The sequence below is a fragment of the Chroococcidiopsis sp. CCNUC1 genome (assembly GCF_023546805.1).
Classification (GTDB): Bacteria; Cyanobacteriota; Cyanobacteriia; order Cyanobacteriales; family Chroococcidiopsidaceae; genus Chroococcidiopsis; species Chroococcidiopsis thermalis.
This window is the reverse complement of sequence record NZ_CP097480.1, coordinates 403700-519042: the sequence shown is the minus strand read 5'-3', so window position 1 is coordinate 519042 and position 115343 is coordinate 403700. Positions and strand designations below refer to the sequence as shown.

The 115343-nt window shown below is 44.9% G+C and carries 96 protein-coding genes, 3 tRNA genes and 3 pseudogenes (2 of these 102 running past the window's edge); 47 read left to right on the top strand and 55 right to left on the bottom strand.

Annotated elements, in window-relative coordinates; all coding sequences use genetic code 11:
* The 5 genes from M5J74_RS02465 to rpsT form a co-directional block, all read right to left on the bottom strand.
* On the bottom strand, window positions 1-1314 hold the 5' portion of the coding sequence (locus tag M5J74_RS02465; RefSeq protein ID WP_041462323.1) for a DNA-directed RNA polymerase subunit gamma. 564 nt of this gene lie to the left of the window's left edge; only the first 1314 of its 1878 coding nucleotides appear in the window; the start codon lies at window positions 1312-1314; its stop codon lies beyond the left edge, outside the window.
* Window positions 1315-1418: 104 nt separating this feature from the next.
* Window positions 1419-4721, bottom strand: coding sequence for a DNA-directed RNA polymerase subunit beta (gene rpoB / locus M5J74_RS02460; RefSeq protein ID WP_015152548.1), 3303 nt, complete (start codon window positions 4719-4721; stop codon window positions 1419-1421).
* A 222-nt stretch (window positions 4722-4943) separates the two neighbouring features.
* Window positions 4944-5069, bottom strand: coding sequence for a hypothetical protein (locus M5J74_RS32475; RefSeq protein WP_255409909.1), 126 nt, complete (start codon window positions 5067-5069; stop codon window positions 4944-4946).
* A gap of 313 nt (window positions 5070-5382) precedes the next feature.
* Window positions 5383-6168: a TatD family hydrolase gene (locus M5J74_RS02455; protein ID WP_106216906.1), complete on the bottom strand. Its 786-nt coding sequence runs from the start codon at window positions 6166-6168 to the stop codon at window positions 5383-5385.
* A gap of 69 nt (window positions 6169-6237) precedes the next feature.
* Window positions 6238-6540 (bottom strand): 30S ribosomal protein S20, encoded by a 303-nt coding sequence (gene rpsT / locus M5J74_RS02450; RefSeq protein WP_015152546.1) that lies wholly within the window; start codon window positions 6538-6540, stop codon window positions 6238-6240.
* Window positions 6541-6736: 196 nt separating this feature from the next.
* On the opposite strand from rpsT, the gene hisD reads away from it, so the two are divergent.
* The 4 genes from hisD (at window position 6737) to M5J74_RS02430 (ending at window position 10784) form a co-directional block, all read left to right on the top strand.
* Window positions 6737-8080 carry a histidinol dehydrogenase gene (gene hisD, locus M5J74_RS02445; RefSeq protein WP_015152545.1) on the top strand — a complete coding sequence of 448 codons (1344 nt, stop codon included), beginning with the start codon at window positions 6737-6739 and terminating at the stop codon, window positions 8078-8080.
* Window positions 8081-8189: 109 nt separating this feature from the next.
* On the top strand, window positions 8190-8618 hold the full coding sequence (locus tag M5J74_RS02440; protein WP_015152544.1) for a universal stress protein: 429 nt from the start codon (window positions 8190-8192) through the stop codon (window positions 8616-8618).
* A gap of 46 nt (window positions 8619-8664) precedes the next feature.
* The gene (gene truB, locus M5J74_RS02435; protein ID WP_250015216.1) at window positions 8665-9567 is read left to right on the top strand and encodes a tRNA pseudouridine(55) synthase TruB; all 903 of its coding nucleotides are present in this window, start codon (window positions 8665-8667) and stop codon (window positions 9565-9567) included.
* Window positions 9568-9740: 173 nt separating this feature from the next.
* Entirely contained in the window at window positions 9741-10784 is a 1044-nt protein-coding gene (locus M5J74_RS02430; RefSeq protein WP_015152542.1) for a cyclase family protein, read from the top strand.
* A 131-nt stretch (window positions 10785-10915) separates the two neighbouring features.
* Here the strand turns inward: M5J74_RS02430 and psbV2 are convergent, their stop codons facing one another.
* From psbV2 to M5J74_RS02405, 5 genes are all read right to left on the bottom strand, one after another.
* Entirely contained in the window at window positions 10916-11404 is a 489-nt protein-coding gene (psbV2, locus tag M5J74_RS02425) for a photosystem II cytochrome PsbV2 (RefSeq protein WP_015152541.1), read from the bottom strand.
* Window positions 11405-11478: 74 nt separating this feature from the next.
* Window positions 11479-11970, bottom strand: coding sequence for a photosystem II cytochrome c-550 (psbV, locus tag M5J74_RS02420; RefSeq protein WP_106171078.1), 492 nt, complete (start codon window positions 11968-11970; stop codon window positions 11479-11481).
* Window positions 11971-12036: 66 nt separating this feature from the next.
* Window positions 12037-12234: a hypothetical protein gene (locus M5J74_RS02415; RefSeq protein WP_015152539.1), complete on the bottom strand. Its 198-nt coding sequence runs from the start codon at window positions 12232-12234 to the stop codon at window positions 12037-12039.
* A 468-nt stretch (window positions 12235-12702) separates the two neighbouring features.
* Window positions 12703-13653 carry an acetyl-CoA carboxylase, carboxyltransferase subunit beta gene (accD, locus tag M5J74_RS02410; protein ID WP_015152538.1) on the bottom strand — a complete coding sequence of 317 codons (951 nt, stop codon included), beginning with the start codon at window positions 13651-13653 and terminating at the stop codon, window positions 12703-12705.
* A 156-nt stretch (window positions 13654-13809) separates the two neighbouring features.
* Window positions 13810-14016, bottom strand: coding sequence for a DUF2007 domain-containing protein (locus tag M5J74_RS02405; RefSeq protein ID WP_041462322.1), 207 nt, complete (start codon window positions 14014-14016; stop codon window positions 13810-13812).
* A 6-nt stretch (window positions 14017-14022) separates the two neighbouring features.
* On the opposite strand from M5J74_RS02405, the gene M5J74_RS02400 reads away from it, so the two are divergent.
* Complete coding sequence (locus M5J74_RS02400) at window positions 14023-14316, top strand: hypothetical protein (RefSeq protein WP_250015214.1); 294 nt, start codon at window positions 14023-14025, stop codon at window positions 14314-14316.
* On the opposite strand, the gene M5J74_RS02395 is transcribed toward M5J74_RS02400, so the two are convergent.
* The 3 genes from M5J74_RS02395 to leuB form a co-directional block, all read right to left on the bottom strand.
* Complete coding sequence (locus tag M5J74_RS02395) at window positions 14309-15127, bottom strand: A24 family peptidase (protein WP_106217218.1); 819 nt, start codon at window positions 15125-15127, stop codon at window positions 14309-14311. The two genes, M5J74_RS02400 and M5J74_RS02395, sit on opposite strands and share 8 nt — an antisense overlap.
* A gap of 86 nt (window positions 15128-15213) precedes the next feature.
* Window positions 15214-15477: a hypothetical protein gene (locus tag M5J74_RS02390; RefSeq protein ID WP_015152535.1), complete on the bottom strand. Its 264-nt coding sequence runs from the start codon at window positions 15475-15477 to the stop codon at window positions 15214-15216.
* Window positions 15478-15637: 160 nt separating this feature from the next.
* Window positions 15638-16729, bottom strand: coding sequence for a 3-isopropylmalate dehydrogenase (gene leuB, locus M5J74_RS02385; protein WP_250015213.1), 1092 nt, complete (start codon window positions 16727-16729; stop codon window positions 15638-15640).
* Between the two features lie 172 nt (window positions 16730-16901).
* Here leuB and M5J74_RS02380 point away from each other — a divergent pair, with 172 nt between their 5' ends.
* The 5 genes and pseudogenes from M5J74_RS02380 (at window position 16902) to M5J74_RS02360 (ending at window position 22495) form a co-directional block, all read left to right on the top strand.
* Window positions 16902-17891: an AraC family transcriptional regulator gene (locus tag M5J74_RS02380; protein ID WP_250015211.1), complete on the top strand. Its 990-nt coding sequence runs from the start codon at window positions 16902-16904 to the stop codon at window positions 17889-17891.
* Window positions 17892-17996: 105 nt separating this feature from the next.
* Window positions 17997-20570, top strand: a complete 2574-nt coding sequence (locus M5J74_RS02375) for a TonB-dependent siderophore receptor (RefSeq protein ID WP_250015209.1) — start codon at window positions 17997-17999, stop codon at window positions 20568-20570.
* Between the two features lie 12 nt (window positions 20571-20582).
* Window positions 20583-21572, top strand: a complete 990-nt coding sequence (locus M5J74_RS02370; protein WP_250015207.1) for an ABC transporter substrate-binding protein — start codon at window positions 20583-20585, stop codon at window positions 21570-21572.
* 306 nt (window positions 21573-21878) lie between these two features.
* On the top strand, window positions 21879-22100 hold the full coding sequence (locus tag M5J74_RS02365) for a hypothetical protein (RefSeq protein ID WP_106168151.1): 222 nt from the start codon (window positions 21879-21881) through the stop codon (window positions 22098-22100).
* A pseudogene (locus M5J74_RS02360) lies at window positions 22088-22495 on the top strand (type II toxin-antitoxin system VapC family toxin). Before M5J74_RS02365 ends, M5J74_RS02360 begins: the two are co-directional and overlap by 13 nt.
* Window positions 22496-22655: 160 nt before the next feature.
* Here M5J74_RS02360 and M5J74_RS32470 read toward each other — a convergent pair.
* Complete coding sequence (locus M5J74_RS32470; RefSeq protein ID WP_256498658.1) at window positions 22656-22790, bottom strand: hypothetical protein; 135 nt, start codon at window positions 22788-22790, stop codon at window positions 22656-22658.
* 354 nt (window positions 22791-23144) lie between these two features.
* On the opposite strand from M5J74_RS32470, the gene M5J74_RS02355 reads away from it, so the two are divergent.
* Together M5J74_RS02355 and M5J74_RS02350 are read left to right on the top strand one after the other, a co-directional pair.
* Window positions 23145-24095 (top strand): ABC transporter ATP-binding protein, encoded by a 951-nt coding sequence (locus M5J74_RS02355; protein ID WP_106168154.1) that lies wholly within the window; start codon window positions 23145-23147, stop codon window positions 24093-24095.
* 172 nt (window positions 24096-24267) lie between these two features.
* Window positions 24268-25944 carry a hypothetical protein gene (locus M5J74_RS02350; protein WP_250015205.1) on the top strand — a complete coding sequence of 559 codons (1677 nt, stop codon included), beginning with the start codon at window positions 24268-24270 and terminating at the stop codon, window positions 25942-25944.
* Between the two features lie 55 nt (window positions 25945-25999).
* On the opposite strand, the pseudogene M5J74_RS33225 reads toward M5J74_RS02350, so the two are convergent.
* From M5J74_RS33225 to ruvB, 4 genes and pseudogenes are all read right to left on the bottom strand, one after another.
* Window positions 26000-26149, bottom strand: a pseudogene (locus tag M5J74_RS33225) (type II toxin-antitoxin system RelE/ParE family toxin); the annotation flags it as partial.
* Between the two features lie 78 nt (window positions 26150-26227).
* Window positions 26228-26482 carry a hypothetical protein gene (locus M5J74_RS02345; protein ID WP_250015203.1) on the bottom strand — a complete coding sequence of 85 codons (255 nt, stop codon included), beginning with the start codon at window positions 26480-26482 and terminating at the stop codon, window positions 26228-26230.
* 219 nt (window positions 26483-26701) lie between these two features.
* On the bottom strand, window positions 26702-27574 hold the full coding sequence (locus tag M5J74_RS02340; RefSeq protein ID WP_250015201.1) for a tetratricopeptide repeat protein: 873 nt from the start codon (window positions 27572-27574) through the stop codon (window positions 26702-26704).
* A complete protein-coding gene (gene ruvB / locus M5J74_RS02335; protein WP_015152524.1) occupies window positions 27571-28686 on the bottom strand; it encodes a Holliday junction branch migration DNA helicase RuvB in 1116 nt (371 codons plus the stop codon). Before ruvB ends, M5J74_RS02340 begins: the two co-directional genes overlap by 4 nt.
* Window positions 28687-28950: 264 nt before the next feature.
* On the opposite strand from ruvB, the gene hisF reads away from it, so the two are divergent.
* The 3 genes from hisF to M5J74_RS02320 all read left to right on the top strand — a co-directional run bounded on the left by hisF (window position 28951) and on the right by M5J74_RS02320 (window position 30180).
* Entirely contained in the window at window positions 28951-29721 is a 771-nt protein-coding gene (gene hisF / locus M5J74_RS02330) for an imidazole glycerol phosphate synthase subunit HisF (protein WP_106168149.1), read from the top strand.
* 121 nt (window positions 29722-29842) lie between these two features.
* A complete protein-coding gene (locus M5J74_RS02325) occupies window positions 29843-30034 on the top strand; it encodes a hypothetical protein (protein ID WP_015152522.1) in 192 nt (63 codons plus the stop codon).
* Window positions 30035-30107: 73 nt separating this feature from the next.
* Window positions 30108-30180: transfer RNA gene (locus tag M5J74_RS02320), tRNA-Ala, on the top strand.
* Window positions 30181-30204: 24 nt separating this feature from the next.
* Here the strand turns inward: M5J74_RS02320 and M5J74_RS02315 are convergent.
* The gene (locus M5J74_RS02315; protein WP_015152521.1) at window positions 30205-30531 is read right to left on the bottom strand and encodes a heavy metal-binding domain-containing protein; all 327 of its coding nucleotides are present in this window, start codon (window positions 30529-30531) and stop codon (window positions 30205-30207) included.
* Between the two features lie 123 nt (window positions 30532-30654).
* Here M5J74_RS02315 and M5J74_RS02310 point away from each other — a divergent pair, with 123 nt between their 5' ends.
* From M5J74_RS02310 to M5J74_RS02295, 4 genes are read left to right on the top strand one after another with little or no spacing between them, the layout of a single operon-like run.
* The gene (locus M5J74_RS02310; RefSeq protein ID WP_106217226.1) at window positions 30655-32562 is read left to right on the top strand and encodes an OmpA family protein; all 1908 of its coding nucleotides are present in this window, start codon (window positions 30655-30657) and stop codon (window positions 32560-32562) included.
* 21 nt (window positions 32563-32583) lie between these two features.
* Window positions 32584-33099 carry a Rab family GTPase gene (locus M5J74_RS02305; RefSeq protein WP_015152519.1) on the top strand — a complete coding sequence of 172 codons (516 nt, stop codon included), beginning with the start codon at window positions 32584-32586 and terminating at the stop codon, window positions 33097-33099.
* On the top strand, window positions 33083-34102 hold the full coding sequence (locus M5J74_RS02300) for an adenylate/guanylate cyclase domain-containing protein (protein WP_015152518.1): 1020 nt from the start codon (window positions 33083-33085) through the stop codon (window positions 34100-34102). The genes M5J74_RS02305 and M5J74_RS02300 overlap by 17 nt, the downstream gene beginning before the upstream one ends.
* Entirely contained in the window at window positions 34099-35199 is a 1101-nt protein-coding gene (locus M5J74_RS02295) for a sensor histidine kinase KdpD (RefSeq protein WP_250015199.1), read from the top strand. The genes M5J74_RS02300 and M5J74_RS02295 overlap by 4 nt, the downstream gene beginning before the upstream one ends.
* Window positions 35200-35327: 128 nt before the next feature.
* Here M5J74_RS02295 and M5J74_RS02290 read toward each other — a convergent pair whose 3' ends face one another.
* A complete protein-coding gene (locus M5J74_RS02290; protein WP_015152516.1) occupies window positions 35328-35540 on the bottom strand; it encodes a chlorophyll a/b-binding protein in 213 nt (70 codons plus the stop codon).
* Between the two features lie 416 nt (window positions 35541-35956).
* Between M5J74_RS02290 and M5J74_RS02285 the strand changes: the two genes are divergently transcribed.
* The gene (locus M5J74_RS02285) at window positions 35957-39109 is read left to right on the top strand and encodes a hypothetical protein (RefSeq protein WP_106167889.1); all 3153 of its coding nucleotides are present in this window, start codon (window positions 35957-35959) and stop codon (window positions 39107-39109) included.
* Window positions 39110-39275: 166 nt separating this feature from the next.
* Here the strand turns inward: M5J74_RS02285 and mnmH are convergent, their stop codons facing one another.
* Entirely contained in the window at window positions 39276-40337 is a 1062-nt protein-coding gene (mnmH, locus tag M5J74_RS02280; RefSeq protein WP_106217227.1) for a tRNA 2-selenouridine(34) synthase MnmH, read from the bottom strand.
* A 114-nt stretch (window positions 40338-40451) separates the two neighbouring features.
* On the opposite strand from mnmH, the gene M5J74_RS02275 reads away from it, so the two are divergent.
* On the top strand, window positions 40452-41444 hold the full coding sequence (locus tag M5J74_RS02275; protein WP_106217228.1) for an aldo/keto reductase: 993 nt from the start codon (window positions 40452-40454) through the stop codon (window positions 41442-41444).
* A 52-nt stretch (window positions 41445-41496) separates the two neighbouring features.
* Here the strand turns inward: M5J74_RS02275 and M5J74_RS02270 are convergent, their stop codons facing one another.
* Entirely contained in the window at window positions 41497-41634 is a 138-nt protein-coding gene (locus M5J74_RS02270; RefSeq protein WP_181245386.1) for a hypothetical protein, read from the bottom strand.
* Window positions 41635-41730: 96 nt separating this feature from the next.
* Window positions 41731-43371 carry a peptide chain release factor 3 gene (gene prfC, locus M5J74_RS02265; RefSeq protein ID WP_015152511.1) on the bottom strand — a complete coding sequence of 547 codons (1641 nt, stop codon included), beginning with the start codon at window positions 43369-43371 and terminating at the stop codon, window positions 41731-41733.
* 104 nt (window positions 43372-43475) lie between these two features.
* On the opposite strand from prfC, the gene M5J74_RS02260 reads away from it, so the two are divergent.
* From M5J74_RS02260 to hemB, 3 genes are all read left to right on the top strand, one after another.
* Window positions 43476-43817 carry a DUF4870 domain-containing protein gene (locus tag M5J74_RS02260; protein ID WP_015152510.1) on the top strand — a complete coding sequence of 114 codons (342 nt, stop codon included), beginning with the start codon at window positions 43476-43478 and terminating at the stop codon, window positions 43815-43817.
* A 100-nt stretch (window positions 43818-43917) separates the two neighbouring features.
* Window positions 43918-44886 carry a hypothetical protein gene (locus M5J74_RS02255; protein WP_015152509.1) on the top strand — a complete coding sequence of 323 codons (969 nt, stop codon included), beginning with the start codon at window positions 43918-43920 and terminating at the stop codon, window positions 44884-44886.
* 123 nt (window positions 44887-45009) lie between these two features.
* Window positions 45010-45990, top strand: a complete 981-nt coding sequence (gene hemB / locus M5J74_RS02250) for a porphobilinogen synthase (protein ID WP_015152508.1) — start codon at window positions 45010-45012, stop codon at window positions 45988-45990.
* A 176-nt stretch (window positions 45991-46166) separates the two neighbouring features.
* Here hemB and M5J74_RS02245 read toward each other — a convergent pair whose 3' ends face one another.
* Window positions 46167-47792 (bottom strand): iron uptake porin, encoded by a 1626-nt coding sequence (locus tag M5J74_RS02245; RefSeq protein ID WP_250015197.1) that lies wholly within the window; start codon window positions 47790-47792, stop codon window positions 46167-46169.
* A 322-nt stretch (window positions 47793-48114) separates the two neighbouring features.
* Between M5J74_RS02245 and M5J74_RS02240 the strand changes: the two genes are divergently transcribed.
* Both M5J74_RS02240 and M5J74_RS02235 read left to right on the top strand, forming a co-directional pair.
* Window positions 48115-49107 (top strand): metal ABC transporter substrate-binding protein, encoded by a 993-nt coding sequence (locus M5J74_RS02240; protein ID WP_106169412.1) that lies wholly within the window; start codon window positions 48115-48117, stop codon window positions 49105-49107.
* 6 nt (window positions 49108-49113) lie between these two features.
* The gene (locus tag M5J74_RS02235; protein ID WP_250015195.1) at window positions 49114-49923 is read left to right on the top strand and encodes a metal ABC transporter ATP-binding protein; all 810 of its coding nucleotides are present in this window, start codon (window positions 49114-49116) and stop codon (window positions 49921-49923) included.
* A 121-nt stretch (window positions 49924-50044) separates the two neighbouring features.
* On the opposite strand, the gene M5J74_RS02230 is transcribed toward M5J74_RS02235, so the two are convergent.
* Window positions 50045-50617: a DUF2808 domain-containing protein gene (locus tag M5J74_RS02230; RefSeq protein ID WP_015152503.1), complete on the bottom strand. Its 573-nt coding sequence runs from the start codon at window positions 50615-50617 to the stop codon at window positions 50045-50047.
* Between the two features lie 404 nt (window positions 50618-51021).
* Between M5J74_RS02230 and M5J74_RS02225 the strand changes: the two genes are divergently transcribed.
* Window positions 51022-51531 carry a hypothetical protein gene (locus M5J74_RS02225; protein WP_015152502.1) on the top strand — a complete coding sequence of 170 codons (510 nt, stop codon included), beginning with the start codon at window positions 51022-51024 and terminating at the stop codon, window positions 51529-51531.
* A 326-nt stretch (window positions 51532-51857) separates the two neighbouring features.
* On the top strand, window positions 51858-52142 hold the full coding sequence (locus M5J74_RS02220) for a tetratricopeptide repeat protein (RefSeq protein ID WP_250015194.1): 285 nt from the start codon (window positions 51858-51860) through the stop codon (window positions 52140-52142).
* Between the two features lie 84 nt (window positions 52143-52226).
* Here the strand turns inward: M5J74_RS02220 and M5J74_RS02215 are convergent, their stop codons facing one another.
* The 6 genes from M5J74_RS02215 to M5J74_RS02190 all read right to left on the bottom strand — a co-directional run bounded on the left by M5J74_RS02215 (window position 52227) and on the right by M5J74_RS02190 (window position 61468).
* On the bottom strand, window positions 52227-53447 hold the full coding sequence (locus tag M5J74_RS02215) for an acetate kinase (protein ID WP_250015185.1): 1221 nt from the start codon (window positions 53445-53447) through the stop codon (window positions 52227-52229).
* Between the two features lie 117 nt (window positions 53448-53564).
* Complete coding sequence (locus M5J74_RS02210; protein WP_015152499.1) at window positions 53565-54260, bottom strand: bifunctional 2-polyprenyl-6-hydroxyphenol methylase/3-demethylubiquinol 3-O-methyltransferase UbiG; 696 nt, start codon at window positions 54258-54260, stop codon at window positions 53565-53567.
* A gap of 157 nt (window positions 54261-54417) precedes the next feature.
* Entirely contained in the window at window positions 54418-55056 is a 639-nt protein-coding gene (locus tag M5J74_RS02205; protein WP_371934105.1) for a histidine phosphatase family protein, read from the bottom strand.
* 68 nt (window positions 55057-55124) lie between these two features.
* Window positions 55125-56192 (bottom strand): type I glyceraldehyde-3-phosphate dehydrogenase, encoded by a 1068-nt coding sequence (gap, locus tag M5J74_RS02200; RefSeq protein ID WP_250015181.1) that lies wholly within the window; start codon window positions 56190-56192, stop codon window positions 55125-55127.
* A 58-nt stretch (window positions 56193-56250) separates the two neighbouring features.
* A complete protein-coding gene (locus M5J74_RS02195) occupies window positions 56251-58800 on the bottom strand; it encodes a glycogen/starch/alpha-glucan phosphorylase (protein ID WP_250015179.1) in 2550 nt (849 codons plus the stop codon).
* A gap of 181 nt (window positions 58801-58981) precedes the next feature.
* On the bottom strand, window positions 58982-61468 hold the full coding sequence (locus M5J74_RS02190; protein WP_250015177.1) for a phosphoketolase: 2487 nt from the start codon (window positions 61466-61468) through the stop codon (window positions 58982-58984).
* 456 nt (window positions 61469-61924) lie between these two features.
* On the opposite strand from M5J74_RS02190, the gene M5J74_RS02185 reads away from it, so the two are divergent.
* Window positions 61925-62518 carry a MarC family protein gene (locus tag M5J74_RS02185; RefSeq protein WP_015152494.1) on the top strand — a complete coding sequence of 198 codons (594 nt, stop codon included), beginning with the start codon at window positions 61925-61927 and terminating at the stop codon, window positions 62516-62518.
* 83 nt (window positions 62519-62601) lie between these two features.
* On the opposite strand, the gene M5J74_RS02180 is transcribed toward M5J74_RS02185, so the two are convergent.
* Complete coding sequence (locus M5J74_RS02180; RefSeq protein WP_250015176.1) at window positions 62602-65625, bottom strand: pentapeptide repeat-containing protein; 3024 nt, start codon at window positions 65623-65625, stop codon at window positions 62602-62604.
* A gap of 333 nt (window positions 65626-65958) precedes the next feature.
* Between M5J74_RS02180 and M5J74_RS02175 the strand changes: the two genes are divergently transcribed.
* The 4 genes and pseudogenes from M5J74_RS02175 (at window position 65959) to asnB (ending at window position 71289) form a co-directional block, all read left to right on the top strand.
* A complete protein-coding gene (locus tag M5J74_RS02175) occupies window positions 65959-67167 on the top strand; it encodes an FAD-dependent monooxygenase (protein WP_250015174.1) in 1209 nt (402 codons plus the stop codon).
* Between the two features lie 12 nt (window positions 67168-67179).
* Complete coding sequence (locus M5J74_RS02170) at window positions 67180-67953, top strand: aspartate/glutamate racemase family protein (protein ID WP_250015172.1); 774 nt, start codon at window positions 67180-67182, stop codon at window positions 67951-67953.
* Window positions 67954-68065: 112 nt separating this feature from the next.
* Window positions 68066-69078: pseudogene (locus M5J74_RS33220) on the top strand (ABC transporter ATP-binding protein).
* Window positions 69079-69252: 174 nt separating this feature from the next.
* Window positions 69253-71289 carry an asparagine synthase (glutamine-hydrolyzing) gene (gene asnB, locus M5J74_RS02160; RefSeq protein WP_371934104.1) on the top strand — a complete coding sequence of 679 codons (2037 nt, stop codon included), beginning with the start codon at window positions 69253-69255 and terminating at the stop codon, window positions 71287-71289.
* A gap of 43 nt (window positions 71290-71332) precedes the next feature.
* Here the strand turns inward: asnB and M5J74_RS02155 are convergent, their stop codons facing one another.
* Both M5J74_RS02155 and M5J74_RS02150 read right to left on the bottom strand, forming a co-directional pair.
* Entirely contained in the window at window positions 71333-71548 is a 216-nt protein-coding gene (locus M5J74_RS02155; RefSeq protein WP_015152490.1) for a hypothetical protein, read from the bottom strand.
* Entirely contained in the window at window positions 71535-71981 is a 447-nt protein-coding gene (locus M5J74_RS02150; RefSeq protein WP_015152489.1) for a PIN domain-containing protein, read from the bottom strand. The genes M5J74_RS02155 and M5J74_RS02150 overlap by 14 nt, the downstream gene beginning before the upstream one ends.
* Window positions 71982-72219: 238 nt before the next feature.
* Between M5J74_RS02150 and M5J74_RS02145 the strand changes: the two genes are divergently transcribed.
* Window positions 72220-73467, top strand: a complete 1248-nt coding sequence (locus M5J74_RS02145) for an FG-GAP repeat protein (RefSeq protein ID WP_250015168.1) — start codon at window positions 72220-72222, stop codon at window positions 73465-73467.
* Window positions 73468-73522: 55 nt separating this feature from the next.
* Here the strand turns inward: M5J74_RS02145 and M5J74_RS02140 are convergent, their stop codons facing one another.
* The 6 genes from M5J74_RS02140 to yqeK form a co-directional block, all read right to left on the bottom strand.
* Entirely contained in the window at window positions 73523-74947 is a 1425-nt protein-coding gene (locus tag M5J74_RS02140; RefSeq protein WP_250017197.1) for a DUF697 domain-containing protein, read from the bottom strand.
* Window positions 74948-75070: 123 nt separating this feature from the next.
* On the bottom strand, window positions 75071-75661 hold the full coding sequence (locus tag M5J74_RS02135) for a group I intron-associated PD-(D/E)XK endonuclease (RefSeq protein WP_250015166.1): 591 nt from the start codon (window positions 75659-75661) through the stop codon (window positions 75071-75073).
* A 425-nt stretch (window positions 75662-76086) separates the two neighbouring features.
* Window positions 76087-77040, bottom strand: coding sequence for an asparaginase (locus tag M5J74_RS02130; protein WP_015152486.1), 954 nt, complete (start codon window positions 77038-77040; stop codon window positions 76087-76089).
* Window positions 77041-77191: 151 nt separating this feature from the next.
* Window positions 77192-77692 carry a CGLD27 family protein gene (locus M5J74_RS02125; protein WP_015152485.1) on the bottom strand — a complete coding sequence of 167 codons (501 nt, stop codon included), beginning with the start codon at window positions 77690-77692 and terminating at the stop codon, window positions 77192-77194.
* Complete coding sequence (rsfS, locus tag M5J74_RS02120; protein WP_106547040.1) at window positions 77689-78141, bottom strand: ribosome silencing factor; 453 nt, start codon at window positions 78139-78141, stop codon at window positions 77689-77691. The genes M5J74_RS02125 and rsfS overlap by 4 nt, the downstream gene beginning before the upstream one ends.
* 112 nt (window positions 78142-78253) lie before the next feature.
* Window positions 78254-78889 (bottom strand): bis(5'-nucleosyl)-tetraphosphatase (symmetrical) YqeK, encoded by a 636-nt coding sequence (gene yqeK, locus M5J74_RS02115; protein ID WP_250015164.1) that lies wholly within the window; start codon window positions 78887-78889, stop codon window positions 78254-78256.
* 206 nt (window positions 78890-79095) lie between these two features.
* Here yqeK and M5J74_RS02110 point away from each other — a divergent pair, with 206 nt between their 5' ends.
* Window positions 79096-79872, top strand: a complete 777-nt coding sequence (locus tag M5J74_RS02110; protein ID WP_250015162.1) for a 7-carboxy-7-deazaguanine synthase QueE — start codon at window positions 79096-79098, stop codon at window positions 79870-79872.
* Window positions 79873-79898: 26 nt separating this feature from the next.
* Here the strand turns inward: M5J74_RS02110 and M5J74_RS02105 are convergent, their stop codons facing one another.
* A complete protein-coding gene (locus M5J74_RS02105) occupies window positions 79899-80543 on the bottom strand; it encodes a DUF3318 domain-containing protein (RefSeq protein WP_106167250.1) in 645 nt (214 codons plus the stop codon).
* A 116-nt stretch (window positions 80544-80659) separates the two neighbouring features.
* Between M5J74_RS02105 and M5J74_RS02100 the strand changes: the two genes are divergently transcribed.
* From M5J74_RS02100 to M5J74_RS02090, 3 genes are all read left to right on the top strand, one after another.
* The gene (locus M5J74_RS02100; protein ID WP_106167249.1) at window positions 80660-80953 is read left to right on the top strand and encodes a J domain-containing protein; all 294 of its coding nucleotides are present in this window, start codon (window positions 80660-80662) and stop codon (window positions 80951-80953) included.
* 24 nt (window positions 80954-80977) lie between these two features.
* Window positions 80978-81853: a GUN4 domain-containing protein gene (locus M5J74_RS02095; RefSeq protein WP_015152479.1), complete on the top strand. Its 876-nt coding sequence runs from the start codon at window positions 80978-80980 to the stop codon at window positions 81851-81853.
* 102 nt (window positions 81854-81955) lie between these two features.
* Entirely contained in the window at window positions 81956-82555 is a 600-nt protein-coding gene (locus M5J74_RS02090; protein WP_015152478.1) for a transposase, read from the top strand.
* Between the two features lie 115 nt (window positions 82556-82670).
* Here the strand turns inward: M5J74_RS02090 and M5J74_RS02085 are convergent, their stop codons facing one another.
* From M5J74_RS02085 to M5J74_RS02055, 7 genes are all read right to left on the bottom strand, one after another.
* Window positions 82671-82925: a TIGR02450 family Trp-rich protein gene (locus tag M5J74_RS02085; RefSeq protein ID WP_084739202.1), complete on the bottom strand. Its 255-nt coding sequence runs from the start codon at window positions 82923-82925 to the stop codon at window positions 82671-82673.
* Window positions 82926-82983: 58 nt separating this feature from the next.
* The gene (locus M5J74_RS02080; protein WP_015152476.1) at window positions 82984-84846 is read right to left on the bottom strand and encodes a serine/threonine-protein kinase; all 1863 of its coding nucleotides are present in this window, start codon (window positions 84844-84846) and stop codon (window positions 82984-82986) included.
* Window positions 84847-84942: 96 nt separating this feature from the next.
* The gene (locus M5J74_RS02075; RefSeq protein ID WP_250015161.1) at window positions 84943-89466 is read right to left on the bottom strand and encodes a right-handed parallel beta-helix repeat-containing protein; all 4524 of its coding nucleotides are present in this window, start codon (window positions 89464-89466) and stop codon (window positions 84943-84945) included.
* A 17-nt stretch (window positions 89467-89483) separates the two neighbouring features.
* Complete coding sequence (locus M5J74_RS02070; RefSeq protein WP_250015159.1) at window positions 89484-93584, bottom strand: TonB-dependent receptor; 4101 nt, start codon at window positions 93582-93584, stop codon at window positions 89484-89486.
* Window positions 93581-95110 (bottom strand): hypothetical protein, encoded by a 1530-nt coding sequence (locus tag M5J74_RS02065; protein WP_250015157.1) that lies wholly within the window; start codon window positions 95108-95110, stop codon window positions 93581-93583. The genes M5J74_RS02070 and M5J74_RS02065 overlap by 4 nt, the downstream gene beginning before the upstream one ends.
* Window positions 95111-95400: 290 nt before the next feature.
* Window positions 95401-95958: a DUF11 domain-containing protein gene (locus M5J74_RS02060; protein ID WP_106218343.1), complete on the bottom strand. Its 558-nt coding sequence runs from the start codon at window positions 95956-95958 to the stop codon at window positions 95401-95403.
* Window positions 95959-96103: 145 nt separating this feature from the next.
* A complete protein-coding gene (locus M5J74_RS02055) occupies window positions 96104-98791 on the bottom strand; it encodes a hypothetical protein (protein WP_250015155.1) in 2688 nt (895 codons plus the stop codon).
* Between the two features lie 756 nt (window positions 98792-99547).
* On the opposite strand from M5J74_RS02055, the gene M5J74_RS02050 reads away from it, so the two are divergent.
* The 7 genes from M5J74_RS02050 to M5J74_RS02020 all read left to right on the top strand — a co-directional run bounded on the left by M5J74_RS02050 (window position 99548) and on the right by M5J74_RS02020 (window position 110086).
* A complete protein-coding gene (locus M5J74_RS02050) occupies window positions 99548-100372 on the top strand; it encodes a glycosyltransferase family 2 protein (protein WP_106167837.1) in 825 nt (274 codons plus the stop codon).
* Between the two features lie 66 nt (window positions 100373-100438).
* Window positions 100439-101656 carry a glycosyltransferase family 4 protein gene (locus tag M5J74_RS02045; protein ID WP_250015153.1) on the top strand — a complete coding sequence of 406 codons (1218 nt, stop codon included), beginning with the start codon at window positions 100439-100441 and terminating at the stop codon, window positions 101654-101656.
* Complete coding sequence (locus tag M5J74_RS02040) at window positions 101653-103155, top strand: efflux RND transporter periplasmic adaptor subunit (protein ID WP_106167835.1); 1503 nt, start codon at window positions 101653-101655, stop codon at window positions 103153-103155. Before M5J74_RS02045 ends, M5J74_RS02040 begins: the two co-directional genes overlap by 4 nt.
* A 95-nt stretch (window positions 103156-103250) precedes the next feature.
* Window positions 103251-104708: a M48 family metallopeptidase gene (locus M5J74_RS02035; RefSeq protein ID WP_250015151.1), complete on the top strand. Its 1458-nt coding sequence runs from the start codon at window positions 103251-103253 to the stop codon at window positions 104706-104708.
* The gene (locus tag M5J74_RS02030; protein ID WP_250015150.1) at window positions 104705-107983 is read left to right on the top strand and encodes a glycosyltransferase family 39 protein; all 3279 of its coding nucleotides are present in this window, start codon (window positions 104705-104707) and stop codon (window positions 107981-107983) included. The genes M5J74_RS02035 and M5J74_RS02030 overlap by 4 nt, the downstream gene beginning before the upstream one ends.
* A 23-nt stretch (window positions 107984-108006) precedes the next feature.
* Window positions 108007-108972, top strand: a complete 966-nt coding sequence (locus tag M5J74_RS02025; RefSeq protein WP_106167832.1) for a lysylphosphatidylglycerol synthase transmembrane domain-containing protein — start codon at window positions 108007-108009, stop codon at window positions 108970-108972.
* 10 nt (window positions 108973-108982) lie between these two features.
* Window positions 108983-110086: a hypothetical protein gene (locus tag M5J74_RS02020; RefSeq protein WP_250015148.1), complete on the top strand. Its 1104-nt coding sequence runs from the start codon at window positions 108983-108985 to the stop codon at window positions 110084-110086.
* A gap of 109 nt (window positions 110087-110195) precedes the next feature.
* On the opposite strand, the gene M5J74_RS02015 is transcribed toward M5J74_RS02020, so the two are convergent.
* Window positions 110196-111722, bottom strand: a complete 1527-nt coding sequence (locus M5J74_RS02015; protein ID WP_250015147.1) for a slipin family protein — start codon at window positions 111720-111722, stop codon at window positions 110196-110198.
* Window positions 111723-111933: 211 nt separating this feature from the next.
* On the opposite strand from M5J74_RS02015, the gene M5J74_RS02010 reads away from it, so the two are divergent.
* A complete protein-coding gene (locus M5J74_RS02010; RefSeq protein WP_158631896.1) occupies window positions 111934-112104 on the top strand; it encodes a hypothetical protein in 171 nt (56 codons plus the stop codon).
* 147 nt (window positions 112105-112251) lie between these two features.
* Here the strand turns inward: M5J74_RS02010 and M5J74_RS02005 are convergent.
* From M5J74_RS02005 to M5J74_RS01985, 5 genes are all read right to left on the bottom strand, one after another.
* A tRNA-Ile gene (locus M5J74_RS02005) sits at window positions 112252-112325 on the bottom strand.
* Window positions 112326-112327: 2 nt separating this feature from the next.
* Window positions 112328-112399 (bottom strand) — tRNA-Tyr (locus M5J74_RS02000).
* A gap of 177 nt (window positions 112400-112576) precedes the next feature.
* Window positions 112577-113620: a reverse transcriptase family protein gene (locus tag M5J74_RS01995; protein ID WP_250015145.1), complete on the bottom strand. Its 1044-nt coding sequence runs from the start codon at window positions 113618-113620 to the stop codon at window positions 112577-112579.
* A gap of 93 nt (window positions 113621-113713) precedes the next feature.
* Entirely contained in the window at window positions 113714-114004 is a 291-nt protein-coding gene (locus M5J74_RS01990) for a type II toxin-antitoxin system RelE/ParE family toxin (protein ID WP_015152459.1), read from the bottom strand.
* Window positions 114001-114294, bottom strand: a complete 294-nt coding sequence (locus tag M5J74_RS01985; protein ID WP_106167396.1) for a hypothetical protein — start codon at window positions 114292-114294, stop codon at window positions 114001-114003. The genes M5J74_RS01990 and M5J74_RS01985 overlap by 4 nt, the downstream gene beginning before the upstream one ends.
* A gap of 171 nt (window positions 114295-114465) precedes the next feature.
* On the opposite strand from M5J74_RS01985, the gene mtnC reads away from it, so the two are divergent.
* Window positions 114466-115194: an acireductone synthase gene (mtnC, locus tag M5J74_RS01980; protein WP_106167397.1), complete on the top strand. Its 729-nt coding sequence runs from the start codon at window positions 114466-114468 to the stop codon at window positions 115192-115194.
* A gap of 3 nt (window positions 115195-115197) precedes the next feature.
* Here mtnC and M5J74_RS01975 read toward each other — a convergent pair whose 3' ends face one another.
* A protein-coding gene (locus M5J74_RS01975; RefSeq protein ID WP_106217477.1) for a DMT family transporter crosses the window boundary here: on the bottom strand, window positions 115198-115343 show its 3' end. It continues 820 nt past the right edge of the window; only the last 146 of its 966 coding nucleotides appear in the window; its start codon lies off the right edge, out of view — the gene reads right to left on this strand; the stop codon is at window positions 115198-115200.

Genomic DNA, 115343 nt, shown 5'->3' with positions numbered 1-115343 from the left:
GCGGTGAAGCGTTGGAGCGCGGTTGAGCAGGACTGGGTGTCCTTCAATCACCTCTTCTAAAACGTCCCACACGCTGGGGTCATTGCGCTGAATCAGTTTTTTCGCAGCTTTAATATTGTTGACAATTCCACCGCGAATCAGACGATGGATCACAAACGGCTGGAATAGCTCGATTGCCATTTCCCGTGGCAAACCGCACTGGTGAATTTTAAGTTTGGGTCCGACGACGATTACCGAACGTCCCGAATAATCAACCCGTTTGCCGAGCAAGTTTTGGCGGAAGCGACCTTGTTTCCCTTCGATAATATCCGATAAGGATTTCAACGGACGATTGTTTGCGCCTACCACCGTGCGTCCCCGCCGACCGTTATCGATCAAAGCATCGACGGCTTCTTGCAGCATCCGTTTTTCGTTACGGACGATGATTTCAGGAGCCAAAATCTCTTGCAAGCGCGCCAAACGGTTGTTCCGGTTGATTACGCGACGATACAGATCGTTTAAGTCGGACGTAGCAAATCGTCCGCCGTCGAGCTGTACCATTGGGCGCAAGTCTGGGGGAATTACTGGAATATAACTCATTACCATCCACTCTGGTTTCGAGCCAGTGGCGATAAAGTTATCGATCACCCGCAGCCGTTTGATCAGTTTTGCCCGTTTCTGTCCTTTTGCCGTACCAATTTCTTGCCGCAGCGTTTCTGCTTCTGGTTCCAGTTTGATATCCGAGAGCAAATTCGCTAATGCCTCAGCTCCGATTCCTACTTCTATACCTTCTAGGGTAGAATCTTCGCTGTAAAGTTGGTCTTCAATCTCAATCCACTGGTCTTCGCTGAGCAATTGTTTGTACGTTAAAGTCTCGGCGTTGCCTGGTTTGAGGACGACATAAGCGTTAAAGTAAACAATTTGCTCGACATCCCGTAAGGGCATATCTAACAAAATCGAAATATAACTAGGAATACCCTTGAGATACCAAACGTGGGCAACTGGAGCCGCGAGTTTGATAAAACCCATCCGGTGGCGGCGGACGCGGGATTCCGTAACTTCCACACCGCAACGCTCGCAAACAATGCCCCGATGCCGGACGCGCTTATACTTGCCGCAGTGACACTCCCAATCTTTCGCCGGACCGAAGATTCGCTCGCAAAATAGCCCGTCCATTTCTGGCTTGAGCGTTCTATAGTTAATTGTTTCTGGCTTTGTCACCTCGCCCACCAACTGACCGTTAGGCAAGGTTCTTTCTCCCCAGACCCGAATCCGGTCAGGCGAGGCGATCGCAATTTTTACGTAGTCGAACTGATTTGATAATCCTGGTCTCATATTTGAGGGGTAAGGGGTAAGGAAGGAGTCAGGAGTGAGGAGTCAGGAGTGAGGGGAAGATAAGAATTATCCCTCGCTCCTCGCTCCTCGCCCCTTACTCCTAGTTAAATTTCTTCTTCTTCCAACGATTCGCGACTGAGAGATTCGTAGGTAGGACGGGAAGGAGTGCGGCGACCAGCCGGATCTGCCATCAGATCCACTTCGACATCAGAGGTACTGCCGTCAGTTTGAGTTTCTACCTTATGCACGGCAATATCTAGCCCCAAAGATTGCAACTCTCGCATCAATACCTTGAAAGATTCGGGCGTGCCAGGTCGAGGGATAGCCTTGCCTTTGACGATCGCGTTTAAGGCTTCGTTCCGTCCTTGCATGTCGTCGGATTTCACCGTTAGCAGCTCTTGCAGGGTATAGGCAGCGCCGAATGCTTCTAGCGCCCACACTTCCATTTCGCCAAATCGCTGACCGCCTTGCTGCGCCTTTCCACCCAAGGGTTGTTGCGTCACCAAGGAGTAAGGACCTGTTGAACGAGCGTGAATCTTGTCGTCTACCAAATGTACCAGTTTCAGCATGTAAGCCATCCCAATCGTGATCGGGCGATCGAATGGTTCTCCCGTTCTGCCGTCGAATACTTGGATTTTCCCCGGATTTTCTGGGTCGTACATCCAATCTTGAGCGGTGTCTTCTCTGGCTTGCGTCAATTTGCCGTGAACGATCGATCGCGATGCTTCTTCACCAAACATTTCATCGAATGGAGTTAGCTTAAACCGCAGACCCAAGTTAGCTCCCGCCCAACCTAAGAGGCACTCAAACACTTGTCCCACATTCATGCGGGAAGGTACGCCCAATGGGTTCAGCACGATGTCAACGGGTCTGCCGTCTGGCAAATATGGCATATCTTCTAAAGGCAAAATGCGAGAAATAATTCCCTTATTGCCGTGTCGTCCTGCCATTTTGTCGCCAACTTGGATCTTGCGCTTTTGAGCGACATACACGCGGACGACCATGTTAGCGCCAGGGGGTAGTTCGTCCCCCTGTTCGCGGGTAAACACGCGCACGTCTACTACACGACCTTTTTCGCCGTTGGGTACGCGCAGCGAGTTATCGCGTACATCCCGCGCTTTTTCACCGAAAATTGCCCGTAGCAGTTTTTCTTCTGGTGGTTGGTCAGATTCACCTTTGGGGGTAACTTTGCCAACTAAGATATCGCCCGATTCTACCCAAGCGCCAACGCGGATAATTCCTTGTTCGTCTAACTGTCTCAGGGCATCTTCCCCAACATTGGGAATTTCGCGGGTAATTTCTTCGGGTCCGAGTTTGGTCTGTCGTGCCTCAATTTCATACTTTTCAACGTGAATTGAGGTATACAGGTCTTCCTGTACCAACCGTTCCGAGATCAAAATTGCATCTTCGTAGTTGTAGCCTTCCCAAGGCATATAGGCAACTAGAATATTTTGTCCCAGAGCAATTTCACCGCCCTCAGTTGAGGAACCATCAGCAATTACCTGTCCGGCAGCAACGCGATCGCCTTTACGGACGAGCGGGCGCTGGTTGAGACAGGTATCCTGGTTGGAGCGCTGGTATTTGGACATTTGGTATTCAATTTCGCTCCCATTAGCAGCACGGACGCGAATGCGGGTGGCATCGATATAACTGACTTCACCATCAGTACGGCTGATGATTACCATCCCAGAGTCCCGCGCTGCTTGTGCTTCTAGCCCCGTCCCAACTAAGGGTCGCTCCGGTTTGAGTAAGGGGACCGCTTGCCGTTGCATGTTGGAACCCATCAGGGCGCGGTTAGCGTCGTCGTGTTCCAAGAACGGGATCAAGCTGGTGGCAACAGAGACGATTTGTACTGGTGTCACCTGCACGTAGTCCACTTGGTCGGGGGTGGTGGTGGTAAAGTCTTGGCGATAACGCACGGGGACTTGAGCGCCTAGCAAGTTACCGTGTTCGTCGATCGGCACGTCCCCAGGTGCGACGCGAAAATCGTCTTCCTCGTCGGCTGTCATGTAAATAGGAGCGCCATCGTACAAGACTCGCCCGTTTTTCACTTCGCGGTAAGGCGTTTCTAAAAAGCCGTATTGGTTAACTCTGGCGTGGGTTGCCAAAGAACCAATCAGACCCGCGTTGGGACCTTCTGGAGTCTCAATCGGGCAGATCCGCCCGTAGTGCGAGGGGTGAATATCTCGCACGGCGAAACCCGCCCGTTCTCGCGTCAATCCGCCAGGGCCGAGGGCTGAGAGGCGGCGCTTGTGAGTCAATTCTGCTAAGGGGTTGGTCTGATCCATAAACTGCGACAGTTGGCTGGAGCCAAAAAACTCCTTAATCGCAGCGACCAGGGGTTTGGGGTTGACCAATGAAGTCGGGCTGAGGTTATCTGTATCCGAGACGGTCATTCGTTCGCGGATAATCCGTTCTAAGCGGTTTAAGCCGACGCGGACTTGGTTTTGCAGCAACTCGCCGACGCTTCTAACTCGTCTGTTGCCCAAGTGATCGATATCGTCGGTGTTACCCATGTCGAACTCTAAGTTGATCAGGTAGTCGATCGCTGCCAAAATATCTGTTGGTGTCAGTACCCGCGTCGTATCGGGGATCGATAAGCGCAGCTTTTTATTCAGTTTGTACCGTCCGACGCGCCCTAAATCGTAGCGCTTGGGATCGAAAAAGCGCGAGTCGAGGAGCTGTTGACCGCCCAATACCGTTGGTGGTTCGCCAGGACGTAGCTTTTTGTACAATTCCATCAGGGCTTCTTCTTCAGAAAACTGCCCTTCTTTTTCGATCGTTTTTTGGAAATATTCTGGGTGACGCAGGGCATCAAAAATTTCATTATCTGTCAGGGCAAGTGCTTTCAACAAAATTTGCGCCGACAGTTTACGAGTTTTATCAATGCGTACCCAAACTAAATCGTTCCGGTCGGTTTCAAATTTCAGCCACGCGCCTCGGTTAGGAATCAAACTGGCGCTGTAGGTGCGACGACCGTTTTTGTCGAGTTCCGATTTGTAGTAGACTCCAGGCGATCGCACGATTTGATTGACGATTACCCGTTCTGCGCCGTTAATAATAAACGTACCGCGATCGGTCATTAGGGGCAGGTCGCCAATAAAAACCTCTTGTTCTTTAATCTCGCCTGTCTCTTTATTGATCAAGCGTGTCGGTACGTACATCTGTACGGCATATGTAGCATCGCGACGCTTGGCTTCGTCTACATCGTATTTAGGCTGTTTGAGTTTATAATTTTGACCTAGTAAGTGCAGTTCTAATTTGCCCGTGTAGTCGGTAATTGGTGAGAAGCTGTTGAGTTCTTCAATTAAGCCTTCTTCTAAAAACCACCGAAAACTAGCTTTTTGAATTTCGATCAAGTCGGGCAGCAAGTAGGAGGTAGATTCTTTAGATATCTCTGTAGTCATGCGTCTTGAAGCTCGCTAGTGAAAGTGTTTGGCGGATCGTCTCGAATTCGGAATTGTGAATTCGGAATTCGGAATTGTTATCTCACCCACGCTATTTCCTCGACTGGGTGTAATCCCAAGACTGGAATGGAGTTATAAATGTGGGGGAGGGATTGTCGATGCTATGCATCTGCTGGTTTTCCGTGAATGAATCTAGAGGCTTGTACCGTATACCATATAGTTCTAAATTCCGAATTCTTTTACGAGAGTCGTATTTCTAAACTGTTCTCGAGCCATCAAGCAGACAACAGCTAAACGATCGCCGTTGACGGAATTTCCCGTTGAGGCGATCGCGTAAGCAAAAATCAAAAGTGTTCTGAGTCAGGAAACCAAATACTTGACAGTTACAAGAAAACAGCAGTCTATTCTGGCTCATTAGATCGTAGGGACGGCAGATTCCGGTTGCTACAGCGAAAGAATAATTTCTCTTATTTTCTCACCTATGTTTTGTCAAGGGGTAAGAGCAAAAATTTACGTTGAGGCGGCGTAATGATGTATATTCCCAACTTTTGTGCGGTGGGCTAAAAAATTGTTTCATACATGCTCCTTAACCATTATGGCGTTTTTAATATACCTATGACAGCAGGTGTAGCGAATCCGAGCCGTTGTTCTCATCGCTAGTTCACGCCGACAAACCGAATAGTTGACAAGCATTAGCCGTTGTTTGAGCTGCAATCTCTTCTAGTTCAACCCCGCGCAGGTGAGCCAGAAACTCAGCGACATGCCAGACGAAAGCCGGTTCGTTGCGTCGCTCTTTTCGCTTGGGAACTGGAGCCAAAAACGGACAATCAGTTTCAATCAACAGGCGATCGCTGCTTACCATCTGTGCTGCTGTTTGAACGGTACGAGCATTCTTAAACGTGACAATGCCGCTGAAACTTATATAAAACCCCAAATCTAGAAACCAGGCAGTTTCCTCTGGAGTTCCGCTCCAGCAATGCATGACCCCGCGAATTTTCTCGCCGTGACGCTGCTTCATCAACTGTAATATCTCTCTAACTTGTGCGGCTGCTTCCCGACAATGGATAATAACAGGTAAGTTGAGGGTAGCTGCGATCTCCAATTGCGCTTCAAATACTTCTCGCTGTTGCTCTTGGTTTTCTGCTTTATAGAAATCCAGTCCCATCTCGCCGATTGCCACGACTCGATCGTTACTACACGCCAAGGACAAAATTTCTGTTGACATACTCTCCGTCCATTTGTGGGCATCTAGTGGATGTAACCCCACGGCAAAGCTGACTTCAGGAAATTGCTGCGCGATCGCCCTGATGCTGGCAAATTCTGCTGGTTCGACACAGGAATGAACCAAGTGTACGACTCCTGCTGCTTGCCATCGCGATCGCACGGCTGCCAAATCCGGTTCAAACACGTCGAAGTTGAGATGTACGTGAGAGTCGATCAATTGCATAACTAGGGAGTAGGGATTCGGGTCGTAGGGAGTAGCAAGTACTTAAAACCAGCCACTAGCCACTAGCCACTAACCACTAGTTTTAGCCATTTCGTACTGCTTGAGTTGCTTAGCCAGACGGGATTTTTTCCTAGCTCCATTATTACGATGGAGTACGCCCCGCTTTACGGCTCGGTCGATTTTGCTGTATGCTGCCGACATCCGTTGTTGGACTTCTTGCTTCAGCTCTGGAGTAGGATTGGCGGCGTAAGCTTCCAGAGTACTGAAATACTTTTTCATCAGCGTTTTGACTGCTGAGCTATATGCTTTATTCCGCAGCCGATTACGCTCGGCAATTTGAACGCGCTTGATAGCAGACTTTGTATTAGCCACAGTTAAGTTAGGGAACGTAAATTAGACAAAATCCTAGATGTACTAATATAGCACCTAGATTGACAAGATTGCGATTCTACTAAAAATCCAGGTTAAGCTAGAGAAGCAAGAACAAATAAACCATAATCGCCGTCAGGCGGATATAGTATAGTTTTGTTCCCCAGCAGGCAATTCCTAGATTAGCATCCCGAACTCCATGCTGCGAATCATCACTCAGCAGGCTGAGGTAAGAGCCGAACTCCAGCGGATCTGCGATCGCACCCACGACGAACAAGTGGCTCATAAGGAAGCGACGGTTCGGGAGGTGCTTCAGACCGTGAAGCGCCAAGGAGACCGCGCCTTAATTCACTACACTGAAGAATTTGACCAACAAACGCTGAAACCAGAAGACCTGCGCGTGAGCGGCTCGGAACTGGATGCGGCTTACCAACAGGTGTCTCAAGAATTACTCAGCGCTATCCAGCTCGCCTGTCGGCGGATCGAGGCATTTCACCGCCAGCGCGTCCCTAAATCTTGGGTACATTTCGACGAGGACGGGGTGGTATTAGGTAAGCGATACACCCCAGTGGATAGCGCGGGGCTGTATGTCCCTGGAGGGCGAGCTGCCTACCCCAGTACGGTGTTGATGAACGCAATTCCAGCAAAAGTGGCTGGGGTGAAGCGCTGTGTCATCGTCACTCCGCCAGGGATGGGAAAAACCATGAATCCGGCGGTGCTAGTGGCGGCTCAGGAAGCAGGAATTGAAGAAATTTATCGCGTCGGGGGAGCGCAGGCGATCGCGGCTTTGGCATACGGTACGGAAACACTGCCGAAAGTCGATGTGATTACGGGACCTGGTAATATTTACGTGACGCTAGCGAAAAAACTCGTCTACGGTACGGTGGGAATCGATTCTTTAGCCGGACCTTCGGAAGTCCTAATTATTGCCGACGAACAGGCTAACCCCGTCCACGTTGCTGCCGACTTGTTAGCCCAGGCAGAACACGACCCAATGGCAGCGGCAATATTGTTAACGACAGATGCGAGTTTGGCTAAGCAAGTTCAAACAGAAGTCGAGCGCCAGTTAGTCAATCACCCGCGCCGGACGCTGACGGAAAAAGCGATCGCCCACTATGGTTCGATCGCAGTCGTGGACTCGCTCAATACTGCGGCTCAACTATCGAACGAGTTTGCCCCCGAACACCTAGAATTAGAAGTAGCCGATCCTTGGGCGCTGTTAGAGCAGATCCGCCATGCAGGAGCGATTTTCTTGGGTAATTCTACCCCAGAAGCTGTAGGAGACTACTTAGCCGGTCCCAACCACACGTTACCTACTTCTGGTGCTGCTCGTTATGCTTCCGCTTTGGGGGTAGAAACTTTCCTCAAACACTCTAGTGTGATTCAGTACACGCCGGAAGCACTCCAAAAAGTTGCAGGGGCAATTGATACCCTCGCAACAACCGAAGGACTGCCTTCTCACGCTGATTCTGTGCGGTTGCGAATGCAAGATTTGCAGGCGGGAGATTGGCAAATCGGAACTGGTGAAAAGGATGGACAGTGACCAGCGAACAGTGACCAGTAAACAGTCACCAGTGACCGCGCACCACGATTTACTGCAAACTGAGAATTGATACCTGATAACTGGTAACTGTAGTATGGGAGGTTTGGCGGTGCTAAAGACGATTTTAGTGGCTCTTGACGGTTCGGAAATTCAGGAACGAGTGATTCAGAGTTTGGAAGAACTGCAACTCCAGCAGACGACAAAGGTGGTTCTCGCGCATGTTGTCCCTGCGGTCGAGTTAAGTCAAGAAGTTGTCAGCGATCGCCCCCAAGCCGTAGCGGAAGGACTACCCTATTTACAAATAGAAAAGCAACTGCAATCTTACCAAGCAAAAATACCAGGAGAAAGCATCATCGAGATCGTTACGGGCGATCCTGCTGAAGAAATTATTCGGTTAGCAAACATTTATCAAGCTGACCTAATTGCGATCGGCAGTCGCGGCTTGACTGGAGTAAAACGAATCATTCAAGGTTCTGTTAGCAGTCAAGTAGTGGAAAATGCTCCTTGTTCTGTATTAGTAGTCAAACCTGCTAGGTAAGAGCAGTCGTAAGTCATAAGTCACTAAAGTAACTGACAACTAATTCGTGCAAGGATTTATTAATTTAAACAAACCGCTAGATTGGACTTCCCATGACTGCGTGGCGCGGGTCAGGCGATTGTTGCATACGTCGCGGGTAGGGCATGGGGGTACGCTAGACCCTGCGGCTAGTGGCGTTTTGCCAATTGCGATCGGCAAAGCTACGCGGTTATTACAGTTTTTGCCTCAAGACAAAGCTTACCGAGCTACGATTCAACTTGGCATCACAACCACAACTGACGATTTAGAAGGAGAGATCCTGACTTCCCAGCCAGCAACAGATCTAAGCCTAGAGCAGATTGTTCCAAAACTCAAACAATTTCAAGGCAAGATCGTTCAAATACCACCCAAATATAGCGCCATCCAGGTAGGGGGAAAGCGGTTGTATGACTTGGCACGAGCAGGAGAGGAAGTAGACGTGCCAGAGCGCACGGTAGAGGTATATAAGATTGAAATTTTAAACTGGCAAGCGGGAGATTTTCCGAAATTGGAAGTGGCGATCGCTTGTGGTGCGGGAACGTATATTCGGGCGATCGCGCGGGACTTAGGTGCGGCGTTAGGTACTGGTGGAACGCTAGCAGCATTAACTCGTACTCGTAGTAGCGGTTTTGAAATTGCTGCAAGTCTCAGTTTAGATGAATTAGCCACACAGCTAGAGCGAGGCACATTCGAGCCTATTCCTCCTGCTAAAGCTTTACAACATCTTCCTAGCGTTAATTTATCAGAGCCAGTTGCGCGTAAGTGGTGTTTGGGTCAAAAAATTCCCTACCCAGAAGTTCCCGTTACTATGACAAACGATACTTGTTTACGAGTTGAAAATGAGGGCGATCGCTTTTTGGGTATCGGGCGTTTAGTTCAAACGGATGATGTATGTTTGTTAGCTCCTCAAATAGTTTTTGTTCCCTCATAGTCGGCGATCGATTATCAGTTATCAGTTATCAGTCTACCCTGGGCTTAAACTTTAGATATCTCTATGAGGAGATTGAGAACTACTTTTAGAAACGCGGTATTTTTTCAAGATATATGGAATAATCTAGCTACTCTAATACAGAGTTACTGCGTTATCTAAATCAGCTAATTTTTATGAAGCGATATCTGTTTTTGATTGGGATATTGATTCTTTCTGCTGGCGTAATTCTGACTCACTCGTTCGTGGTAGCCGCTACAACTCAGCCACAACGAGTCAGTTCTGTGACAAGCGATCGCATTGCCCTTGATGAAGGGGTAAACAATGAAAACAACTTTTTTGCCTCTCTGCCTGTTTTGACAAAACAAGAGAGTCGGGCGAAAAATCGTCGAAAAGCTTTCGATAGACTGATTGAATCGGTGAGTGCAGCTAGAATAATTGAACTGAATTTCACTTGGGATACTAATTCGCCGTTGTTTCCGACAAATACCCCTTACTCAATTAGTCTATTAGCGAGACACACTCAGACTTTTGGTACGGTTTCGGGTGGGATTGGCTTTGCCACAGATAAGATGGATTTTAGCGGACAACATGGCGCACCCACTATCGATGCGATCGGTCATATTTCAAATAATCTCAAGCTATTTGGGGACATAGATGCTGCAACTAGCGAAAGCGATCTGGGACTGACAAAGCTAGGAGTCGAAGCCTACCCGAAAGAGCAGTTTGTCAACCGAGCAGTTTTACTGGATGTTGCCCGTTTCAAAGGAGTGGAGACACTTGCAGCGGGACAGGAGATTACTGTCGCAGACCTAGAAGCAACGGCGCGAGCGGAAGGAGTTGAAATTCAATCGGGTGACTCAGTATTAATTAGGACTGGCTATGGGAAGTTTTTCAACACCGAACCGACAAAGTTTTCAGAACCTCTTCCAGGTCCAGGCGAAGCAGCGGCTCGTTGGCTGGCGAAGAAGAAAGTTTTTCTGGTAGGGGACGATCAGTTAGTCTTTGAGGTGCTTCCCGCCACAGGAACGGTCTTTCCAGTGCATCGCACGCTAATTGCAGATAACGGAATCTACATTGTAGAAAATTTAAATCTAGAAGAGTTATCACAAGCATTGGCTCAAGAGGGCGTTTACGAGTTTCCTTTAGTCCTGAATCCACCTAGAATCAGAGGTGCGACAGGAGCTGCAGTTAATTCGTTTGCAATACTACCGCGTTAAGCAGTTCATATTGACAATCTGCTGATTCCAACAATAAGGGGCATTGCACCGCTACTGTAAAGCGGACACAACACCCCTTATACTGCCTATGTTAAATTTTTCCTGTCTTCTGTCTCCTGACTTCTACAAAATTAGAAGGTTTCTGTACCCCAGCCAGGAGCTTTTTTGGCTGCTGTCAAAATAAAAGCTGCTAGATTTTCCACTTGTGCTTGTGTCAACCAGCTTTCAGGGACTTCGCGACACCAGTAAGTTTCCTCGCTGCCGTCGTAAGTCATTGGTTTACGCATATAAGCAACTAAACCGTTAATATTGTCCCGCGATGGCATGGCTCCTTTCAGCTTTTCCAAAGAGAGTGAAACTTCTGGAAAAGATATGGTGCTACCACCAACGTGACAAGTCTGGCAGCTTTGTGAAAAAGACTGCTTCCCTTGGGATATTTCTTCTGGTGAAAACGAACGAGTCTCGCGATCGCTCACTTCCAAATCGATTGGCTCAGTGACATGTAAATACCGAGCCACGTAGGAGTCAATCGCAGCTTGAGCAGGAGTACTTGGCAGCAGTAGCACTCCCAGGCAAACTATGAGAGAAAAAAACAGACAGCCAAACAAACGATAGGTCATTGGTTCATGGTCAATGGTTAACAGTCATGAGTCACCAGTTTATGGCAAACAACACGCGACAAATGACAAACAACTTAATAATAGATTTTGCCGCCTCCCCACTTGTCACCCAAAATCTTTGGTTGAAGCAGAACATGTCCGGCGATCGCTGTTAAGTCCTCATCCCGTAAATTTCTCATCGCTGGGTAAATATCCGCACTCTTGATACTGGGATGGATTTCGGCGATTTCCTCCTCTCCGTCATAGGTAGTAGGATTTTTCATATAATCTACCAACCCTTCAATGTTGTTGCGGGATGGAGAAGCTCCGGCTAGACTTTCCGGGTCTAGCCCGACGTTTTGGTTAGTCTTGGTTACACCACCAACGTGACACTGAGCGCAGGCGTAGTTAAATAGGCGTTTGCCTTCCTGCACCTGTTTGAGGCTCAGTACCGTAGTGTCACCCTTGTCATTCAGTGGCACTGTACGGATAGCTTCGCTCATCTCAACTGCGGCGGCGCTGCCAACAACTAGCCCAAATGCTAACATCACAGTCGCCATTACTAGCCCGATTAATCTTTTGAACATGGTTCTCCTAAAATTTGGACGCTCAACACAGCACTTGTTCCGGTTTGCTCAATCTCTAGTTCGATTTCACTGACGATCGCTAGCTTCAGAGCTTTGCCTTTGAGACAAAATTTGACTGATAACTGCCTTAGCATCTTCCAAAGCTAGACGGGTCTGAGGATTTTTATAAGCTATTCCCAAGCGATCGCACAAAACCATGACCTCCACTGCGGGAAGGTTATAGTCCGCTGCGATTTCTGCAATGGACAAATCGGCAAAACCCATAATGAACGATTGTTTAGAAACAATTAGAGATTGAGACAGACGCTCTAATTATGTATGAATACCATGTCACTGCACAATTTGTTTCCTAAACCTGGAAGAAGAAGGGACTGAGAACTAGAGGCTAGGGGCTAGGGAAAGACGGATTTATGAATTTTATATGAAGAATTGTAAATTTACTGTTAAAAGTTTCCACTAGCAAACTCTGTGGCTAGACGAGACAGAAAACTTTGCTTCTGCCGTTATGCAGAACAGCAAAAACAAATAGCCCTTGAATCACAGCATCTAATATTAGTAGAATTGCGCAGCTTTAATACACAGAAAACCCTTCGCAACCGCTTGCCAAGGTTTTTGACTTCTGTACGGGCGGATTTAGCCATAGAATTATTTGTTCTTTCGTAGATATCTTGAAAAAACCCGCCCCTACGACTTCTGACTTCGCGTGCTAGTCCTTAACCTCTAGACGCTAATTTAGCTAGAAATACTCGAACTAAGAGCTATGCCTTCTAGATGTACCAGATTTGGAGCAGTAGTAAGTGGTTGATGTAGGGCGATCGACTGAGCCAAAGTTTTCTTAAGTTGGGTACGAGGAACGATCGCATCGACGAAACCGTGTTCTAGTACGTCTTCAGCCGTTTGGAAATTATCTGGGAGTTTTTGACGCAGGGTTTGCTCGATCACCCGTCGTCCGGCAAAACCGATTGTTGCTTTTGGTTCTGCCAAGATGATGTCGCCTAACATGGCAAAACTCGCAGTCACGCCGCCAGTCGTTGGATTGGTTAATACTGGAATATATAGCAATTGGGCAGCGCGATGACGTTCTAAGGCGGCGGAAATTTTTGCCATCTGCATCAAGCTGAGCATTGCCTCTTGCATTCTCGCACCACCAGAGGCACAGACAATTACTACAGGATATCGCTTCTGGGTTGCTTGTTCAATTAAACGGGTGAGTTTTTCACCTACCACCGAACCCATACTACCGCCGAGAAAGCGAAAATCCATCACGCCAAGGGCTGCTGGTAAACCGTCAATTTTACCGAAACCTGTTTGCACGGCATCATTTAAACCAGTTTTTTCTTGGTATTCCCGTAAGCGATCGCTATAGGCTTTGCGATCGCGAAATTGTAGTGGATCGGCGGGACGCAAATTCTCATCAATTGGCTTCCAGGTGTTGGCATCGATCAACTGGCGGATACGTTCGTTGCTATCTACCCGCATATGATGCCCACATTCCAAACAAACCATTTGATTTGCCATCAAATCCTTGTTGTAAGCCAGAACCCCGCATTCAGGGCATTTATTCCACAATCCATCAGCAATGTCACGCTCGTGCCGTTCTTGACTAATAGAACCAGATTTGCGGCGATTGGCAAACCAGTCAAGTAAAGACATTAAACCGCGAGATTCGTCGTTAGTAGCCATGTTTATCTCGATCTTCTACCAGTTATGAAATTTGTAAACAGCGTTTATGCCCTACACTTCTAGTTTCTGTAACTTCGATACCTTATTTTGGTTACTTTAGTTACTCTCGTGTTATTAAACTTAAACTTAGATATTCTGACATTTTTTAGTGCTACTTTACTCCTCTTCAATTGGACTCAATAGCAGTAAGGCAGTCCACCGATCCTTTGCATAGACTTGCAAAGCGGCAGGACTGCCTGCACCAAAATAGCTTGTACTACCCAAATCTAATATCCGTGTTGGAATGCCATGCGCCTCTAAGAGCTGTTGCATCAGTTCTGCTTCCCAGCGCCAACTCGTCGTCCTTAGCGTCATCCAGTTCACAAGATCATGTTACCAGAATCAGGGGCTAGGGGTGAGGGGGACAAGGGGGAACTCGCTCTTCCCCACGACCGAAGGGAGTGGGGATTAGGGGGCGAAGGGGCACAAGGGGGACAAGGGAGAGAAGAGAGCAAAAATACTACTTACTACACCCTACACCCCACACCCCACAACGCCAGTTGCTTCAACGGGGGAACCCCCGCACCGCACTGGCTCCCCTACACCCCATTCATCACGCACCACCTTCTTTCCTTCGCTCCTCACTCCTCACCCCTATACAGTCACCCCTACATACCTACATAGTAGGAAACATCAACCGGAAGTAAGTCGAAAGAATGGCTTCACCAGCAAACACGGTGATGACTGCGCCGAGGGCGAGAAAGGGACCGAAAGGCATTGGTTGGCGGCGATGGAGTATCCCAAGGGCGATCGCGCCTCCGCCGACAAATGCACCCAAAGCACAAGCCAGAAAACCCGATAAGAGTAAGTATTTCCAGCCCAACCAAGCACCCATCATGGCGGCTAATTTCGCATCCCCTCCACCCATTGCGGTTTGTCCGAGACAGATGGAACTCACGATGATAATGGCATCAAACAACCAAATTCCCAATACAGCTCCAATCGCACCAGCCATGAGTTGATGAATTGCTCCTGCCCAAGTGCCTTGAACTAAATAACCCATAGCTAGTTGAAATATCAAACCCAGAACTAATCCCGATTGTGTTAGGGGGTTGGGCAATGTCATCGTATCTAGATCGATCAGCGATAGTGCCAGCAACCAACTGGCAAAAGCCCAATAACCGAGGGTTTGAGCTGAAATATCAAACGTCCAAAAAATTGATAGAAATAGCAGTCCCGTGACTGCTTCAATAAGTGGATAGCGAATGGAAATTGGATTTCTACAGTACTTACAGCGCCCTTGCAGTAACAGCCACCCTAGCACTGGTAAATTTTCTTTTCCTAGCCGATGCAAGCAATGAGGGCAGCGAGAAGGCGGATAGAGAACGGATAACCCTGCTGGTACGCGATAAACTACAACATTGATGAAGCTACCAATAGACGCTCCAAGAGCAAAAACTATAACTGCAACTGGTATGGCAAGGAGAGTATCCATTTATGAGGGGTAAGGAATCAAGGGTAAGGGGTAAGAGTGCAGTAAGTTCTAACTTACGACTTACGACTTACGACTTACAACTTAACTTATGGGTTTTCTGCTTCGATTTGGGCGATGGGGATGAAGCGTTCTTGGGGTAACAGGATCGGTTGAGTGGAAAAGAGAACCTTACCCTGATAAGTTAATTGATTGACAACAACTCCTGATGGGCGCTTGGCATTTGAGGCGTGAGTTTCGCAGTAGTCGCGGTAAATTTGACGAGCTACTTTCAAGATTGTAGGGTCGATCAACACAGGGTAATTTAGGGGATGAGAGGGGTCTTCAGTTCTCCGCGATCCAGCATATACCACAAAATTGCTCCATCTCTATCTAAAATTATTCTTAAGTTATAGCTGGTGCATCTAGGTTTGTCACCCTTTTTGGTTGTCAGTTGTCAGTTATCAATGAAGAATCACTACCAATGACTAATGACCAATGACCAATGACCAATGACAAATAACCAATTACCTATCATCCTTTGGTTAATTCCTCAATCAGTGCTTTACCCATTGCCCGACAGCCCAGTAAATTCATACCAGGGGACATGATATCGCCCGTGCGATCGCCTCTGTCTAAAACTCTTAATACTGCTTGCTCGATGCGATCGGCTGCCTCTGGTTGGTTTAAGCCGTAGCGTAACATCATAGCAGCACTGAGAACTTGTGCTAGAGGATTTGCTTTGTCTTGTCCGGCTATATCGGGGGCGGAACCGTGGACGGGTTCGTAAACTCCTGCACCACTAGAACCTAGACTAGCGGAGGGTAACATCCCGATACTACCTGTCAGCATAGCTGCTTCGTCTGAGAGAATATCACCGAAAAGGTTGCCTGTAACTATTGTGTCGAATTGTTTCGGGTTGCGAACTAGCTGCATGGCAGCGTTATCGACATACATGTGAGTGAGTTCGACATCGGGATATTCTGAGGCAAGGGCAGTGATGCGATCGCGCCACAGTTGAGAAACTTCCAACACGTTCGCTTTATCGACAGAACAGAGTTTGTTCCTGCGTTTTCGCGCCGTTTCAAATGCAACTCGTCCGATGCGATCGATTTCTGACTCGGCGTAAGCCATCGTATTAACTCCCCGCTTTTCTCCTGTTTCGCTGGAAAAAATGCCCTTGGGTTGTCCGAAGTAAATTCCCCCTGTCAGTTCTCGCACCACCATAATATCTACCCCTTCTACGACTTCTCGTTTCAGGGAAGAGGCATCAATTAGCTGTGGCAGAATCTTGGCGGGGCGCAAATTGGCAAATAGACCTAAACCCGATCGCAGCCCTAATAACCCCGTTTCAGGGCGCTGGTGGCGCGGTAAGTTATCCCATTTGTAACCACCGATCGCAGCTAACAATACCGCATTGCTGTTACGACAAATTTCTAATGTTTTCTCTGGTAGAGGTTCGCCTGTAGCGTCAATCGCTGCACCACCAATTAAGGCTTCTTGAAACGCAAATCCAATATTAAGTTGTTCTCCCACTAGCTTTAGCACCTCTACCGCTACTTGGATGATTTCGGGACCAATGCCATCCCCAGGTAAAAGCGCGATTCGGTATTGCTGCTGTGACATATTGGGTGATTTGGATAAAGTCTTGTCGGGTTAACTATCGTAGCAGGGAAACGGAGCGCAAATTCTGGATTATACTCTGCTCCACTTGCTATTCTGACTCACTAAATAATAAAGTTTCTTATTAAGAAAAATCTGCTATTGATTTGCAAATATCACTTGCTCAAGCAATATAATGACCATCACCATCTCGCTGCAAGCATGGGAAGATCTGCAACAAGAAGTAAACGAAACTGCCCAATACGATCCGCTCGACCCGTTAGATGTTACTTGGCAACTTCCTAAGCTAGTCGGACATGGATACATGCGGTGGATCGAGTTGCGTCAAGGGTTAGGGTTAGAAATCTCAAATTTTCGCTTGTGCGATCGCCTGATTCTCCATTGCCCCGAACTCCCAAGCCGATTAAAATTTCACTGTCATCTGTCTGGACAGCATGAGGATAAACAGACAATCGTTGGTGACAGAGAATTTGCGCTTTACGGTAGCGGACTTGCGCCGAAAGAATCGAACGTTGGTCCAAAGCAAAAGGCTTTGGAGGTGACGGTTTACATGCAGCCCGAAACGCTGCGATCGTTCGTTGGTAATTCCAACGGACAATTGCCTGTGGGACTTCAGCAACTCATTAGACCTAATGAGCGAGAACGCTACACCCGCGTTGCTAAGATTACCCCCTCAATGGAAAGCGTAATGTGGCAAATCTTGCAGTGTCCGTTTCAGGGAATTATGAAGCGAATGTATCTGGAGAGCAAAGCACTAGAGTTAGTCAGTCTGGTTTTGGGGCAAGAAAGCGAAATACAGATGGGAGAACGGACTATTAAGCCACTAAATGCAGGAACTTTGGAGCGGATTCACTACGCCAGAACGCTGCTGTTGCAAAACCTACACCAGCCGCCTTCTTTACCTGATTTAGCGAGGCAGGCACAGCTGAATGAATACACGCTCAAGCGCGGATTTCGGCAGGTTTTTGGTACAACTGTGTTTGCCTATCTGCATAAATATCGACTAGAGCAGGCGCGTCAATTGCTAACAACAGGACAAATGGCAGTATCAGAAGTGATGAAAGCGGTGGGATTTAGCGATCGCCATCACTTTGCTGCGGCTTTCCGCAAGCAGTTTGGAGTGAGCCCTAGAGAGTTTCTCATGCGACACAAATGCTCCGTCTAACCCACCAAAAAAGTTCCCGCTAGCCCACCAATGTATCTTTTGCGATCGCAGTGACTTCGGTAGTCTCTTACTATTGCAAAAGATTCTTAATTTTAGTGCGGTGTGATGTTAAATCATCTGTGGCGATCGGTGTTGATGGCTGGTGTTGTTCTGTGCTTAGTTGCCCCGCCTGCTGTGGCAGAAGAGACAGGCAACGAAGCAAAAGGGGAAAACGCGAAATCTCATGCCCCCCTTAATAAGGGGGGTTGGGGGAATCGACAACTCGCCCAATCTCCAATTCAAGTCACAGGGGTGAGACTCAACCCTACTGAAACTGGAATTGAGGTAATATTAGAGACTCCGCAAGGTAAAGCACTCCAACCAAGGGCGATCGCTTTAGGTAAGTCATATATTGCTAACATTCCCGATGCCGTATTAGCTCTACCCCAAAGACAAGAATTTCGCCAAGATAACCCAGCCAGTGGCATTACTCGCGTCAGCGTGACTCAGACTGCTGGTAACAATATTCGGGTGACAGTGACAGGTGCAACGGGTTTACCAGCGATTCAGTTGTACGACAGTCCGACGGAGGGTTTAATTTTCGGCGTTGCCAGTGCAGCTTCTACACCGCAAGGGCAAAAACCTCAAGCACCGTCGGGCGAAACTGATAAACCAGTGGTAGGGGAAGACGAGGAAAAAGAAATTGTCGTTACAGGGCAGCAGGAAGCAGGATATAACGTCCCTGATACGACGACTGCAACTCGAACCGACACACCCTTGCGGGAGATTCCCCAGTCGATTCAAGTCATTCCCCAAGAAGTGCTACGCGATCAACGCGCCGACCTTACTAGTGCGCTCCTCAATGCCCCAAGTGTCCGTAATTCTGCTCCTACTAACTTTGACTCATTGCGGTTACAAGTTCGGGGATTTTTTACCCCAGTAACGGTAAACGGTTTCAAAGATTCTTTAAATTCTTCTACCATTGGATCTGACCTGACAGGATATGACAGGATCGAAGTCCTTCTGGGTCCCAACTCGATTTTATTCGGTTCATCAGCGCCAGGGGGTACGGTCAACCTGGTGACAAAACAGCCCCTACGCGATCCTTACTACTTCGTCGAGGCAACCATTGGTAATTTTGATTTTTATCGTGGTGAAGTGGATTTATCTGGACCATTAGACGAATCTAAGAATGTCCTGTATCGATTGAATGCTTCTTATCGAGATCAGGGCTTATTTACTGACTTGACCAACACTACAAGTCTAGTAATTGCTCCGGCAGTGAGTTTTGCGTTCACAGAAAATACAAAATTAACCCTTGAAGGTCGCTACGCAGATGTCAAATTTGACTCCATTACTTTTGGATTGCCCTTAATTGGAACTATAGATTCTAATCCTAATGGAGAAATACCCCGCGATCGCAACGTCAACGAAGGTACTCTTGATGCTGAAAGTTCCAGAATTGGATACACATTAGAGCATAAATTTAATCAGAATTGGTCGTTAAGAAATGCCTTTCAATATACTAGATACTTTTCTGCTTACTTCGGTGATGATGGTAAGGGAGGAACTTTCCCTACTGCGCTTTTACCTGATAACCGGACACTTGAGAGAATATATTTAAATGAGCGTTCTGAGCAGAGCGACTATAGGCTTTCGACCGATGTTATTGGTAATTTCGCAACGGGTTCAATCCAGCATCAGTTATTGTTTGGCTTGGATTTGGGTAGAGTAACTGGTGAGTTTAGCGGTCAAAATAGAGAAATCGCTCCCCTCGATTTGTTCGATCCAATTTACGGTCAACCACCTGGAGCAGTCATACCTGGGTCTGAATATGATAACAAGAACGAGACAGAAGAACTTGGTTTGATAGTGCAGGATCGAGTGACAATTACGGACAACTTAAAGCTACTTTTAGGCGGTCGATTCGATATCTTTGAGCAAACTGACACAGACTCGATCGCCGATACAGAAACAAATCAGTCGGGAGATGCTTTTAGTCCCCGTTTGGGTATTTTATATCAGCCAATTCCGCCTATTTCCCTCTACGCTAACTACAGTCGCTCGTTCGAGCCATCCATCGGTCAATCTTTTGACGGTAGAGAATTTGAGCCGACTAGAGGGACTCAGTTTGAAATCGGAGTTAAAGCAGATTTGAACGACAGACTTTCGACCACATTGGCGTGGTATAACATTACCCAATCAAATGTTACAACCGAAGATCCCGATAATATAGGCTTCGAGGTTCAAACAGGGGAACAGCGCAGCCGAGGCATCGAACTTAATCTTGCAGGTGAAATCTTACCAGGGTGGAATATTTTTGCTAGTTATGCTTACAACGATGCAGAAGTCACAGAAGATAACGTCATTCCAGTAGGCAACCGTGTAGAACTTTCAACTCCTCATGCTGCTAGCTTGTGGACAACTTATGAAATTCAACAAGGAGACTTGCAAGGTTTGGGTTTTGGTTTAGGACTTTTCTATGTAGGCGATCGCGCCGGAGATAGAGAGAATACATTTGAAGTTCCCAGCTACTTAATAACAAATGCTGCTATCTTCTACAAGCGAGACGCATTCCGTGCTGCTCTCAATTTCAACAACCTCTTCGACATTGATTATTTTGAAAGTGCTTTCAATCGGTTGCGCGTTCATCCTGGTACGCCATTCACCGTGCAAGGAACAATTTCCTGGGAGTTTTGAATTAGGGTTTTCATGAAGAGGTTTTTACATCATCTCACCTATCTGCTCTGTCTGGGAATTATCACATTTGTGCTGGTTTGTGCCTGTAGCCAGAGTAGCTACCAAGATGCCAGATCTCCAGCTTCAGCAGAAAATTGTCGCATTGTACAACATCCAATGGGAGAAACCTGCGTTCCGCTCAATCCTCAACGAATTTTTGCTTTAGATGTTCTGAGTCTTGCTGACACCGTTGCTTTGGGTATCAAGCCGATCGCCGCAGGAATATGGTCTCCTAGAGAGGGTATCTTAGAACCTACTCCGCACTTAGCAGAGAAAATCGAAGGCATTGCTTTACATAGTTTTTCTAGTCAGCCCAATTTAGAGAAAATTCTGCTGATTAAGCCCGACTTTATTATTAGTGTTTCCGATCCTTCAATGCGAGGAATTTACAAGCAACTGTCACAAATTGCTCCTACTGTATTAGTTCCCTGGGCAGAAATTTCACGAGATTGGAAACAACACTTGAAAGAAACTGCAAAGGTTTTTGGAAAAACAGAACTAGCCGAGCAACTTTTAAATGGATACTACCAAAGAGTGGAAAAACTGAAACAGGCATTAGTTACTTTGCACGACGCTCCACAAAAAAACTACAGTCAGCCATTTCATGCATCATTTGTCCATGTTAGTAATGGATTATATCTTAATCTTAAAGATTCCTTTTCTGGCACAATATTGAACGATATTGGGTTATTGTCTCCTAAATTGTCTAATCAGCTAGCATTACCAATTTCTGAGGAAAGTTTAGCCGAAATTGATAGCGATGTTCTTTTTATTGGAACATACAGAGAAAACGATCGCTCTACCCTTGAGTATTTTCAACGCAAACCTCTATGGTCAAAGATTAAGGCTGTTCAACGCGATCGAGTGTATCTTGTTGATTTCCATACTTGGTACGGCTTTGATTTTTTTGCATCTCATGCCGTATTGGATGATATCGAGAAGTACTTAGTTAAGAAACCTTAACTTCACACCTAAACAACAAATTCAACTAGCTCGATCTAGCCGATCGCCCCTACAACTCCTCTCCTAGCTGCCGCAGTCGTTGGGCTAGCTGTTCTGCCCGTTGCCGTTCCGCTTCTGCTTCGCTCAAACAGCGATCGCCATTGCGAATCGAAGACGTTTTGACTTTTGACTTTTAACTTTTGACTTTTCGTTGGCGATCGCTACCAGAAAAACTAACAGATAGTTTGCATATTAAGCATAGTTCATAAAGTCAGTAGACTCAATCGTAAGGTCATAAAATAATTTTTGTAAGATATTGACATAACAATGCTTAAAAGTTACGTAGCGATGATTGAAAATGGTCAACTAAAATGGTTAACAGACGAGCCGAAACCATCATCTGCCCGTGTAATTGTGACGATTTTAGAAGATACCACGCCATCAGTAAAGCGTCGGACTCCTCCTGCTTCAATCGCAGGTAAAGGTAAAACCTTGGCTGATTTGATTAGTCCTGTGATTGAAGAACAAGACTGGGAATGTCTCAAGTAATTGTTCTAGATACTCATATTTGGATTTGGTTTGTCACCCAGGAATTCGAGCTATTTCCATCTCACTGGCGAGAGGCGATCGAAACTGCTGACCAAGTAGGTGTTTCACCTGTATCCTGCTATGAGGTCGCTTTAGCACAGCAAAGGAGGCGACTAGAATTGCCTTGTAGCGTAGATCGCTGGCTTGAGGATGCTTTGGAACCAACAGGTATTACCTTGTTTCCACTGACTGCCAAAATCGCTTACCAAGCTGTTAGCTGATCGCCTGTTCACAAAGACCCCTTCGATCGTTTAATTATTGCTACAGCACTAGTTTATAAAGCGAAGCTAGCCAGTATTGACAGCTTGTTTTCTCAGTATTCAGAACTCGATACACAATTGATGAGATCGACTTAAAGATTGACCTGAGCACAAATAGCATCCCAATCTCAATAGCATGAAGTTGATGCAACGATGGAAGATTAAGACTTCAAAGGGGTGAACCTTTTACAATTATTGGCTCGATCGGTTGGTAGTAAATCAAGCGACATTTTCATCCAGATGGAACCAAATGCACTCAGACATAATTTCTCGCCGCATCAAGCTTTGCTTGCAACAGCGAAGGATTTTTTCTTCGTTCTGCTTTTGCTATAGCTTCTGCTTCAGCGATCCGCAGATCGATTTCTTCTCGATGGTCGTAGTAAAATGCCATAGCAAAGTAGGAGATTGTTGAAAAAGTTTGTTGAATATCGAATCTCGCCGCATGAAAAATTCTGAGTTAATCTATTTCTTACAATCAGTGATAAATACGATACAGCAGTTGTACTAGATATGTAAAATTCCAGCACCCTGCGACTTTCGACTTCTATACGGGCGGGTTTATCAGAATAATTATTTGTTGTTTCAGGGATCTGCAAAAAAAACTGCCCCTACGACTTCCGACTTTTTTTGTCACAATCGGCATTTAACCCTACTGACAAAATAGATCCAAGCAAGCTAAGCTATCCGATAGTGAAGTTGCGTTCATGACGCTGACTCACCCTTTTGTCTCCCAAACTTAGCACCCATGCTCAACGAACTGGCAATTCGCACTTGTGGGCTGACGAAACAATTCGATCGCCACATTGCGGTGAACGACGTCGATTTACAAGTTCAGGCTGGGGAAGTCTACGGCTTAATTGGACCGAACGGTGCAGGTAAAACAACGCTAATTCGGATGTTAGCAGCAGCCGAGGAACCAACTAAGGGAGAAATATACATCAATGGCGATCGCTTGGTAGGCGATCGCGACAATTCTACTCTCAAACAACGCTTGGGTTACTTACCCGACGATTTTCCCCTCTACGACGATCTCACCGTTTGGGACTACCTAGACTATTTTGCGCGGCTGTACAAGTTGAAAGAACCGCGCCGCAGTCAACGCTTGCGAGAAGTCTTAGAACTCGTCCAATTGAGTCAAAAACGCCGCAGTTTAATTGCTACCCTGTCGCGGGGAATGAAGCAACGCCTGAGTTTGGCAAGAACAATCATCCACGAACCGATTGTATTACTATTAGACGAACCCGTTTCGGGACTTGACCCAATCGCCCGAAGGCAATTTCGGGAAATTATTAAGGTATTGCAAGAAGCGGGAATGACGATTTTGATTTCATCCCACGTTTTAAGCGACTTAGCAGAGTTATGCACTTCTGTGGGCATTATGGAGTTGGGCTTTTTGGTCGAAAGTACGACCTTGAGTCAGTTATATCAGCGACTCGCCCGCCAGCAAATTTTCTTAACAACCTTGGGAGAAATCGAAAGATTAACAGCAGAATTGAATAATCACGCCCTCGTAGCGGGATGGGAGGTGTTACCGGGAGGACAGCGGGTGCAGATAGATTTTACTGGAAATCAGGAAGACTGTGCGGATTTATTGCGATCGCTAATTGCAGCTGGCGTTCCTTTATCTGAATTTCATTGTACTCAGGAAGACTTAGAAACAATTTTCCTTAAACTAGGACACCAGCAAGCGTCTTAACTATGGGTTAGGAGTTAGGGGTTAGGGGTTAGGGGTAAGTCAAAAGTCAAAAGCTAAAACTCAGAAGTGACAGCTAATAAAGGACCAACTACCAACTACCAACTACCAATTACCAATTACCAATTACCAGAACGGGAGATTTATTCTTATGAGATTAAGTTGGATAGAAAAATTGGGGGATAAAAACCCTCAGTTGTTGCGGGAGATTAAAGGGAGATTTAAACCGCGTAATTTAGTTATTTCGACAGTTATTTCTTTACTGGGACAATTTTTCTTATTTCGCATATTTCAAGCAAAATTACCATCTGCTAGTCAAGGTTGGTCAATGCCAACTCGTCATCCTTTATGTACTGGCGACCAGTGGGAATATTCCATACCTGAATGTCTCACAGATGCTGCGGGAAATCTTTTGATTAATTGGCAGATGTGGTGGTGGGATGTATTTTACACTGTCAGTAAGTTTGGTGTTTTTGCCCTCATTTTAGCAGGCACTTACACGCTGATTAGTGACTTAGCTAATGAAGAACGTCGAGACACGCTCAATTTTATTCGCCTCAGCCCTCAATCAGCTAAAAGTATTTTAATTGGCAAACTATTGGGTGTACCAAGTTTGCTGTATATTGTGGTGGGTCTGGCTGTACCACTGCATTTAATCGCCGGCATTGGGGCGCACGTTCCTCTAAGTTTAATTTTCAGCTTTTACGGACTAGTAATTGCTAGCTGTATTTTCTTTTTCAGTGCTGCTTTACTATTTGGTTTAGTGAGTGCTTGGCTAGGTGGATTTCAAGCTTGGTTAGGTAGCGGTGCAGCATTTGTGTGTCTATTTATTGCCACTGCCAAACCTGTACTTCATACACCGTCAGACTGGCTAAATTTGTTTTCACCATTTTTGATTTTTGAGCAAATCGCTAAGGCAACTGAACTAGAAAACTATAGTTTGTCGCTGCTTAGCACGGCAGATTTAGAACTATTCTATCTGCCTATAGGCGATGCGTTGTGGGCAACATTGGGTTTGGCAGTTCTCAACTTTGGGGTTGGGACGTACTGGATTTGGCAAGCTTTGCAGCGTCGGTTCCATAATCCTAGTAAAACCATTTTTAGTAAGAGTCAAAGTTACTTGATGGTGGCAAGTTTGGAGACGATCTTAGTTGCATTTGCTGCTACAACACCTAAATACCGATATTCAACCAATCTCGGGCATAACTTTCAAGAATTGCTTGTCTACAACTTGGTATTGTTTATCTGTTTGATTGTAACTCTCACGCCGCAGCGTCAAACCTTGCAAGATTGGGCAAGATATCGACGGGAAAGAGTTAGCAATCGTCAAAAGTTCTTGAGTTCTTTGCTAGTCAAAGATTTGACGTGGGGAGAAAAAAGCCCAGCTATAGTCGCGATCGCACTAAACTTAGCTATTGCTGCTACGACTTTAACTCTTTGGATTACCTTTGTCTTACAACCGATTGACAAACAGCCTGCTTTCTTGAGTATGGTTATTGGTGGTAATTTGTTACTGATCTGTGCTGCGATCGCCCAACTTTTAACATTTATGCGGGCGCAAAAGCAAGGTTTGTGGATTGCTGGGGCTTTGGGTGCGGTCATTTTATTACCCACAGCCATTCTCACCGTGTTATCAATCGCACCACAACAAATTCCTGGGTTATGGTTGTTTACTCCTTTTGCTTGGTTTGCGTTAGAAAAAGCCAGCAATACAACCATCTTTTTGGCGCTATTAGGACAGTGGAGTGCAGTCACTCTCTGTACGATTCGCATGACGCGCCAAATCCAACGTGCGGGTGAATCGAGTACTAAAGCTTTAATGAGCGATCGCCCTTCTTTACCTGTAGGATAAGCATCGATCTACAATACATTCGTAGGGGCGTACATCTGTGCGCCCTTATATATTTTTAACCTTCTCCTAAAGTCTGTTGTGCAGCATGTCGGATGTGGAGAATGCGAACTGTAGCCACTTCATTATTCTCAATAATAGTGAAAAGAATACGGTACGAATTACGACCTTTACCGTAGATAAGTTGACGAATTTCTTGACTAAAATAATGATGCTATTTGAGATATTCGTAGAAATGCACTATCTACTTATCCCTCTGCCACACTAGAAATTTCGATACGATAACTCACAAATCAGTTGACAGGTTGTATTTAAGGCGCTGTTCCTCAGCAAATTCTTGAAACGCACGGGAACGTCCCGCTTCAAAATCATCTAATCCACGCTGAATACCTGCGATAGCTTCCTCAGAGTCTTGCAACTCCCACTTTAAAATGTCAGTTATCAATTCAGCCGCAACAATACTTACATCTTGTCCTTGTTGTGCTGCTTTTTCCCGCAGTTGCGCTTCTACTTCTGGACTCAGAGAAATGACAATTGACATAAACTCTGTTTTTTGAATATCGAGCCTCTACGTGTGATTTTAACAAATTAGCTAAGTTTTCGAGCAATTAGAGTCATGTCATTATTTACGTGCTAAAGGCTGCTATCGTGCAAACTCAGGTAAAGCTTTAGTTTTTGTTGCACACTTCAAGAAGTATATAGTCTCTAAAGCTTTTAGACATAAACAAAAAGCAGGTCAAGAAAAAGACAACCTATATTATTACTTAAGCTGTTGAAACTTTTCTAAAGCTGCAACCATAGTGGGGGGCCAACGGCGAATCTTTGTGACCCAGTTAATGTCTTTATAACGAGGGTCTAAGCCTACAGCAGCAACCCAGTTACTTTCTGCTTCTCCCTTATTTCCCTGTTCCCAAAGTACAGCAGTCAAAGCAGCACGAACATCGGCAAATTGAGGATATTTGCGAATTATATTTCGCAGTTCGCGCAGGGCTTTATCTTTTTGACCATCTTGATATAAAGCTAGGGCATAATTGGCACGGGCAAAAGCAAAATTAGGGGCAGTATCGGCAGATTTTTTGTAATCGACGATCGCCTTTTCCCATTGTCCCAAACCTGCTTCAGCATTCCCGCGATTGTTATATGCCATTGCATCGTTAGGATCGATTTCTAAAATATGATTATAATCGACGATCGCTTCTTCCCATTTTCCCAAACCCTCCAAAGCCGCACCGCGATTTAAGAAAGGATCGGTCACGCCTGGGGCAAGTTCGATTGCTTTGTTATAATCGGCGATCGCTTCATTTAATTTATTTTGACTAACTCTAGAATTGCCTCTGTTACTCCAAGCTGCCGCATTGGTGGGAAATTCTTCGATAATTTGCGTCCAATAAGTTTCAGCTTGGGGAAAGTTACCTTTTTCAGTCAGAGTAAAAGCCTCGTTCGCCAATTTCTCTAGATTTTGTAACTGTTCTGCACTCAGATTTGGCGGTGGTGATTGGGCAACAGCTGGTTCTACCCACCCTACTATGAATAGCGCACTGAGTAAAAGTGTCAGCACGCAGACGCGCAGATTGGCACTGACAAACTCAATCTTGTCCGTATTGAAGCGCGTCCAACTGGGGTTGTAAATCATAAATCTGACCGCGATAGTAACGAGAGTTGTTCGTTGGGTAGTTTCAAACCTAAATGCTTGTATGCCGCAGGAGTGGCGACGCGACCTCTAGGAGTCCGTTGTAAGTAACCAATTTGCATCAGATAAGGTTCGTAGACTTCCTCAATTGTCTGGATATCTTCACCCGTCGCCGCTGCTAGGGTTTCAATACCCACGGGTCCACCATTAAATTGTTCGATCGTCACGCTCAGCATTTTTCGGTCTGTCCAATCTAGACCGCAAGGGTCTACCTGATATAATTCTAGAGCTGTTGCGGCTACATTTTGCGTAATTGTACCTGCTGCCTTGACTTCGGCATAGTCTCGCACTCGTTTTAGCAGGCGGTTGGCAATACGGGGCGTACCTCGCGATCGCTTGGCAAGTTCCAACGCCCCGTCATCGCTAATTGGTGTTTGCAATAACTCAGCCGTCCGCAAGACAATTTTACGTAACTCCTCTGGTTCGTAGAACCGCAACCGCTGCACCGAACCGAAGCGATCGCGTAATGGCGAAGATAGCGCCCCAGCGCGGGTTGTCGCTCCTACCAAAGTATATTTAGGTAGCGTGATACTGCGAGTCTTGGCACTCGCTCCTTTACCGATCGTAATATCTAGACGATAATCTTCCATCGCCGGATACAAAATTTCCTCTGCCATCCGCGACAGGCGATGAATCTCATCAATAAATAGAATATCTCCTGGTTTGAGACTCACCAGCAGACCCATAATATCTCTAGGTCTTTCTAAAGCTGGGGCGCTAGTAATCTTGCAGTCTACTCCCATTTCTCCCGCCAAAATTAGCGCCATCGTAGTTTTACCCAATCCAGGCGGACCATATAACAATAAATGATCTAGAGTTTCTCCTCTTGCTTTAGCGGCTTGAATCGCAATTGATAGTACCTCCTTCAAGTCTTTCTGCCCGATGTAATCGGCAAAGGTATGGGGGCGCAAGCTTTGTTCTTGTTTGCCTTGTTCCTCCACAGTTGCCTGCGGTTGCAACAAATCCTCTATGACAGGCTGAGGTTGAGGTTTCTTCTGTTGCTTTTTTGCAGGCTTAGAAGGTTCTGACGGTTGTTTAGAGGAGATAATTGCCATAACTAGGAGCTAGAGGCTAGGGGCTAGAGGCTAGGGGAAGAAGAGAGCTGAGGGAGCTGAGGAAGCGCAAGGTTGCTGAGGGAGCTGAGGAGATTAATCAACTCCTGACTCCTTTCTTCACTGATAACTGATAACTGATAACTGATAACTAGTCATTGGTCAGTGTAACGTCTACTATCAACCAACAACCACTAATTACCAATGACCAATTACCCATCACCATTTATATATGTATAATCTCTGGAGTCATTGGAAAGGCGAACTATGTTAGCTAAAAGAATTTTGCCTTGCTTGGACGTAAAGGCGGGGCGGGTTGTGAAGGGGGTAAACTTTGTCAATCTCCAAGATGCAGGCGATCCGGTGGAGTTGGCTAAAGTTTATAACGAAGCTGGGGCGGATGAGTTGGTATTTCTGGATATTACTGCGACCCACGAAGACCGTGACATTATTTTTGATGTAGTTTATCGCACTGCCGAGCAAGTGTTTATTCCTCTCACTGTCGGCGGGGGCATCCAATCCTTAGAACAAATTAAAAATTTGTTAAGAGCGGGAGCAGATAAGGTTAGCATCAACTCCGCCGCAGTTAAAGACCCAGACCTAATTAATCGTGCCAGCGATCGCTTTGGCAATCAGTGTATAGTAGTGGCTATTGATGCACGGCGACGGCAGGATGTCAATAATCCTGGCTGGGACGTTTACGTTCGTGGTGGGCGGGAGAACACTGGCATAGATGCTCTGCAATGGGCGCAGGAAGTCGCCCAACGGGGTGCTGGGGAGTTGTTGGTAACGAGTATGGATGCCGATGGCACTCAAGCAGGGTATGACATAGAATTAACTGGCGCGATCGCCTCATCTGTAGAAATCCCAGTTATCGCCTCTGGTGGTGCGGGGAACTGCGAGCATATCTACACTGCTTTGACTCAGGGGAGAGCTGAAGCTGCTTTGTTAGCTTCGTTGCTGCATTACGGTCAACTGAGTGTAGGACAAATCAAATCTTATTTGAGCGATCGCAATTGTCCCATACGTCTTAATTAGATCTAATTGGTATTATAAATTTGCCAAATTTCTGTAGCAAGAAAAACTTAACCTCTAATTAAGACCAGGTTCCTGAGAATTAGTTAAGATATATGAAATATGTTTTAAAATATCTTAAAAAATGCTGACAGTTATTCTCATTTTTGACGTAGCTTTAGTAGCTTGGTCGCTCCACCTGATGGAAGAGGCGTTTGCGAAGAAGGAATTTTCGATGATGCTGGCAGGGGTGTTAGTGGCAGCTAGTGCCGCAGCCATGTTAGTTGTCTACTTTTTAATGGGAAACTGCATGAGCTACTTAGCACGCGGATATTAATGCTTAAAATGATTGAATAGTGCGCATTGACAGCAAAGAGAGATTTAAGGCATAATAAAAAACGCATTTGTGCGGGGTTATAGCTCAGTTGGTAGAGCACCTCAATGGCATTGAGGGGGTCAGCGGTTCGAATCCGCTTAGCTCCATTTGAAGTAGAGGGATCGACATGATTACTGGCACACGACAGCAGTACCGCTGACTGCTACCATCAACATACTACCGCCATTGCCAACACCAATGGTTTCGTAATCGATATCGATGCCAATTACCGCATTAGCACCGAGAGCTTCAGCCTGCTGAATCATCTCGCGCATAGCAGTATCTTTCGCTTCTCTGAGCGATCGCTCGTAACCTGCCGAGCGACCACCGACAATGTCCCGAATGCCGGCAAAGAAATCGCGAAAAATATTTGCCCCTAGAATCGCTTCGCCACTGACAATACCGAGATGCTGGACGACGCGCTTGTCGCCAACTAAGCTGGCTGTGGTTAAAATCATATGACTCCTTTAATACTTGCTTTAAATAGTTGTATAAGATTTGTCGGTGTTTCATGTCCTCTTGACTACAGGTGGCTATACAATTCAATGTGAGTATGGGGGATATTAGGAAACGCTCGGCAAATGACTGACTCTTCTCGTCGCCAATCTACTGACAGAACTTCAAGCTCTGAAGCTGAGGCACTGACTGAGCTAGAGAGTCTGTTGGATCGATCGCAAGACACCCATCTCACTGCTGCTGAAGTAGAAGTCTTAGCTCAACTGCGTCAGATAGTATTGGAGCAACAGCCACAGACACCAACAGCGCGATCGCAACCACCGCCCCAAAAGAATTTTACTACCGAAGAGGAAGCGATCGCCGAATTACGGGATTTACTTTTCGGTCCCGAACTCCAAGCAAAACTCGATAAATCGCAACTCCGAGTCGAAGATGTGAGTCGGGTTTTGCCAGAGGCGATTATTCTCAGGTCATTACAGGACGACCAACTGACTCAAGCCGCCGTCCCAACTGTAGAACAAGCAATTCAAACCTCTGTTAGAAGAGACTTGAATACGCTGTCCGATGCTTTGTTTCCCATCATCGGACCTGCTAGCCGCAAAGCTGCAATGGCAGCACTGAAAACTTTTGTTGCCACCTTTAATCAAGCACTCGATCATAGCTTAACCCCAAGGAGTTTTCGCTGGCGCTTAGAAGCAATGCAAACTGGTAAGTCTTTTGCCGAAGTTGTCTTGCTGCGAACGCTAGTTTATCGGGTAGAAGAAGTTTTTTTGATTCATCGTCAGACTGGACTGTTGTTACATAGCTTGGCAGTAGATCCGACTGCTACACAAGATGCAGATCTGGTTGCAGCTATGTTAAAAGCAATTCAAGATTTCGTGCAAGATTCGTTTAAGGTTAAGCAACAAGATCGGTTAGACGCACTAGAATTTGGCGAATTGACGATTTGGATCGAGCAAGGTCCCCAAGCAATTTTAGCAGGCATAATTCGCGGTAATGCACCCAAAGAATTAAGAGAAAACTTTCAAGCCACCCTAGAAACAATTCATAAGAAATTTTACCAGCCACTTTTGAATTTTCGCGGCGACGATACTCCATTTGAAGCCAGTAAATCTTATTTAGAAAATTGCCTTCAATCCCAGTATCAAACAACTTCAGATAAACCTTCACCGCTTTTATTATTATTGATCGGCGGACTCTTGTGTACGCTGGGATGGTGGAGTTTTATGTCTTTTCAAGCCCGACAAAAGTGGCAGGCATATTTAAATACATTAAACTTGCAAGCAGGAATAGTTGTCGTCAGTGCTGATAGTCATTTTGGCAAATACTATATATCGGGATTGCGCGATCCGTTGGCTGCTGACCCCATTCAATTAATCTCAGATGCAGAGATCGATCCTAAAAATGTTGTCAGTCGTTGGCAACCTTACATCTCTCTAGAGCCGCAATTTGTTACGAAAAGAGCGGAAAAATTATTACAGCCACCAAAAACCACGAGTTTGAAAGTCGATCGCAATGGCGTTCTTTATATGACTGGTATTGCACCGCGACAGTGGATTGCGCAAGCAAAAAAAGTTGCGCCTAATCTCCCTGGAGTGACGCAGTTACAGACAGAGCATCTGACTGAAACTGAACTTCAAGAATTGCTCAAAACTAAAACTGAATTAGAACGAGAAATTCTCTTATTTGTTAACGATCGCCCGCAGCTTTTACCAAATCAGCAACAGAAATTAGAAAAGGTCGTTGCAGCTATTCAAAAACTCACAAAGATAGCTCCAATTGTGAATAAGGATGTACGCATTGAAATTAAAGGACACGCAGATAGCGATGGTTCGACCGAGCATAATATGTCTCTCAGTCAAGCTAGAGCAAAGCAAATTTTATCAACCTTGGTTTCGCAAGGAATCAGAGCTTCTGATTTAACGACAATTGGCGTGGGAGCGCAAGAACCTTGGCAACAAAAAGCTAGCCAAAACAATCGAGAAATGAATCGTCGCGTTTCTTTTAAGGTATTTTTAACGGATGCACCCTAGAAAAAATTTGCTGTTTGAGATATGATTCAAAAAAAAATATGTATGGTCGGTGCGTTTGCTACGGGAAAAACGAGTTTAGTAGCGCAATTCGTTAAAAGTATTTACTCAGAAGTATACCATTCTACCGTAGGAGTGAAAATTGATAAGAAACTAGTTAAAATTGGCGATAGAGAGGTCAATCTAATTTTGTGGGATATCCACGGCGAAGACGAGTTTCAGAAATTGCAAATGTCTTATTTAAGAGGTGCATCTGGTTATTTTTTAGTCGTGGATGGAACCCGTCGTTATACTTTAGATAAAGCCTTATCTTTACAACAAAGGGTAGAAGAAACTATTGGTAAAGTTCCTTTTATATTGGTATTGAATAAATCAGATTTAACAGGTGATTGGGAAATAGAGGATTCAGTAGTGGATAGTCTTATACAGAAAAACTGGACGGCGATCGAGACTAGTGCTAAAACGGCTACAGGTGTAGAAGAAGCCTTCGCCAAACTCACACAACAAATGCTGGAGGCAATGGATGTCTCACCTCCCTAGATCCATAGCCAAGTACTTTCAAGAGTCAATTTTTGAAAGTCGTTGTCCGGCTTACTTTTTAGTGCAGGATGGCTGTTTAGTGAGCTGGGGAGGTCAATTATCATTGTATGGATTGCATCATCTCGAACGAGGAGAAATTGTTGAAAAAAAGATCTTATTTTTAGCGGGATTGCTACCCTTTCGGAACTTGCCAATTATCTTACCTTGCATAAAAATGGAGTCGGGGGTTGCTGCCGAGGTTCACATTTTCTCTACAGATGAAGGTGACTGGATACTATTACTGGATGCAAGTCGATACGAACATCAATACAGCATCCTTCAGCAACAAGGCAACGATTTGAGTTTAATTCGCCAACATCACTCTCGCTTGTTAGAACAAAGCCTACACGATCGCGTTGCAGCCAACTTATCTGAGGAATTAGTAGCGGTATTAGAGAAAGGCGATCGCCGAGATGTGACTGTTTTATTAGCTAAGATTTGCAGCCTCAACTCCTCGATTGAAGATTACCCACCAGCAGAAGCGATCGCCACTCTCAACTCATATATTTCCACGATCGTGCAGCCGTTACTAGATCGAGGTGGGATAGTAAGTAAAGGTTTTGGGGATGCTGTGACAAGTTTGTTTGGCATACTTCCAGTGACTGGTTCGCCTGCGGTGCGTGCGATTGAAGCAGCGATCCGAGTTGTAGAAATAGTACGAGAGATGAGTCAGGTGCGGCAAGTCGATAAATGCATTGCATTTAGTGTCGGCATCAGTATTGTTTCTGGTTCCCTGATTGTGGGTATTACTGGTAGTCAGAATCAAAAAACTTTGATTGCTGTTGGCGATCGCATGGCAATTGTAGAACAGCTAGGATTTCAAGCAACTCCTAACGCGATCGCGATCGATCGCAACACATACGATCGCATCGGTGAGATGCAAACTCGCTTCAGGAGAAGTCATACTATATCTAAAGACATTGCTAGCGAACCAATCCCTATCTTTACGTTTTTAGTAGCATGAGCGAGGAAAGCATCATAGATGAGCTATTTGCGGCACTAAATGTCGTTGTTCTAGAACGATTGGAGTATGATTCATTCAAGCTCATCGGTACTGCACCTATCTGGTTCGTACAATTTTATGGAGACACTGACTTACAACAACAGTTGATGCCGGGACATAAATTTCCCGTACTCGATAATTTTTTGATCGACGCAGAAGCCTTTTGGCAGAAACATCAATCGGGAAGAATTAAATCTGGACTGTGGACGGAAACGGACTTATCAGGACAAGAATTTTATTTAGAGGCTTCAGCAGTTTGTCTAAATGAGAAAAAAATATTATTAATTGCTTCTAATTATAAAGAGCATCAGTTTTTACTCCAAAAAGCTAGAGAAAACAGTTTAAATTACTACAATTTGTTAAAAGAAATTCAAAAAAAAGAAGTATTAATTCATTGTATCGTTCACGATCTAGCCGGACAGTTAACGGGAATCAAGTATTGTTTCGAGCTACTCTCACTCCAAAACCTTAATTCTAAAGCGCAAGAATACTTAAATATTGGTAAAAAGCAGTGTCAAAAACAAGAGACATTAATTCGAGAAATTTTAGATGCTTTTGCAGCTGAAATTGAGATTTTGGAAGGGGTGGGAGACGATCCACAACAAGCACCAGATGCGCTAGCTTGCGTTTTAGAAGTTGTGAATGCTTTATCACCAGTTTTCTTTCTCAATCAGATCGATTTACGGCTACAAATCGATGTTGATAAAACCAGAGAATGGAAAGTTGTAGGAGAAAAGTCACGTCTGGAGCGAACGATAACGAACTTGGTAGAAAACGCCTACAGGCACAGTCCACCAAACTCTGCGGTGACAATTGGGATCGCAGAAGAGGGAGATTTCATGACGATCGCAGTTGACGATATGGGTTCTGGCATAGAACCAGAAATCGCTACAACTTTATTTCAAAAGTTTTCCCAAGGCAAAAATAGACCGGGAAGAATTGGCTTAGGGCTATATTTCTGTAGAATTACAGTAGAGCAATGGGGTGGCAGTATCGGCTATAAAACCAATTCTCAAGGGGGAGCGCAGTTCTGGTTTCGCTTACCGAAAGTGTTGTAAAACAAGTTTTGTAAAAAGCATAACAGTCTCTCCTAAATACGTTTCAAGAGAGACTGTTAGATTGAATCTTTGAAAAAAGGCAAGGTTTGTAGAGCGAAACCCCCCTGAAAAAGGGAGGTTTGAGAAATCTAGTAACCGATGAGATGTAGTACGTCGCGCAGAACGCTAAAGCCTGCTAAGTCCCAAATCAAATAGGCGAGAAATCCAATCATTGCCAAACGTCCGTTCCATAGCTCGGCTTGAGGATTCAACCCAAAGATGAATGCGTTTCTGTCTACGCCATTGTACGCTTTAGCAACTGGTGGTACATCTGTAGCTGGACGAGTTTCACGAGTTTCCATTTTTTGCTCCTAATAAAGCCGCTTCACATATCTTTAATTTAAAGGGGAATTTAATTCTTGCTTTCTGTCTAGAGGTACAAACTAGCAGCACTTCTCTAGGACTAATATAAAGTGAATTTTTCAGGAGGAATTCTATCAATAGACGGTGTAAATCGCGATGAAGCGATCGCTTGGTATTGTTAACAACTTGTAATTAGTATCTTGACGTACATAAACGCTACTGAATACATTTACTCGCCTCAGAAGTAAATCTGAATTCATCCCACTACAGGCAGAGCTTTCAGACTTGGGGTGGATGTTTGACGCTGTTAAATGCAGCATTTTTAAGCTACGGGGTTAAATAGTATTTTTAGCTCCTATATTTCCTCCTCACATTGTATTTAGACGCTCAGCACAGCACAAAAGAAGGAAAAACCATGTTTCAGAATCCAGAAATTTTACTGGGACTATATAAACCTTTCTCCTGGCTGGCACAGTTAACTCCACCAGATGGGGGTGTGACGACACCAGCAGAGGCAGCGTTTGTATTTTCGGGTCCGAGATTTTTTGTTGCTTTAATATCAGGAGTGATTCTTGCCTTTGCCGTACAACTTGTATTAACAAACCTCTCTGTGGCTGCTGGGATTTCCTATTTAGGACGGCAATCAGACTCAGATTCAGGTAGCAGCGAATCTGGGAGTGTGGGGGGAACGATCCGTAAAATTGGTACGGCAGTAGGTATTTGGACGTTAATAACTGTCAGCATTGCTCTATTCATCGCTAGCTTTCTTGCCGTTAGTTTAAGCCTGCTGAGCGTAGATGTAGGACTGGGAGCAGTTCTCGGTCTAGTGATTTGGGGAGCTTACTTTTTACTGCTGGTGTGGGTTAGTTCCACCACAGTCGGTTCCTTGGTTGGTTCTGTCGTGAATACGGCAACCTCGGGTTTTCAAGCAATTATGGGAACGGCTACCGCTGCTATGGGAGCAAAAGCTGTCAATCAGCAAGTCGTACAGACAGCAGAAGCGGCAGCTGCGGCGGTGCGGCGAGAACTAGGTAGCGCGATCGACCCGACGACAATTCGCGAGAACCTGGAAGATTATATAGACATGCTGCGTCCGCCAGAGATGGACACGACAAAGATTAGAAGAGAATTTGAGACAATTTTACGCGATCCGCAACTGGCAGATCTTGCCGGAACCGATGACTTGCGGAATATCGATCGCCAAAAGTTTATCGATCTCGTCAGCAGCCGTACCGATTTATCAAAACGTGAAGTCAATAAAATTGCCGATCAGTTAGAAAGCGTCTGGCGGGAGGTGGTGGCGAACCAACAACCCAAACGCGATCGCATGGATGAGTTGATCGAATACCTCAAGTCCGTGCAGCCGGGACAAACTAGGACGGACGAGTTGAACGCCAAGATCGATCGACTCACAGAAGAAATGCGATCGTCTAAGCAAGCCGACCAAAGACAAGCAGACCAAGCCGACAAAGCCACCGCAGGTCCAGTACAGCAAACGCTGCAAACGGGAATCAACACCCTGATGGGAATGGTGATGGGACGTGCCGATCTATCAGATTTAGATGTGGAGAAGATCTTGCGATCGCTCCTCACGGCTAGAGATAAAGTCACCGAGGGAGTAGACAAGGTTGCCACTCAAACAGGAATGAAATCTGCTGAAGTTCCCTACACGACCATTAGGGCGGATGTAGAAAACTACCTGCTCAACACTTATACTTGGCAATTAAGTCAAGACAGGATGGATCGGGAATTCCGCGACGTTCTCTACGATCCAGCAGCCGATCCACGAGCAGTCCGGCAACAGATCGAGCAACTTTCTCGCAACGATTTTGCCCGATTGTTGCAACAAAAGGGAATGCTGACCCAAGCTCAAATTCAAACTATAGCCGATCGCTTGGAACTGATTCGTCAAGATGTCTTGACCACAGTGAGAGGTATTGAAGAAAGGGAAGCCGTCCAAGAACTCCAGCACCGTGTAGAGAGTTATCTACTGACAACGAGTAAAGCAGACTTAACTCCAGAAGGAATTGAGCGTAACTTCAAACCGTTATTAGAAGACTCGGATGTCGATTACGAAACTCTTGGTTTGCGTCTAGCTAGGTGGGATCGGGACTCGTTGCGACAAGTCCTATTGCAACGTAACGATATTACCCCAGAAGAGATAGAGCCAATTTTAGATCGGTTGGAGGCACAGCGCGAAAAAGTCTTAGTTGAGTCTAAAGGACTGGCAGACCAGGCAAAATATCAAGCTGAAACCCTGTGGTTGAACTTGGAATCTTACCTGCGCAACACTGGCAGAGATGAATTGAATCCCTACGCAATTGAGGCTGAACTGAAGACTTTACTAGAAGATCCGCAAGCGGGGATGGCAGCACTAAGGGCGCGGTTGTCTCGCTTCGATCGCGAAACCCTGGTACAACTGTTAAATCAGCGCCAAGACTTGAGCGAAGAACAGATCAACCAAGTTATTAACCAAGTTGAGGGGTCTTGGCACAACGTGCGGGTTGCACCGCAAGTTTTGGTGGGTAAAGCGAAGGAACAATACGACTCGGTGACGAATGCGATCGCCGATTACCTGCGCAACACTGGTAGAGAAGAGTTGAATCCAGAAGGAATTCAGCGCGACTTTCAGCGCTTGTTTGCCAATCCGAAAGAGGGATCGGCAGCCCTCAGAAGGCGCTTGTCTCACGTAGATCGAGAAACCCTGGTGAAGTTATTGAGCCAGCGGCGCGATTTGAGCGAGGAGCAAGTCAACCAAATTGTCGATCAAATGCAAACTTCGATTCGGGATATTATCAAAGCGCCCCGTCGTCTGGCAACTCGCACGCAACAAAGAGTTCAGAGTTTCCAAACTTATTTGGAAGAGTATTTACGTCATACAGGTAAAGACGAACTCAATCCAGAAGGCATTAAGCGGGATTTGTCTTTGTTGTTACGCGATCCGAAAGTAGGAATTGAGAGTTTGAGCGATCGCTTGTCTCACTTCGATCGCGAGACGTTAATTGACTTGTTGAAGATGCGGGGTGATATGTCCGATGCGGAAGCAGCTAGAACTGTCGATCAGGTATTAGCTGTACGCGATAATTTTGTCGATCAGGTACGAGCCATTCAACGGCGGATTCAAGATGCGATCGACAGCGTATTCGAGCGCATTCGCAGCTATCTCAATTCGCTCGATCGCCCAGAGTTGAATTACGACAGCATTCAGAGGGATATGCGCAAGTTATTTGACGACCCGCAAGCTGGGTTTGATGCTTTGCGCGGACGGCTATCTTCGTTTAATCGAGATACTTATGTAGCGATTTTGAGTTCTCGCGAGGATATTTCGGAGGCGGATGCGAATCGAATTATCGATCGAATTGAGTCGGCGCGTAACAACGTGCTGCAAAGAGCAGAACGCATTCAGCACGAAGCACAGAAGCGATTGGAGCAAGTAAAAGAACAGGCAGAAAAGCAAGCGGAAGAGACGCGCAAGGCGGCGGCTTCAGCTGCTTGGTGGTTGTTTGGTACGGCAACAGTTTCGGCATTCTTTGCTGCTTTAGCAGGTGCGATCGCTGTGGCGATTTAAATAGCTTAGGTTATGGTTGAGCCTCTCACTCCGGTGAGGGGTTTTTTTATCAGTGCTGAAGGCACTAGTCTTGAGTAAACCACAGATCTGTAGGGGCGCACAGAGAAAGCGCCCCTACAAATGTCACGCACGCAATCGAGAATTGCTATGAAATGGAGTAAAAAGATTAGTCTTCAGACAGTGAGAGCAACTTATTTAGAACATGCTCAATATTGATATCGGATACATCTGACATAAACAAAGACTTTTCTACATTGGCATAGTCTCTTTGTATAGAGCAAGAATAGGTTGGATCGTAGTGAAAAAGGAGTAATTCTTTAACGATATCTTCTCTTTTTCCAGCATCGATCAACTGAAACCAATAGTTTAATTTTTGTTTTCCATATCTAGACTTTAATTTTGCTAGTTTAGTTTTTAAGAACTCAGAGTGAGTTTCTAAATATGGGTATTCTCTTAAAAGAAATGCAACTCTACTATCTATAGGTAGCTGAATTTCTATACACTGAGATTGCTTCATTTTTTGCCATAGAGGTAGAGGTAAATAAATTTTTCCAATTTTGTTACTTTCTGATTCTATCCATACAACTCGATCGCGATTGAATTTATGTAATTGCTGTAAGAGCAATGATTCAAAGTACTTCTGTGAGGGTTGAGGAGTCGGTTGTAGTTGCCATTCTTCACCGAGTAAAGAACCGCGATGGTTGGCGATCGCCTCTAAATCTAAAACCTGGATGCCGCGCTGTTGTAACCTACGTAAAATCAGCGTTTTACCGCTACCTGTAAAACCGCATAAAACTTTATAGGTAAATTGAGTTGGGAGTTGCTCTAACTGTTGCCGCACGTAGGCGCGATAAGTTTTATACCCACCTTCCAAGACGGTAACTCGCCAACCAATTTGTGCTAGTACCGCAGCCATACTATTAGAACGTTGTCCGCCGCGCCAGCAATAGACTAACGGACGGTAATCTTTGCCTTTATCTGCAAAATGCTGTTGGAGATGCTGAGAAATATTTTTAGCTACTAGTGCTGCACCAATTTTACGCGCCTTGAAAGGATTGATTTGTTTATAAATCGTCCCCACTTCAGCACGTTCGGTATCATCTAGTACTGGAAGATTAATAGCACCAGGGATGCGATCTTCTGCATATTCGCTCGGGGAACGAACATCAATAATTTCGCTGTAGGTTTCTGTCCAGGGTTGCTGGGTATAAATCGGAGAAGGTGGCATTCCAGTCAAATTTTATCTATTTTGATTGTGCCATTTTTAGAAGTTTTACTTTGCTACCATACGAAGAGATATTCGTTGCCCTCAGTGTCTTGCTGAAAATTTAAGGAGCTAATAATGACAGATAAGACCACTCGGCGCAATTTTTTGCTTACTGGTGCGGCTGTAGCAGGTGGAATTATTGGTAGCACGGCGCTACAACAAAATCAAACTGATAGCGCTCAGTCTACGGCACAAAATACAGCGGCTAAATCGACGGGAAAGATGCCAGAAAGGGTACTGGGACGCACAGAGATTAAAGTTCCAATTTTCGGCTTAGGCGGAGCAGGACAAACGCCTCTATCTTGGCAGGGAAAAGAAGGGGATGCAGTCGCAATAATTGAAAAAGCGATCGCATTAGGTATTCGTTATTTTGATACTGCGGCAAATTACGGTCCGAGTGAAGATTATTTTGGTAAAGTCTTGCCATCTCACCGAAAAAATATATTTCTTGCTAGTAAAACAGATGCTAGAGATCGAGATGGTGCATGGCGTGAATTGGAGCGATCGCTCAAACGTCTCAATACAGATCGATTAGATTTATGGCAAATGCATCATGTCTCTTTTACTGAAGATTTAGAGACTATTTTCGGCAAAAATGGAGCAATTCAAGCTGTCGAAGAAGCAAAAGCCCAAAAACTCATTCGCTTTGCGGGAATTACCGGGCACCACGATCCTAATATTATTGCTGAAGGTTTGCGCCGCTATTCATTTGACGCGACTCTAATTCCCGTCAACGCAGCAGATAAACACCATCCACGTCCCTTTCTTCCTGTGGTTCTACCAGTTGCAAGGGAGAAAAATGTTGGTGTAATTGCCATGAAAGTTCCGGCTTACGGTCGCTTATTCAAACCTGGTGGGTTAGATGGGATGAATCAAGCATTAGGATATGCTATGTCTCAACCAGGAGTGCATTGTTGTGTTGTGGCAGCAGAAACGATCGCTCAATTAGAAAATAATGTTCGTGTGGCTCAAGCTTTTCAACCTTTATCTAAACAGGAATTAGCGGCGATCGAGCAACGCACTGCTGCTATTTGGGAGGATAATACCTTCTTTCGAGCATGGACGTAAGAATTCGGAATTCGGAATTCGGAATTCGGAATTAAGCAGAAAGTTGTAATTGTTAAATTTTGCACCATTTACAAACTAATTTGCCATCAATGGGAAACCATTGAGCGACTAATTTACCTTTTTGTTGAGTAGGATTGAATTGTTGTTGGGTTGGTTGAACTGCGGTTTGGGAAGTTGCGATCGCTTTCATAAATAAACTCCTGTTAGAAAGATTGAATTGGATAACAATCTTTCTATACGGAGCAGGTGCGATCGCTATGCAGTCGAGACGTTACATGTAAAGTCTCTACAATTCTCCGTTGCGATCGCTTGCACTCACAGAAGTTAAGGGCGCAATTTTACTTAATTTCAAATCTGGGTGGTCTGCTTCGAGTTGCTGGCAATTCCACTCGTTACGAAATAACAACACGGGACGATTGAGGGAATCTTTCACCGTCATGGTGTTAAAGATCCGCCCTACTTTTTCTAAAGCTTCCCAACCATCAACTACCCAACGAGTGACAGTGTAAGGCAATAAGTCTAGTAGCGTCTCAACTCCATATTCGTTTTGCAAGCGGAACTGTACCACTTCAAATTGTAATTGTCCTACTGCTGCTAAAATTGGGTCGCGCTTGGATTCATCCACTGAATACATAATCTGGACTGCGCCTTCTTCTCGCAACTCGGACACGCCTTTTTGAAATTGCTTAAATTTAGAAGGGTTGGGGTTTCTCATCACGGCATACAGTTCGGGAGAGAAAGAAGGAATACCTTCGTACTCTAGCTTTTGTCCTGTATAAATCGTGTCGCCGATCGCAAACATGCCTGGATTATTTAAACCAATCACATCACCGGGATAGGCTACATCAATCGATTCGCGGTCTTGAGCAAATAATTTTTGGGGTCTTGACAAACGGATCGTTTTACCAGTGCGGGCATGGTTTACCGTCATATCTTTTTCAAATTTACCCGTACAGACGCGAATAAACGCCACGCGATCGCGGTGTTTCGGGTCCATATTTGCCTGAAGTTTGAACACGAAACCCGAAAATTCTGGATAGGAAGGAGCGATTTCACCCATACTGCTAACACGGGCATAGGGTTTGAGGGCGTAGTCCAAGAAGGCATTTAAAAACAACTCCACGCCAAAATTTGTCATGGCGCTACCAAAGAATACCGGAGTCATTTTGCCTTGGTGGACGAGATCTAAATCTAGTTCCGATCCCGCTTCTTCTAAAAGTTCTATATCCTCTTTCAGTTGGTAGTAAAGGTCTTGTTCCAACAACTGCTCGATGCGCGGATCGCCCAAATTAACGATCGTATCCGCCGCCGCTTTGCTACCGTGAGCCGTCCGTTCAAATAAGTGGATCTGCTGCGTGCGACGGTCGTATACACCCTTAAAGCGATCGCCCATACCAATAGGATAGTTGACCGCATAAGTCTGCAACCCTAATTCTTTCTCAATTTCATCCAACAGCGATAGTGGTTCTCTCCCAGGACGGTCGAGTTTATTCACAAATGTAAAAATGGGTAGCGATCGCAGTTTACAGACTTCAAATAATTTGCGCGTCTGCGGTTCCAAACCTTTCGCAGCGTCGATCAACATCACCGCATTATCTGCTGCTGCCAGGGTACGATAGGTGTCTTCGCTAAAGTCTTGGTGTCCTGGCGTATCTAGCAAGTTGATCTGAGCGTTGTGATATTCAAACTGCAAGACTGTTGAGGTGATAGAAATTCCCCGCTGCTGCTCCATTGCCATCCAGTCAGAAGTTGCCTTGCGCTGCGCTCGTCGCGCTTTGACGGCTCCTGCTTCGTGAATTGCTCCCCCGTACAGCAATAACTTTTCTGTTAGTGTAGTTTTACCTGCGTCTGGGTGGGAGATGATGGCGAAATTGCGTCGCCGCTCCACCTCTGTTTGTAAATCTGCTTGTAGGTCGTTGGAGATCATTGAAGCTTAGCTGTAGGATGTAACAGGAAGTAAAAACCAGAGTCTAGCAGAATCTAATTTACCTTTATTTAGGATAACAATCTGCAACTGAGGAATGTGTTTGTATGTACGACCCTGACAAGCGGAAACTGCTATCGGCGATTAGCCACGGAGCAATCTTTTTCAGTACCACTCTGGTATCTGTTGGTATCCCCATCGCGGTTTTATTTGTCTCCGACGATCCAATCGTCAAGGAAAACGCCAAAGAAGCGATTAATTTTCACTTAAATGTCTGGTTTTGGGCATTAGTTATTGGCGTGCTGGTGACGATCAGCTTTGGTTTATTATTTCCTTTAGCTGGACTGGGATTTTTAATTCATTGGGGATTAACTATTCTGGCGATCGTCAAAGTCTTGAGTCATCCTGACGAGTCTTTCCGCTACCCTTTTATCGTGCGGTTGTTATAAATTTCTGACAAAGATGAATTGCCAAAAATCTTTCTTTTCCTAAATTTGCCGCATAGCACCTGAAGCAATAGTCAGAGAGCTTTAAGTCATAGGTGCGTCAATGGCTACTGACTATATTCTGTTCATTCATGGCGTTAACACTCGCGAACAGCAGGCACAGCCAAGCTATGCCAACGATTTGATTAAATTGCTCGATCGGGCGATCGCGTCCCATGCACCGACGCTCAATCCTAAATATATTCCGCTTTACTGGGGTGACACTCTATTTGACGAACAACAAAAACGTCTGGATAAGTTCCGCGCCTCTAGCCAGTGGAAGCGTCTGTGGTTTCGCAATTTCCGCTCCACACAACTGATGCAGTTTATTGGGGATGCAACATTATATATCAACCGTCATGTTGGTGCTAAAGTTGTTGAGGAATTGGCACGGCAAATAGAAGCGAATTTACCTTCACAACCCCAGCTAGACGATCGCTTGCATATAGTGGGTCATAGTTGGGGGACGGTAATTTTATTCGATATTCTGTTTGCAGGACGTTGGGATCTTCCTAATGTACCAGGTGGCGATCGCGTCCGCACGATCCGCCAGCGAATTTTTGGTGTAGCACCGGAACGCGAACGGGGTATCCGCCTTGCTAGCATTCACACGCTGGGTTCTCCCATTGCTTTATTCAATCTGATCGATCTCGTACCTGATGCGACGACGGGACTCGGTGATACTTACGATATTGCCAAGAATTTACAAGAGCTACTGCAAACCTTGTATCGAGAGCGCAGACAGCAGCCTTTACCTTGGTACAATTTCATTCACCCCAGCGATCCGTTTGCTTGGACGCTGAAAGAGGTGATGCAGGAGGTGGTAGGTAGCGGTTTAGTTGAAATTGAAGATGTCATTACCAGAGATACCGATCTTACCGATTTGCTGATGCTGCCTTTTCGCCAAACTCCTGTATCTTTGTTAATTAATGGTGGCGATGCTCATGCTAGTTATTGGCGCTGTCGAGATGTGGTGCAAAAAATGAGTAGCGCGATCGCTTCTAATAGATTGAAACAACCTGCGATCGCATAGAGTTCGTTTAATATCCTTAATATTTTTAACAACAGTTACTCATTCTGTCAGTAGGGCGATCGCGGCGTAATATACTTCAAGATCTGAGCGCTACATCTTCTCAAGCTGTCATAATACAACGTCATGTTTCCAATTCATCGCCCTCGCCGCTTAAGAACTCATCCCCAACTGCGCCGGATGGTGCGGGAAACGGTTTTATCTAAAAACGATTTAATTTATCCTCTATTTGCCGTTCCTGGTGAAGCATTTGCCAAAGAAGTCAAATCGATGCCAGGAGTCTACCAGTTATCTGTAGACAAAATTGTGGAGGAAGCCAAAGAAGTTTACGATCTGGGTATCCCGTCGATTATTCTATTTGGCATTCCTGAAGATAAAGATACCGATGCAACTGGAGCTTGGCACGATTGCGGGATCGTCCAGAAAGCTGCAACTGCTGTCAAAGAAGCAGTACCAGATTTAATTGTGATTGCCGACACCTGCTTGTGCGAGTATACCAGTCACGGTCACTGTGGCTATTTGCAAACAGGCGATCTGATGGGACAGGTTTTGAACGATCCTACCTTGGAATTACTCAAGAAAACAGCAGTCTCTCAAGCTAAAGCTGGAGCTGATATTATCGCACCTTCGGGAATGATGGACGGATTCGTGCAAGCGATCCGCGAAGGTTTAGATGCAGCAGGATTCCAAGATACGCCGATTTTATCTTATGCGGCGAAGTACGCTTCAGCTTATTACGGACCCTTCCGCGATGCTGCCGATTCTACACCCCAATTTGGCGATCGCCGCACGTATCAAATGGACCCAGGAAACGCCCGCGAAGCGATTAAAGAAGTCGAACTCGATATTGCTGAAGGGGCAGACATGCTGATGGTGAAGCCTGCTTTGGCATACATGGACATTATCTGGCGGGTGAAGGAAGCGACCAATTTACCTGTAGCCGCCTACAATGTCTCTGGCGAGTATTCGATGGTGAAAGCCGCTGCCCTCAATGGCTGGATCGACGAACAGCGGGTCGTTATGGAGACTCTGACAAGTTTTAAACGGGCGGGGTCGGATATGATCTTGACATATCACGCGAAAGATGCTGTGCGTTGGCTAGATTAAATAAAAATGTAGAGGAATGACATGTAACGTCTCTACATTTTGCGATCGAACGTTTGCAACACATTTGTAGGGGCGCACAGCTGTGCGCCCCCTACTACCGTCAATCTTTTCAGGGCAGGTTTATTTAGTTCTTCGTGCGTTTACAGAGATTATTGGTGAACCCGCCCCTACCTTACCTAAAAACTAAATGTCGTCCGCAGCGCGCCGATGATGGCATCATCGTTGTCGTTATTAAATCCAGGTGCAGTAATCCAAATTACGCCTGGAGTAATGGCAATGTTATCCGTGAGTTGATATTGATAGAATCCTTCAATATGGAAGGAAGTATCTTCGTCCTCCGCAACTTCAGCAACAGTAGAATCTTCCACTTTTGGTTCCATACCAAAGACAAAACCCAGGAGACTGCCCTCTTTGCCGAAATCTGGAAAACCTAAAGTAACGGCGTAGTTCCAAATTTCTAAACCGCCGCGATCGAATGCGCCATTCACTGTAGAAAGCAAAGTCGTTCTCGTGTAGCCAGCCCAACCACCAACGACAATGCCATCGCTTAATTGCCAAGATAGCTGTACGCCGTAGGCATTGCTAGAAGTCGGCACATCTGGTGCGTCGTCGCCTTGTCCGATGATTTGTCTGCTAGCAAAGTAATCGGCATCGAATTGATTAAAAGTGGCATTTCTGCTACCCGTACCTGTATCGTCAGCACGGTAGGAATGAACGTAAGTCAAACCTAACTTTAAGCGATCGCTCGGCTTAAATAAGACTTGTCCGATCGCCGCATAGGGACCGTTAAATAAGCCACTACTATCAGCTGGATCGTTTCCTTCGGCTGCCAAGTATCCTAAACTGATCTCGAAGAGATCGCCTAATTGATGTTTAATGCCCAAGCCTGCACCATCACCTAAGTTGTAGATGGGATTGCGCGTGCCATACAGAGACAATGCCCCTGAATCACCATCTCCATCGAATAGCGTTACTGTATCAGTAAAATCATAGAACGCCGCACCAGCCGCAGCTAGGGTAACTTCTGTACTCTCACCAAGGGGGAAAGTGTATTCTAGAGTTTCTAGACCAACATCGTTATCCGGTTCTTCTTCATCTTGGGCGCGGGTGAAAGCTAAATCTCCTTCTGCCGTGCCTGTAATCCCAGCGTATCCCCTAAAGTTGCCCGCCGAGATGAGCGTGTACAGTAAATCTTTTCCGGTAAAACTAGTACTGAATTCTAGTCTGGCTCTGTCTGTAAAGATAGTATTGTCTTCTACTTCCTCACCAGTTTCAGCATTGTCGCCGCCGAAAACATCCGAGACTGCGGCAACAACAATTCCACTTAGTTTGGTGGTGGTAGAAAACTGATTTGCTTCTAATTCAGCGGTTGCTGCTTCTAAGCTATCAACTCGACCGCGCAAGGTAGCAAGTTCTGTGCCAAACTCTTCTTGTAACTTTTGTAGGGTAGCCAAGTCTTCTTTGGTCACTAAGTCTGTTGTTGCCGTAGCAATCAACTCGTTGACTCGATCCAAACAAGCATTTAATCCCGCCGCGAACTCGTATCTCGTTAAGGCTCGATTACCGCGATACGTACCATCAGGATAACCTGCGATACAACCGTAACGCTCAACCAAAGATTGCAATGCCTGAAAAGCCCAGTCAGTTGGTTGCACGTCTGATAACTGGGAAACTGAAGTCACCTGCGCCATAGTATTGCTAGTCTTTGGATTCGCTGCGGCAGGGAACCACGGACTGCAAGCTAATATAGTTGCAAAAACTACCGGACTAGCCAAAAGCGATCGCCACAAGCTTTTATTCATGATTTACTTTCCTCACACCAAGATGTTGCTCTCTCATTGCAGTCATGACAACGGCTGAAAACGAAAGTCTGCAACTTTTTCTCAATAGTTTGACAGAAAACCAGCTACTTTGGCTGCATTTTTTCAACAATTTTTTATTTGAATTTTCTATCTTAGGGGGGATGCTAACACTGTTCGTAATTGCTGGTGAATCACAATTTATACTCAACAGCGACTCGCTACTGAGATCGGTACATAAGAAGGTGATATTGATTCTCATTGTAGTTGTAAAATAGACTTCTGGTTCAAACTCAACCCTTTAGCCAATGCCAGGAGAAAAATTGTGAGCCGCTGCTACTTGAGATATCGGGGTGGATGGCAACTCAGCCTACCCTTGATGTCACTCCTACTGTCATCAATTGTTACAGGCTGCAATAACCAAGCAAGTTCGCCGCCACCTGCGCCTCAAGTTGAGACAGTTGCTTCGCCGTCGGATCGGTCAAAGGTAGTGACGACATTTTTACCGATGTACTGGTTTACCAAAGCAGTAGCGGGAGAGGAGGCGCAAGTAGAAATTTTAGTCCCGCCTGGTACGGAAGTCCACGAATATCAAGCAACACCAGCTAACGTGCAGGCGATCGCCACGGCTGATGTTTTAGTCAAAAACGGTTTGGGCTTGGAGGAATTTCTGGAAGATACGGTAAAAAATGCGGGTAACTCCAAGTTGAAACAAGTCGAAGCAAGTCAAGGAATAAAACCTGTAACAGAAATCTCCCCAGTGGAAGAAACCACTTCAGAAGAAGAACACGGACACGGACACGAACACGCTGAGGGTAATCCCCATGTCTGGCTCGATCCCGTCTTGGCGCAAAAACAAGTCAATAACATTCGAGATGGCTTAATTGCTGCCGATCCGCAAAATAAAGCGACTTACACCACTAACGCCGCCAACTACATCCAACAGTTGCAGGCACTCGATCGCGAGTTTAGGCAAAGGTTACAAAAATATCCTAACTGCACGTTTGTCACCTTCCACGATGCCTATCCTTATTTGGCACAACGTTACAAACTCAAACAAGTAGCAGTAGTAGAAATTCCCGAAGACCAATTATCGCCCCAGGATATTCAAAGGGCGATCGCGGCAGTGAAAAAATACAACGTCAAAGCGGTGTTTGGCGAACCAGGGACAGATAACAGGTTGCTAAAAAATCTTTCGCAAGATTTAAACCTGACTTTCAGACCTCTCGATCCTCTGGAGACAGGAGAGACGAATCCCCAATATTATTTCACGGCAATGAAAGCCAACCTCAAATCGTTGGAAGCGGGTTGTCAGTAACTAATTGTGAATCATTCAGAAATAACTAGTAACAAATACCCGATTCTGAAGGTAGAAGACTTAACAGTTTACCAAGGAAACTATCTCGCCGTCCGCGATGTTTCCTTTGAACTGATTTCAGGGACGGATACAGCGATTGTCGGTCCCAACGGCGCGGGGAAAAGCACCCTCGTACAAGCATTATTGGGAATAATTCCCTATGCTGCGGGCAAAATTGAAATTTTCGATCGCCCCATAGGACGCTTGGGGAGATTGTGCCATCAGATCGGCTACATGCCGCAAAATTTTATCTTCGATCGCAGTTTTCCGATTTCTGTCAGCGAATTAGTTGGGTTGGGATACGTGGAGAGACAACAGGGTAGGGGCGCACAGCTATGCGTCCCTATAATAAATTCAATGCATCCTCGACCGGAGAGAAAAAAAGAGGCGATCGACCGAGCATTAAAACGAGTTAACGGCTACCATCTGCGCCGACAGGCAATTGGTAGCCTCAGTGGAGGTGAATTAAAACGGGTGCTGCTAGCGTATTGTTTAGTAATGCCACGGCAGTTATTAATCTTGGATGAAGCTTTTGCAGGTGTAGACGCGCAAGGTGCAGCCGATTTTTACAACTTATTAAACGAACTCAAACAACAGGAAAATTGGACGGTATTGCAGATCTCTCACGATTTAGATATGGTCAACCATCACTGCGATCGCGTTCTCTGTCTCAACCAAAGCCTAATTTGCACGGGTACGCCCGAAATTGCCCTATCTCCACAAAACTTACTAGCAACTTACGGTCCCAACTTCAGCCGCTACCATCATCGGCATTAGAAAAGTCAAAAGTCAAAAGTCAGAAGTCAAAATGGAGGGAGTTACTCTTGAGCTGAGAGAGAAAACAACTACCAATTACCAATTACCAACTACCACTCTTCGCTGATAACTGATAACTGATTCAAAAAATGTCTCTACTCCCACCGTTGTTGTAGAAATGTAACCGACCGAAGCCCATGAATTGACTGCGGACTTTTTCCCCTGGCGGAAAAGCGGTGACACCAAATAGATAAACTCCAGAAGTTGTGGGATTCGCTCTTGGTCTGAGCCCGATTGTAATGGCTCTACCTGGGGGAATTGGCGGATCGAAATTGACTGTCACCGTTCGCGTTTCTCGATCGTGGGTGACTTCGCCTAATTTAATTTTGTCACCGCGATCGCGGCGCGTGCCAACAAATGCGCGGGTATCATCGAGCCTATAGCGAATATTGTCTGCGCCTTCCTTTTGATGAATCGTTACCCGTTGTAAGGGTTCGCTTGCTGCTTTGGGAATGGCGATCGTGAAGTAGTAAGTTGCGCCCCAGACGCTGACGCTATCAAAAGTGGTTGTTGCTTCCAGTAGATCTGGCGGTTGTACGAAAGCAACTGAACCGTCTCCTAGCTGCACGGCTTGTACGGTTGAGGGAATTACTCCACCTAAACCCAAACCTACCGCGATCGCGGTTCCCAACAATCTGATAATTTGTCTCACCATATTATCTACCTGTAGATCGGGGAGTCGTAGGGGCGGGTTTAGCAACAGATTTACGAGTTATGGCAATAAATCCACGTTCAAAACCCGCTCGTACAGAAGTCGAGAGAAGAGAGCTGAGGGTGAACAACCAATTACTCGTTACCCATTACCCATCACCCATTACCAACTATCAACTTTATTGTAATATTTCTTATTTTAAAAATGAAAAACAATTTCTTCTTATTAATTCTCAACTTAGAATTCAAACATAATTTATATTTGAGTACCTATCAATTAGTTAAGCTAAAGGTAATCGGCAATTGGTAATTGGTAATTGGTAGCTGGTTGCTAGTCACTGATAACTTTGTAGAGACGTTACATGTAACGTCTCTACACCGATAAATCATTCAATTAGGGGATTTGATATGACTGTTGCATCAACCACTCAATTGAAGCGACCCATTTGGCATACTGTTGTCATCTTGACTTTGGGGCTTTGGCTTGGTGGTAGCTTGCTTTTAGACTGGGTAATTATGCCTAGTTTATATGTATCTGGGATGATGACTCAACCTGGATTTACATCAGCAGGCTATTTCATGTTTTGGAATTTTAATCGGATTGAATTACTTTCTGCTGCCTTAGTATTGACAGGGGTTTTAGCACTCGGCAAATCGCAATTATATCATGCTAATTTGGCTTGGAAAGCCGCAATTTTATCTTCGCTGTTGCTAGCGATCGCCCTGATTAATACTTATTTTCTCACTCCCAATATGTGTGCTGTAGGAATGCCGCTGAATGTATTTGAGTCCGTTCAGGAAATTCCTTCTGTGATGAATCAATTGCACGCTGGTTACTGGCTGCTAGAAGCTGTGAAACTTTCAGTTGGTGGTACGTTGTTAGTTTGGTGCTTCCGCCAAAAAGCTGAAGTTAACTAATTTGACTTAGCAGATTTTCCTAGTAGGGTGGGCAATGCTCACCCTACTTTTTATTTAAGATTTATTACTATTAATTAACTAACATTATGTTATTTGGCTTTTGATGGCAAAGAAATGAAGCGATCGTCTTCAATTGAGCTTGGCGATCGTTGAGAATAAGTCACTTTCCGTTCAAATTTAAAGAAATTGTATCGAGAAGAACAAACTTTCTTTGAGTTAGAATGATAGATTTTTGTTTCTAGCTACTTAATTTTTTGCGTCACCTTGTTGTAAATTCTTCAACATAGCAAAGAAATTTTTTAGCTGCAAACCTGCGAGGAATAAACATGAAAGTTGTTGAAGAAGCGATGACTACTGAAGACTTCATGAAGCAAGCAGCAGCTAGGGCTGATGGTGGAGATTATGTAGGAGCAATTCAAAGCTACGACGAAGCGGTATCGATAAATCCTGAGAATGCTAGAGCTTTTGGCAATCGCGGCTTTATGAGGCTAAATTTAGGCGATCGCATGGGTGCGTTGTCAGATTTTCGTGCTGCCGCAGAACTCTTCCTCTCCCAAGGCAGAATGGCTAATTATGAGATGGTGTTGGACTATATCGAGAAGATGCAGTAGATAGGTAGTTGGTAAGAAAGTGGTGCGTGGTGCGTGGAATATTTGCGACTGGCGACTCCTGTAGGGGCGCACAGCAGTGCGCCCCTACGACTCTCGATTCAACAGATTCCAGCCAGATTGAGCGATCGCCCAATCTTCTTGGGTTTGGACGACTAAAACGCGGATCTTTGAATCAGAGGTGGCGATGTCTGCATCCTTGGGGGAAGCTTGATTTTTACTGGGATCGAGTTTCAATCCCAGAAATTCAAAAGCTTCACAGGTGGCTGTACGAGTTAGAGGGTGATTTTCTCCCACCCCAGCAGTGAAGACAAGTGCATCCGTTCCTGACAAGGAAGCTAGCATCGAACCGATGTGCGATTGCAGGCGATGAATATAAATGTCAAATGCTAATTTGGCGCGATCGTTTCCCTCGGCGATCGCTTGGCTGATTTGGCGCATATCCCCACTTATACCAGAAACGCCTTTCAGTCCCGATTGTTTATTGAGCATCTCGTCTAACTGCTCGGTACTGTAACCCTGTCGCAATAGATAGAGGAGAATGCTGGGATCGATAGAACCCGATCGCGTCCCCATCATCAATCCCTCTAAGGGTGTAAATCCCATTGTCGTATTGATGCAGCTCCCATCGCGGATTGCTGCTAAAGAACAACCGTTACCTAAATGACAGGTAATCAGTTTGAGGGAACTAAGATCTCTGTCTAACAAATATGCGGCGCGACGAGATACGTATTCATGACTGATTCCGTGGAAACCGTAACGGCGAATTCCTTGTTCGGACAACTCGTAAGGGATGGGGTAAACGACTGCACCAGGGGGAATGGAACTGTGAAAAGCAGTATCGAATACTGCTACTTGCGGTACTTGTGGTAAAGTCTGCTCGATCGCCTCAATCCCCTCTAAATTGACGGGATTGTGTGCGGGTGCAAGGTTTGCTAGTTCTTTTATTGCTGCTTTCACCTCGGGAGTGATGCGAGTTGGCTGAGAGTAATGCTGTCCGCCGTGAACGACACGGTGTCCGACGAGTTGGATTTCAGCTAAATCGGAAATCACCTGTGTCTCGCCTTGCATTAAAGTATCGAGCATTTGGGCGATCGCCTGCTGTCGTTCTTTGACAGGAATTTCTGTTTTTATCGATGCTCCATGAGAGGTTTTTACCTTGAGTAAGCCGACTGCCGATTTTCCCGTCCAGTCTATGGTGGCTTCCCACAATGGCTCAACTGGTTGCTCTAGAATCCCATCTCCCGTAATTTCGTAGAGACAACTTTTTTGGCTGCTCGATCCGGCGTTGAGTACAAGGATTTTCATCAGTCAGTTATCAGTTAACAGTTATCAGTTAACAGCGATCGGTCTTCCGACTTAAATTTCACTCGGATTCTAGATTTTCGGCAGCAATTTGTTGAGTGTCTAAAGATGTATATAGCTCTAAGATTCTGCTAGGACTAATAGCGAGTATCCTCCTAGTAGCCGTACTGTAACATCTGGGGCGATCGCATGTAAAATTTTTCGCGGTAGACTTAGCGATCTCGCTTTAAAGGATTTCGGGCGATCGACATGCTCGGCGGTGTAGCAATAATCTAAAATTTTGTAGCCAGCGTCTTTCAAAGCCAAAAGAGCTGTATCTTTCATAAAGTAGTGTATATGACCGACGTTTTCTCGCATCCACAAAATCGGTTCGGCTCGCAGAACAAATTGAGCTGACATGTCGAGAGGAATATGAAAAATTTTATATTTAGATTTGGGTTTTAACTGTCTTAAAAAATTTAAATAGTCTTCTACATGCTCGAACACGTCGATACAGAGTAAAATATCGAAAGGATCGATCTCTATTTTAGTTATATCCTCACAGGCAAAAGATAAATTTTGATTTTGGCGCTGTCGAGAGAGTTGGATTGCTTGAGGTGAGATATCATATCCTTGAAATCTGACATGATCTGGTAAGGATAACTGTAGTTGTCTTAAAATCTCACCAGCACCGCAGCCAATTTCACAAATAGAACGAGGATTTAACTGATTTTTCTGAATTATACTCAGAATTTGCTGGGCTTTCCAAGGGGAATCTTCAACACCATAAGATGGATTATTTTCAAGGTAAGTTCCATCGACATAAATAGTTTGCATAAGCTCTATTTGGATTTAATTGTGAGTGAATTTTGACCTCGGACTTACTCAAGCGCGCAAAATTGAAGAGAAAGAGCGATCGCGAATGTTTCAGATCTTAGTTTAGGGAAAATACCCAGGGCAAAAATGAGATATTTATAGATATATTTGTCGATTATTACGTTCCTGGTAAATTACGTAATTCTGCATCTAGATGATAGCGATCGCCCAACACTTCCAATAAAGGACCGTGTACGTCAAATTTGACAATACTAACAGAAGCAGCTAAAGCAGTAATGCGATCGCGATAACGTCCGACATCGATCCCCAATAAACTGCAAAGAATAATCCTAATCGTGGCTTTGTGAGAGACGACCAAAACATTGCCCGTAGGACATTTAGCTTCAATTTCAGAAATAACAGGCATAGCACGGCTGGCAATTTGAACACCAGTTTCACCTTCAGTCGGCGGATTCCAAGCTGGTTCCGTCAACCATCGGACGTAATCTTCTTCGTAATGTTGCTTGACAAATTCCAGCGTTTGTCCTTCCCATTTGCCGTAGCGAATCTCCTTCAATCCGTCGCGCAATTGCATATCCATCGCGATCGCATCACATAGAGGTTTTGCAGTTGCGATCGTGCGTTTCATCGGACTGACATAAACCGCCGTCCAAGGCAGAGAACGATAAGTTTCGCCAAACGCCTTTGCCATCAACATCCCTTCTGGGGTCAGTTCTGGGTCAAGCTCGCCACAAAAACCTCCCGTGCGGCTGTATTCTGTTTCTCCGTGTCGCAGCAAGTAGAGTTTGAGACTCATGTTTTGATTGGTAATGGGTAATTGGTAATGGGTAGTTGGTAATGACAACTACCAACTACCAACTACCGTTAAGAAACAGCAACCAAGGGGCGATCGCCTGTTAATATGCCTTCTTTCTGTGCCATATAAAGCATCAGATCGAGGACGCGACAGGAGTAACCCCACTCGTTGTCATACCAAGAAACGACTTTGAAAAAGTTGGCATTCAACTCGATACCCGCACCAGCGTCAAAAATGCTAGAACGAGCATCGGTGCGAAAATCCATCGATACGACTTCATCTTCGGTGTAGCCGAGAATGCCTGCTAAGCCATTTTGGGAAGCTTCTTTCATTGCCGCACAGATTTCTTTGTAGCTGGTGGCTTTCTCTGTCTTGAAGGTCAAATCGACGACAGAGACATCGGGGGTAGGGACGCGAAATGCCATTCCGGTAAGCTTACCCTTGAGTTGAGGCAAAACCAGCGCTACAGCTTTCGCCGCCCCAGTCGAGGAAGGAATGATATTTTGAGCTGCCCCGCGTCCGCCGCGCCAGTCTTTCTTACTAGGACCATCTACAGTAGGTTGGGTAGCGGTCATAGCGTGTACGGTGGTCATTAAGCCTTCTGTCAAGCCGAATTTATCGTCAATGACTTTGGCAATCGGAGCCAGACAGTTAGTGGTACAGCTAGCATTAGACACGATCGCATCTTTTTGGGGATCGAATTTGTCGTGATTCACACCCACCAACAGCGTTGGAACCTTATCTGGGTCTTTAGTAGGAGCAGAAATGACTACCCGTTTTGCCCCTGCTTTGAGGTGATTGGCTGCCCCGTCATAGGTGGTAAACAAGCCTGTAGATTCCACAACATAATCTGCACCCAAACTGCCCCAAGGTAACTCAGCCGGATTTTTGATTGCCATACAAGGGACGAACTTGCCGTCGATCGCGATTCCATCTTCCTTCGCCTCCACCCGACCGCTGTAAGTGCCATGAGTGGAGTCGTATTTAAACAAATAGGCAAGATTATCGGGGGGAACGAGATCGTTAATCCCGACAATCTCCACTTGCGGATTATGGGCTGCTACCCGCGCTACTAAACGTCCAATTCGACCAAAACCATTAATGCCAATTTTTAACATAAGTTTGTCATTTGTCATTTGTAGAGTGGCTGGTGGCTAGTGGCTAGAGGCTGGACTCTTTTCTAGTCACTAGCCACTAGTCACTAGTCACTGTCCCAAACCAACCATCGCCAGTTTTTTCTGCTGCCAATTGTACCGGAACGGGTTGCACTTTCCAGATCTGCTGGCAGTACTCGCGGATGGCACGGTCTGAGGAGAATTTACCCATGCGGGCTGTATTTAAAATTGACATTTGCAACCACCGATCGCGATCGCGGTATGTCTGAGATACTTGCTGTTGGCAATCGATGTACGGTTGGTAATCTGCCATTAACATGAAGGGGTCTTTGTCAAGTAACAAGTCTACTAGCGGTTTGAATAAGCTGCGATCGCCGTGAGAAAAGTATCCAGAGGCGATTTGGTCGATTGCTTGTTTCAATTGCGGGTTTTGTTCGTAATACTCTCTAGGACGATATCCGGTTAATCTTAAAGCACCAACGTCCTCTGTTGTCAAGCCAAACAGAAAGAAATTTTCTGCCCCCACAGCATTGCGGATCTCGATGTTCGCGCCGTCGAGAGTGCCGATTGTCAATGCCCCATTCATGGCAAACTTCATGTTACCCGTGCCGGATGCTTCTTTACCTGCGGTGGAAATTTGTTCGGAAAGGTCGGCAGCGGGATAGATGGGTTGGCTATTTTTGACGTTGTAATCTGGTAAAAAGACAACTTTCAAGCGATCGCCAATATCTCGATCTTTGTTGACCACTTCAGCCACGGAGTTGATCAGTTTAATTATCAACTTGGCGATGTAATAACCAGGAGCGGCTTTGCCAGCAAAAATTAAGGTACGGGGGGTAATGTCTAGATTGGGATTTTGTTTGATTTGGTTGTAAAGCGTAATTGCGTGCAATATATTCAGGTGTTGGCGCTTGTATTGGTGAATGCGCTTGACTTGGATGTCAAATAGCGAGTCGGGATCGACTTTAACACCCGTGCGATCGAGTAAAATTTCAGCGACGTTAACTTTATTTTCCCGCTTGATCTGCTGCCATTCTTGCTGAAACCCTGGATCTTCAGCGTAGGTTTCTATTCGTTGTACGTCTTCTAAATGTTTGATCCAATTATCTCCGATACAACTGGTAATCAGATTTGTCAGTTTGGGGTTACTCAAGACAATCCAACGACGGGGAGTTACGCCATTTGTGATGTTGGTGAATTTTTCAGGGAAAAACTCGTAAAAGTCTAACAGCGTGGTTTTTTGTAGCAATTCGCTGTGGAGTGCTGCGACTCCGTTAATTTTGTGGCTACCAACGCAGGCGAGGTGTGCCATCCGCACGAATTTACCATCGTTTTCGTCAATTAAAGATAAGCGTCCGATCCGTCCTTCATCCGTACCAAATTTATGCCGTACCTGTTCTAAAAAGCGCCAATTAATTTCATAAATGATTTCTAAATGACGGGGAAGAAGGCTGCTAAATAACTTCAGCGACCACTTTTCTAAAGCTTCTGGCAGTAAAGTATGGTTGGTGTAACCAAAAGTTTTTTGGGTAATTTCCCAAGCGGGTTCCCAGTCCATGTCGTGTTCGTCCAACAACAATCGCATCAATTCGGCAACTGCGATCGCGGGATGGGTATCGTTGAGTTGAACGGCGAATTTTTCGTGGAACTGTTCTAAGGGCAATTTCTGCCGTAACATGATTCGCAGCATATCTTGCAAGGCGCAGGAAACAAAGAAATACTGCTGTTCTAAACGTAGTTGCTTACCTTCGTAAGTTTCATCGTTGGGATAAAGTACCTTGGTTAAGTTTTCCGAGGTAACTTTTTGATCCACCGCACCGTAATAATTCCCGCGATTAAAGGCTTCAAAATCAAAAGATTCTGGTGCTTCGGCTTTCCACAATCGCAAGGTGTTAGCTGTGTTGACCTTGTAACCCAAAATCGGCGTATCGTAGGGAATGCCCAGGACAACTTTGTGGGGAATCCAGCGTACCCGATCGCGTCCTTGCGCATTTTTATGTGCTTCGGTGCGTCCGCCAAATTTTACCGAAACTGCCCATTCTGGACGAGCAATTTCCCAAGGGTTGCCATAGCGCAGCCATTTATCAGTTTTCTCAACTTGCCAGCCGTTACGGATCAGTTGGTCGAAAATGCCAAATTCGTAGCGGATACCATAGCCAAGGGTAGGAATTTCCAAGCTTGCCAAGGAATCGAGGTAACAAGCAGCTAACCGACCCAAACCCCCATTGCCTAACCCTGGTTCCTCTTCTTTTGCCAGTAATTCTTTGAGATCGAGTTTTAACTCGGTCATGGCTTGCTGCACTTGGTTGTAAATGCCCAAATTGATTAGGTTATTACCCAAATGCGGACCCATCAGAAACTCAGCCGAGAGATAGGCAACTGTACGCGACCCTTCCTGGGTGTAGATTGCGGCTGTATTTACCCAACGTTGCAGGAGGCGATCGCGTACTGTATAGGCAAGTGCCATGTAGTAGTCGTGTTTCGTGGCAAGGGCAGGAAACTTGCCTTGGACGTAGAATAAGTTATCTAAAAACGCTCGCTTCAGGGTTTCAACCCCAATCCCCGTGCGATCGTCTTCGCATTGCATCCCCGTGTCTTGACCTTGCAGTTGGGGTTCTTGGATTTGCATATTCAATTCCTGTTAACTGTCTCCTGCTATTAACCTTGCCCGATTTTTACTACTACAAAAGTCAAAATGATTACAAGGGAAGTCAAAAGTCAAAATTTAAAAGTCAAAAATTAGGAGCCAGGAGTCAGAAGTAATTTTTCTCCCTCAGCCTCCTGGGCTCCCCCAGTTCCCCCAGCTCTCTTCACTTCCTCGCCGCGCCTTCTTCTCCTTCTAAAGACGGAGTTGAACTAGCATTATCGCGTTGGGTGTCGATCGCCCCTTTCTCAGCAGGAGAACCGCTGTAATATTGCCATACCCATTGGCGAATTTCCGCCATGTCTTCGCCATATGTGGAGACGTAATGTCTGTGTTCGATCAGTTTGTCTTTGAGCATTTGCTTGACATATGCTGCTTTAGATCCCAATTTAGGCACGCGATCGATCGCATCCATGACTAAATGGAAACGGTCTAAGTCGTTAAGGACAACCATATCAAATGGCGTGGTTGTCGTTCCCTCTTCCTTGTAGCCGCGAACGTGTAGGTTGCGGTGGTTGGTGCGGCGATAGGTGAGGCGGTGGATCAGCCAGGGATAGCCGTGGAAAGCAAAAATAATCGGCTTATCGGTGGTAAAGATGCTGTCAAAGTCTTTATCTGTCAAACCGTGGGGGTGTTCGGTGTTAGGTTGCATTGTCATCAAATCCACCACATTCACCACCCTGACTTTCAAATCGGGGAAGTGCAGCCGCATCATGTCTACTGCTGCTAAAGTTTCTAGGGTGGGAATATCCCCCGCACACGCCATGACTACATCGGGTTCGCTATCTTTGTCGTTACTCGCCCATTCCCAAATTCCAACTCCTTTGGTACAGTGCTTGACTGCTGCATCCATGTCGAGATATTGCAAGGCTGGCTGTTTTCCGGCGACGATGACGTTGACGTAATGACGCGATCGCAGGCAGTGATCGCCAACTGAGAGTAAAGTATTAGCATCGGGGGGTAAATACACCCGAATCACCTCAGCCTTTTTATTCATGACGTGATCGATAAAACCTGGGTCTTGGTGCGAAAAGCCGTTGTGATCTTGTCGCCAGACGTGGGAAGTCAAGAGGTAATTGAGGGAGGCTACAGGTCTGCGCCAGGTAATGTGACGGGTTGTTTTCAACCACTTGGCATGTTGGTTAAACATCGAATCGATGATGTGGATAAATGCTTCGTAGCAGGAAAATATTCCATGCCGTCCGGTTAGCAAATATCCTTCTAACCATCCCTGACAGGTATGTTCGCTCAATATTTCCATTACCCTACCGTCAGGCGATAGTTGTTCGTCTTCCGGTAAAATATCTGCCGTCCACGTCCGGTCTGTCGTTTTAAAAACTTCACCCAAGCGGTTAGATGCGGTTTCGTCGGGACCAAAAATTCGGAAATTCTGGCTTTTTTCGTTAAATCTCAGAATATCCGCCAGAAACTTACCCAAAACGCGAGTGGCTTCAGATGTTGTCGTACCTGGATTTTTTACCTCCACTGCATAGTGGCGGAAATCTGGCATTTTCAGATCTCGCAATAAAATTCCGCCGTTAGCGTGGGGATTGTCTCCCATGCGCTGTTGTCCGGTGGGTGCGAGTGCGGCTAATTCTGGGAATAACCTACCTTCTGCATCGAAGAGTTCTTCGGGTTTATAACTCTTCATCCACTGTTCTAGCAATTGTACGTGTTCTGGCTTGCTAGACATTTCGGAAAATGGGACTTGGTGCGATCGCCAGGAATTTTCTGTTTTCTTCCCATCCACTTCTTTCGGTCCCGTCCATCCTTTGGGCGATCGCAAAATTATCATCGGATATTGGGGGCGATCCGTAAAACCTTTCGTCCGTGCTTCGTGTTGAATCGCTTTAATGTCCTCTACCACCCGATCCATCGTCGCCGCCATCAGTTGGTGCATGGTAGCGGGATCGTCACCCTCGACGAAATAGGGTTTGTAACCGTAGCCGACGAACAAGCTTTCCAACTCTTGATGACTCATCCGCGCCAACACTGTAGGATTGGCGATTTTGTATCCATTCAGGTGCAAAATCGGTAACACCGCACCATCTCGGACGGGATTGAGGAATTTATTACTATGCCAACTCGTAGCTAAAGCACCCGTTTCCGCTTCGCCATCACCCACGACACACGCCACAATTAAATCTGGGTTGTCAAATGCAGCACCGTATGCATGGGAAACAGCGTAACCTAATTCACCCCCTTCATGGATCGAACCAGGGGTTTCAGGTGCAACGTGGCTGGGAATACCGTAAGGGAAGGAAAATTGTTTGAAGAGTTGCTTCATTCCCTCAGTATCTTGAGAGACATTGGGGTAATATTCGCTATACGTCCCTTCTAAATAAGTGTTGGCAACCAAACCAGGTCCACCATGACCGGGACCAGCAATATAAATCGTGCTGAGGTCATATTTTTTGATAACGCGATTGAGGTGAACGTAGATGAAGTTTAAGCCTGGTGTCGTTCCCCAATGTCCCAACAATCGTGGTTTAATGTGTTCTAGCTTCAGCGGTTCTTTCAGGAGTGGATTGTCTAGAAGATAGATTTGTCCGACTGAAAGATAGTTAGCTGCACGCCAGTAAGCATTCATCTTTCGCAGCTCGTCAGCAGTCAATGAACCTTTTTGTGCTGTGGGAGCGGGTGCTTGAACCATGATGAATTGTTACCCTATTATTTCAAGGTTTTCTACTAAATTCTTTCAATTTCAGAATAGTTTGTTTTCTCTCTAAAGGACGATCGCGATCGCTCTAACTTTCAAAATAGTGAATTGCTCTGATTTTTTTCAGTATAGAGCCAAACAAAAAGATGTTACCCTTCTTAAGCTTTTATTAATTCAGTTATCAGTGTAGAGACGTTACATGGAACGTCTGTTATCAGTTATCAGCGATCGGCATTCGGTGACTATTTAGCGATCGCTACTTCAAACGTTTTCAAAAGAGTTCTGAAAAATTATCTTCAATGGCGATGAAAGTGTTAAAATTCCTGCCGAAACTCAAAAAATGTTGTACTGGCAACGAATGCGATCGACACCTCGATAATTGGTTGTTGTATATAAGTCACAAGTAAAGTCTGTACACTGATAACTGATAGCTGTTAACTGATAACTGATGTGGATATTTCTGTATTTATTAAAACTTTTGTAGCTGTATTCGTGCTAGCGGATGCTTTGGGCAATGCACCCGTGTTTCTGATCTTAACTAAAGGGATGGAACCAGAGCAAAGAAATAGCGTGATAGATCGGGCGAGTTTGGTTGCAACCGGGGTATTGCTGGCGTTTGCCTTTGGTGGTCAATGGATTTTAAGATACTTGGAGATTAGTCTGGGTTCCCTGCGGGTAGCTGGCGGATTATTGCTGCTGTTGATTGCGTTGAAAATGCTCGATGGAGACATAGACACGCCAACGGTAGACCAGCAAAGGGATGTAGCGATTACCCCTCTCGCTTTACCACTTTTGGCGGGACCAGGAACGATTACAACTGTGATGTTATTAATGTCTGATTCTCCCAACGCTCATATTAGCGTGGTGATAGGAGTTGTTGCCGCAATGTTCGTGACGTGGTTAATCGTGCGTCAGTCAGCATTCGTAGATAAATGGATTGGTGCAGAAGGTGAGGTGATTATTACTCAGCTTCTAGGATTTTTATTGGCAGCTTTGGCAATTGAGATTGGTAGTACGGGGATTAAGGAGTTGTTTTTGAGTTGAGGGAGGAAGAATTTTTTTGTTTCACGCCAAGACGCTAAGGCGCTAAGGAAGAAAGAGAAGAATAATCTGATCTCAACCAGACTCTACTCTAATCCCAATTGTTGTTTTAATGCTTCTGGTACATTAATCGCTGTTTCTAACCCAAGAATATTCTCCCACTTTGTATTCTTATCCCAGTAAATATCCGTTAAGTTTGCACCACAAAAGTTAGTATTGCTTAAATCTGCGCCAGCGAAGTCTACATATCTGAGATCCGTGTTAGTAAAGTTTGCATGACTTAGTTTTGCTTTATGAAAATTACTAGATTGAAGGTTTGCACCACTGAAATTTGCACATTGAAGTTTTGAATAGGAAAAATCAATACCAATGACCTCAGCACCACTAAAATCTGTATTAGTTAGGTTTGTGCCGTCGCTGAAACATACACCATATTGGAAGCATGCATTTGTAAAGTTAGCGTTACTAAGATTTGTCTCAAGAAGGTTTACTTGCCAAAACTCCGTATTAAAAAAATTGACACTCTCTAAATTTGCACCATCAAAATTTGTATTGTAGAGACTAGTGTGGCTGATATTTGCATCACTGAGGTCTACATCACAAAGATACGCACCATGTAAATCTACCTCTGTTAAGTTGATATCTTGTAAAAACGAGCCAACAATGGATGCAAAGGCTGCATACTCTAGACAGTGGCTATAACTAATTATAGTCAGGAATCTTGTTTTATCAAAATTATCAGTATCTTTGCGTCCACAAGGATAAAAAACAATCTCATTTTTTAATGCATCTTGCTTTTGTGCATAGCGATGTAACTCTAATAGTAAAATTAGAATGTTTAAACCTGTAAATATATCTACTTCCAGCAGTCCTGTAGCAATGTCTTGCCCTTGTAGCTGCAACATTTTTTTCTGTGGTAAATTCTCTTGGGGTGGAGCATTTATAAATTCTCGATTGCACCAGTGTAGATAAAATTTTTCTAGGCGTTGAAATAGCTGTACTGGTCTAAATATTTCACTTATACTTAGCAACCCCATGAGATATTGAACGATTTCTGGAGTTAAGTTTCCATATCCTAGCAGATCGTAAATTTGCTCGTGTAGTTGCTTATCTTCTGTATGAAAACTCTTTCCTCTCTTACCTGACTCTGTCCAATCTTCTAAACTTTGTTTCAGTCGTTCAGCATAAAGAAACTCACTAAAACTCTTATGATAAAACTCAAATCCACCGATGCTATCGGCTCTTAAGTAGAAAGTACACAGGGTAGATTTTAGCACTTCCTCTCCTAATTCTTTCTCTGCTGCTTCAAGCAGGTGTCTTGCTTCATCGTCTTGCTGTGTGCGTGCTTTTAGCATCTGCATAGAAGCATTTTCTCCACCCGATTGAACTACACACAAAGCCGCTTCTGCTAAGATTCGCCTTAATGCTTCTGGATTTTGTTTAGTAAGTTGATAATTCAGATCGGGATGACGAAGATCGGAACGCTGTTTTTTTAGTATCCACTCTAATGCTTGTTGATAAATCAAAATTTTTGCATTTGTATCGGTTGCTTGCCCAAATTTATTAATATCTAATGTGTTATCTCGATGCATGGCTGTCAGCATATATAACAGCAATGGCTCTTTTATTAATTCTTGTATTTGCTGAGGACAGCACTGCTCATTTTGGATAAATTTTTGAAACTCTTTAGTTTTATCCGTGTTAAAATGCTTCTTCCAGTTGGTAAACCACTGATTTTGTAAATCAACATCTAGTTCCCTAATTTCTACCCGTTCTAGATTATGTGGTAGGCGGTCGATTCCATGTAAAGCCATTGCTCTACCTGTAATTATTATGCGATGCTTATTGACGTAATCAAGCTGAAATCCACCAACTTGTTTGAGAAATCTTTCTATAGTTTGGTTATTACTACGTTCAATACGTAACTCATCAAACCCATCCAAAATAAATATAAACCTGGTATAATCATCAGTAAGCCAATTATTATTTTGAGCAAAATCTGTTTTTATTCTTGAGCGTAAAGTTTCTTCTAAACTAGGCTGAAATTCATCAATATCCCGTAAACGAATCAAAACTGGTGTCCACATGGGATGTAAATGTTGTCTTACCCAGTCAGCAAACATCCGGCAAAATACACTTTTACCTCGTCCTGGTCCTGCTTGAATAAAAATAACCTGCGTTAATTTATTTAAATCGCGATCGAGAACAAGATTTTTTACCCAAGTTTTTAAATCAAATGATTCTTTTGCTTCATCAATTTTGTTGTTAGGATCTACTCTTCTTGCTTTGAGCGGTACATAAATATCTTTAAAAGTAATTTTTTCATTAAAAATAGTTTCGTTTGGTTTTGAAGCAATTTCTTCTTTCAGATATCGCTCTATACTGTTATATTTTCTGAGTAATTCTACCGCTTGAGAAGAGTATAGTAAATCTAATCTGGCATTAGTAAAGTTATCTCTTCCTCCGATCGCCTCAAAAAAGTATAATCTACTGTTGTAAGCAACTCGCTCTGTAAATACCGAGATCTCATCTTGATTGAGTCTAGATGCCTGCAAGCGAGTAGATAGAACTTGATTATAGACTTTACATAATTCTGAAGTAGGAAAAGATATAAATGCTTGTTTAGCTGCTTTGTTATCTAATTCAAATTCTTCTAGTTTTTGTAAAGAGACTACTAACTCGTGAGAAGAAGAGATAGCATCAAGGTTAACTAACTTGCTTTTATATTCCGGTAAATTTCTAATTTCCTTAAAACTCTCCAAATATGCTGCTTGGCTAATCAAGGCTACACAATCTTCAAAAGTGGGATCTTGCTGTGTTTTCTCACGATAAAATCGCAAAAATGTAATTGCAATTGATACGAATGGTAATCCCGCTCCAACCATTTGAATTTCTGGCGAACATAACAGAGCTAATAATGATTGAGAATGTTCTATTAAAGGCTTCAATATTACAAGATTTTTACCTTGTTCTTGAAGAGTTTTTCCCAATTCCAATGCTGCCGTACCGGACTCAGCAGCTGTTTTTATAGCCTCGGCTGAGAGTAATTCTCTAATAGGCGTGGTTAATGTTTTCCAGAATCGAGACAGGCGTTGTTTCTCTTGTACCATTCTCACCACCTCTTGCTAGCAATAAGAAAGTTGTAAGTCAAAATTTTTATTTGTATTTTGATGCTTCTCCATAAGTTCAGTATTAAAAGCGAAAAATATATGATAGCTTCTAACTAGCTTAAGATGACACTTAGTTACTTAAATCCCATTACTGTTTCTGCCATATCGTTGCCTGTAACAGCAAGACGAGAGATATCATACAAACAATACGTCTCACTCCCAGAGGCACTATAGCCGTTCTAAATCAATTGCGATCGCACTCATTTAATAATAGGTAGCAGGGAAGAAGAGGAGTCGGGGAAGAACTACCAACTACCAACACACCACTCACAAATGACCAATGACACTCAAGTTGTAATTGTCGGGGCTGGACCTACTGGCGCAACGCTGGCGCTACTGCTTGTAAAACGCGGCATTACGGTCAAGCTAGTTGAAGCATCTCGTAACTTCCGCCGCGCTTTTCGCGGTGAAGGATTGATGCCTAGCGGGTTAGATGCTTTGGCACAGATGGGATTATCGCCTATGCTAGAGCGGATTCCGCATCAAACGTTAGATGCTTGGGAATTTTTAATTGAGGGGCGATCGCTGTTTCGCGTTGACGAACCAATAGAATCGGGTGGTAAGCCCTGTACTCTCGTTTCACAGCCAGCCCTACTCGAAGCACTAATCGATGAGGCAAGCACTTATGCTAATTTTGAGTTCGTGCAAAATGCTCCCGTGCAAGATTTATTGTGGAGAGATGGACGGGTTTCTGGCGTGAAGCTAGGAAGCGGCGAAATTTATGCCGATTTAGTGGTTGCTGCTGATGGTCGCAATTCTATTGTGCGGCAACGAGCCAATTTGTCTTTAGAGCAAAAGTCTCAAAGTTTCGATATTCTTTGGTTTAAATTAGCAGATAGTCCGCATTTTGAGTCAGAAAATATCTTTTATTCGATCCTTCAAGGTCATCATGCATTTGGTTTGTTTCGTTCTTCAGAAGGAAATTTACAGTTGGGCTGGGCGCTGCGCGATCGCGATTCTGTAAACTGGAAGCAAGTTGATGATTGGTCTGAGATACTTGCATCTGTGTCACCACCTTGGTTGGCAGAGCATTTTCGCCAAAACGCCAAAACTATCGATCGCCCCGTTCTATTATCTGTTGTAGTTGGTCGCTGTTCGCACTGGTATACACCAGGTTTACTCTTGTTAGGCGATGCGGCTCATCCCATGTCACCAATCCGCGCTCAAGGCATTAATATGGCTTTGCGGGATATCATTGTTGCGGCAAATCATTTAGTTGGGTTGTTGCAAGAAGCAGCAGAACATACGGCAATTGATGCAGCATTGCCAAAAATTCAAGCCGAGCGGGAGCCGGAAATTATTCGCGTGCAGCAACTTCAAGCTCAAGAAGCGGCTCAGGCTGATTTACTAGAGAAAAGCGCATTCATACGATGGGGCGCTAGCTCGCTAGCTCCATTGTTGCGCTACCCTATTCGTCAGTCTTGGATTGCTCGACAGCGCCAGTTGCGCCAAGGAGTAACGCCAGTAAAGTTAACTGTTTAAGATGGTGCAATCATGAGTCACGCACAGCAGCCACACGCAGTCATTCCGATGAAAACGATTGGTATCTTGGGTGGAATGAGCAGTCAGGCAACAGCTGAATATTATCGCCTAATCAATGCTGGAATTAATCAAGTGCGCGGTGGTTGGAATGCGGCTGAATTGCTCATATGCAGCGTAAATTTTGCCAATATTGAAGCGTTTGTGCGACGCGAACAATGGGATGATGCCGCAAATTATCTTGTTGACAAAGCACTTAAGCTAGAACAAGCTGGTGCTGATTTTATCGTCATGGCTACGAACACTCTACATCGAGTTGCGCCACAAATTGAAGCAGCCATTGAGATCCCCTTAATTCATATTGTTGATGTTACTGCTGCTGAAATTAGACAGCAGGGCATTACAAAAGTTGGCATACTGGGTACTAAACCTGTCATGCAAGCAGATTTTTATCGCGATCGCTTCAAATTACATGATATTGAATTAATCGCACCGAGCGATCGCCAATGTCAAATTATCGATACCATTATCTTTGACGAGCTGGTTCATCGCAGCATTCAAGATGAATCGCGCCAAATCTACATCAAGATTATGCAGGAATTAGGCGATCGCGGCGCTCAGGGAATGGTTTTAGGTTGCACTGAAATCTCATTACTGGTTGAACCAGAAGATTTCCCCGATTTACCCTTGTTTGATACCACTGCTTTGCATTGCCAAAAAGCAGTTAATTTGGCATTAGAAATCGAATTTCTACCAGTCAAAACGATGAAATATAGCAATCCTAGATAACTCGTGAAATCGATTGCTCATGTAGAGACGTTACATGTAACGTCTCTACATAGGAAACGTTCACAAATCAATTTGGATTGCTATAGTTGTTTATCCACCGCAGGAAAAACCGATGGTGCAATCTCAAACCAGTGCAAATCAAACTGATAGAAAAAGCGCGACGCTACTCAAAATTCGCGATTTACAGGTTTATTTTCCAATCCACAAAGGTATTATTCTCCAAAAGCAAATCGGCTGGGTCAAAGCTGTAGATGGCTTGAATTTTGATATGAAACGAAAAGAAACTTTAGGACTTGTAGGAGAATCTGGCTGCGGCAAAAGCACGACTGGCAGAGCAATTTTACAGCTAATTCCTCCTACTCACTGACAAGTTTACTTTGAAGATACAGAACTAACCAAGCTTACAGGCGAACAGTTGCGACAAATCCGGCAACGGATGCAAATGATTTTTCAAGATCCCTATGCATCCCTCAATCCTCGCATGACAGTAGGTGATATTGTTAGCGAACCACTAGAAATTTTTGGTTTAGCCAAGGGTAGAGACAAACAATAGCAAGTCAACCAATTATTAGAAATGGTGGGCTTAACTCCAGAGTTTATCCACCGCTACCCGCATGAATTTTCCGGCGGACAACGCCAGCGAATTGTCATCGCCCGTGCATTAGCCGTGCGTCCCGACTTTATTGCGACGAACCGATCGCGGCGCTTGATGTTTCCATTCAAGCCCAAATCGTCAACCTAATGCAATCCCTACAAGCAGAATTAGGACTGACTTATTGATTTATTGCCCACGATCTAAGCGTTGTCCGGCATATATCCGATCGCATTGCCGTGATGTATCTAGGTAAAATTGTCGAACTTGCCGATCGCGTTGCCCTTTACGAAAAACCTTTACACCCGTATACTCAAGCCTTACTCTCAGCTATCCCAATTCCCGATCCGCAAATTGAAGCAAAACGCGATCCCATTGTCCTCCAAGGCGACGTTCCCAGTCCCACAAACCCGCCTTCTGGCTGTCGCTTTCACACCCGTTGTCCCATCGCTGTAGATATATGCAGTCAACAGGAACCAGAATTTAGAGATGCAGGCGGCGGACATTACGTTGCTTGTTATTTAGTCGAGTGAGTAGTGGTAGGGGCGCACAGTTGTGCGCCCGTACAGTGAGTAGTAGAAATACCAACTACCAACTACCAATTCCCATTCCTGTTCCCTAAGATACATTACAGGCTGTCACTCGAAACTTAAGATAGTCTCCCAAGACAGATTTGAGTGCAGTATACGGAGTACAGGAGACAAGCCATGTGTGGCATTGGTGGCGTAATGAATCGCGATCCGTCCCGTCCGGTCGATCCAAACGTCTTGGTAGCGATGGCAGCAATCCAAAGTCATCGCGGTCCCGATGGATGCGGTTGGAAAGTGGTAGACAATCGCGGCGTTGGCTTTGCCCATGCTCGTCTTGCTATCATCGATCTCAATCCCGAACGAGGACGACAGCCATTTGTCTCGGCTGACGGTCAGCATACAATCGTCCACAATGGCGAGTTTTACGATTATAAGCGCCTGCGTTCCGACCTCACTTCACGCGGTTATCGCTTTGCCACCAAGAGCGATACAGAATTAACATTACATTTAGCAGACAGATACGGATTAGAAGGTGCATTACCCCATCTGCGCGGCGAGTTTGCTTTTGCATTTTACGAAAAAGCAGCAGATCGATTGACATTGGTACGCGATCGCTTTGGGGTAAAACCTTTATACTGGGCGCAGACACCAGAAAGTTTCGTCTTTGGTTCGGAAATTAAAGTTGTATTCGCACACCCTGACGTACAGCGCCAGATATCTTCCCAAGGTTTGTATCACCAATTGATGCAATTAATGGTTCCTGGTACAAGTGCGTTTGAGGGAGTTCGCGCCGTCCAACCAGGACAAATGGTAATTGTAGAACGTCACAACGGACAGTTACGGGTGCAGACTAAGACATATTGGGATTTAAATTTCCCTTTGTTGAGCGATCGCACCTCTTCACAACCTGATGATTTCTATATCGAAGAATTGCGTCGCTATTTTATCGAATCAATTCAATTAAAACTAGAAGCCGACGTACCTGTAGCTTGCTATCTTTCCGGTGGAATTGATTCTTGTACGATTTTGGGAGTCGCCGCCGCTTGTCAACAGTCGCCTGTAAAAGCTTTTACAGTTGGTTTTGACGATCGCGATTATGACGAAACGGCGATTTCGCAAGAAATGGCGCAGGCTGTAGGAGCCGACCAAGATATCGTCACGGTACAAGGGGGACAACTCTACGAGCATTTTGCCCGTGCGATTTGGCACACCGAACGCAGTATCTACAATACGTTTACAATTGCCAAGATGCTGCTGAGCGAACACGTCCACAATGCAGGCTATCGCGTTGTTTTAACGGGAGAAGGTTCGGACGAATTATTTGCTGGCTACCCCCAACTGCGACTCGATATGATTTTGCATGGAATGCAAGATGCATCTCCCGCAGAAAGAGCAGATTTAGAAGATTGGTTGCAGGCTAGCAATCGTATATTTAAAGGCAATTTGCTGGCAGAAAAACCTTTAGACGATCCGGCGCTAACAGACGCAATCGGGTTTACGCCTAGCTGTCTTCAGTCGTGGTTAACTGCGGCTCATTCTGTCCCTGGCTTAATGCACTCAGATCGTCGCGCCGCGACTCGCGATTATTCCCCAGGAGAGGCGATCGCTTCTGTCCTCGATCGCAGTCAAATTCAAGGTCGTCATCCCCTTGACAAAGTGCAGTATATATGGATAAAAACTCAATTTGAGTCGCAAGTTTTAGGTTGGGCAGGCGATCGCGTTGATATGGCGAATTCAATGGAAGCGCGTCCGCCATTCCTCGACCATCACTTAGTAGAGTTTGCCGTGACGTTACCCCCTTTATTGCATTTTCGAGGGCGAAAAGATAAATTCGTCTTGCGCGAAGCCATGCGCGGATTGTTACCCAAAGCCCTTTACGAACGGCAAAAATTTGCATTCATGGCTCCCCCAGCGCATACAGATGTAGCCAAGCAAAAAGCCATGCGATCGCTAGCCGATGATTATTTATCCAAACAGGCGATCGAAGCTGCTGGGTTATTAGATAATGCAGCCGTGCAACAAGTTTTACAACAACACGCAGACAGCAACACATCCGATTCAGAACGGACAAAATTGGATGCAATTATCAACCATATGCTGAGCGTGCAAATGCTCCACCAGCATTTTGTCGCAACAGACGTACCAAAACAAGCCCGCGATCGCGCTAGGGAATTGGGTTGGCAGGTGCAGCAACCAATACTGACAAATGCTTAAGCGAACATTGTCTGTAGGGGCGAATTTACCAATAACTCGAATCTCATTCGACATTTTTTGATTTCTGAAATTCTAGAATCTTATCGTACAAACTTGCTACTGATTCTTCTGCAAAAAGCTCGTCCTTGAGCTTAAGATAATTTCCACTGCCAATATTGCAAGCTGCCCAAAACCGAGACACCTCAGATGGCTTCATCTTAGAAAAGAGAATCTGTAATCCTTCGTGCAAAACTTGTTGTTCGCTTTTAACTTGGATCATTGTTATTTGTCTCCAACACAAAATCAACTGGATTTACTACTTTCATTATCAATCCCGAACACCGATTGATAAGCCGCTTGTCACAGGTAATGAAATAGTCACTATCAGCTACCTCAGCACACGCAATATGTAATGCGTCAATAGCCTTAAGTCCATTCTCCTCTAATTGCTCAGCTCTCTGGCAGATTGCTTCATTCACTTCTTGTCTAAATCTTGCCATTTGGAGATAACGATTCATGGCTTCCTGTCTAATAGGATATGGATTGCGACTATTCTCATAGTCCAAGACTGAGGAACTGACTAACTCTACTATTGTTGCCTCAACCATTTGCAGAATGATGGTGACAGCTTGCGATTCGAGAAAAATTTTGGGCTGAGTGCGATCGTCGAATGGGCGGTTATAGGCACTGGTATCTAAATATATTTTTGTCATGCAAGTGCCTGAAGCAAATCCAACCTATTGTATCTTGCGATCGCCCGCCATAAATAGTGAATTAGGTTGGCAAGCCCAGCACCCAACACCAGCTAGTAAACAAATTCGTCAAAATGCACGACTGAGATCTCCAAAAATTGTGTATTTTTTACTACTAGTATTAGCGTATTAACACGTAAGATTTCAGGCTATATTGGCTCCAAGGAACTAATACACTTGTATGTTGTTAGTGGTAATTATGCCAAAACTATATTTTTATCTTTTGGGAGCAGTAGCCCTAATTGCTGCGGTAATAGCTTTGGTTGCCCCGTCTTTAGCCAAGGCTCAGTGGGTGGAACAAGCCAAGTTGGTTTCTGACAATGAAGCTGGCAAATACGAATTTGCTCAGGCTGTAGCCATCTCTGGCGATACTGCCGTTGTTGGGCTTCCTTACTATGGTGAGCTTACAGACATCAATAACGCTGGCAGAATCTCTGCTGAGGTTTCCCGTAGTGGTGCAACCGGAAAAGTCATGGGATGGACAAATGAAGGCGCTGCCTACGTCTACCGCTGTTCGGGGAGCAGATGCTCCTTGAGTGCCAAACTCTTGATGCCAAAAAACCAAGCAGACGGATATCATGAGTTTGGTTCTGAGGTTGCCATCGATGGCAACACGATTCTAGTTGCAGCAGAGTCACCTAAAAAAGACGTTCCAGAATTACCCGTATATATCTTTACTCGCTCTGGGGATATATGGTCTTTGCAACAGTCTCAGCTAGCAATACCCAATCCTTTGGGTCATTACCATAGCATTAAATCTGTGGCGCTCAGTGGAGATACAGCAGTTGTGGGGGTAGGAGGAAAACTTTATGTATATCGTCGTCAACTCAGCACTGGTACTTGGTCTTATGAAGCTGAACTCCCCAGTCAGTTAGCAGCTATCGATGGTCACACAATTGTAGTAGGCGGGAATCTTGTGTATGTGCGCGACTCGTCTACAAATTCTTGGTATGAGCAGGCAAAACTAGTCTCACACTCTAGTTCTCGTGGAAACAATTTTGCGATTTCTGGTGATACAGTAGTAATTGGCACTCCAGCAGAAGATTCCGATCGTGGCGCAGTTCATGTGTATGTGCGTAATCCCGCGACTGGGCAATGGTCAAAACAGGCTCGTTTTGTGCCAAATGACGTACTGCCATTTTTTCAATATGGCTTTGGTGCAAGTGTAGGCATTGATGACAATAGAATCGTAGTCGGCGTATCTTTAGGACATCTCTACAACCCCAATATGTTTCGACCCTATCGAGGGGAAAAAGCTGCTTACGTATACGAGTGCGATCGCCGTACCCAAAAGTGGTCGCAGCCAGTCAAGCTGCTACCTCAAGACCACAAGCGAGTGGCATCCCAATACTCAAGGAGAGTGAGTATCTCAGGCGAGCGGGTCATACTTAATGCTGGTAGCATTGGAACTACTGACTCTGCCTATATTTTCCGTCGAGTCAATTAACGTGTAGGGGCGCACAGCTGTGCGCCCCTACGGATTGCGTATTACATCGAACAAATTAAGATTGATTCAACTGCGGTTGAGGAGCTGGCAACAACCTTCCCAATCCCTGTTTAACAAACCCTTGCAAGAAAGCAACTTGCTGATTTTGTTGAAACACATTTTGTAAAGTCTGTCCCAACTTATCTAAATTCAACCCTGACGCTGAATCGATCGCCTCTTCCTGTTGTTGGAAATATTCGATCAAACTACACCCAGCTAAGCGAGTTAAATAAGCGGCGCTGACTCCCTGTACGGCTCCACCTGCTACAAAAGTGACAGCATTAGTTTTTAAAACAGTGCTAATGGCTTTAGTAGAAAGTTCCACTAAACCCAACTTCAACATCAAACTACCCATCGTTCCTGCTACATTTTGGGCTTGCTCCAGCGAGAATTTTTGCTGGTAGACTGCGCCTAATTCCATCACCAACTGAGCGTTAATTGCTGCTGTTGCGAGTAAATCTAAAGCTGGAACTGGGTTAGCAAAAGCGGCGGCGGCGGCGATCCATTGGTATTGTTCTACAACAGGGAGGGCGCGATCGCGTCTGATTCCATCTAGAATGACTTTGCCTTCTGCTTTCAATTCTTCAGCTTGGCGTTTAGTAGTTGCCCATACCAACTGCTGCGCTTCTTGCTGGAGAATATATTCTAGACGTTGTGTTAAAGCAGAAACTTCAGGTAAACGCTGTTCCAACCACTCCTCTACCGCACCATCAGTTTGATGCTGACGTACTTTTAACGGATTGGGTGCAGATGCGATCGCGACAACATCTTCTGCTGCTAGCATCGGCTGCATCTTTTGCTGGAGCGAGTATAAAATAACAGCGCGATCGTCTAGGAGATATTGGTCTTGTTTATTAAATACCAAAACTAGGCGCTGATGGGCTGCCAATAGTTGTTGTAAAGTTTGATATTCTGAATCGGTTAAATCTGCCGCTGTGACAAATAAGATCAGATCGGATGCGATCGCTCTTTGCAAAGCTTCTATATCAGTTTTAGTTTCAACTTCGCTAAATAAAGCTGCTGTCTCGCTCAAACACAGCTTTCGTTGTTGTGGCTGTGTTTCTAGAACTTGTAACAAAGTCGTCTTCCCGACAGATTTACCACCAGTAATCGCTAAATTAATTTCTTGCCGATCGATCTGCGCTTCTAACTGGGCAATTTTTTCCCGCAGTTCTGGAGTAGGGTGATTTTCTGTTTCCAGTCGATCTACTACTACTTGTACTTGCGCGATCGCTTTTTCTACCGTTTCTCGATTCAAGGGTAGATCTTGCACCTGCTGTTTGGGGCGATATTTCCCAAATAACCACAAACAGAAGATGATGGCGATCGCACCCATCAAGCTAAACTCACCCAGATGCGCTAAAGATTCTCGCCACCCTTGCAAAAACCACAGCGCAAAGGCTAAACCAACACCACCGATTAAAATTGGACGCTGCAACATACCAGCCACACTCGCAACATCTCTAGTCTAATGATTTCCCACATTAAAATAGCACTCTAGATGGCTCTGGATGTGCGGAGTTTACTATACTTTGCGATCGGTTGAGTGCCAGCTACTGGTTACCTATGATACTTGAGTGCTCGAAACAATAGAAATTTCATCAGTGGGAACTCCGAATGGCGTTATCTCACTAACAACAGCTTCCTCAACTGAGTCAAGAGGTTGCATATCAGCTTCATATTGCAAAACTTTCTGTAATATTAATTTCCAAGCATCGCGATAATTTGCAGACCGAGGTTTTCTCTGTCGTTTCTCAGCTTCAACTAAATGAATTTCGCTGCCATATCCAATAAATACATCTACCGGAAAGACATAGAAAAGGTCAAGATTTTCTATATAGGCTAGAGCAAAATCAAAGTCTGATTGCTTGTACGCTTCTCTAAGCATCAGTCTTCGATTGGTCTTTGTCCGACGATTATCTACAATGTAATTGCCTGAAGGTGTGTCAAACCAGGCGTACTTAACTTGAATTTTAATCAAAACTCCACTAATATCAAACACTAAATCGTATGGCAACCGATCGCCAATAGGTTTTAGAATTCCCCAGCCTCGTTTTAAAGCATGAAAAACTGCTGCTTGTTCTGCTATGTCTCCTTTTAGCTTAGTATCCATTTGAATAATTTTTTGAAGAATTTCTAGCTGCTCAAACAGCATAAAACAAAACCCTGCAACTTTTTGTAGTGCAGGGTTTTATCTCTTAATTTGGTGGCGGGAAGTGGATTTGAACCACTGACCTTCGGGTTATGCTTACCATCTACAGCTTTCACTGCCTGAATTAACTTGCTTTTAGTTAACCAGTTTGTGGTCTGGACTGTCCCTTCATCCTCGGCTTAACGTTAGGATGCCTGCCTTCCAGTCTCTACACCTTCTCTCTTGCGAGAGCTTGGTTCGGGATTACCGCGCTAATGGCTTCCCCGAGTTTGACAGGTAAACGCACGCAAATTTCTTTACGTACCGCCCATAACAAGACTAACTGCTAAGCACTTAATTAATCTTGCTTGTTGAGCCCGACGAGCTACCAGGCTGCTCTATCCCGCGTCAACTTTTCTAGTATAACCATAAGTTTTGGTAATTTGCAACTATAACAGCGACAATTCTCCTAAAACCTCTAGGCGCTTGAATTTACCAAACTCCATAAAGCTTTCAGCTAGGGTTTCTGCGGCTGAGGGACTGAGCCAACCCATTTGCTTGAGCAAGTGAATCGCTACAGCGTGTTTAGCGCGTTTAGAACCGTCGATCGCCTTGATTGCCAACCCCATTCCCTCGCCGACTCTACCAATACACTGCACGCCTTCTGCACCCGCCTTACTAACGAGTTCCCCTTGCGTCAGACGCATTATTTCCGTGTCGAATTCTCCTTCCCCTGCAATCAAGGTGGGATGATAGGTCATAGCACGCACGATCCGTTCCAGATCCAAGCTGCTACCAGAAGCAAGCTGAGCGTATAAAGCTGCCATTTGTCCCAACTGCATAAAATAGGTAGGCGCACCACAATCATCGTGAGCGCAGATAAATTCCTCAGCAGGCATCCGCAGCATTTCAGCTACTTTAGTCAGAATTAACTGCTGTACGGGGTGGTTGCGTTGGAGATAGCTATTGAGCGCCCAACGGCGTTGCTGACACACGGCTAACATTCCCGCATGTTTGCCAGAACAATTGTATTCTAGGGGGCTGCGCTTACCCGCAGGCGTGGGACATTGCAATGCCGAGGGATCGATATCTGCTCGCCAAAGAATATTAAAGACTTGTCGCACTTGGGCGATCGCAGCTTTATGCGAACTACAAATAATCGCTAAATCTCGATCTGTGAGATTGTAGCGTTCTAAAGTGCCTGTTGTTGTTACGCCTAGTGCTTGAAATGGCTTGAGAGCAGAACGCACGAAAGTTGCTGTTTCCGCATTGCCAGCCACAGATAGCACCCGTCCTCGGTTGTCACAGACAACTGCTTGGACGTGATGGATCGATTCGACGATCCCTTCCCGCAGCAACCGGACTTCCAGTTCTGCGGCTTGAGTTCTTTTTCCCCTTGTCATGGGTTAGAATGTATCACCTTTTTGGTAATTTGATAATTGGTGATTGGTAGTTGGTGAGTTAGGCAAGAGGCGAGAGGTAGGAGGCAAATTTTGACTTTTAACTTTTGACTTTTGACTTCCCATTACCTATTACCTATTACCCATTATCGATTTATAAAAAATACCAGATTAAGCCCCCAGACAGGAGAAATAGACCCAGCCAAGCAAAAGTGCGGCGGAGTCTTTGTAGGATTGGTTTAACTTGGTAGCTGACAATGAGCCGATCGCGGGTCAGAATTTCTAGTGGTTTCGTCCAGTTTTGACCGTCGTACCAACCTGTTTCCTCATAAAAGATCGTCTGATTCATCAGGCGATCGCGCACGTAAGACCAACCGAGGTACATCCGGGCAACTGCTAAAATTACCCCCAGACTCGCGCCCAGCGTGCCGCATAGCAAGAATTGGGTTGCGTGTTTGATGGGTGGAAAACTAGCAGCGGCAATCGGTCCTGCTACAATCCACGACCACCCCCAAACCCACAGTAGTTTGCCGACATACTGCCGTAATTCTAAAGTGGCAGTCCGAAAAAAACCGGATGATTTGAGCTGTTCGTATTCATTGAGCGGTTGTTGTTCGTCAGGAACTGGACAGACAGAAACAGGTGATTCCATCATTTTGTTGTTCTCCCATCGCCACTGGCGGTTGGAAAATCGAGCCGTTCGGCATGACCCCAGAATGCTTCTAAATTATAGAACTCTCGTTCGCTGGGCATCATAATATGAACCAAGACATCGCCATAATCTTGTAACACCCAAGTTCCTTCATTCTTGCCTTCCGTCCGCAGTAGCTTTCTGTGCCATTCTTTGACAACTTTATCCTCAATTGCATCTGCGATCGCCCTTACCTGTACCCTAGAATATCCTGTGACAATTGCGAAGTAATCGGCTAAGTAAGAAACATCAGCGACATGCAACAGGACAATATCGCCTGCTTTGCGATCGGCAGCAGCCTCCGCAATTGCCAAGGCTAATTCCCGACTCTCATCGGCATGAGTAGCACTGACTTTACTAGAGTTCAGAAAAGCGGACTGAGAGATTGAATTTGCTTGGGTATATTCAGACATTAAACCTCATTTTGCGAGCTATGTTTGACAAATCAATTATCTAAAACAAAAGAGCAACTATGCTCATAATAATTGTCAAATGTACAACTTCAGACAGAGCGAAACTATTTCTTCATTTAAGCATGTGCGGAGAGTGGTGCTTGCTTTTTACCCAGTTAAGAAACCAATTTCGAGTCGCGATCGTGCGTGGATGAATTAAACAATGAGTCTCTATTAAAAATTTTAAAGAATAATCGCAGGTACGCCAAACAGCTTGAGATAAATTTTGATAACTCATCTGTCGTAAAGCTTGTAACTCAGGGGTATCGCCTCTACCTGGCTCAATGCTATCCGCTAAAAACACGATACAGCTCAATTCCGTCATTTCTGGTCTGCCCAAAGTATGATTGGCGATCGCCTGCAATACTTCTTCATCTTGCACCCCAAAAGTATCTCTAGCAACGATCGCGCTGACATCGGCATGTAACAAATGAGGATGTAATTCCATCACGGGATCGATCTCTAACCCCTCAACACGCGCCATTTCCAGCAGCTTAGCGGGCTTAAAATATTTTGCCAAGTCGTGCATTAGCCCCGACATCGCCGCCTTCTCCACATTTTGACGGTGATGCTCAGCCAACTCCACCGCCATCTGCTCTACCCTAAGAATATGGTCGATGCGGGACTGCGGTACGTGTTCTGACAGCCAGGTTAAAACCCGTTCGCGCTTGACCGTAATGTACTCCGAGCTATGGTTGAGATTTAGCACAATAAGAGAGTTAATCTCGACTCAATTCCCAATCTCATTGTAGCGAAGCCCATTAATTAGGAGCGAGAACGAAAATCTATCTTTGTACCTTTGCGCCTTTGCTACGCCAGTCACCTCAACGGGAGGCACCCCCGCACGGTGCTGGCTCGTCTTTGCGCGACCTAATTTAAAACTTTAACTTTTACGCTACTGCCCCATTCTGACCCATGACAACCGCCCGTCTCATCGAAATCTTCTCCGCCATTCAAGGCGAAGGATTAAACGTCGGCACGCGCCAAATCTTCATCCGGTTCGCGCTATGCGATCTACGTTGCCATTTTTGCGATAGCGCCCATACTTGGAGCGTACCATCAACTTGCCGCGTCGAGCGATCGCCTGGACTGCGAGACTTTGAAACCCACCCTAACCCCGTACAGCTCAATACTCTATTAACTTGGATAGAACGGCAAAACTCCCCAGGCTTACACGATAGTATCAGCCTCACAGGAGGCGAACCATTACTACACGCACCTTTTCTAGTAGAATTCTTACCCCTCGTACGTCGTGCCACTGGACTACCCATTTATCTCGAAACGGGAGGTCATCGTCCGCAACAACTGCAACTCATCCTACCTTACCTTGACTCGGTGGGCATGGATATCAAACTACCCAGCGTCAGTGGCGAAGATCGCTGGAACGAACACGCAGAATTTTTGCAAGCCTGTCACCAAGCAGACATAGAGGTATTTATCAAAGCGATCGTTTCCAGTCAAACCGATCTCGGAGACTTAGCCAAGGCAGCTAAACTAGTTGCATCCGTCAACCCAGAAATTCCTGTATTTCTACAACCCGCTACCCCACTTACACCATCCCAGCAGTTCGGAGGCACTCCCATCCAAGCACCCACTCCAGCACAAGTATTGCATTGGCAAGCGCTAATGAAACAAGAACTCAAACAAGTCCGCGTTATTCCCCAAACTCACAAAATGCTGAACCAGCTATAAAGACGCGAAATTTCGCGTCCCTACAACTACATCATGTCATCTGATGCGGCTTTCGTTTTGGCTTTTGCCTTGTTAGCACTACGCTTGAGTGCCTGCAAGCGACCTTCATATTTCGCTTTTTGCCGCTTGCCTGGTGCTTGCTCGATTAAGGTTTTTAAAGCACTACCAAGACTCTTGTATGCATTGGGCAGAGTATAACCGAAACGAGTTGCCAAGGCGATCGCCTTTTCGTCTGCCTCTATTGCCTCTTTGACCTGCTTTTCGCCATTATTCTTTTGATACAGCCGATATCCCGACACGCCGCACAGCGCCACTGCTAGCAACAATAACAAACCATCCTGTACCCAAAGTTCGCCTACCGCGCCACCCAAACCAATTGCCAGCGCTGCCATTTCCCAACCATCTTTGGGAATGGTGTCATTTTGAATTCGCGCCACTTCGTGCCAAAATAGCAGATTCCGCTGATCGATCGCCAGCGCATCCCACTTAATCAGATCGATTTGAATTTCCACCTGATCGCTGCCAATTTCTTCACTCCGAATCAGGGGTGGGTTAACTTCCGTCGTTCCTTCGACAGTTACCCAACTTTGCAGTTCTGGGGGCAGTATACCCTTGAGTCGCCGCAATTCGCTCATTTCGGCTTTAGCCGAGGAGGTTGCATAGGATGTCATAAACAGGATTCCAACAAGTGGCTAAGAATGCTTCTACTCTCATTTTGGAGTATAGCGAATCACATCGTCCAAATTTTGGGAAAGCTTAAGTAGAGAGCTACCTATGCTGTCCTTCTATGAATCATATTAATCGGTGTTACGAAATCCTTGGGCTTCAACCAGGGGTAACTTTGGAGCAAGTCAAGCAGGCTTATCGGGACTTAACTATGGTTTGGCATCCCGATCGCTTTTCCCACAATCCTCGCCTACAAGAAAAGGCGCAAGAGGAATTGAAGAAAATTAATGAAGCCTACGAAGTGCTGAAGTCTTCTACATTTAGTGCTTCAGCGAATACTCATTCCTCTAGTTCTGCTAGTTCTACAGATGAGCGGTCGGACTCGCAGAAAACTCGCCAATCTAATTCTTATTAGACTGAAACTTGTTTTGAACAGGGAATGGATAAGGCAAGAAGAGGACAATATCAAGAATCAATTGATGATTTTAATCTGGCAATCAGGTCTAATCCCAATTACAGTGCGGCTTTCAAATTTCGGGGTATCGCATATTCAAAGCTTAGGGATAAACAAAAGGCTTTTTATGATTTCAAGCAAGCTGCTGGCTTATATTTAAGAGCGAACGATGTAGAGAGTTATCATAACACAATACAACTTCTTTTAAATTTAAAAATATCAGAATCCGATCGTGCTAGAAAATTTAGCTATCGAAGGCTACAAGAATTACTTTTAATAGGAAATTGGCAGGAAGCAGACAAAGAAACTCTATCTATAATGCTGCAAATAGTTGGCAGAGAAAAACAAGCTTTTCTTAGCGGGCAAGATATTAAAAATTTTCCATCTACTCATCTTCATATCATCGACCAACTCTGGATGGTATATAGTAACGGTCACTTTGGCTTTAGAGTCAAAAAGCAAATTTGGCAAAGTATTGGAGGTACAAGTAAATCTGACAGTAATGTCTGGCGTGCATTTGGCGATCGCGTTGGATGGCGAGTGAAGTATGATAGTAGTTTTGTTAAAACTTGGATTGCATACAGTGACTTTAATTTTACTCTAGATGCTCCAGCGGGACATCTTCCAACTGCGCTACCTGGTAGACGTTACTCTTTTCTCTCAGTTATAGCCTCGATGATTTTATTATTCTTATTTACTCTATTTGTCATTACTATTTTAGGTTTTTCAAGTTCGTATTTTATTAGTGGATTTGTGGGTCTGTTTCTGGTGACGTTCAATACGATTTATAATGGCAGCCAACAATATACAAAAGAGTGGTGGCAACAATTATTTTCTCGCGCTCAGATTTGCGGAATTTAATATTTGAATCTTGTAGGGGCGGGTTCACTAAAAATATTTGTATATAAACAAAAATATTACTAAACCAGCCCCATCCTACGAAATCTCCCCTTACAAGGCATTATGAAATACGATCCGCAAAAACATCATCGCCGTTCAATTCGCCTCAAGGGATACGACTATACTCAACCAGGTGCATACTTTATCACTATTTGTGCGTGGCAAAAAGTATGTTTATTTGGTGAAATTATAGATAAAAAAATGCGTTCAAATCGATATGGCGAAGTTATTCAATATAATTGGTTCGATTTGATGAGGCGTTATTCTGACATCCAACTGGATGCTTTTGTTACCATGCCGAATCACGTACATGGAATTATTTGGTTGCTAGATCCGCATGGGGTGGGGGCGGGTTTGGAAAGCCTTTGTGTGGGGAATACAAATATTGCTGGTGAACCCGCCCCTACAGTATACGGTGATGATGCCAAATCGAAATCTGCTAAATACTGCGGCTTACCGGAAATTATTCAAGGATTCAAAACTGCTTCAGCTACGCGGATTAATCAGTTACGGCGTACAACTGGTGTTCCTGTATGGCAGCGAAATTACTACGAACATATTATTCGAGACGACATAGCATTACAAAATATCAGAAAATATATTATGGATAACCCGTTATCCTGGCAGCAAGACAAATTGTATCAAAATTCGCAACGATCGTAGGGGCGGGTTCACCAAAAATATTCATACCTCAACACAAAATATCTATAAACCCGCCCCCACCCCACGCGGATCTACAACAGGTTTACCCAAAATCTTTGCGTCGAAACAAAAAATATCAATCAACTGTAGCAGCTAATTCTGCCATCTCTTGTAGAGATTGCCAGCCAGCCAGCCACTGGGAACGATCCTTTAGCAAATTCGCATTGATCCAAAACCTGGCTTCAGGATCGCAGGCGGCGACCATTTCCGCAAACACCCACTTGCCTTGATTTTTGCGATTGACCACTTGAAAGTGCCTCCAGCCGAACATTTTTTGCTGGGAAGTCCATTTGGAACCAACGAGATAAGGGAATTTTTGCTTTTTGGGCATGGATAGCACGGAAAAACGTTGCAGAGACACAACGTGTCGCGTCTCCATAACTCTTAGTTTAGTGACATTGCCAAATTTTTACAGTGCTGTCAGCACTACCAGAAGCGATCGCCTGTTCGTCAGGACTCAGAGCAATTGACCAAATGGCATCATCATGGCTGCCGATAGTTTTGACAAACTTACCATTTTCAGATTGCCAAACTTTGAGCGTTTTATCGCCACTACCACTGACAATAATTTTCCCCAACGGACTTAAAGCAACACCGCTGACACGGCTGGTATGACCTTCAAGCGTGTGAGTTAGCTTACTATCATGCCACATCTTAATCGTGCCATCTTCGCTGCCAGAGACGATGGTGCGTCCATCTTTACTAAAAACAATCGATCGCACCCATCCAGAATGTCCCGTCAGATCGCCCATCCATTTTTCTTTGTATAAGTCCCACAAACGAATAACTTCGCCGCAACCTCCAGCTAACACTTTGCCATCTGGACTATTGGCAACTGACAATACATAACCGGAGTGTCCTGTCAAGGTGTACATGAGATTACCTGTATATAAATCCCACAACTTCACTGTGCCATCGTCACTTCCGCTAAAAATTACCCTACCATCACGACTTGTCGCGATCGCGCTGACTCCATTCGCGTGTCCGGCTAGAGTTTGAATCAGTTTGCCACTATTCACGTTCCAGATCTTGACAGTTTTATCGGCACTGCAACTAACGAGAGATTTACCGTCAGGACTAAAAGTCAATCCCCGTACCCAGTTGCTATGGTCTCTAAGAGAGTAAACTAAACTACCGCTATCCAACTCCCAGATATTAATGGTTTTGTCTGCACTGCCACTAGCGACTAACTGTCCATCTGGGCTAATGGCAACTGCTCTAATCTGTCCTGAATGTCCGGTTAAAGTATGCACGCACTGCCAATTTTTAATTTCTACAGGTGGCGGTGGCGGTGGCGGTGGCGGTGGTGGTGGTGGTGGCGGTGGCGGTGCTGCTGCGGTTGCTGGTGCGACAATTGGTTCGCTGAGGTCTTTGAGTACCTCTTCCGCCGATTGATAGCGACGCTGGACGTACTCTTGCAACATGCGATCGAGAATGTCACTTAATCGGTCTGAAACATCAATACCCCTTTGCTGCAAATAGGGTCGCCACATCCAGTTTCCTTCTAAAGGATTGTAGATTTCGTCTAGTTCTGCATTTGTCATCAGGCGAATGCAGGTGACACCCAAGCTGTAAATATCGCTGGCGGGGAATGCCCTTCCACCGCGCAGTTGTTCGATGGGGGCATATCCTTCGGTTCCTGGTTTGGTACTAGCAGCAGAGATACTCGTCCCAGCAAGTTGTTTTGCTACGCCAAAATCGATTAAGACAAATTTGTTATCAACTTTTTGACGTAGAATATTTGTCGGTTTAATATCCCGATGAATCACATCGCAATGGTGAATGAATTGCAGTACGGGCAATAAACTCTGCATCAGCGCCCGAATTTGTTCTTCGTTAAACGATCCTTGCTGTTCTAATTCTTTTTCTAAATCTTGCCCGTCAATATGCTGTTGTACCAAGTACAAGCGTTGTTCTTGTTCAAAATAACCGAATAAAGTTGGAATTTGGGGATGTTTCTCCCCTAGTTCTAATAGCTGTCTGGCTTCTTGCTTGAACAATAAAGTAGCCTTTGCCATTGCCTCAATATTGCCTTGTATGTGGGGCAGAGGAAAAAACTGCTTGATCACGCAAAGGGCATTGAGACGATTGGCATCTTCTGCTAAAAAGGTGCGTCCAAAACCACCATTGCCGATTGGTTTAATTGCTTGATATTGGTCTTTGAGTAGCAACTTGGAGCCACAGACGAGACAATACTTTCTTCCATCTAAGTTTTGGGGATTCTGGCAGTCTGGATTCAAGCAGTAACTCATATCTGGGGATCGGCTTATGGAGTCTGTATTTAGTCTTCCCAGATTTAACAGGCAATTAGCCATTAAGGGAAAAACTACCACTAGGTAAAGGTTAGGTTAGTTGAGCTTAGCTTTAAACCGCACAAATCCATAGGCATTTGCAGGAATTCCAGGCGCAGTCGCATTGATTAAATCGCCTAAATTAACCACGATCGCCCCAGTGGTATTGCTACCCTGACAATTAACACTAGGATAAACACTACTCGGCTCAACTCCTGGGGGAAAATACATTGCCGTATCTCCATCGCTGACATTTGTTAACGATTCAGTCGTCCCGTTATATTGCCAGAGAATCCCCCGTGTTACTCCTTGTAAACCTCCAGATGCTTGCACGGGATAGCTATCGAACCCAGTAGCAAGAAAACTCATATTTGCGGGAACGCGATCGCAAAACAACACATTTTGAGCTGTAGTCGCACCAGTAGAGAGATAGTAAATCGTGTATTCGACTTCTTCTCCCGGTTGGACAAAACCGCCATCGATCTGTCCTCTCAAGGAGTCATCCAGCGGTAAACCCCAGTTCACATCTTCATCGAGATCGCCATTATTATTCGGGTCAGTAGCAGTACCATCAAACCCAGAAAAAGGAACGCCATTGATGGCAGTAATGCGCTTGACGAGTGATAGATGAGGGCTGCCAGTAATGGTAATATTACCGCTGAATTCTGAAGTACTGCCATTTGGGGCGCTAGTGCAGTTTTCGCTGTTGAGACAGGTAGCAGTAGCAGTGAGCGTGTCAGCGGTTGTGACTGTATTCGGCAGACTGCCTAACGGGATCGAAAATTCAAATCGGTTTGTGGTGTCAGTACCTTGGTTGAGACCATTGAAGGGACTAGTATAAGTTCCAGTTGTCGCATCGGCATCGTCTGCCGAATCTTCAACCAACGTCACGAGATATTCTTGTCCTTCACCAAAACCTGAGGGGTCGGGTTGTTTGACAAAAAATTCTATTTTCGAGCCAGGGCGAGCAAAGCCTTTAACGACTAGGTTACCACCTGAAAGCTGAGCGCTCTCTAAAATCGGAAAGTTAAATAGACCATTTGCACCCGTATCGAGATCGCCACTGTCATTAAGCGTCACCCCATTACCTTCGCTACCACCACCCAAATCGATGCCAAGTCCACCGTTGCTATAAATCGAGTTTTCAGTCATTGTGTTGCCCGTTCCCGCAGCAACGACAATACCATCACCGAGATTGTTAGCGATCGTATTTTGACCGATCAGGTTGTTGCTTCCTAAGCGGATACCAATTCCAGCATCCTGAGTGTCGTCGGGTGCGCCATTGTTGATAATCTGGTTACTACTCAGGTTGTTGCTGTTGTTGGTAGTCGTATGTAGATCGATCCCGTAACCTGGGTTGTTGATGATGATATTCTCAGTCACGTTATTGCTACTAGAGCCAATCAGTTCGACCCCATCAGCAAGAGGATCGGTCACGCCATTATTACGAATGATATTGGAATTAACGTAAGCGCTAGTGGCACTTTGAAACTTTACGCCTGAGTTATCATTGCTAAAAATAGTAGCATCTTCTAGCCGCGAGTTCGCTGCCCCCGCACCATTGAAATAGACTCCCACACCTGCCGTACCTACACCGTTAGCACCAGTAATACCGATATTTTTAATAAAAGTAAAGCTAGCTTGCACTTCCAGCCCAGGACCGGCGGCGACGTTGAGAACAATTTCTGGTCCAGTCGTGTTGTTAAATATTGGTGCGTTAGTGTCTCCAGTTAAGGCAGTTTGGGTTCTACCATCAATACTGGTTCGATTAGCGTTAGTACTAGTTGCATTTGCGATCGCGGGTAGAGCAGTTGCTAAAGTAATTGTGGCGACACCACCGCTAAATTGGTTAGGTAACCCCGCCCGTAAACCGGGATGAGCTGCACCATCTGAAATCATGAAGATGCTCTCCTCCCTACCGGAAAGCACTCCAACTTGAGCCAGACTCGTATTGTTGAGAGTATTACTGTTAATAATGAACTGGCGTAAGCTGCCCTGACCGGAATCTCTCGTACTGACTATGGTGTCAAAGTTAAAGCCGAAGTCTATACCCGTGATATTACCAGCACCAGCATTAATTTGGGCGATCGATTGAGCAGCGGTTGTAGCGGTAGTGAGTGCGGCTAACGTGGTACTACCATTGCCCGCATCAACTAATGTCGGGTTTTCTCCCCCTACCCGATCCGCAACCGCAGTTATAGTTCCCGTAGTGGCATCGGTACGATAAGTCTGTACCGGGATGAGCGTACCTCCCGAACTGGGACGGGCAGAAGTTACAGTACCGTTAACCACGCGCACCGTGTAACTTGTATTTCCTGGCTGATTGGTGAAGCTGTAAGCGCCGTTAGTATCAGTGAGAGTGGAAGTCAAGAAATTGCCTGCCGAGCTATATAACTCTACCCGTACGTTTGGGCGGCGAATCACGCCTGTTGCGAAGCCAGAGGCTGCGGCTGAATTGTTAGCAGTCGTATAGTCGCGCCCTACACCACCACCATAGTTAACATCTTCAAACACCGTACCAGAGAGGTTAACTGTAGGTAAGCTAACTGTCGTGGTATCAGTCTTGCTATTGTTGCCTGCACCAGTTCTGTTAAGGTCGTCTGGGTCAGTTACATCATCAGTGCGGACAATCTTAGCTGTATTCGTTATAGTACCAGCACTAGAAACCGTACCAGTGATGACATAAGTTGCCGTAGCGCCGCTTTTGAGGTTTACAGTTGTATTGATAGTATTACCCGAACCGCTAGCTGCTCCACAAGCGTTGCCAGTAGCAACAGGCGACACAGTACAACTCCAGTTCACTCCAGTAATCGCTGCCGGAACAGTATCGGTAAACGCTGCGTTGGTAACATCAGTCGGACCATTATTCCTCACCACGATTGTGTAGGTGACAGTGCTACCCACACTCAAGCTTGCTGGACTGTGAGTCTTACTCACGACTTCCAAGTCAGCTTGTCTGAGTACCACACCGCCATTGAGTTGAGCAATACCAGAGGGATAGTAAGCCCAGGTATCTATACCTTTGTTATCACCAAATGGATTGTTCCAACCGTGTACGCCAGTACTACTATCTACTCCATTCAAGGCACTAGAGCCACCAACTGTTGTGTCATCGAAGTAGATTGTGTAAGGATTGGGATTCGGAACTGTAGGTGGTACAGGGTCATTGAGTCGTTGAATTGTGATTCCACTAGGGTTGCTCTCAGCATCTAAAAGTGGGAGATGTATTTCACCTGCATACAGCACAATTTGACCACCGTAAGCAACGCTACTAGCGGGTACAGTAGCTCCCGCACCATCTCTCCCATCCCAAGGAAGAGTGTTTGTTCCGGGCGTGGCAAACCCAGATAGTACTTTGTCATTTCCATCCCCGTATATACCGTTCTGGTTCAGGTCAAGAGTAATTAAAAAACGTCCTGTTACGTTACTAGTAAAGCTAAAATTACCAGTTAGAGGTGATGTGCCAGCTGTGCCAGCAGTACCTTCAACACCTTGAAAGGTAAAGTTGCTGGGTTGGGGAGCAACTGGACTTGTCAGCAGCCATGTACTACCACTGGCACTTGGTGCAGAAAAGGGCAGGTCGCTACTAGGTGTGTTGAAGAAAATTTTGTGAGTAACGTCGATCCCACTATCTGCCGTATTCGGGTCATGAACGGTAACGCCAGGTTCTAACCCAGTACCGCCAGGGAACAGTACGGAGCGAAACAGCGGCGTATTAGTGGTAGAAGACTTAAACCCGTTGTTGTTGGCAAAAAAGACGAACGTGAAGGGACTTAAGCGCCTTGGATTGAGTTGGTAGCGATAACCATCGGCAGTCTGGACGTAAAGTAGGGGGGTAAAATCATTACCAGTATTCGGCATTCTTAGTGCCAGACTATTTGAATAGACGCGACCTAAAAACGGTAAACCTGTATTAGTACTATTTCGCACAGTTACATCCCAGGCGGCTATCCAACCCACATTATTAGCCTGAGTCCAATTACTCCCAGCAGCTATAGCTGTTGGGTTAACGTCATTGGCAGGATTAGGGCTGACAAAATCAATTTCCCAGATCCCGCTTCCAGCAGTCGTAGTCTGAGCAGTCGTAATAATACAGGGAGTGTACCCGTTAGTATTTGGAGCTGGACCAGCTACCTCCTGGGTACGGTTGAGAATCCTGCCAACAGTAGTAAGACAACTGCCAGTAGCACCCGTGGGAGAGCGATAGTTAATTCGTCCTGAACCAATACCATTAGCACTAGAACCTAAATTAATCGTTTCTCCGGCGTTGACGTAGACTTTGATCGTAGTTCTGAGGGCAATGCTGCCAATCGTATCTCTTGCGGTTCCTGAGTGATATAGCAAGAAAGCACGGTTGCCTCCGTTACTAGTTAATTCCTTACTTCCTTCCGCATGGGCGGCTGGACTCAACCCAGCCGAAATACCTAGACAAAGGGCAAGGCTACCAATAAAGGCTCCTCGCTGCCACCATTGAGTGGAAGACTGACTAGAACAGCCGTTCCTGTAGTCCTGTGGGCGTGGGTTGCGGTGACTGTTACCCTTATGCAAGTACCTAAAATGCAGAAAACTTACCTTTCTCATGGCGCTGTTCTTATGCTTCATTGCTTTGTCGGCGCATTATCGAGCTGCTGGGCTTTTTCGGTGGGAACTGCCTGCATCTCTGTTTTCGCTTTTGGTTTCTGCTTCAATGCAGTAGATAGCTTTGAAGACTGCGATGAACTTGCTGCCACGGGTTGAACTTTAGATTTTTGTGGTGGTGCAGCTACAGGTTTTTGCAACCCAAAACCATCAAACAATTCGTTCAATTTCACGGTTAAACCAAAATAAGCCCCACCAGCAGAACGAGAGCCGCTAAAATCGTCATCATTCACCTGACCAAAAGCATATCCTGCCGATAACCGCAGATTTGGTGTCAGGTAGTAGCCTGCTTCAGCAACAAAACCCGTCTCGCTGCGATCTTCTGAAGGTTGATTAATCCAGCGAGCTTCACCAACCAAATCGATTTTGTCGTTCAAGCGATAAGTCGCTCGTAATTGTCCCAAATTAATCGTACTGGAATTAACTAAATCTGCTGCTAAGTAAGAGGTACTGTGGCGAATTGCATACTTGCCGTAAAGTTCCCATCGCCAGTTAGGAGCATAAATAGTTTCTAGAGCAAAAGTATGGTCTTTGGAACCCGTACCGCTGCCGAGTAAAATCGTATTGGGAATTGTAGAAGGATTCTTGCGATATTCATAACGTAACAAAGCATTAAATTTATCGTTATTCGGGTCGCGATATGCTAGACCCACTTTTAAGTGAGCCGTATCTCCCAACCCTGAGAGTCTTTGGTTAGAAGCATTCGCCTGTTGATAGTTAACCAAACCCGTTAGCGCGGGAGAAATTTTTCCGGTTACATTTGCAGAAATAACTGTATTAGAACCACCAGAAGAATTCCGATGTTCGTAACGAGCGCTAGCTTTGAAATCGTCGCTAGGCGTGTATGCTAAGCCAATATGGTAGTTATCGCCGGAGTCAACGCCAATTGAAGAGGCACTTTGTCCCGCTGTAAAAGGTTGCACGAACTGCTTACCTGCTCCAGTCCGATTGAAGAAACTACCAAATACATGCTCGTATCCCAAGTCCAGCTTTAACCCAGGGGCAATGGTCAGACCTTGTTTTATCCCGATCGCACCCTGTGTTGTCATCCCGTCACCTCCATTTAAAATGGAGTAACGCCCGTTGACAGTGGTATCCGTACCGAATTTGCGTTCGCCAATAAAATCGAGACTGGTAATCGAGTTACCATCATTCTGACTACCACTGTAAAACTGTTGTGCGAGGCGGATGCTCAAATCTTGTGCAACTTTCCAATCTAATCCTACAATCGTGCGGTCTGGATAAACAGCATCCTCTTCGTCAGAAATGGTCAGTTCGTTTTGGGCTAAAAAAGTGAGAGTTTCAGTTAAAGGCAGCTTGAGACGCGATCGCAATTGGTCTGAAGTGCCGCTCAAAGCATTCGGTTCGATCCGGTCTTCCCGATGCCGATGTACCCAATCTAATGTGAGGTCGGCTTTACCAATCTGCTGCTGTACTCCGGCTGTAATCGTTGTCAGCGAGTTGTCAACCTTACTACCTGGAATCGCCTCCGAACGGGGTGAAAATAAATCGGTAAAATTATCTAACGGTTGAGGTGCTATGCCGCGATTGTCTTCATGGTCATACTGCAACCGAACATTAGTTTTTGCAGCGACCTGTCCTGTAACCTGCGCTCCATAACGAGTTTGTCCTGGGACAAAGCTAGTTGTCGCGTTGTTACTAAAACCTGTATCGGTAGAGCGCCAATAAGCTCGACCTTGAATCCCTTTGGCAATCTCTCCCTCAGCCTCTAACCGATAAGCCGAACCGCTGACTTCTCCCATCATTTCTGAATCATTTTGAGAGTGAGCGTATTCGGCAATCAAATGTATCTTGTCACTTATCGCAATTTGCGCGTCTGCACCGTAAAGTTCAAAGTCGCGAATGCCGCGTTCTTCTTTTAAATATGTTGCACCGAGCCAACTTTCATTCTCAAGTTGTCGCGAGATGTTGTACTGAACTCTACCACCGTAGATGCGATTGTCCTTTTCTTGGCTCTCATACTGATAGGTGGCAACGATTCGCCGCACCAAAACTTGTCCGTTTTCATCTACTGCCGTGCGGAAAATTGGTTCGCGAAATAACAACGTGCCGCGATCGTAGTCGATGTCGTAGTCCGTACCCCGAACCAGTTGTTGACGTGACAATACCGTACCTGGGCGATTGAGTTCTTCGACTTCAATCGAGATGTTTTCACTTCCAGGTATAAGCAAGCGTCGCGAGAGGAAATAATAACCGCTCGTACCATCAGGCGGGATCGTGTCGCGTTGAAAACCTTCAACGTTATCGCCATAGAATACTGAAAGTTGAAAATCTCCTAGATTATAATTTGCTTTGAATCCGTGGAGGTTACGAGAAGTCGCAGTATATTCTTGTGAGGAGCGAGCAAACTCTTTTGTATCGTAGTCACCCCACATCACATAGTCAGGCTCAGCGCCAGGAATGGATGCCGATCGCTCAAAGCGCAGATATAAACTATCTTGAGAAGGGGTGACAGCCTCGACTTTAGAACTATCGCCGTAAACGGGATAGTTGCGATCGCAGACTTGGTAATCTCGAAACAAACCCGAAGTGCCGTCGCATTTTTGATTCAGGGTGCGATCGCTGTTATATGCTCCTGTAAACAACCATTCGCCAATTTTACCTGTGGCAAAAACTGCTGTATGAAAACTCAGTTCGGTACGGTTGTCTTCATCGGGGGGCAAAAAGTCGCGAAAACTCTTGTAAAAATCAGTGCCTCTCGCACCTAAACGCAAGTCAACAACACCCGTAACTAGACTAGAGCGCAGATTCGTTTCAAATTGAAATTGGGTATATGCTTCTAGCTGAAAAGCTTCAGCGCGAATTCTGACTGTTTGCGCTTGTAGTCCCGATCGCAGCTCAGCCGAGTATTGTCCTTTGCGTGCCAGGACTTGAAATCCTGGGATATCGGGCTTAGCATCCTTACCGACAAACTCCCCAGCACTAGCATCAAGAGTGACGATCGCATCTTCGTTGGTGCGATTGCCTTTGTCATCGAGTAGCTGCCCTTCAATCGTTGCCGTCGAACGTCCATCGGCGGGAATTCGCGATTCTTGCGTTTGGACGGTGATTTGTTTAGTATTACCGCGCACGTATACTTTAACTGTCGTTGATTCTCCAGCGCGATCGCCAGTCTTAATTTTAAGTGTGAGGTGATTCTCTCCCTGCTGGAGTGGCACGCCATACCATGTCTGCGTCACGGAATTCGCCGTGTTGTTTGTTTCTGTACCACCAATTAAAGATGTATCGACTAGTTCGCCATTTACTGACAGTTCAACAGGAATATTTGCGGGAGACTGCACAGTTACCGTAGTAGCTGGCACGTCCAAGACTTGGCTCGATCGCGGCGAAAGAAATTTTAGGTCATTTGGGCTTGGAGTGGAAGTTGTCTGGGAATCGATATTTTCCGAGTTTGGTGACTGGTTTTGTTCCCGTAAAGCAACCAAGTAGTTAGCATACTTTTGCTCTGCTTCAGATTGCGGTACGCTCTGGGATGGGATATTTGTATTTTGTTCGATCGCTCCTGATGGTACGTCCTGAGGTGAAGTGTTAGTATTTTCGATGACATCTGATGCTGCTGGCAAAGAGAGTAATGCAACTTCAGCTTCAGGAAAATCCGTAACTGTCTGTTCTCGATTTAAGGCGATCGGTAATGCAACTGTGTCGTTCCCGAAATCTGGCGTAGCTACTGTTGTTGTCCCTGGTGCAGCGAGGAACGCCACCAGCAGTTGTTGCAACTGTTGATCTGTTTCTGAGGGTGGTGTTGCAACGGCTTCAATCGGTAACGCTGCTACGTAAGTGCCAAATTCCTGGGTATTCTCGACAGGTACAGATGTCTCAGGTTGGGCAAGTAATGCAGCAATATAATCGTGCCAGCGCTTTTCTGTCACCGATCGCTGTACTTGTCTCAATTCGATTGGTAATGCTGCTACGTAAGTACCAAATTCTGTTTGAGTTTGTAGTGGTTCTGTTCTAGCAGTTTTAGGCAGAATCAACAAACCGATCGCATTCACTGTAGTAATTACTAGGAAGGCATTGAAAAATCGCGTTCTCCACTTCATTTAGGTTTTGCCTCCTTCGCGATCGGAGTCACAGCAAAATTCATCCGCGCCATTCCACCAGGTTCTAAATGCACTAAACGAGATTGACTGTTGCGTTCGATAAAACGGCGGTTGGGAGCCAAGGTGTAGCCAGGTACGCTACTGAAATCTAAAACTCCCGTGCGATAACCAGAAATGACATTGGCAACAGAAAATAGTCCTTGAATATCGGTAGTAATGCGGTTGCCGTCATCCATGAAAATCACCGCATTGGGAACTCCTGGTTCTCCTGGTTGCTGTTCGCCATCAAAGTTTTTATCTACGAATACTCGTCCGATCAGCGTGCCGCAATCTGACAAAATGCCTGGATTAATCCGTAATCTGTGAACGGCGGGACCATCTTTGACTGTTTGGTTGTTATCAGTGCGCTGTCCGGTCACGTTCGCCAGGTTTTCACCCGTGCCGCGAACTGCGTCAGCCGTGAGGACTGCGGCATAAGCTATATTCAGAACTTGCTCGTTGGTGGCGTTACTTGGTAGTTCTATTCCCTCTGCACGTAAAGAGATCGTTCTGCCATCGTGACTAGAGGCGATCGCAACTGGAGATTTGCCCAACTCTGCCCGCACGGATTTAGGTATAAAGGTAAAACCTAGAGGTAAGGTATCGGTGACGACGATATTTTTCAGCGGGCTGCTGCTGAGATTTTTGACTGAGAGACGATAGATAACTGTATCTCCAGGTTCGGCTGTAGCGCGATCGCCTGTTTTGACAACTTGTACTTCTTGAGCTTGACAGACACTTGTATCCAAATCCAAAACGGCTAAGACTAATCCAATCCGTTCGGCATTTTCAATGTCAATCGTTCCGTTAATAGACGTGCGATTGTCAGTAGCACTAATTGGTTTGCCGTCTAAAGAGGTAGCGGTATAAGCAACAACTCTCTCATCCCGTTCTCCAATTGTGAGCTTGATGCGGCGCTCGTCATAAATTGATTTATCGGGGGGATGAATTAATAAAATATAAGTTTTACCGCGATCCAACTGACCCCGCTGAGGATCGAGAAGGAAATTATAAGTCCCTTCTTTGCCATTAGTGAGGAAAAAAGGATTGCTATTTTCTGTATTTGGCTCTAATCCTCTGGGAATATTATTGTTAGCAATATCTGGTGATTCTGTACGAGTGAGAGATACAGGTTCGGCAATTTCTGTGGCTGTTGCATCTTGAGAATTTGGCTCGTACAAACCAATACTAAATCCTGTATAATCAGGCAAAGTTTCACCAGCACAGCCTGTGATTTTTCCTAAAGGATCTATTAAATCTGTGGTGACTACTGAGGTAGAAAGTTTATTTGTTGTCGTTTGGATTGATTGTTTAATCTCTGATTTATCGTTATTAAACTCATAACTATAAGTTGCTTGATTAGTGATTTCAATTGCTACCCCTACTTGAATTAGACCAGTTAGTAAAGTTTGTGAGACAGCTCCAGCTAAAAGAGCTGTTGCTATTGGTCGCAACCAATAATTCAAAAATCGGTTCGGAGGTTGCATCTGCGTTTGGATAATTATTTTATTTGTCCGCAATTGGAGGACAAGCCGATGTTGATTTAGGTCAATTGTGCAATGGCGATCGCTATTATTTAAGAAGAGATTTGAGCAGTATTGTTTTGACCTAGTAGAGCTTTTAGATCCCCCTGCCCCCCTTAAAAAGGGGGGTTCAACCTTTCCAAGTCCCCCTTAAAAAGGGGGGTTCAACCTTTCCAAGTCCCCCTTAAAAAGGGGGATTTAGGGGGATCGACGCTCATGTAAAAATTCGGAATTCCGAATTCCGAATTCCGAATTTATTTCACCTTGACTTGATAAGCTGCACCAACCAACTTGCTAGAATCAACTGCTTTGTCAAATTTCCAGCGAATGTGAGTGTAGAGTTCTGCTGGTGCTGGCTCGGTTTTAACCTTACCGTCAGCTAATTTGACTTTTACAGTTGGTTTTTCGACAAAACTCTTGCCATTATCAATACTGTACGTAACCGCAACCCCAGGATGGTTAATCGTAACAGAATTCAAAATATATGTCGTCTGCTTGGGAATTGGTTGAGTTAAGACGAGATTTTTGACTGGGCGATCGCCACTGTTAGCACCGCGCACGGTATAGCGAATCACATCCCCTGGAAAAACTGTAACTTTTCCCCGCATTGCTTGCCAAGTTGCTTTTGGCTTGCCCTGCGCGTCTTTCTGCATGACTTTCTTTTCTGCCATCAGATTTAACTGTACGGGGCGTTGAGATTGAATGTTTTGAACTGTTGCTTTTGGCTGTTGTTGGGCGCTAACGATGCGATCGCCTAGAGGTGCAGATAATAATACGGCGACAGCTACGCCAAACATTGACAAATGTTTCATTGTGACAGTCTCCTGATGATTCAAATCCATCCATTAATTTGCCCATTCAAGGCACGGATGTAACAGAGAGGTAGGAATATTGCAAAGCACTTGAGCCTAAAATTCGCGACTACACAATCGTAGTCGCGAATTCTATTCGCTCCAGCTATTTCACTAAACGCTGGAACTTGAAGTTTCCTTGTGGTGTTCCTGCTGTACCATTCGGAGCTAAACTACCGATAAAGTTGACATAACCAGTATTCGTCAAAGCTTCAGGTACGCCAGAGCCAGGATTGATCGTATCGATCGTCGTATTGTAGAAGCTGACTGTTCCCTGTGTACCAACTGCCTTTGTCTGTACGTGTTCTGTAGTTGCAGCCCAAGTACCATTTCTGGGGTTTGTCGTATCGCCAGTACCATCTTCAAAGATTCTGAAGTTGCTAGCACTCAATTGAACGCTACCGCTACCACCAGTAGAAGCAGGTGTCGAGATGTTTTCGTAGGAAATCCGATACTCGATCTTCCAACCGGGTTGAGGTCTAGCTGGATTCGTTGTAAATCCATTAGGATCTGCGATCGCAGCACCAGTTGCATCTACAGTAATTGGATTACCAGCATCATCCAAAATCCGAGCTTCTTTTGTCAGCTTCACGAAACCCGTGTAGGTTCGATCGACCTTCAAGTTGAAGATACTTTCAGCCGTGGGAGTCGTTGAAGTCCGGCTAAACTCATTGTTATTATCTTCATCGACAAATGCCACGATCGCCACTGGATATGCAGCGTTTTGAGCAGCACCATCGCCAAGATTTACTGTTACTGTGTAGTCAAGGCTGACCTGACCGTTGAGCGTAGTAATTTTAATTGGTGTATCAGTAGTGCTAAAGGTACTGCCATTCCATGTATAAGTGGCTGATTGTCCACCATACTCGATCTTGACAGTCGTACCATTTGGTAAGGTTGCATTCGTACCATAACCAGTATTGGGGTCTTGCTGGTTAGCAGCCGTGTTATCTGCTGCGTAATCGGCTTGTTCAGCGGGAATTGGCTTCAGAACTACGTTGTTGAGTCCAAGCGAGTTGGGGTTTCTGACCGTGTTATTGAAAACAAGATCGAGAGTTTCTGCATTTGTGAGCGCAACGGCAGGATCTTTACCCACTGGCGGCGAAATTGACTGGTTCACGTAGTCAGTCTGATTGGAGTTTCCTGGACCTGTTGCCCCTGGAACTCCTCTAGGTCCGGTCAAAATGCTACCAGGTGCGTCAATGGAAAGTAGGTTAACTTCACCATCACTACCCGTACCCAGGTTACTCTGTGGGTTATTTACAGGTTGGTTGCTGGGGTCACTACCGTAAGTAGCAAGAGCTATACCATCATCATTGGCAGGATCGAAGCCACCTGCACCGTCAGCGTAAGGAGTTGTCGTACCCTCAAAGTTATTGGGGAATTGGTCGCCGGACTCATCATAGATAATCCGGTTAGGATCGCTATCTCCTTGAGTATGACCGAAGGCTTGAGCAATGTTGAGGATTTGACCACCAGCAAAACCCGTAGCTGTCTTCACCTGGAACTGGAAGCCATTTGTATCGGTAAGTGTAGAAGATCCAGCAGTCATTGAGCCAGTACGAACAATACCAATCCGCTTCACTAACCCTGCATCAGCTGTAGTACGTGGAGTTGTTGACCATTGAGCATTGAGGGCAGTCGCACTAATCCCAGTAGGATCGCTTTCACTGTACACTACAGTCCAGCCTGAAGGTGCGGTTGGTAAGAAGCCAGCATCCAAAACTGTATTTGTAGGAATGACATCAGAAACTAAAATCACAGCTCCAGTAGGAGCGCCTGCACCCGTAATGGCGTTAGCCAGAGCCGTTCCTTCCAAGTTACCTACAGCAAAGGAGGAGGCATTGGGATAGGAGCCTTCAACGCGCAAGTCTAAACGGTAACGAATCTGGTCGTCATCGAGTGCTGAAGTATTAGGAGTATGTAGAGAGCGAGTCTTGAGTACAGTTGCCAGAGCGCGGGTAGTGACCTGCGTTCCTAAAGGAATTGATTGGAATGCTGCTGCTTCCCGTTCTCCATTTGCAGGACCTAAATTTCTAGGAGCCGGTTCGGATATGTCAGCAGTCCGCACATCATCATCAGTAGTGGCATCGGCTGCATATAGGATGTTCTGGCGATTCTGCGTTCCAGGATCGGCAGTGTTACCGAATTGCACGCTAATTGGATTAGTTGCTACGGTTTCTGTCACTGTGACAGGAACTCGTACTACTATCTCTTGGTTGACATCAATCGAGCCATCAAAAGCAGCATAGCCTGCGCCTTGAATAGCTAGGATAAATGCAGCATTATCTGATTGAACGCCAGCATCAGGAACGGCAACTGGAGTTGTCAGCGTGTTGCCGTTAATTCTAACGATATAAACGCTATTGGCTCCAGCTGTACTACCGATTTGACCGCCGACAATACGACCTCCTGTATTTAGGATTGTCTTGCCTGGAATGTAGATAGCAGTGGTATCGTTACCGACGTTAGTAATTGTAAAGTCGAAGTCTAAAATATCTCCGTTGGAGACACTACTACCGTTCCTGTCAACAGGTGTCGAACCAACAACAGCGATACCTGCAACCTCTGCTACTGTGATAGTCACTTCGTTAGAAGTTGCATTTATCGTACCAGGGTTACTGGGGTCTTCATAAGTAGCAGTCGCTTTGTTTTTGATCTCAGTTCCCGCACCCGTGAGTGGTGCAGTCGGTACAGCCTGCGCCAAAACAGGTGCAGTCATGTTAAAAGTGCCACCCATTAATAAGGTAGCTACAAGCAGTTGGCGATAAAGCCGTTTGGTTTGAGTGTTCATATTTCCACAGGGTTCAGATCTTCAATAACTAACCACCGTCGGGTTAGTCTCACACCGTTAGACAAATTACACAGTTAGACAAAACTCATAGCTGAGGTTTTCTCAGCAAGACCGTGACAAAATTTGAGCTGAGAAGCCGCAGCAAAATAATATTTTCTCGAAATCTCCTTTTTAGTAGTGCCAAACTTCAGTCTTGAGGTAGAGGTCGAATTTACTACAGATTTATCTTGTCCGAGATGGTTGTAAACTACCTGAAGACAAACACTGAATTTATTTTCAATAGATATACTTCGATCGCAACTGAATTCTGCATAGATGAGTTTAATTTGGACTAAAAATTCAGTGCAATTACCGATCGTTTTTCTAAAATGACTATGGAATCGTGCAATTTACACGCTTGACAAAAAATCTGTAGCGATCGCTACTGAGATGCGTGCAAACTACACTTATGTGTTTACACTGCAATTAAGAATTCAATATGTTGAATTACGGATTCTATGTAAAAGTAAATTTTTTTGACAACAACTTGCGTTTCAAAATAAAACCGAACCTCGGTAAAATTACACAAATTGGCATAGATTTAATGGCGATCGCTAGAGAATTTTTACTATTTTTTAAGTTTTGCTCTAACTTGTCTTTCTCTTCACAAATTCTTTAACAAAAAACATAAAGATTCAAGTACTTCTACCGAACTAAATCAATACATTACGCAGCCATGATGTTTTTTAACAAAACTTTTACATTTCTCTCTGCCGCATGTTATTCGCACCTCCCGCCTTAAGTCACTCCGTCACAATCGTAATTCCTTGCTTGAATGAAGAAGGTAATTTGGAAAAACTTTTCTATACGCTCGATCGCACTTTTCAAAATCTAGGCTTTACTCTGCCAGTACTTTTAATTGACGATGGCAGTACAGATCAAACTCCTCAAATTCTGACACAGTTATGCTGTCAATATGCTTATTTAAAAACGATTCGACATCCTCAAAAGCGCGGTGTTACCGGAGTTTGGAAAACTGCGATCGCCCACGTTAATACAGAATGGGTATTTTGGGGACAAGCCGATCTAGAATCTGATTTTCAGAGTGACTTACCTTTATTATTAGAAGCTTGCGTACCAGGAGTTGACGGCGTTGCCGGATGGCGACAGCAACGCGGTGATGGCAAAGTCATGGCTTCTAAATTTGCTAATCTTGCCTGTCGGATGTCCTTTGGTTTGAAAATTCATGATATGAATTGGATCAAACTCGTGCGCCGCGACATTCTCACCAAAGTACCGTTTGACGTTGTGACCCATCGCTACCTTTTGGCAATCTTAGCAGGTTGGGGATATAACATTACAGAGGTTGCTACTCCTTGGCATCCGCGTTTTTCCGGTCAGAGTAAATTTGGACGCGGACGGCTGGTGACATCCGCCATGAACTTTTCCCGCACTTGGTGGTGGTTTCATATTGAAAATCGCTTGCTCTTACCATTTCAATACATTCCGGCGATGTTCAAAGCAGTTGATGTTGGGTTTCGTGCTGGTAAAGAAGCTTTCGATCTGCAAGTCAGTCGCGATCGCGTAGCGAGTAATTCTTAATTTATATAGAGACGTTACATGTAACGTCTCTACAATTCCCCTTCATTCCCGACTCCCCATTCTCCAATGAACAAACATATATTAGTTATCAGTTCGGTATATCCTCAAAATGCAGAAGGCAACCACGGAGCCTTTGTGCGAGAAGCAATTTTACGCTGTCAATCTGCGGAAACGACATTCTCGGTTTTTGCCCCAGCCTACGAAGGTAGTAAAAGCTACATGCTAGATGGCATAAAAGTTTATCGTTTTCGTTATTGTTTCAAACGGTTTGAAAATCTCGTCCGAGATGGAGCGCCGACTAAGTTGCAAAAACAGCCGCTTTATTTACTCGCTGCGGCTCTTTACATCCTTCTGGGTACGATTAGGTTGTTTCTGGTATGCTGCAAGGAAAAACCAGCCCTACTTCACGTTCACTGGGCTTTTCCACACGGATTGATGGCATTCCCTGCTAGTAAGATTCTCGGCATTCCGATGGTGTTCAGTTTTCACGGAGCCGAACTTTTACTGGCAAATAAATTTCGCTTTGTCTCGTCAATTCTGCGCTGGCTCACGCCCCATGCAAACAGCGTCACTGCCAATTCTTCTTTCACGCTGGGATTGGTACGCAAAATTTATTCAGGCGCAGTTACCGTAATTCCTTACGGCTTGACGATTGAAGCAAAACCGCCCAAACAACGTGCAGCAGGGGAGATTCCCCAATTACTTTTTGTTGGCAGATTGGACGAACGTAAAGGATTGCGGTATCTTTTGCAGGCTTTGACACTGATTTTAAAACAGCAGCCCGTGTGCTTAAAGGTGGTTGGTAAGGGAATCCTAGAAACAGAGATCAAATCTCAGTGTCATGCTTTGGGCTTAGATAAAGTGGTAGAATTCCTCGGTTTTGTCAGCAAAGAAGAATTGGCAGATGCATACGCTTCCTGCGATATCTTTGTCCTACCTGCCATTGTCGATAGCAAAGGCGATACTGAAGGACTAGGGATTGTGATGATAGAAGCCTTAGCACATGAAAAGCCTGTAATTGCTAGTGCAGTTGGTGGCATTGGCGATGTCATCCGTTCTGGAGTTACTGGTCTGTTAGTACCCCAAAAAGACCCTGAAGCGCTAGCAGCCGCCATTTTGAAAGTACTGGCTGACCCCAATCTGGCTCAACAATTAGGACGCAGAGGCTTGCAAGATGTTCAAGTTCGGTTTGGCTGGTCGCGGATCGTTCCTCTATGGCAAGAGGTGTTTAGCTCCGCCTTGGCTAATACTGTGCCGACGCTCTCTCAAACAGTAAAATTATGATTCGTTCTCATCCATTATTTTCTCGTGCTGTGTTGACAACTCTAGTAGCAGCGCCGTTGGGGATTATGGCGGTTCTATCGATCGCCGTACTTGTACCAGCGACCAAAAATCCAGAGTCGAAAATCTACGCTTCTAGCATTGGTTATCCAGCATTGCAACGATTAACTGGTAAACCGATCGCGGTGAAAACTGTAGCCGTAGCGCCAAAAACTCTAGAGGATAACGTAGCTGCACCTGGGGAGTCGGTGGCGTTGCATAAAATAGACCTCCGCCCACAGGTATCGGGACCAGTAGAACAGGTTTACGTTGAGGAAGGGCAGTCGGTACGAAAAGGACAGGCATTGGTTCAGTTCCAGCAAGAACCCTATAAAAATGCCGTTGATGCTGCCCGTAACAATGCCGCTATTTCGGAAATGGCTCTGCTGAACTTACAAAAGTCAGCGCCAGTGAAATTAGCCAAGCTAAAAACTGATGTCGAACTTGCCAAACATCGGCTGGCGATCGCCTCAACTAAAGTGCAAGATATGAATTCCTTGGTTGAGAAGGAACTCAAAGACCAAGTTGCTGATGGTCAGCATCGGCTGGCGATCGCTCAAAAGAAACTGCAACAAATGAATTCCTTAGTACAAGCAGGAGCGATTTCTAAATTTCAGCTCTACGACATTCAAGATAGTTATTTAGCGCGGAAGAAAGACCTAGATTCAACGAAACGGCAAACAATTAACGCTCAAATTCAGCTCTACGGTAGCCAAGACTTTTATACAACTTTGCAACAAAACTTGCTTGGCGCTCAACAAGAACTAGCACACACGCAACAAGAGATCGATAACGAGTTGGGTAATGCTCGTCTGAAACTGCAAAACGACAAAATAGCCCTACAAAATGCTCTAAAAAATTTACACAATACAGTGCTTTACGCACCGATGGATGGTTTAGTTAGTTGGGTTAATATCGATCGCGGCGAATTAGCAGGGGTACGTGCTAGCCGTCCGCTGGTTAGTATATCTAAAGATTTTGCGATTAGAGCTTATATCGACCAAGCGCAAATCAACGCGATTAAAGTTGGAGATCTCGCGACGATACGTTTGATGTCTTATCCTGGTCGCACCTTCCAAGGGAAAGTGATTCGACTCAACCCAACCATTTTAACTAGTGCGGGCAAACGTCCTAAAGGTGGGATCGATCGCCGCTATACTTACTCCGTTTGGATTGCCGTTGACGATCTGCAAATGGCAGCTGGCTTGCAGGGATACGTTCAATTCAATAAGGACAAAGCTAATTTAGCAATTCCAGAAAGTGCAGTGATTCATTTATCTGGTGGCGAAGGCATGGTGATGGTTGCCGAGGCAGGTCAAGCAGTTGTCAAACCAGTCCAAATGGGCAGAATTTTCGACAATCAACGAGAAATTATATCGGGTTTGATGCCTGGGGAACAGGTTGTACTTTCTCCTAGAGGGATAAATCCAGGCGATCGCTTAGAAGTCAGAAGTCAAAACTGAAGACAAGGGGGAAAAGGAAGACAAGGGAGACAAGGGAGAAAATCTAGCCACCAGCCACCAGCCACTAGCCACTCACTACTCACTACTCACTACTTATGAATAATTTGCTCTATTACCTGAATACCATTCGACTCAGATTTACTAATATATTACCTGTGACTGAAACAGGAATAATTAGTCAAAATCAAGTTAAAAAAGAGGTTTGGTATAACTGGTTTGAGCGCACGAGACTTACTTTTTTGGTTGCATCTTTTGCTTTATTTTTAGGGGTAAAATCTCCTTGGTATAGTTTACCTCCCGAAGCTTTAGAGACATTTGACACTAATCTTAGAATCGCCAGTGCAGGTAGGGTTATTGCTTTATTGTTTGCACTTTTAGCTGGGGCGATCGCCTTCTGGCTTAGTCACAGTCGCACTGCTCGAATGTTGTTTTGGAGCGGATTAGTTGTCGTGTTACTTTTTCCTTACTTTATTACTACCTGGTCGCCTACTGTAGCTTTTTTAAGTGCGGCTTACTACAAACAAGGGGTAGAAGCTACTCATCACGTCCAAAGAAACTTTCCGAAAATTCAGTCTCAGTGGAAACAGAATATAACTTTAAGTCAACCCGAGCCAATCAAATCGATCGCTTATTTTTCGATTGAAGATAGTCGCTTTTTTCAAATGTCGTCCTGGGATCGAATCTGGGTCGAGGGATTTGGTTATAGTAATAATTTTTTTGCATATATCGGTCGCGGTTGGAGCTATGCTGTTGCTGGTTTAGTCATTAGTTTAATGGCTTGTTATTTAGGATTAGCTGAGCAAAGTTTTAACGCTTTGATAACAGATCTAGCTAAGTTTTTGCCTTGGGCGGGAGTGGCGATCGCTTTACTAACTCTATCAATGCTTTTACCCAATTTCATCGATCGCCACCTAGATACGCTATATGCTCAAGGTCAGTATCGCCCAGTTGTCACTATTAGTAGGATTTTAAAAACTTGTTATCCTCCCTTGCAAGGCGACACGGAATTTCTACGGCGCATGGCAGAAGCCGGATTTTATGCTAACCAACCAGATTCAGATGAGATCGAATTTGTCAAGGGATTAGAAAGCTATCGACGCAAAGATTACATCCGTGCCGAAGACTATTTTCAAAATGCCTTAGCAATGCAACCGCAAAACTTTTTAGTGCGGGAATATCTCACGATAAGTATCTTAAACCAGGGAGTAACTTATTTTAATGGTCCTAACAGCCCCACAAACCATCAAACAGGATTAGCAATAGAACGTTTTGAACGGGCATTGCAAATTTTTCCAGCTCATATTGAAGCGCTTTACGACTTAATGCTGGCTAGGGCTGCTAATGGTGAATTCGATCGCTCGGCATCAGCAGCACGACAAATTATCGAAACGCAAGAGTATCCCCAGCAAAGCAATTTGGCTTTGTTGGGGCAAGCATATCTGCATAACTCTTGGGCGAGCTACCATGATGGCAAAATCGAAAAAGCTTGGGAGCAGTATCGCCAATCTATTGACAACAAAGCTTGGAAGGAATCTGGCGAGGCTCAAGAATGAAGCGTTTAAACCGTTGGCTATCGCTCGGATTAGTCTTAATCCTGGGCTTTTTATTAGGCGTGACCGGCTTTTCTGTTTGGGATAAAAGTCCTGCTGCTGCCGATCGCGTTGCTTGGTCTGCACAAACACAGTGGATTGCTCCCCAAACGCCTACTTACCGTTTTTATGCTCGTCGGTCTTTTTTCCTGAATGACGTTCCCGAAGCAGGCTGGTTGCGGCTGAGTGCCGATAACGATTTCATTCTCTATGTTAATGGACGGGCGATCGCTAGAGACAGAAATATTCTCTATCATTCTCTGGGTTTGGGAAGTCGATTCACGCAAGAGTTTCAACGAGCAAATGATAGCGTTGCTTACCGATCGCGGGGTTACGATTGGATTCAGCTTGCCAATGCTCAAGATTGGAAATTAACCACCTATGTTGACTTGACTCGTCACCTCCAAGCTGGGAGAAATACGATCGCGATCGAGGTGCAAAAGAGTCGGCAAAATCCGCGTGTGGTAGTTGAGGGCGCTGTCTATCCCTTATCTACATCACCCGCGATCGATCTGGCAACAGGTACAACACCGTGGGTAGTTTCAAATCTCAACGAAGCCCACAATGGTTTGCTTTGGTTCGATCGCGATTTTCCTGATGAAAGTTGGTCTTCAGCTAAAGCAATTGGTTCGGTGCAAGAAGGAACTTATAAGCGCCTCAGTCCAAGACTATTCGATCGCTTCTTAGGGGGAAATTGGATTACTGGAATTGAAAGTACCCAAGGAGAAGTGTGGCTGAGAAGTGATTGGCAGATACCACAACATCAGTTTTCCCGTGCCTTCATTCGGTTTGCCGGAGATGGGAAGTATGCTTTGCTGATTAACGGTTTATTGGTCAACCGCTACGATGCCGAGCAGAACAACCAATTACACATGTATGAGGTGACAAATTTTCTCCGACCTGGCAGCAATACCCTGGCTGTACATTTGACTCGACCCCTGCACCAACTTGGTGCGGCGGCTCCCTTTAATCCGCTCGGATTTTTCTTGGATGGCTGGGCAGAAACTAAGTCGCACGCAGCGATCGCACCCATTACCACGAATAACACTTGGAAAACTCTGGAGCAACCTGTATCTGGCTGGTTTAATGGCGAGGGTGAAGCACGAGCAGCACAAGTTTTGGGTTCGCCAGACGCACAAAAGTTAGAACGCACGTTTGAGGGCGATGCATATCTGCTGAATTATCCCGATTATCTCTGGCACTTTTGGCTGTGGCAATTAGCAGGTATAGGTTGTGCTGTGGTTAGCGCTTGGAGTCTTGGTAGATTTTGGTTGGGCGATCGCCTTAGCTGGTGGAATAGTTTGGGCGCTGGGGCAGAGCTATTATTACCAGGAACGCTTTTTCTGATTGGAATTGGTTTACTCAAGCATCGCTATGCAGAAGCAGAACGGGGACTGCTGTTTTTTCAACAACAAAGCGATGCGCTCATCTTGCTAGGGTTTTTAATCGTCGTGTTGCTGACGCTGTTGTGGAGTTGGCGGGAAAGGAGACTAGCTTGCTTGGGGTTGTGGTTGCCTATGGGGTTAACTGCCTTTATCAGCTTGAGTTTAGTTAGCAGGGTTGGAGCATCTCCAATCAGTATGTGCTTAATTTTGTTTGGATTTGGGGCGATCGCCCTGTTTATTTTACTTCCCAGCCACACGCGACACAACTTCATAAATCGATTGACGACAGCTTACCAAGCGTATTCTCCCGCTTGGAACCAATGGTTGATGCTGGGTGCGATCGTTGCGATCGGTTTTGTTGTGAGAGCCTATAACCTGGGTTTCGTAGATCTCGATGCAGATGAAAATACTTCTTTAGATGCAACGAGGGGAATTCTGCGTACAGGTGCGCCCCAAGCAACATCGGGTATTTGGTACACCCGCTCTCCAGCCTATCACTACATGCTGGCTCTGTGGCTGCGGCTGCTAGGGGATTCAGTAGTGAACGCTCGCTTTTTGTCCGTACTTTGGGGTACAGCCACCCTAGTTTTAGTTTATGTTCTCACCCGCAAAATTACCGGAAAAGCTTGGATAGCTCTCATCGTCACGGCAATTCTAGCTTTCGATCCTTCACAAGTTTACTTTTCTCGCTTCATTCGGTTTTACCAAGTCGTTCAATGCCTGAGCATCTTAAGTTTCTGGTTGTTCCTCAAAGGATTTGTCGATCGCAGTGGTAGAGCTTACCAATACGGATTTTTCATTGCTTTGACTCTGACCATCTTAAATCAAGAGGTAACTGTAACTTTATTGCCTTGCTTTTTAGTAGGATTTATATTTTTCTATCGACCTTTTCGCTGGGCGGACGATTGGCAAATTGTTATGAGTAGCGTCGTTTCAATGGGAATTATTGCTTACGATCTTGTTTTCTTCTCGATTCGATGTTTGACTCCTTGGGTAGCTCTTTCCGACAGTACAGACGCTTATCTCAAAGTTCATTTCTTTAGCATTTCAGGACTGGCAAACAATTTCTTTGTGGGTCCCAGTCGAATGCATATTATTTATAGTTTTTTCTTTTTGTTAGGTTGGATATATTTTCTCAAACGGCGAGATGGAAAAACATTGTTTTTGTTCAGTAGCGTCTCGATCAACTTGATACTACTCACTATTTTGATTTATCAAATTGCTACGAGGTACACCTATCAAATTTATCCCATATTTATTTTACTCGCTGTTTACAGTGCTGCTTGTATTGCCGAAAGTGTAGCTAGCAAGTTTGAGACGTTTACGAGAAACTTGTTACCAGTTAGAGAGATTGCGATCGCCAGCGTTCTCTTACTTTTAATTCTGAACGTAGAACCAAATCGAGTTTTAGCTAGCTATCACGATGCACTGACTAGGCGTAACAATGAAGCATTCGCATATATTAGCAGTCACAGACAAGCAGGCGATGTTGTGATTTCGACTTCTCCGGCTGCTGCTTCAACTGGTTTAGGAGGCTTAGATTACTTTATTCCAGGTAATATCCGCTTCGATGTTTTCTATTGGAATAACGGTCGAGTGATCGATCGCTGGGGTGGTGGCAAACTAATTAGTAATTTAGATCAAATGAGCCATATTTTAGAGAATTCTAAGCGCGTATGGTTGCATGTAGATAATCACACAGAAGGTAGATTTGAACCTGTGTTTCGCGACTACATAGAAACTTTAGGTCAACCAATTATGGAAACCTTTGGAGCGCGGGTGCGGCTGTGGAAACCAGAAGATGGGGTATTTCCGCACGTACCTTATCAAGGGGGAGATTTAGGAGCTTATTAATTATTATTGTTTGAGGCAATTAAGTGAAAGTAAAACCAATATTTTTAATCAAACTTATTGTTAGTACAGGAATACTAGCTTTAGTATTGACTCGGATGGATTTGTATCAAGTCTGGGTACAATTTCAGTACCTATCTCCATCTTTCATTATCTTTGCTTTGCTATTCTACACGGGTTGTCAACTGCTGAGTTGTTGGCGTTGGCAAGTTGTTTTGTGGTCTAGCGGACATTCTGCACCAATGAGTAGTTTACTCAGTAGTTATTTCGCTGGAATGTTTTTGAATATTTTCCTCCCAGGCGCACTAGGCGGAGATGTCTATCGAGTTTATCGAGTCGCGCAATCGACTAAAGATTCAGAAGTAGCACTTGTATCTGTTTTTCTAGAAAGATTTACCGGACTTGCTGCCCTTTCTGGGTTAGCAGTCATTGGCTTAGTGCCTGCTTTTAAATTGATTGGACGCTGGGATATTCTGCTCTTATTTGCAGCTTGTGTTGGTTCGCTAGTCGGAGCAGTTTTACTGATAGCCAGCCCAAAGTTATTAATTTGGGCAGAACCTTGGCTCATCAAGTTTCGGCTGAGTTCAGTAGCGGCTCGGTTTGCAAAAATTCAAATTCTCTTACGCACATTTGCCCAACATCGCCAAGCTTTGTTGTTATCAATGGGACTGTCACTTTTACTACAGTTAGCTATAGTTTATTATCATTACTTAGTTGCCCATCAGTTAAAAATTCCAATTTCTTATTTGGAACTCTTAGTTTTTATTCCAATAATTGTAGTAGTAACTTTACTACCAATATCTTTAGGCGGAATTGGACTAAAAGAAGGATTATGGGCTTATTTATTTAGTCGGATTGGTCTTTCAGTAGAACAAGCTCTATTGTTGTCTCTCACAATTACAGTTTTGGGTTGGATGTTAAGTTTGCCTGGAGCAGTTGTTTTACTGTTGGATTCTACAGGTTTTCAGCAAGTTAGACAAGGGAATAAATAGGGAGTAGGAAGTGAAAGTACGCAGTTTGTTGGCGATGCTATTACTATTCTCAGTACAAATTGGGGAAAAAGCGATCGCCTCTCCATTAATTTTGACAGATACACGCGATCGCATATCTCAATTTGATGTTGCTAAACGTCCGATTTCAACTCCCCCAACTCAGAGAAATAGAAAGCGTACAGACTTTCACTACGAGTCATCCAATCTCATTAGCAATTCTCTCTACCGTCGCCTTTCTAAGTCATATAATGCTATATCACCGAGTGGGGCGCATAGTACCAACATCGACTGGGAGCGTCATCGGACAAACAAATGGTATATTGAAGCGCAACGCTACGGTGAAGGATTGGTGATTGGTGGGTTAGTCAGCAACAATCCTAAAGCCATCCAAGCGGGATTCAAAATGTTTGCCTGGGGATTCAAGCAACAGGCTGCGGACGGTAGTTTTAAGGGAACGGGCGATCCTTTCCATAGTACTTCGTTCTTTGTACAAGCAGTTGCCCATAGTCTCTTAGTTATCCAGCAGTCTCCCCAAGCAAATAAGTATGCAGCACAAGTATCGCGTTACAAGCCTTTGGTTAGACATGCTGCCCGTTGGATGATTTCTCAAGATGTCTGGAAACAGGGAATTAAACGCAACCAGCCTTACACCCATCGCCGATATGCAGTTGCAGTAGCCTTGGGGTTAACCAGCAAACTAACTGGGGATGCAGAGTTGATGAAATATGCCCGTCAGTCGCTTCAGGAAGGCTTAGCTTTACAGCGTCCAAATGGGATTAATCCAGAAAAAGGCGGGCATGATAGTAGTTATCAAATGGTAGGTGTAGTGTATGCTCAGCGGTGGGTGACTTACTTTCCAGACGATCCCCTCACGCCAAAAGTAAAAACAGCGATTGAGAAAGCCTTAGCATGGCAGCAAACCAGAGTTTTAGCTTCAGGAGAAATTAGCACTAAGGGGAATACTCGCACCGCAGGGCAGGAAACCGGACGAACTGGCAAGGTGAAAGCCGTCGATCACAACATGGCAATTCGCGGCTTTGCTTATTGGGCAGCTGTGACTCAAAATTCTAAATGGGGTGCGATCGCCCAAAAAATTGCTAAATTTTATTATTAATTCTGGCGATCGGTTGATCCCAAATCATATGAGGGCGGGTTAATAGAGTTCTTCATATGTGTATGGAAATTTCTAGTGAACACGCCCCTACAGTAATACGATTATATGGTTATTGCCGATTAATCTGAATTAATTCGGTCAAAATACTATCTAAACTACCATTAACTTGAATGCGATCGATCTTTTCAGCGATCCGTTCTAGTACCTCCAATTCTTTCAAGCGCAAAGCAACAGGGTTATCTTCCATCACTTTTGCAGTATTTAACATACTGCGAGTAGCTGCGGTTTCTTCTCTGCGTCTAACTACGTTTGCTTGAGCAGCTTTTTCCGCTTCTACTACCTTGCTCAATATTGTCTTAATCTCGCCAGGTAAAATTATATCTTTCACCCCGACAGAATCAACTTCAATTCCATAGTCTGCGGTTTTGCTACAAATGTATTCAGCAACACTGCGATCGATCGCACCTTTATTTTCTAATAGTGCATCCAAAGTTTGTTCGCCAACTGCTGCACGTAAAGCAAACTGTAATTCTTTATACAAGAAACTAGAAATATCTGATAAACCATTTTTTGCTCTCAGCGGATCTTGAATGCGAAAACCAGCAGTTAAGTTCAAGCGTAGAGGAACTTTATCTTTTGATAGAATATCTTGACCGGATACCTCGATATTTTGCAAACGCATGTCAATCACTTCAGTTTGAAAGGAGCGTCCATACAACCACCAAGCATGTATTCCTGGCTCTAGTAAAGCTTGAAATTCTTGATTTACATACAATAAACCAACGTGCTGCGCGGGTACTTCTCGAACGTGCAAACTGTTATGGCTTAGTAATAGAACTTCTTTAGAACCTGCCAACAATTCTGCTACTAAATTAGGCGATAATTTAGCATTGCTACTAATATCGATCATTTCCAATTCCACACCGCGCCAAAATAACTTGCGGCTTGTAGGTGGCAAAATAGCAATAACTTTACCCAAATACCGGACAATTGCTACTTGTCGATCTTGTAATTGTACGACTTCGCAATAGGCTGAAACAAACTCAGGATGTTGTTCAATCAATACATCTTCTAGTGGAAAGTCTGGGTTAGGTACGATCCGGCTGAGAGTTCTTAGTGCAACATCCCGATTTACAGTCCAAAAAGCATATTCCCCTTGTTCTAGAGGTCTAATAAAGTTATTTTGAACGTATAGCAAGCCAATTTCATACTCTGAAATTTGGAATTTTTTCAATCCGTTTATGGCAAGTCCGCGCAATTGCTGAACAAATTCAGCAGGTAATTCTAAACTTTCTTCTAAATTGAAAATATGAGATTCTACATCAATAAAACCACGCCAAAAAGCACGTAGTTGATTTGGCATGACACTTATCCAGGTTCGACCGCAGCGTACTAAAGCAGCTTGGTTAAATGCTATTCTAATAATTAATAGATGCTCTTGTAATTCGGCTTCGTGGGTTCTGAGCAATAATTCTAGATTTTCAATCTTAACTTCTGGCTGGTTCAAGTCATAAGTTTTGACTTGCCAGTGGCGACCCAAATAAGTGTAAGTCCCTGGCTGTAAAATCTTCTTAAAATCGCTGCGGTGATATAAAATTCCGATTTCGTTAGGCTTGATGTAAAAGGTTTTCCACATAGAAATTTGAATCGATAATTTGGGCAACTGTACCCGCCGGAGAAGATTAGATAAGAACATTCGTCTTTTTGGCAGCTTTAGCTACTAACCAGGAGCTTACAACCCTTAGCAAGATAATTTCGGCATACTACATATAATACAAAAATATTTTTTACTCTGCCAGTACAGGGGTTAACAATCTTGGTGCGGGCAAAAGATTCTCCAAAACTGGATGAAGAGTGCTGTAACCTTGCCAGAACACCCGAAGGTAATTCAACCAAAGCCAACAACGCTCAAATACGCCGTTCGATTTGCCTGTGCCAGAGTCTCTGTAGAGAATCGGATTGGGAAAATGAAGGACATACTCAAGTTAGAGAGAATTACATTTGCGCTGGCTCCTTGACTGCGAACAAACACCTGCTTGACAGAGTAAGTGACGAATAAAACGTTTTCAGCCGTTCTTAGCACTGGGAAAACCCACTACTAACTGCTTCTTCCGAAGCTGCCTTGTCCCTAACAAGGTGTCCGTACCCAGGACGAGGGGATTTTGGAGAAAGTACAGGAATCGAACCTGCTACCAATCGGCGATACACCGATTGCTCTAACCAAATGAGCTAACTTTCGGGGGTTTGATACAGGATTTGAACCTGGGTCATCCCGCATACAGCAGGCGCTCTTACCAACTGAGCTAATCAAACGGTGCAATAGCTAAAGTACTTTGCGGTATACGCTTATACTATGAGTCAGCGTACCAGTCGGGTATGCAGAACCCGTACTACAGCTTTGTAACTTTACAACTACTTCGGTATAAATTTAACACAACAACCGCAAATAGCAAGCGAGAAATTACTCAAGTTGTATATTTTATTCACAACTTAGGAGCGATCGCATTTCTGTTTAATCCGTTCTACTGATGCTAAAAATTCTGCGCCTTTGCTGGGGTTAACCATTGCTACGTAGTTAGCAAACCCAGTAATTGTAGCAATTAAATTATTTGAATTCCCCCATTTTTTACCTAATAAACCTTCTCGTTCGATTTGATACAAAGTAGCTCGGAAAGCTTTCAACGTTTTTCGAGATAGATTTAATTGTTGGTTTACCACAATACCCGTGACTATTTGTTGTACAGATTTGCTTAAAACTTGAGTTTTATCAGAATTAACTGTAAAGCTTTCTTGAGTAACGATCGATTTACTTTCTTGAATTAATTTATCTACTTTATGAGCTGCTCCATAACAAGAAAATGTTAGATCGTCGGCATAACGTGTATAGCGAAATCCAAGATTATTGGCAAGTTTAGTTAAATGCGTATCGAGGCGATCGCAAGCCAGATTTGAAATAGTAGGACTGGTTGGCGCACCTTGAGGTAAGTGACGTTTTTCTGTATTTTTACAGCTCGTTTTATTACTATTATTTGTTGTCGCGATCGTACAGATTAATCCAAAAATTGTTGCCGCAGTTTCAGAATAACCAAAACCATGAAATAATTCTTTGACACGTTTATATGTAATTAATTGAAAAAAGTTTTGTAGATCGAGTTTTACTATTACATCTCTACCTACATGCGGTGTGGCATTGGTAACAATAGAGCGATCGCGACAAAAACCATGAGCTGCATCGTGAATTTCTATCTTATCTAAAATATGCTTTAAAATCCATCTTTGAGCAGCTTTTAGTTCGGGCGTTGGTACAGAAATTATTCTTGCTTCACCTGTTTTTTTGGAAATCTGAAAGCGGGAATAAAGTGAAGTAGAAGATATAGAGCGATCGCCAGCTAAAAAATGCAGCTTTTCGACGCTGATTCCCATTGCTAATGCTATTTCTTCATCAGTGTTGCATTCAGGTAATTCTCTCTTGCGTAACTGTTCGATACTACCTTCAGTTAAGCGTGGAATAGTAGCTTGATGTTTAACAACCATACTTTTCTCTGGTAGCTACTGGCACTCCTGTAGTAAGTTACTGATTTAATTAATGTAGAAGGCGCTGCTCATTCTACTAATGCGATCGCCAAATTACGACAACTGGCTGTCAATATCTCTAAATTGGTGCAAGACTCTAACAATTTCGATGCCATCCGCAATTTTAGTATAAAAAACGATGTAGGGCTGAACGGGAAAGCTCCGAAGTCCAGGGAGTAAATTGTTACGCTGTTTACCCATATCAGGAAATTGAGATAACATAGGGAATCGGTCTAATATTTGGGCAATCTGTTTGTCCGCTAAAAGTTCATTCTGTCGTGCTAGATAAACCCAGATATCTTCCAAGTCTTGTTCTGCCTGTTGTGAAAGACGGAAGCGATTCACTGAGCTGGCTCCTGCTCAAGTCTTTGTTTAGCGCGTCTCTTAAGATTTTCAAATAAGTTGGGTAGTGAGGAATCGTTATACTCGGTGTAGTCGCCGTTCTTGAGTTGTTCCACACCCAAAGTAATATCTCGTTGTAAAGCTTCTTTTTTATGTTGATGCTCTTCCTCAGACAACGGTGAATGTTGAATTTTTTGCGCCAGAAGTTGGCGCTCCTCGTCGGTGAGGGAAAGGATAATTTGAGCCAGAGAGTCAATGAGTTTGGTGTTGATCGATGCAGTAGGTTGACTCATAGAGAAGTATTGCAACAGATATTCTCATTGTAACGAAAAGGGTGTGTTAGCAAATATAGCAGGGAGTAGCTAAAAAAGCTTGAGTTTCATAAATTAGGTAGGACTGCCATATCTGTATTCCCTATATGTATACTGGATCGGGTTGATGCATGTAATTATTTCTGTGTAACCATGCCCGATCGCTATTCTGCTCGTGCAGATATTATTTTGCTCGATATTGAAGGAACCACAACCCCGATTGATTACGTTTTCGGCGTGTTGTTTCCTTTTGCTCAAAAGCAGGTAGAAGCATTTTTGCAAACTCATTTTCAGGAAAGTGCAGTACAAGCAGATTTAGAGCGATTGCGGCAAGAGTATGCAGCCGATTTTGCTCAGGGGTTGAATGTACCTGAATGGGTGGATAATTCAGCAACCGCCGCCGTACCTTACATTCATTATTTAATAGCAACCGATCGCAAATCTACCGGACTCAAATCGTTACAGGGGAAAATTTGGGAAAGCGGTTATCGAGATGGAACGCTGCGATCGCAACTTTTTCCCGATGTTAAACCTGCATTTGAACGTTGGACTCGTGAGGGTAAGCGATTGTATATCTTTTCGTCAGGTAGCGTTCAAGCACAAAAATTGTTATTTCAATATTCTGAAGCAGGCGACTTAACTCAGTTTTTAAGCGGTTATTTTGATACTGAAACTGGCTCGAAAAAAGAGGCAGAGAGTTATCGCAAGATTGCTCAAGCGATCGGAGTGTTACCAACACAAATTCTGTTTATTTCAGATGTGACGGCAGAACTAAAAGCAGCTAAGGCAGCGGGAATGCGAACGCTTTTTTCTCTGCGATCGGGTAATCGCACATCAGATTCAGAGGGGTTTCCCGTTATTCACAATTTTGATAGTGTTTGAGCATTAGTTAGAGTGATGCGATCGCTTAATTAAAGCTCGTTCTCCACTCAACAAAGCAATACCCAACGTGACAATACCAATACCTAAAATCTGGATTACATTCAAAGTTTCATGAATTACGATCCAAGCAACTAATGCCGTCAATGCTG

Excerpts from the sequence above, each read along its gene's own strand:
- M5J74_RS02245 (WP_250015197.1), bottom strand. The coding sequence starts at position 47,792 with ATGAATAAAAGCTTGTGGCGATCGCTTTTGGCTAGTCCGGTAGTTTTT.
- M5J74_RS02355 (WP_106168154.1), top strand. The coding sequence starts at position 23,145 with ATGCTCAACGAACTGGCAATTCGCACTTGTGGGCTGACGAAACAATTC.
- hemB (WP_015152508.1), top strand. The coding sequence starts at position 45,010 with ATGTTTCCAATTCATCGCCCTCGCCGCTTAAGAACTCATCCCCAACTG.
- M5J74_RS02370 (WP_250015207.1), top strand. The coding sequence starts at position 20,583 with ATGAAGAGGTTTTTACATCATCTCACCTATCTGCTCTGTCTGGGAATT.
- leuB (WP_250015213.1), bottom strand. The coding sequence starts at position 16,729 with ATGTCACAGCAGCAATACCGAATCGCGCTTTTACCTGGGGATGGCATT.
- M5J74_RS02285 (WP_106167889.1), top strand. The coding sequence starts at position 35,957 with ATGTTTCAGAATCCAGAAATTTTACTGGGACTATATAAACCTTTCTCC.
- M5J74_RS02150 (WP_015152489.1), bottom strand. The coding sequence starts at position 71,981 with ATGACAAAAATATATTTAGATACCAGTGCCTATAACCGCCCATTCGAC.
- M5J74_RS02455 (WP_106216906.1), bottom strand. The coding sequence starts at position 6,168 with ATGCAATTGATCGACTCTCACGTACATCTCAACTTCGACGTGTTTGAA.
- M5J74_RS02060 (WP_106218343.1), bottom strand. The coding sequence starts at position 95,958 with ATGAAACATTTGTCAATGTTTGGCGTAGCTGTCGCCGTATTATTATCT.
- M5J74_RS02380 (WP_250015211.1), top strand. The coding sequence starts at position 16,902 with ATGACCATCACCATCTCGCTGCAAGCATGGGAAGATCTGCAACAAGAA.
- M5J74_RS02290 (WP_015152516.1), bottom strand. The coding sequence starts at position 35,540 with ATGGAAACTCGTGAAACTCGTCCAGCTACAGATGTACCACCAGTTGCT.
- M5J74_RS02270 (WP_181245386.1), bottom strand. The coding sequence starts at position 41,634 with ATGAAAGCGATCGCAACTTCCCAAACCGCAGTTCAACCAACCCAACAA.
- M5J74_RS02085 (WP_084739202.1), bottom strand. The coding sequence starts at position 82,925 with ATGCCCAAAAAGCAAAAATTCCCTTATCTCGTTGGTTCCAAATGGACT.
- M5J74_RS02170 (WP_250015172.1), top strand. The coding sequence starts at position 67,180 with ATGAGTCACGCACAGCAGCCACACGCAGTCATTCCGATGAAAACGATT.
- hisF (WP_106168149.1), top strand. The coding sequence starts at position 28,951 with ATGTTAGCTAAAAGAATTTTGCCTTGCTTGGACGTAAAGGCGGGGCGG.
- accD (WP_015152538.1), bottom strand. The coding sequence starts at position 13,653 with ATGGCTACTAACGACGAATCTCGCGGTTTAATGTCTTTACTTGACTGG.
- M5J74_RS02395 (WP_106217218.1), bottom strand. The coding sequence starts at position 15,127 with ATGGATACTCTCCTTGCCATACCAGTTGCAGTTATAGTTTTTGCTCTT.
- M5J74_RS02030 (WP_250015150.1), top strand. The coding sequence starts at position 104,705 with ATGAAGCGTTTAAACCGTTGGCTATCGCTCGGATTAGTCTTAATCCTG.
- M5J74_RS02195 (WP_250015179.1), bottom strand. The coding sequence starts at position 58,800 with ATGCAAATCCAAGAACCCCAACTGCAAGGTCAAGACACGGGGATGCAA.
- M5J74_RS02430 (WP_015152542.1), top strand. The coding sequence starts at position 9,741 with ATGAAGCGATATCTGTTTTTGATTGGGATATTGATTCTTTCTGCTGGC.
- prfC (WP_015152511.1), bottom strand. The coding sequence starts at position 43,371 with ATGATCTCCAACGACCTACAAGCAGATTTACAAACAGAGGTGGAGCGG.
- M5J74_RS02100 (WP_106167249.1), top strand. The coding sequence starts at position 80,660 with ATGAATCATATTAATCGGTGTTACGAAATCCTTGGGCTTCAACCAGGG.
- M5J74_RS02255 (WP_015152509.1), top strand. The coding sequence starts at position 43,918 with ATGGCTACTGACTATATTCTGTTCATTCATGGCGTTAACACTCGCGAA.
- M5J74_RS02070 (WP_250015159.1), bottom strand. The coding sequence starts at position 93,584 with ATGAAGTGGAGAACGCGATTTTTCAATGCCTTCCTAGTAATTACTACA.
- M5J74_RS02045 (WP_250015153.1), top strand. The coding sequence starts at position 100,439 with ATGAACAAACATATATTAGTTATCAGTTCGGTATATCCTCAAAATGCA.
- asnB (WP_371934104.1), top strand. The coding sequence starts at position 69,253 with ATGTGTGGCATTGGTGGCGTAATGAATCGCGATCCGTCCCGTCCGGTC.
- gap (WP_250015181.1), bottom strand. The coding sequence starts at position 56,192 with ATGACAAATGACAAACTTATGTTAAAAATTGGCATTAATGGTTTTGGT.
- M5J74_RS02065 (WP_250015157.1), bottom strand. The coding sequence starts at position 95,110 with ATGCAACCTCCGAACCGATTTTTGAATTATTGGTTGCGACCAATAGCA.
- M5J74_RS02325 (WP_015152522.1), top strand. The coding sequence starts at position 29,843 with ATGCTGACAGTTATTCTCATTTTTGACGTAGCTTTAGTAGCTTGGTCG.
- M5J74_RS02110 (WP_250015162.1), top strand. The coding sequence starts at position 79,096 with ATGACAACCGCCCGTCTCATCGAAATCTTCTCCGCCATTCAAGGCGAA.
- psbV2 (WP_015152541.1), bottom strand. The coding sequence starts at position 11,404 with ATGACCTATCGTTTGTTTGGCTGTCTGTTTTTTTCTCTCATAGTTTGC.
- M5J74_RS02205 (WP_371934105.1), bottom strand. The coding sequence starts at position 55,056 with ATGAGTCTCAAACTCTACTTGCTGCGACACGGAGAAACAGAATACAGC.
- M5J74_RS02365 (WP_106168151.1), top strand. The coding sequence starts at position 21,879 with ATGCTTAAAAGTTACGTAGCGATGATTGAAAATGGTCAACTAAAATGG.
- M5J74_RS02095 (WP_015152479.1), top strand. The coding sequence starts at position 80,978 with ATGGATAAGGCAAGAAGAGGACAATATCAAGAATCAATTGATGATTTT.
- M5J74_RS02040 (WP_106167835.1), top strand. The coding sequence starts at position 101,653 with ATGATTCGTTCTCATCCATTATTTTCTCGTGCTGTGTTGACAACTCTA.
- M5J74_RS02345 (WP_250015203.1), bottom strand. The coding sequence starts at position 26,482 with ATGTCAATTGTCATTTCTCTGAGTCCAGAAGTAGAAGCGCAACTGCGG.
- M5J74_RS02210 (WP_015152499.1), bottom strand. The coding sequence starts at position 54,260 with ATGCAAACTATTTATGTCGATGGAACTTACCTTGAAAATAATCCATCT.
- M5J74_RS02190 (WP_250015177.1), bottom strand. The coding sequence starts at position 61,468 with ATGGTTCAAGCACCCGCTCCCACAGCACAAAAAGGTTCATTGACTGCT.
- M5J74_RS02035 (WP_250015151.1), top strand. The coding sequence starts at position 103,251 with ATGAATAATTTGCTCTATTACCTGAATACCATTCGACTCAGATTTACT.
- M5J74_RS02215 (WP_250015185.1), bottom strand. The coding sequence starts at position 53,447 with ATGAAAATCCTTGTACTCAACGCCGGATCGAGCAGCCAAAAAAGTTGT.
- psbV (WP_106171078.1), bottom strand. The coding sequence starts at position 11,970 with ATGTTCAAAAGATTAATCGGGCTAGTAATGGCGACTGTGATGTTAGCA.
- M5J74_RS02105 (WP_106167250.1), bottom strand. The coding sequence starts at position 80,543 with ATGACATCCTATGCAACCTCCTCGGCTAAAGCCGAAATGAGCGAATTG.
- M5J74_RS02415 (WP_015152539.1), bottom strand. The coding sequence starts at position 12,234 with ATGGGTTTTGCCGATTTGTCCATTGCAGAAATCGCAGCGGACTATAAC.
- M5J74_RS02175 (WP_250015174.1), top strand. The coding sequence starts at position 65,959 with ATGACCAATGACACTCAAGTTGTAATTGTCGGGGCTGGACCTACTGGC.
- M5J74_RS02275 (WP_106217228.1), top strand. The coding sequence starts at position 40,452 with ATGACAGATAAGACCACTCGGCGCAATTTTTTGCTTACTGGTGCGGCT.
- M5J74_RS02130 (WP_015152486.1), bottom strand. The coding sequence starts at position 77,040 with ATGACAAGGGGAAAAAGAACTCAAGCCGCAGAACTGGAAGTCCGGTTG.
- M5J74_RS02225 (WP_015152502.1), top strand. The coding sequence starts at position 51,022 with ATGACTGTTGCATCAACCACTCAATTGAAGCGACCCATTTGGCATACT.
- M5J74_RS02400 (WP_250015214.1), top strand. The coding sequence starts at position 14,023 with ATGTTACCAGAATCAGGGGCTAGGGGTGAGGGGGACAAGGGGGAACTC.
- M5J74_RS02125 (WP_015152485.1), bottom strand. The coding sequence starts at position 77,692 with ATGATGGAATCACCTGTTTCTGTCTGTCCAGTTCCTGACGAACAACAA.
- M5J74_RS02220 (WP_250015194.1), top strand. The coding sequence starts at position 51,858 with ATGAAAGTTGTTGAAGAAGCGATGACTACTGAAGACTTCATGAAGCAA.
- M5J74_RS02230 (WP_015152503.1), bottom strand. The coding sequence starts at position 50,617 with ATGGTGAGACAAATTATCAGATTGTTGGGAACCGCGATCGCGGTAGGT.
- M5J74_RS02140 (WP_250017197.1), bottom strand. The coding sequence starts at position 74,947 with ATGTTGCAGCGTCCAATTTTAATCGGTGGTGTTGGTTTAGCCTTTGCG.
- M5J74_RS01985 (WP_106167396.1), bottom strand. The coding sequence starts at position 114,294 with ATGAGTCAACCTACTGCATCGATCAACACCAAACTCATTGACTCTCTG.
- M5J74_RS32470 (WP_256498658.1), bottom strand. The coding sequence starts at position 22,790 with ATGGCATTTTACTACGACCATCGAGAAGAAATCGATCTGCGGATCGCT.
- M5J74_RS02260 (WP_015152510.1), top strand. The coding sequence starts at position 43,476 with ATGTACGACCCTGACAAGCGGAAACTGCTATCGGCGATTAGCCACGGA.
- M5J74_RS02155 (WP_015152490.1), bottom strand. The coding sequence starts at position 71,548 with ATGATCCAAGTTAAAAGCGAACAACAAGTTTTGCACGAAGGATTACAG.
- mnmH (WP_106217227.1), bottom strand. The coding sequence starts at position 40,337 with ATGCCACCTTCTCCGATTTATACCCAGCAACCCTGGACAGAAACCTAC.
- M5J74_RS02055 (WP_250015155.1), bottom strand. The coding sequence starts at position 98,791 with ATGAACACTCAAACCAAACGGCTTTATCGCCAACTGCTTGTAGCTACC.
- ruvB (WP_015152524.1), bottom strand. The coding sequence starts at position 28,686 with ATGGCAATTATCTCCTCTAAACAACCGTCAGAACCTTCTAAGCCTGCA.
- M5J74_RS02310 (WP_106217226.1), top strand. The coding sequence starts at position 30,655 with ATGACTGACTCTTCTCGTCGCCAATCTACTGACAGAACTTCAAGCTCT.
- M5J74_RS02145 (WP_250015168.1), top strand. The coding sequence starts at position 72,220 with ATGCCAAAACTATATTTTTATCTTTTGGGAGCAGTAGCCCTAATTGCT.
- M5J74_RS02295 (WP_250015199.1), top strand. The coding sequence starts at position 34,099 with ATGAGCGAGGAAAGCATCATAGATGAGCTATTTGCGGCACTAAATGTC.
- M5J74_RS02340 (WP_250015201.1), bottom strand. The coding sequence starts at position 27,574 with ATGATTTACAACCCCAGTTGGACGCGCTTCAATACGGACAAGATTGAG.
- M5J74_RS02135 (WP_250015166.1), bottom strand. The coding sequence starts at position 75,661 with ATGCTGTTTGAGCAGCTAGAAATTCTTCAAAAAATTATTCAAATGGAT.
- M5J74_RS02315 (WP_015152521.1), bottom strand. The coding sequence starts at position 30,531 with ATGATTTTAACCACAGCCAGCTTAGTTGGCGACAAGCGCGTCGTCCAG.
- rsfS (WP_106547040.1), bottom strand. The coding sequence starts at position 78,141 with ATGTCTGAATATACCCAAGCAAATTCAATCTCTCAGTCCGCTTTTCTG.
- M5J74_RS02015 (WP_250015147.1), bottom strand. The coding sequence starts at position 111,722 with ATGTGGAAAACCTTTTACATCAAGCCTAACGAAATCGGAATTTTATAT.
- M5J74_RS02090 (WP_015152478.1), top strand. The coding sequence starts at position 81,956 with ATGAAATACGATCCGCAAAAACATCATCGCCGTTCAATTCGCCTCAAG.
- M5J74_RS02050 (WP_106167837.1), top strand. The coding sequence starts at position 99,548 with ATGTTATTCGCACCTCCCGCCTTAAGTCACTCCGTCACAATCGTAATT.
- M5J74_RS01995 (WP_250015145.1), bottom strand. The coding sequence starts at position 113,620 with ATGGTTGTTAAACATCAAGCTACTATTCCACGCTTAACTGAAGGTAGT.
- mtnC (WP_106167397.1), top strand. The coding sequence starts at position 114,466 with ATGCCCGATCGCTATTCTGCTCGTGCAGATATTATTTTGCTCGATATT.
- M5J74_RS02305 (WP_015152519.1), top strand. The coding sequence starts at position 32,584 with ATGATTCAAAAAAAAATATGTATGGTCGGTGCGTTTGCTACGGGAAAA.
- M5J74_RS02300 (WP_015152518.1), top strand. The coding sequence starts at position 33,083 with ATGTCTCACCTCCCTAGATCCATAGCCAAGTACTTTCAAGAGTCAATT.
- rpoB (WP_015152548.1), bottom strand. The coding sequence starts at position 4,721 with ATGACTACAGAGATATCTAAAGAATCTACCTCCTACTTGCTGCCCGAC.
- M5J74_RS02180 (WP_250015176.1), bottom strand. The coding sequence starts at position 65,625 with ATGGTACAAGAGAAACAACGCCTGTCTCGATTCTGGAAAACATTAACC.
- M5J74_RS02080 (WP_015152476.1), bottom strand. The coding sequence starts at position 84,846 with ATGAGTTACTGCTTGAATCCAGACTGCCAGAATCCCCAAAACTTAGAT.
- M5J74_RS02375 (WP_250015209.1), top strand. The coding sequence starts at position 17,997 with ATGTTAAATCATCTGTGGCGATCGGTGTTGATGGCTGGTGTTGTTCTG.
- M5J74_RS02010 (WP_158631896.1), top strand. The coding sequence starts at position 111,934 with ATGAAGAGTGCTGTAACCTTGCCAGAACACCCGAAGGTAATTCAACCA.
- M5J74_RS02075 (WP_250015161.1), bottom strand. The coding sequence starts at position 89,466 with ATGAGAAAGGTAAGTTTTCTGCATTTTAGGTACTTGCATAAGGGTAAC.
- hisD (WP_015152545.1), top strand. The coding sequence starts at position 6,737 with ATGCTGCGAATCATCACTCAGCAGGCTGAGGTAAGAGCCGAACTCCAG.